The following is a 113,875-nucleotide window of genomic DNA, read 5'->3' on the forward strand; positions in this document are numbered from 1 at the left end:
GGCGCCGCCGGGGCGCCCCCCCCCCCGCCGCCGGCGGGGGGCCCATGGCCGGGGAGGAGAAGGGAGAGCCCCTCCCCCCCCCCCGGGTTTGGGCCGCAAGCTTCAAGGCCGAAACCCCAAAAAAAAAAACCCGCCGGCGAGGCCGGGGGTTTTTTGTTTGTACCCCGGATCCCGTAGGGGCGGCTTCAGCCGCGATAAACCCCGCCGGTCGGTGCCGGCCTCGCGGCTGAAGCCGCTCCTACAAGGGCGCTCTACATGTTGCGGCTGTAGAAGATTTCCAGCATCTCGGTGCGCAGGCGTTCCTTGATGTTGGCCAGGGCGGCCTCGTCGAACTCGTCGCTGCCGGCGCCGAACAGGTAGTTCTCGATGTCGAATTCCTTGAGCAACATCTTGGTGTGGAAGATGTTCTCCTGGTACACGTTCACATCGATCATCTGATAGGCGTTCTGGGTGCTCTCGGTCAGGAAGTTCTGGATCGAGTTGATGTCGTGGTCGATGTAGTGCTTGGTGCCATCCACGTCCCGGGTCATGCCGCGCACCCGGTAATCGATGGTGACGATGTCCGAGTCGAAGCTGTGGATCAGGTAGTTGAGCGCCCGCAGCGGTGAGATCACGCCGCAGGTGGACACGTCCACGTCCACCCGGAAGGTGGAGATGCCGTTATCCGGGTGCGACTCCGGATAGGTGTGCACGGTCACGTGACTCTTGTTGAGATGCGCCACCACCGAATCCGGCAGCGGGCCCGGCGCTTCCTCGTCCCAATCCTCGTCGGTGGGCGGCGATTCGTGCTCGGCGATCAGCATGGTCACGCTGGCGCCCTGGGGATCGTAGTCCTGGCGGGCGATATTCAGAATGTTGGCGCCGATAATGCGCGTCACATTGGTGAGAATCTCGGTAAGCCGCTCCGCGTTATACAGCTCATCGATGTACTCGATGTACTCCTTGCGGTGCTGCTCGGTCTTCGCATAGGCAATGTCGAAGATGTTGAAACTCAGAGATTTGGTCAGGTTGTTGAAACCATGGACCGTAATCTTGGGATTGGGATCTTTCACCACGGCATTTCCCCGTTGACCGTTGCGACCGCGTTAGCGGGACTCGATGGTGTAGCTGTGGGTGACGTCGACGCCGCCACGGCTGAGCATGATCGCCGCGGAGCAGTATTTTTCCGCGGACAGGGCAACCGCCCGTTTAACCTGCGCTTCCTTGAGATTATTTCCGGAAACCACGAAGTGCAGGTGAATTTTGGTAAAAACGGCCGGGATCTCGTCCTCGGCGCGCTCCGCGTTGAGCTCGCAGCGGCAGCTGGTCACGTCCTGGCGGGACTTACCGAGAATATGCACCACGTCGAAGCTGGAACAGCCTCCCAGGCCCATCAGCACGGTTTCCATGGGGCGCGAGCCACGGTTCTGGCCGCCATGGTCCGGCGGACCGTCCATGACGATTTTATGTCCGCTGTCCGCCTCCGCCTGGAAGCAGACATCGCCCTGCCATTCGACCACCGCCTTCATCCGCTCTCTCCTGCTCAAAGCGTCCCGGAATGGCCGCGCAGACTACCATAGAGCGGCCTTCCGCCATAGTCCGATGAATAGCCCGATCAACAGGCGCGACGCGGCCATGGGGCACGGATGGGGGATACGGCAAGATAGAGAGTGTGCACCATATCCCTTGGCAGCCACGTGAAAAAAAGGCAAACTCCTTTAGCTTGAATTGCTACGACTTTTTTCCGGCTTCCAAGCCGAAAGCCCTGAAGCAGTGCCAAAGCAGAGTACCCATGAGCGACGGAAATAAGATAATTCCCAACCTGGATCGGTTTCTCGCCAATTGTCATCGCCGTAAATACCCGGCCAAAAGCACGATAATCTACGCCGGCGATGAATCGGATGCCCTGTATTACATTCTCAAGGGCTCCGTCACCGTCATGATCGAGGACGATGATGGCCGCGAGATGATCATGGCCTACCTGAACGCAGGCGACTTTTTCGGCGAGATGGGCCTGTTCGAGGCCGAGCCTTCCCGCTCCGCCTGGGTCAAGGCGAAAACCGAGTGCGAGGTGGCCGAGGTCAGCTACGCCAAGTTCCGCCAGCTGACCCGCGAGGACGCGGACATCCTGTTCGCGGTGTCCGCCCAGATCGCCGGGCGCCTGCGCGCCACCACCCGTAAAGTGGGCGACCTGGCATTTCTGGATGTCACCGGCCGAGTGGCCGGCACCCTGCTGGATCTCTGCAAGCAACCGGACGCCATGACCCACCCGGATGGCATGCAGATCAAGGTCACCCGCCAGGAAATCGGCCGCATCGTCGGCTGCTCCCGGGAAATGGTCGGCCGGGTACTGAAGAACCTGGAAGAGCAGGGACTGGTGTCGGTGAAGGGCAAGACCATGGTGGTCTACGGCACCCGCTAAGCCCCCGCTTTTCGTAGGAGCGGCTTCGGCCGCGATCACCAAGCCGCATCGCGGCTGAAGCCGCTCCTACGAGAGCACGCCTTAGAAGAAAAGCGCCTTGAGCGCGGCGCCCGGGTCATCCGCCTTCATGAACGCCTCGCCCACCAGGAACCCATTGATGCCGTTGTCGCGCATCAGCGTCACGTCCTGGCGGGTATGAATGCCGCTTTCGGTGATCACCAGATGGTCGCCGGGAACCTCGTCGGCCAGGGCCAGGGTGGTGTCCAGGCGGGTTTCGAAGGTGCGCAGGTCCCGGTTGTTGATGCCCACCAGTTCGATATTGAGCTTCATCGCCCGCTCCAGTTCCTCACCGGAATGCACCTCCACCAGCACATCACAACCGACCCGCTGGGCGGCGTGATAGAGCTCGTCGAGCTGGGCGTCGGACAGCGCCGCCACGATCAGCAGCACGGCGTCGGCGCCCATGGCGCGGCTCTGGAAGATCTGCCAGGGATCGATCATGAAATCCTTGCGCAGCACCGGCAGCGTCACCGCGTTGCGGGCGGCGCGCAGATAGTCCTCGTGGCCCTGGAAGAATTCCTCGTCGGTCAGCACCGACAGGGCGCTGGCGCCGGCCGCCTGGTAGCGGCGGGCGATGTCCACCGGGTCGAAATCCTCACGGATCACGCCCTTGCTCGGCGACGCCTTCTTGATCTCGGCGATCACCGCCGGGCGCCGCTCGGCGACGCTGCGGTAGAGCGCGGCGGCGAAGCCCCGCGCCTTGCCCTGGTTCTGGGCCATGGCCTCGAAATCGCCCACCGTGTAATAACGTTTTCCGGCTTGGATTTCCGCCTTTTTGCGTTCGATAATCCGGTCCAGGATGGTTTCGCTCATGGGTCGCGTTACACCTCCTCTTTGAGGGCGAATGTGAATTGCGCCAGTTCGCGCATGCGCTCGGCGGCTTCACCATTGTGGACCAGATCCTCCGCCATCCGAACCCCCTCCTCCAGGGTGCGGGTGACGCCGGCCACGTAGATGGCGGCGCCGGCATTGAGGGTGATCATATCGGCGGCCTTGGCGGCGTACTCGCCCTTGCGCTTGCCGAAGGCGTCACGGATCAGCGCCAGCGAGGCCTGCGGGTCGGTCACATCCAGGCCCACCAGGGAATCGGATTCGATGCCCAGGTCTTCCGGGGTCAGGGTGTATTCCCGCACCGCTCCGTCGCGGAATTCCGCCACATGGGTCCGCGACGCCAGGCTGATCTCGTCCAGGCCGTCCAGGCCGTGCACCACCATCACATGCTCGGCGCCGAGCCGCCCCAGCACCTCGGCCATGGGCCGGCACAGCTTGTCGGAGAACACCCCCACCACCAGGCGCTGAACGCCGGCCGGGTTGGTCATCGGGCCGAGAATATTGAACAGGGTACGCATGCCCAGTTCCTTGCGCGGGCCGATGGCGTACTTCATGGCGCCATGGTGGGCCGGCGCGAACATGAACCCGACGCCGACGCCGTCGATGCAGCGGGCAATCTCCTCCGGGCTCAGATCCAGGCGGATGCCGGCGGCTTCCAGCAGGTCGGCGGAGCCGCTGCGCGAACTCACCGACCGGCCACCGTGCTTGGCCACCCGGCAGCCGGCGGCGGCGGCCACGAAGGCACTGGCGCTGGACACATTGAACAGATTGGCGCCATCGCCGCCGGTGCCGACGATGTCCACCAGATGGCGGCGGTTCTCCACCACCACCGGGGTCACCAGTTCGCGCATCACCATGGCGGCGCCGGTGATCTCGTCCAGGGATTCACTCTTCATGCGCAGCGCCACCAGGAAGCCGCCGATCTGGGCGTCGGTGGCGCCTCCGGTCATGATTTCGCGCATCACGTCCTGCATCTGGTCGGTGGTCAGGTCGATGTGTTCCACCGCCGAGGCCAGCGCTTCCCGGATGTTCATGGGCGTTCCCCCTTGAGAAAGTTGTTCAGCAGGTCGTGGCCGTGCTCGGTCAGTATCGATTCCGGATGGTACTGCACGCCTTCCAGCGGCAGGGTCTTGTGGCGCATGCCCATGATTTCGTCCATGGCGCCGTCGTCATCCAGGGTCCAGGCGGTGATCTCGAAGCAGTCCGGCAGGCTGTCCTTGTCCACCACCAGGGAATGGTAGCGGGTGGCCACATAGGGACTGGGCAAACCCCGGAACACGCCCTCACCGGTATGATGCACCGGCGAGGTCTTGCCGTGCATCACGGTGCGCGCGCGCACCACCCGGGCACCGAACGCCTGCCCCAGGGCTTGGTGCCCCAGGCAGACGCCAAGAATCGGCAGCTTGCCGGCGAAATGGCGGATGGCGTCCACCGAGATGCCCGCCTCGGTGGGGGTGCAGGGGCCCGGGGAAATCATCAGCCGGTCGGCGTTGAGCGCCTCCATGCCGGCCAGATCGATCTGGTCGTTGCGGTGCACCAGCACCTCCGCGCCCAGCTCCTGGAGGTACTGCACCAGGTTGTAGGTAAAACTGTCGTAGTTGTCGATCATCAGCACGCGCATTATTTGCCCTCCCCGTTCAGATCGAGCCCGCCCAGGGCCATGTTCACGGCGCGGAACACGGCGCGTGCCTTGTTCATGGTCTCTTTCCACTCCAGGTCCGGCACCGAGTCGGCGACGATGCCGCCGCCGGCCTGCACATAGAGCCGGCCGTCCTTGACCACCGCGGTACGGATGGCGATGGCCATGTCCATGTCGTCGTTGAAGCCGATATAGCCCACCGCGCCGCCGTAAACGCCGCGCTTGGTGGGCTCCAGTTCATCGATGATTTCCATGGCGCGGATCTTGGGTGCGCCGCTCAGGGTGCCCGCCGGGAAGGTGGCGGCCAGCACTTCAAGAGGCCCCAGCCCCTTGCGCAGGGTGCCTTCCACATTGGAAACGATGTGCATCACGTGGGAGTAGCGCTCGATTTCCATATTGCCGGTGACCCGCACCTGGCCGGGCTCCGCCACCCGGCCCACGTCGTTGCGGCCCAGGTCGATCAGCATCAGGTGCTCGGCGATCTCCTTGGGATCGGCCAGCAGCTCCTGTTCCAGTTCCTTGTCGCGCTCCGGCGTGGCGCCGCGCTTGCGGGTGCCGGCGATGGGCCGCACCGTGACCTGGTCGTCCTCCACCCGGGTGAGGATCTCCGGCGAGGAGCCGGCGATATGGAAGTCCTCCAGGTCCAGATAGAACATGTACGGCGACGGATTCAGATAACGCAGCGCCCGGTACAGGTCGATGGCCGGCGCCGGAAACTCGCAGCTCATGCGCTGGGCCGGCACCACCTGCATCACATCACCGGCCAGGATGTACTCGCGGATGGTCTCCACCGCCGCCGCGTGGCGGTCGCGGGGAAACTCGGAGACGAAATCGTTCTCGTCCACCGGGGCGCCGTACACGCAGTCCTCCGGCTCCGGCAGCGGTGCGCGCAGCTTGAGCTGCAGCTCGTCCAGGCGTGCCTCGGCACGGGCCTCGGCGCCGTCCTCCGCCGGGTCCACGTGCACCACCAGGAACAGGCTGCCGCGCAGGTTATCGAACACCACCACTTCCTCGGAGCGCATCAGCAGGATGTCCGGCACGCCGAGCACGTCCTCCCCGGGCGCCGGGCCCAGGCGCGGTTCGAAATAGCGCACGCTGTCGTAGCCGAAATAGCCCACCAGGCCGCCGTTGAAACGGGGCAGATCGGGCAAATCCGGGGTGCGGTACTGCTGGCGGTAGTCCTCGATCCAGGCGATCGGGTCCTGGCAATCCAGCTCCCGGCGCCCGCTCTCACCGTCGACAATGATATGCTGTCCGGTGATGCGCACCACCTCCCGGGCCGGCAAGCCGATCATGGAGTAGCGCCCCCAGCGCTCACCGCCCTGCACCGACTCGAACAGGTAGCTGTAGGGCCCGGCGGCCAGCTTGCGGTAGGCGGACAGCGGCGTATCCAGATCCGCCAGAACTTCGCGTACCACCGGTACGCGGGTAAAGCCCTGACGGGCGGCATCGTCGAGATTGCGTGGTGACATGGTGGTCCCCGGTTCTTATTCAGGTGTCGGATTGTAGCGAAAACAAAGGGCCGCCGTTACCGGCGGACGCGCCTCAGCGGCACGCGGGGGCGAGCTTCACCATCGCCAGCGGGCGGGGCCGCGGGAGGCGGAAAACAGCAGCGGATTGTGCGGGCGCGACAGAATCACCACGAATCCTCGGGGACCATTAAAACAATGAATGGCCGGATTCTAGCCCGCCCGCCCTGCAAAAGCCAAGGATCAACCAAGGAGGGAGACACAACCCCATGAGCGTACCTCAACCCTGGACCGCCTGGTTCGACGCCACCCGGGCCGGCGCGCCGCATTGCTTCGCCCAGCTCGCCACCGTGGGCCCGGACGGGGCCCGCTGCCGGACCCTGGCGGTGCGCGAGCGGCACGGCCCGGAACTGTGGTTCACCACCGACCAGCGCAGCGAGAAGGTGATCGAACTGCAGCGCCAGACGCCGCAAGACGCCCACCCCCACGCGGAAGCCTGCTGGTACGACCTGACCAGCCGCACCCAGTGGCGCTTTCGCGGGCCGGTCCGGTTCCTGCTGCCGGAGCAGCACCCGGAGGACTGCCAACGGCTCTGGGAAAAACTGAACGACGCCGACCGCGCCCGTTTCCACGGCCCGCCCCCGGGCAGCCTCCACCAAACCGGCCTGCCCAAACCCGGCGACGGCATCGCCGAGGACTTCTCGATCCTGGTACTGCGCGCGGAACACGTAAAAGTCCTGGAACTGGCGGACCTGCCCCACCGGCATTGGTATTACCCCGGGGAGGGCCGCGTGGCGCCTACGCGGTTGATGCCTTAGGGGCGGTTACAAGTTGAAAGTTAAAAGTTGAAACGCGGATGGGGTGCGCTGGATGGGCGAGGCCCTGCCCGCGCTTCAGCCCCAGGGGCCGCGGGAAGGCCAATCCGTTGCCCCCCTTTCAACTTTTAACTTTCAACCAGCGGCCACAAGGCCGCTATTTAACCTGCCGCTTACCCAACTTCCGGGCCAGGGTGCGCCGATGCATCCCCAACCGGCGAGCGGTTTCCGAGATGTTGAAGCCGGTTTCCGCCAGGGTCTGGTGAATGCGTTCCCATTCCAGGGTTTTGATCGAGGTGGGGCGGCCTTCCACCGCCACCTCGGTGCTGCCGTCGGCCCGTTCGAAGGCGGCTTCGATGTCGTCGGTGTTGGAAGGTTTCGCCAGGTAATGGCAGGCGCCCAGCTTGATCGCTTCCACCGCCGTGGCGATGCTGGCGTAGCCGGTGAGCACCACGATCAGCGTGTCCGGGTCGTGCTCATGGAGGGCCTGCACGCAGGTGAGCCCGGAGGCGTCGCCCTTGAGTTTCAGGTCCACCACCGCGTAGCCGGGCCGGTAGTCGGCGAGGGCTTCGGTGAGCCCCTCCATGCCTTCCACGCAGCGCACCTGGTAGCCGCGCCGCTCGAAGGAGCGGCCCAGGGTGCGCGCCAGCGCGGCGTCGTCCTCGACGATCAGCAGCCGCCGGGGGCCGTCCGGCATCTCGGTTTCGGCGTTCATCAGGGGTCTCCTTGCTGAGCGTCTTCCAGCATCAATGAATCCAAAGGCAGCGACAGGGTCACCTCGGCGCCGCCCTGGGGCCGGTTGCGCGCCTCCAGTCCGCCGCCCAGGGTACGCGCCACATTGACCACCAGAAACAGACCCAGGCCGCTGCCGGCGCGGCCCTTGGTGGAGTGATAGGGACGCCCCAGGCGCGCCAACATGGCGTCGGAGAAGCCGGGGCCGTCATCGCTCACCGTCAGCACCAGTTCATCGCCGCGCCGGCGGGCGGTCAGCGACACCCGCTGGCGGGACGCCTCCAGGGCGTTATCCAGCACATTGTGCAGGCTCTGTTTGATGGCCGAGTCGGAGGCGATATCCACATCCTCGCCGAACTCGTTGTAATAGGCGAAGTCGCGCACCGGCCGGGTGCGCCGCCATTCCTGGATAATGTCGTCCAGAAAGGCGTGCACGGTGGTCTCCGCCGAGGATTCACCCCGGGCCTCGCCGGCGGACAGCAGAATGCCGCTGACGATGGACTTGCAGCGCTGCACCTGGGTCTGCATCTCGGCGATTTCCTGGTCCAGGTCCGCATCCCCCTTGAACACCGGCATGTGCCGCCAGTCACCCAGGATCACCGCCAGGGTGGACAGCGGCGTGCCCAGTTCATGGGCGGCGCCGGAGGCCAGCAGCCCCATGCGCACGATGTGCTCTTCCTCGGCGGCGCGCTGGCGCAGGGACGCCAGCCGCTCGTCCCGCTCCCGCCGGTTGCGGGTGATGCGGTTGATAAAGATCACCAGCAGCACCGCGTTGAGCACGAAGCAGATCAGCATGCCCTGGATGTAGAGACTGAACGGGCCGCGCTCGTAGTCCGGCGGCAGGGTCAGCGGCTGGCCGGCGAATTCCAGCCACACGAAACCGGCGGCGGTGACCAGCACGATCAGCCAGGTGGACCAGGCTTCCAGCAGCACCGCCGCCAGCACCACCTGCAGCAGGTAGAGAAAGATAAACGGATTGGTGGCGCCGCCACTGAGGCACAGCTGCAGGGTAAAGGTGACCACATCCACCAGCAGCGCCAGAAACAGCTCGCCGTTGCTGACCTGCCGGCGCACCCATTTCAGCCGCAGCATGCTGAGGCCGTTGAACACCACCAGGCCGGCCAGAATCGCCAGCATGTAGTGCACCGGCAACGCCACCTTGAACAGCAGGTTGGCCACCAGAATGGTACCGATCTGGCCCAGCACCGCGATCCAGCGAAGCTGGATCAGTTGCTGCATGTTCTTGCGGCCGGTGGCGTCTAGCTCAGTGGGTACCGGTGCGGTCATGGTCTTTGTCTCCCTGGGGCGCGGCCCGGAATTCCTGACGCGCCACGAACAGCGCGCCGGCGGCCACCATCAGGGCGAGCATATACCAGGTGACGGCGTAGACCAGGTGATTGTTGTGGAACTCGATCACCGTCAGCCCCGGCACCGGGCCGGCGGCGGGCGCCGCCTGCGGGTCACCGGTGACATCCACGAAGTACGGAGCCACCGTGCCCAGCCCGCGGGCGCGGGCGATGGCGTCCAGGTCCCGGGAGTACCAGCGGTCCGCGTCCGCATCGTTGTCGCGCAGAAAGCCGCCGCCGGGCTGGCTGAGCCGCAGCAGGCCGGTCACCGACACCGGCCCGTCCGGGCGGGCGTAGTCCACGTCCCGGCCGGCCACGTAGCCCCGGTTGATGATCACCAGGCTGCCGTCATCCCGGGCCAGCGGCGTCATCACCCAATAGCCACCGCCCAGGCGGGTGGTGGCCTGCACCAGGGTGTCGCGGTCGTGGAGATAATGGCCGCTCAGACGTACCGGGCGATATTCATCCCGGTCTTCGTTGAGGGAGGGCCAGTCCGCCGGGCGGGGGGCGGACAGCGGGTCCCCGTGGACCCGCTCATCGACCCGCTGGATCAGGTCCAGCTTCCAGGCGCGCCGTTCCACCTGCCAGTGGCCCAGGGCCAGGAAGCCGACCAACGCGCCCAGCGCCAGCAGCCCCCACAGAACCCGGGCCACCTGGCGGCGGGCGCTCACCGGCGCGCGGGCCGAGCGGTTCATGGCGTTACAGGTACTCCTTCATCAACCCCGGCATCATGTTCACGTTCATGTGGTACATGACCCACAGCGAACCGGCCAGAACGATGAATACGATCACCCCGGTGAAGATCAGGGCGAGCATGTTCCAGCCCCCCTGGGAGTGGAAGTTCATGTGCAGGAAATAAATCATGTGCACGACGATCTGTACCGCCGCGAAGCCCAGGATCACCAGGGCGGTCATGCCGGAATCCTTGATCACCCCGGCCATCACCAGCCAGAACGGAATGGCGGTGAGGATCACCGACAGCACGAAGCCGGTCATATAGCCCTTGAAGGTGCTGTGCGGCGCGTCGTCGTGATGATCGTGGCCGTGGGCGTCGTGAGCGTGGTCGGTCTGGCTCATGGCAACACTCCCATCAGATAAACGAAGGTGAAGACGCCGATCCAGACCACGTCCAGGAAGTGCCAGAACATGGACAGGCAGAACAGCCGGCGGCGGTTCTCGGCGATCAGGCCGTGTTTCTTCAGCTGGAACAGCAGGGTCACCAGCCACACGATGCCGAACAGCACGTGCAGACCGTGGGTGCCGACCAGGGCGAAGAACGAGCTGAGGAAAGCGCTGCGGCCGGGGCCCGCGTCCTCGGTGATCAGGTGGTGGAACTCATACAGTTCCAGGCCCAGGAAGCCGGCGCCGAGCAGGCCGGTGATCGCCAGCCATACCATCACGCCGCCCAGGCGACCCATCTGCATGCGCAGCATGGCGAAGCCGTAGGTGATCGACGACAGCAGCAGCAAGGTGGTGTTCATCGCCACCAGCGGCAGATCGAACAGTTCCTGGCCGGTGGGGCCGTGGGCGTAGGAACGGCCAAGCACCCCGTAGGTGGCGAACAGACTGGCGAAGATCAGGCAGTCGCTCATCAGGTAGATCCAGAAGCCCAGCAGCGTGCCGGTCTCCGGATGGTGCTCGGTGGTCTCGTGGAATTGCAGGCGCTGCCCGTCTTCCGCGCTACCGGTCAGGGTGTCGTGGGTGATCTCAGACATGGTTCGCAAGCATCCGTGTACGTTCCGCCTCGATCCCGGCCACTTCGTCGGCGGGGATGTGATAGTCGCGGTCATAGTTGAAGGTATGGCCAATGGTCACCGCCAGCAGGGCGAAGAAGCTGACGCCCGCCAGCAGCCACATGTGCCAGATCAACGCAAAGCCCAGCACCACGCTGATGCCCGCCAGAATAACGCCGGCGCCGGTGTTCTTGGGCATGTGGATCGGCAGGTAACCACCGGTCGGGCGCTGGTAACCGTGCTCCTTCATCTGCCACCAGGCGTCCAGGTCATGCACCCGCGGGGTGAACGCGAAGTTGTAGTACGGCGGCGGCGAGGAGGTGGACCACTCCAGGGTGCGGCCGTGCCACGGGTCGCCGCTGTCGTCGCGCAGTTCGTCGCGGCGGCGGTAGCTCACGTACAGCTGGATCAGGAAGCTGGCGATACCGATGGCGATCAGCACCGCGCCGAAGGCGGCGATCACGAACCAGATCTGCAGGGACGGATCGTCGAACTTGTTCATGCGGCGGGTCACGCCCATCAGGCCCAGCACGTACAGCGGCATGAAGGCGAAATAGAAGCCGATGGTCCAGAACCAGAACGACATCTTGCCCCAGAACGGATCGAGCTTGTAACCAAAGGCCTTCGGGTACCAGTAGGTGATGCCGGCGAACAGGCCGAACAGCACCCCGCCGATGATCACGTTATGGAAGTGGGCCACCAGGAACAGGCTGTTATGCAGCACGAAATCCGCCGGCGGCACCGCCAGCAGCACGCCGGTCATACCACCGATCACGAAGGTGATGATAAAGCCCATGGTCCACAGCATCGGCACCTCGAACTCGATGCGCCCGCGATACATGGTGAACAGCCAGTTGAACACCTTGGCCCCGGTGGGGATCGAGATGATCATGGTGGTGATGCCGAAGAACGAGTTCACCGTCGGCCCGGAGCCCATGGTGAAGAAGTGGTGCAGCCACACCAGGTACGACAGCACCGTGATCACCACCGTGGCGTAAACCATGGAGGCATAGCCGAACAGGCGCTTGCGCGAGAAGGTGGACACCACTTCGGAGAAGATACCGAACGCCGGCAGGATCAGGATGTACACTTCCGGGTGACCCCAGATCCAGATCAGGTTGATGTACATCATCACGTTGCCACCCAGATCGGTGGTAAAAAACGCGAAGTCGGCGTAACGGTCCAGGGCCAGCATCGCCAGCACCGCGGTCAGTACCGGGAAGGCGGCGACGATCAGCACGTTGGTGCACAGGGCGGTCCAGGTGAACACCGGCATGCGCATCAGGGACATGCCCGGGGCACGCATCTTGACGATGGTGACCAGCAGGTTGACCCCCGATAGCAGTGTGCCCACCCCGGCTATCTGTAGCGCCCATATGTAATAGTCCACCCCCACCCCGGGACTCTTTATGATTCCCGATAGTGGTGGGTAGGCCAGCCAGCCGGTCTTGGCGAACTCGCCGACGAACAGGGACGCCATCACCAGCACGGCGCCGCCGGTGGTCATCCAGAAGCTGAAGTTGTTGAGGAACGGGAACGCCACGTCGCGGGCGCCGATCTGCAACGGCACCACATAGTTCATGACGCCGGTGATCAGCGGCATGGCAACGAAGAAGATCATGATCACGCCGTGGGCGGTGAAGATCTGGTCGTAGTGGTGCGGCGGCAGATAGCCCTCCGAGCCACCGAACGCCCAGGCCTGCTGGATACGCATCATGATGGCGTCGGCGAAGCCGCGCAGCAGCATCACCAGACCCAGCACCATATACATGATGCCGATCTTTTTGTGGTCGATGCTGGTGAACCACTCATGCCACAGGTAACCCCAGGCCTTTTTGTAGGTAATGAAACCCAGCACCGCGGTGCCACCGATGGCCACCATGATAAAGGTGCCGATCAGGATGGGATCGTGGAACGGGATCGACTCCCAGGAGAGGCGACCGAAGATCAGCTTTGTCAGGTCCAATTCAGACATCTCTTATCCGACGCTGGCAGCGTTTACTGATTGAGGGACCGACGGTCGCTGTCGTCGGCCATGGTCAGGTCCAGAAGTTCGCGAAGCTCGTTGTCCTCGCGGCGCGCCTTGCGATCCTGGGGATCGCCGGCGATACACATGGGCAGGCCCAGCTCCGTGAAGGCCATCATTTCGTCCATGCACACATCACCCTCGTTCAGACACCGGTTAAGGATGTCGTGATAGAGCGTGTCGTCCGCGCTGGCGTAGTAGGTGACCCGGTGGGACTGGCTGGGCAACGCAAGCTCACGGTAGATGTCGTGGGTCAGCGTTTTCGGGCTGGCCTTGACCTTGGCCACCCAGGCATCGAAGTCCGCGTCACTGAGGCCGTGGAACTTGAAGCGCATCTCCGAGAAACCGGCGCCACTGTAGTTGGCGGAGAAGCCGTCGTAGACGCCCGGCTTGTTGATCACCGCGTGCAGCTTGGTTTCCATGCCGGCCATGGAGTAGATCTGGCCGGCCAGGGCGGGAATGAAGAAGGAGTTCATGACCCGCTCGGAGGTGATCTTGAACCGGATCGGACGGTCCACCGGCGCGGCCAGCTCATTGACCGTGGCGATGCCCTGTTCCGGGTAGAAGAACAGCCATTTCCAGTCCAGGGAAACCACCTCGATGACCAGCGGCTCCACCCCTTCCGGCACCGGACGGCCGGCGTCGATGCGCTCAAGCGGCCGGTACGGGTCCAGCTTGTGGGTGCTCACCCAGGTCATGGCGCCAAGGGCGATGATGATCAGCAGGGGCGCGCCCCAGATCACCAGCTCCAGCACCGTGGAGTGGTCCCAGTCCGGCTTGTAGGTGGCGTCGTTGCCAGCCCGATAGCGGATCGCGAACACCACCGCCATGATGATCACCGGCACGATCACCAGTAACATCAGGAAGGTGGACCAGAGAATCAGGTCGCGCTGTTGGGCGGCGACATCACCGGACGGCGACATCAACACCATATCGCAGCCGCTCAGCAGAACGGCGGCGGCGACGAGAGGAACGTAACGAAAAAAATTGAATAGTCGCATTACCGGATCAAACAGAGGTGGCCCAGGGTGCGGCGCACTGTACCCGCCGATGGCGGGGACGGGAATTGGACATTTTGTCCCATGGCGAAGGCTCGCACTTCAGGGCATCCTTCGCCCACGCGATATAGTACGGCGCACCGGTTAAAGGAGTGGATTTCCTTCGCCACCGGGCCCAGCATACTCTTATTGGATTGAAACAGACCAGTACGCAGCGAGATCCGAGCATGTCCACAACTTACCAACCCAAGCCCGCCGACGTCGCGCCGTCGTCCGCCGAGCAACGCGCCAAGGTCGCCCCCGGTGAAATCGCCGTCGGCGTGGTGGTCGGGCGCACCTCCGAATACTTCGACTTCTTCGTTTACGGCATCGCCTCGGTGCTGGTGTTCCCGTCGGTGTTCTTTCCGTTCGCCAGCCAACTGGAAGGCCTGCTGTACGCCTTCACCATCTTTTCCTTCGCCTTTATCGCCCGGCCGTTCGGCACCGCCCTGTTCATGATGATCCAGCGCCGCTGGGACCGCAGCGTCAAGCTGACCGCGTCGCTGTTCATGCTCGGCACCGCCACCGCGGGCATCGCCTTCCTGCCCGGCTACGAGACCCTGGGCGGCTTCTCGATCCTGCTGCTGGCCCTGTTCCGCATAGTGCAAGGGGTTGCACTGGGCGGCTCCTGGGACGGCCTGCCCTCCCTGTTGGCGCTCAACGCCCCCCGGGAACGGCGCAGCTGGTACGCCATGCTCGGCCAGCTGGGCGCGCCGATCGGTTTCCTGGTGGCCAGCGCCCTGTTCCTGTTCCTGTTCACCAACCTGTCCAGCGCCGACTTCCAGGGCTGGGGCTGGCGCTATCCGTTCTTCGTCGCCTTCGCCATCAACGTGGTGGCGCTGTTCGCCCGCCTGCGGCTGGTGGTGACCCACGAATACACCGCCGCCCTGGAAGAGCGTGAGCTGGAGCCCCTGGGCACCCGGGAAATGCTGCGCAAGCAGGGCTACAACATCTTTATCGGCTCGTTCGCCGCCCTGGCCAGCTACGCCCTGTTCCACATGGTGACCATCTTCCCGCTGTCCTGGATCTACCTGGGCGACACCCAGGCGATCAGCAACGTGCTGGCGATCCAGATCATCGGCGCCATTATCGGCATGGGCGGCACGGTGTTCTCCGGCTGGATCGCCGACCGCATCGGCAAGCGCACCACGGTGGCCAGCCTGGCGGTGCTGATCGGCATCTTCAGCCTGTTCACGCCGATGCTGATGAACGGCTCACCGCTGCAACAGGACCTGTTCATCCTGATCGGTTTCGCCCTGCTGGGCGTCTCCTACGGCCAGGCCTCCGGCACCGTGACCGCCAACTTCGAGCGCCGCTTCCGCTACACCGGCGCCGCCCTCACCTCGGATTTCGCCTGGCTGTTCGGCGCCGCCTTCGCCCCCCTGGTGGCCCTGGGCCTGTCCGCCAAATTCGGCCTTGCCTACGTCAGCGTGTACCTGCTGTCCGGCGTGATCTGCACCCTGCTGGCCCTGCGCATCAACAAGCGCATCGAGCAGGACTAAAGGCCATCGCATCGCGGCGGTTGGGGTTGCCGTAGGAGCGGCTGGGCGGCACTCCGCTTAAGCCGCGATCGACCCCGGCGCCATGGTCATCGCGACTGAAGCGGAGTGCCGCCCAGTCGCTCCTACACGAAAAAAAGCCCGCCCTTCCGAAGAAGGGCGGGCTTTTTTTCGTGGGCACAGCGGCGATCAGGCGCTGGCGCGGGCCGGTTCGCTGCCTTCGGCGGCGGCCACCCGGCCGGCGGCGGACAGGATCGCCTGGAGGGCGGCGGCGGTGGTGTCCGCGGCCAGGGCCACGGCGCTTTGCACCTGCTCGCCCACCTGCACCCTCACACAGGCCATGGCGTTGGCCTCGGTGTTGTCGCCCAGGGAGTACTCATCGAACGCCTCGACCCGGATCTGCCAGCCATGGCGGCGGTTGAGGGCGTCCACCAGGGCGCCCATGGCGCCCTCGCCACGGCCTTCGATCTCCACCGTGGCGCCGGCCTCGTCGCCGATGCTGATGCGGGCACGCACACCGTCGTCGGCCCGGTGCAGGTCGTAGGAGCGCAGCGTCCAGGCCGCCGGCACGTTCAGGTAGTCACTGTTGAAGCGGCGATGGATGCGCTCCCCGGTGATTTCCCCGCCGTCCTGCTCGGCGTCCTGCTGCACCACCATGGCCAGCTCCTGCTGCAACCAGCGCGGCAAGCTGATGCCAAAGTCGCGCTCCAGCACGTGGGCCACGCCACCCTTGCCGGACTGGGAGTTGATGCGTACCACCTCCTCGTAGCGACGGCCCAGGTCGTGAGGGTCGATGGGCAGGTAGGCCACCCGCCACACGTCGCCGGGCTGGTAACGCGCCAGACATTTGCGGATGGCGTCCTGGTGGCTGCCGGAGAAGGCGGTGAACACCAGATCCCCCGCATAGGGGTGGCGCGGATGGGTGTCGATCTCGGTGATCTCTTCCACCAGGGCGCGGATTTCCTTCATGCGCGAGAAGTCGATCTCCGGGTCGATGCCCTGGGCATACAGGTTCATGCCGGCGGTCACCAGGTCCATATTGCCGGTGCGCTCGCCGTTGCCGAGCAGGGTGCCTTCCACCCGGTCGGCGCCGGCCATCACCGCCAGCTCCGCGGCGGCCACGCCACAGCCCCGGTCGTCATGGGTATGCACGCTGATCAGCACATGCTCGCGGTAGCGGATGCCCTCGTGCACCAGCTCCACCTGGTCGGCGAACACGTTCGGGGTGCTCACCTCCACGGTGGCCGGCAGGTTGATGATCACCCGCTGGCCCTGATCCGGGCGCCACACTTCGTTGACCGCGTCGATCACCTCGATGGCGAAATCGGTCTCGGTGGCACTGAAGGTCTCCGGGGAATACTGGAATGACCATTCGGTGTCCGGCTGTTTGGCGGCGGCGTCACGCACCCACTCGGCGGATTTGACGGCGATCGCCTTGCAGCCTTCCTTATCCACGTTGAACACCTGCTCGCGGAAGGTGGGCGAGGTGGCGTTGTAGATGTGGACCACGGCCTTGTTGGCGCCCTTGAGGGACTCGAAGGTGCGCTCGATCAACTCCTGGCGGGCCTGGCTGAGCACCTGGATATGCACGTCGTCGGGCACCAGGTTCTCTTCGATCAGGGCACGGCAGAAGTCATAGTCGATCTGGCTGGCGGACGGGAAACCGACCTCGATTTCCTTGTAGCCGAGTTCCACCAGCAACTTGAAGAAACGCTTCTTCTGGGCCACCGACATGGGCTTGATCAGCGCCTGGTTGCCGTCGCGCAGGTCCACCGCCGCCCATAGGGGGGCTTTCTCGATGCGCTTGGACGGCCATTGGCGGTCCGGTTTATCGATGGTGGCGAAGGGCGCGTACTTGCGATGATCGTAACTCATGGGGTGCTCCAGTTTATGTTGTTTGCCGGGTTGGCCTGGCGTTGAGCCGCCTCCGGGATCACCGGGGTGGCGCGGCATGGCGCCGGAAATCGGCCTCGGTTCCCGCCCGGTAAGGCGGGAACCCGACCGACCGCGATACGACTTGTGATCGTCTCGCGGCACAGGAACCAGTCTAGGGGGGGCAGCGGACAATGTGCTTGCTTTTTTCCCCTTATTTCGACACCGTGAGCAATATTCAGCCCCGATGCATCTAATCAGTAAGGTTTTGTTGCGCAATGGAGAAAAAACTCGCCAAACTCGACCGGACCGATGTGCGCATCCTTGATGCCCTGCAGCGTGACGGCGGCCTGACCAACCAGCAACTGGCCGAGCAGGTCGGCCTGTCCCCCTCGCCCTGTTCCCGCCGGGTGCAGAAGCTGGAGGAAGCCGGCGTCATCCTGCGCCGGGAAACGGTACTGGACCCGCGCAAGCTGGGCCTGGACCTGACCGCCATGATTCAAATCAGCATGGACCGCCACACCCCGGAGCGCTTCGCCAACTTCGAAGCCACGGTGGCCGAGTACCCGCAGGTGCAGCAATGCTACCTGGTCACCGGCCAGGAGGCGGACTACCTGCTCAAGGTGGTGGTGCCGGACATCGACCAGTACCAGCAGTTTCTGCTCAACAAGATCACCCGCATCGAAGGCGTCAGCGGGGTGCGGTCCAGTTTCGTGATGCGGCGGGTGATCGATACCTCGGCATTGCCGTTGACGTACATAGATTGATGTACACCGATTGATGAACACCGATTAATGTAGGAGCGGCTTTAGCCGCGATAGGGCGGCGCCAGACCCTCGCCCCGTATCGCGGCTAAAGCCGCTCCTACAAAGTCAGTCCCGACCCCTGCTACCCTGAGCCCATGAAACGCTTACTGATCGTCGCCCATGCCCCCTCCCCCAACACCCGCCGGCTTGCCGAGGCGGCACTGGAGGGGGCCCGTGATGCGGATATCGAGGCGGTGGAGGCGATCTGGAAGCCGCCGCTGGAGGCGGGGCCGGAGGATGTGATGGCCTGCGACGGCATCCTGCTGGGCACCACCGAGAACCTGGGCTACATGAGCGGCGCGCTGAAGGATTTCTTCGACCGCACCTACTACGCGGTGATCGACCATAAGCAGGGGCTGCCCTGCGCCCTCTATATCCGCGCCGGCCATGACGGCACCGGCACCCGCCGGGGGATTGAATCCATCGTCACCGGGTTGCGCTGGAACTGGGTCCAGGACCCGCTGGTGTGCCGTGGCGAGTGGCGCGATGACTTTCTCGACCCGGTGCGCGAGCTGGGCCTGTACCTGGCCGCCGGCCTGGACGCCGGGATTTTCTGAGGCCGGTTTTGCCGCCGGATTGGGTGTACCCTTGAAATTCGGGTGGCGGGCACACACCCCACTCCATGACGAGCTTCATTTCCCGAGCAGGAGGACAGCATGCACATCACCGTGAAAGGCATTTCCGAAGGCCAGCCGATTCCCGGACAGTTCGCGTTCGCGGTACCCCACGCCGAGGACCATATGGCGTTGAGCGACAACCGCAATCCCCAGGTGACCTGGGAAGACGCCCCGGAAGGCACCCGCAGTTTCGCCGTGGTGGTGGTGGACCCGGACGTGCCCTCCGACGCCAGCAATGTGAACCAGGAAGGCAAAACCCTGGACGAGGAAATGCCCCGGGTGGACTTCTACCACTGGCTGCTGGTGGACATTCCCGCCGAGGTCGGCGAGATCGCCGAGGGCGAGGACTCCGACGGCGTGACGCCGCGCGGCAAGAGCACCGGCCAGGTGAAAAAAGGCGTGCGCGGCGCCAATGACTACACCGACTTCATGGCCGGCGACCCGGACATGAAAGGCGTCTACGGCGGCTACGACGGCCCCTGCCCGCCCTGGAACGACGAACGCCTGCACCACTACACCTTCACCGTCTACGCCCTGGACGTACCCACCCTGGGCCTGGACGGCGACTTCCGCGGCCCGGATGTGATGAAGGCCATGGAAGGGCACATCCTCGACCGGGCCAGTGTCACCGGTACCTATACGCTCAAGGCCAACGTCTAAGCTCCAATACCCGTCCCTGTAGGAGCGGCTTTAGCCGCGATCAAGCCCAATCGCGGCTAAAGCCGCTCCTACAGCGTCCGCCGGGGCACGGTGGCGCCGTTCAAACCACCGTAAAAGCCCCCGGCAAATGCTGCCGCAGCGTAAGCAGATTCTCCTCCCGCACATCCATATCACCGAAACAGTTTGCCACGGTGCCGGTGTAGCGCAGGCCGTCGGCCTGGATCGCTTCGGCGGTGAGCAGGGCGTGGTTGATGCAGCCCAGTTTCATGCCGACTACCTGGATCACCGGCAGGTTCAGTTCCAGGGCCAGGCCGGACAGCATTTCCCGGTCATTGAGGGGCACCCGCCAGCCCCCGGCGCCTTCCACCAGCACCAGGTCCGCCGGGTGGCTGTTAAGGGCGCCACGTACATAGCCGGCCAGTTGCGCCAGGGTGATGCGGCGGTTTTCCTGCTGGGCGGCGATGTGCGGGGCGATGGCCGCTTCCAGGGTCACCGGGTTGACCACTTCGTAGGGCAGCGCCACCGAGGAGGCGGCCATCAGATTGACGGCGTCCTCGTTGCGCAGGCCCTGGTCGGTGCGTTCACAGCCGGCGGCCACCGGCTTCAGGCCATAGCAGCGCAGGCCCGCATCCCGGGCCCGTTCCAGCAGCCGGCAACTGACCCAGGTTTTGCCCACTTCGGTATCGGTGCCGGTGATAAAGAACACGCCCTTGAGCACGGGCAGTGGGGGACGGTCACTCATGGGGGTCTCCTTGAACCCGGGTCAGCGCAGGGCGTGCACGAACAGCACCTGCCAGGTGAGCGGCAGGCCGGCCGGTTGCCGGCGCGCTTCGTAGGCGTCACTCATGGCGCTCCAGGCGCCTTTGCCTGTCAGGCCGGTGCCGCCGCCCTGGATATGGTCCACGCCGGTGGCCTTGAAGGCGCGCACCAGGCTTTTCACATCCGGGTAGTGTTCGGTGAAGGCCAGGCGCTGGCCATGCTGAAGCGTCAGGCCGGCGCCGCCCAGGGCGCGCCGCCAGTCGTCCTCCGCCGGCAGGCGATTGACGTGGGGCCGCCGGTCCGCCGCCGCCCAGCTTTCGGTCATTTCGTGCAGGGAGCCGGCCAGCGGTACCGCCAGCAGCAGGGAGCCGCCGGGCATCAGCACCCGCGCCAGTTCCGCGCCCACCCGTTCCGGCACACACCATTGCAAGGCGAAGCTGGAAAACACCAACGCCTGGCTGGCATCGGCCAGCGGCAGGCGCTCCGCGTCCGCGCACAGCAGCCGAAAGCGTGGCCCGGCGCGGCCCCGGGCCGCCGCCTCGGCGAGCATGGCCGGCGACAGGTCCACCCCCAGCCAGCGGCTGGATGGCCAGCGCGCCTGCTGGGCCCGGGCCAGGGGCGCGGTGGCGCAGCCCAGCTCCAGGGCCCGCTCGCCCGTCAGCTCCGCCGGGGCCATATCCAGCAGGCTGCGGGCGCACGCCAGCTGCAGGCCGGCGTGGGCGTCGTAGCTGGCGGCGGCGCGGCCGAAGCGCTCGCCCACCGCCTGCTTATTCACCCAGGAAGCGGTGCTGGCGATGGAAGTCATGGACGGCCTGGCTGAAGGTTTCGGGGGCGGACAGAAACGGCACATGGGCCACCTGTTCGATCAGCGCCGTGTCGCCGCGCTCGTTGAGCAGGGGCTCCACCGCCGCCATGGCCGCCGCCGGCACGATATGGTCGCGCTCGCCGAAGATCATCCGCAGCGGCGGCACCAGGGTGGCCAGCTCGGCGCGCAGATCGGTGTCGCGCAGAATCGCCAGCCCTTCGCGCAGGGCACGGTGGGCCGGCAGCCCGCAGAAATAGAGAATCTCCTTGAGCCGGGCCACGTCCTGGCGCATGGACTCGGCGCCCTTGCAGTTAAGCGCCAGAAAACGCACCAGAGTGCCCTCGTAGTCTTCCTGGCACATCTGCTCGAAGGCATCGAGGATGTCCGGCTTCATGGCCGCCGGCCAGTCGTCCGTGGCGGTGAAGCGCGGCGTGGTGGCCACGGTGACCACCGAGTGCACCCGCCGCGGGTGATCCAGGGCCAGCCGCAGGGCCACCAGGCCACCCAGGGACCAGCCCAGCAGATGGGCCCGTTCCGGCATCACCGCCGACACCTGTTCGGCGAGAAATTCCAAGGTGTAGTCGTCGTTGGGCAGCGGACTCTGCCCCATGCCCGGCAGGTCGATGACGGTGACCCGGAAATGCTCCAGCAGCGCCGGCACGATGTCGTCGAAGACGATGGCGTGCAGGCCCCAGCCGTGCAGCAACACGATGTCGCCGGCGTCCTCGTCGGCCACCCCGGTGGCCCTGTAAGTATTGTGAAAAGGCATCAACTTGGGCACTTGGCGGCCTCCAGGGCATCCAGCAGCAGATCCACGTCCGCTTCTTCATGGGCGGCGGACAGGGTCACGCGCAACCGCGCCTGGCCCTCCGGCACCGTGGGCGGGCGGATGGCGGTGACGCGCAGGCCGCGCTCCGCCAGCACCCGGCTCAGCGCCAGGGCGTCGCCGTCGCCGCCGATCAAAATCGGCTGGATCGGTGTGTCCGACGCCATCAGCTCATAGCCCAGCGCGGCGACGCCGCGCCGGAAGCGGGTGATCAGCGCCGCCAGCTTGTCCCGGCGCCAGCTTTCCCGGCGCGCCTTCTCCAGACTTACCAGGGTGGCGGCAGCCACGGCGGCGGGCATGGCGGTGGTGTAAATGTAGGTGCGGGCGAACTGTATCAGGGTTTCGATCAGGTCCTCGGAGCCGGCCACGAAGGCACCGGCGGTGCCCAGCCCCTTGCCCAGGGTGCCCATGTACACCGGCACCCGGTCATTGACGCCCTGGGCGAACAGGGTGCCCCGGCCCTGGCCGTCCAGCACCCCCAGGCCATGGGCGTCATCCACCATCAGCCAGGCGTCCTCCGCCTCGCAGGCGTCCAGATAGTCGGCCAGGGGCGCCTGGTCACCGTCCATGCTGAATACACCGTCGGTGACCACTAACTTACGCGGCGCCGGGCTGCGCGCCAGTTGTCCGGCCAGGGCCTCCGCGTCGTTATGGGCGAAGCGCCGGGAGCGGGCACCGCTGAGCAGGCCCGCGTCGAGCAGGGAGGCGTGGTTGAGGCGATCCTGGAACACTGCGTCACCGGGCCCCACCAGGGCGGTCAGGGCGCCCAGGTTGGCCATGTAACCGGTGGAAAACAGCAGCGCCCGCGGACGGCCGGTGTGCGCGGCCAGGGCCTCTTCCAGTTCCTGGTGGGGCCGCTGGTGGCCGCACACCAGATGGGAGGCGCCACTGCCCACGCCCCAATGGTTGGCAGCGTCCTGGAAGGCGGCGATCACCTGGGCATCGTTGGCCAGGCCGAGATAGTCGTTGGAACAGAAATTCAGCAGCGCGCGACCGTCCACCCGGGTGGTACGGCCGCTGGGGGCGTCCATCACCTGGGGCTGGCGATAACGGTGCCGGGCGCGCCGTTCGTCCAGGCGCGCCTTGAGATCAAAGCCCAACGGAGCGCTCCGGGTCAGGCGTCCAGCGGCCGCTGGGCCGGCCGACCGGTATCCTTGTCGAGCACGTGCTTGGCGGCCCGCTTGCCGTCGGCCTGGTAGGCCATGGCGTCCCGGTAGAGGCCGCTGTCCGCCGCTTCCTGCTCGGCCACCTGCTGGCGCAGCGCCTCTTCGTGGGCCTCGTCGGAGGCTTCGTGGCGCGGGTCCAGAGGATGGATGCCGAGACGATCAAACAGCTGCTTGTCGTGGTTGGCTTCCGGGTTGTCGGTGGTCAGCAGCCGCTCGCCGTAGAAGATCGAATTGGCGCCGGCCAGGAAACACAGCGCCTGGGCCTCATCGTTCATCTCCTGGCGGCCGGCGGACAGGCGCACATAGGATTCCGGCATCAGGATGCGGGCCACCGCCACGGTGCGCACGAACTCGAACGGGTCCAGGTCGTCCACTTCCGCCAGCGGCGTGCCCTCGATCTTGACCAGCATGTTGATGGGCACCGATTCCGGATGGTGCGGCAGGTTGGCGAGCTGCTGCAGCAGGCCCACCCGGTCGTCCCGGTTCTCGCCCATGCCGACGATGCCACCGCAGCACACCTTCATGCCGGCGTCGCGCACATTGGCCAGGGTGGTGAGGCGGTCGCCGTAGGTGCGGGTGGTGATCACCTGGCCGTAGTACTCCGGCGAGGTGTCCAGGTTGTGGTTGTAGTAGTCCAGGCCCGCCTCGGCCAGATCCTTGGCCTGGCCTTCATCGAGCATGCCCAGGGTCATGCAGGTTTCCATGCCCAGGGCCTTTACCTGGCGCACCATGTCCAGCACATAGGGCATGTCCTTGGCGCGGGGGCTGCGCCAGGCGGCGCCCATGCAGAAGCGCGAGGCGCCCTTTTCACGGGCGGCCCGGGCTTCTTCCACCACCCGCGCCACTTCCAGCAGCTTCTCTTTTTCCAGTTCGGTGTTGTAGTGCCCGGACTGGGAGCAGTACTTGCAGTCCTCCGGGCAGGCGCCGGTCTTGATCGACAGCAGCGTGCTCACCTGCACCGCGTTGGGATCGAAGTGCTCCCGGTGCACCTGGGCGGCGCGGAACAACAGATCGTTGAACGGCAGGGTGAACAGGGCTTCGATCTCACCCCGATGCCAGTCATGGCGTACGGCATTGATGGCGGATGTCTTACGGGGCGTGGCGGCGGCTACTGGCATGATGGTCTCTCCGAACGGTTGCCCAAAGCCTAGCAGGCCGCCGGGGGCTGTCAACTTAAGGATCATTGCATAGGTTTACATCTGGATGTTTTTTAATCTTTTCGAGGAACGGATTCCCGCCAACCGCTGCGTGCTCTGCGCCCGGCCGGAGGCCGACGCCCTGTGCGCCCACTGCCGCCGGGAACTGGAGCGCTGCTGCGCCCTGTCCGGCCCGCTTTGCCGGTGCGCCCTGCCCGCCCCGGGGCTGCAGCCCGGCGAGCTGTGCGGCCGCTGCCTGCGCCAGCCGCCCGGCTTCCGCGCCGGTTACTGCGATTGGGCCTACCGGTTTCCCCTGGACCGGCTGATCAATGCCTATAAGCATCAGGGGCAGCTGCCGGTGGAACGGGCGCTGGAAACCCTGGCCACCGGGGCGCCTTTACCGTGGCCGGAGGCGGACCTGCTGTGCCCGCTGCCGGCCCACTGGCGGCGCCGCTGGGTGCGCGGCTTCGATCAGGCGGAGCGGCTGGCGGCGGCCCTGGCGCGGCATTGGCGGCGGCCGCTGGTGCCGTTGCTGCGGCGCCGGCGGGCCACCCCGCCCCAGCAGGGCCACGGCCGCGCCTGGCGGGTGCGCAGCCTGCGCCATGCCTTCCAGGCGCTACCGGCCAGCCGTGGCCGGCGGGTACTGCTGGTGGACGATGTGATCACCACCGGCGCCAGCCTGCGCGCCGCCAGCCATGCGTTATACGAAGCCGGCGCAGAGGAGGTGCGGGTGTGGGCGCTGGCGCGCACCCTGGAGGGGAGCCATCGCTGAGCCTGACCGCGGACCTTAGCCGTGGATCACGTCAATGCGCGGCACCGGCTCATAGCTGACGCCCATCACCAGCCCCTGGTCACCGGCGTCGGAGGCGGCCATCTCGATGTCCTGGGGGCGCAGGCGCGGGTGGCGGCCATCCAGGAATTTACGGGCCGCCAGGGCGTTGAGGGTACGGTCCCGGGCCTCTTCCAGGGTGATGCCATCGCCGCCCAGCAGGGTCTTGATGTACTCGGCGCAGGCCACGTCCTCGTCGCCGGTGGGGTGGGAGGCCACCAGCACCACGGTGGCAGGGGCCTTCTCCAGGATATAGCGGGCGGTGGCGCGGGCGTTGATCAGCGCCGCCACCAGCACCTGGCGGCTGTCCCGGGCCCGCAGGGTGGCGGCCACGCCATTGGTGGTGCGCATGATCAGGTAGCGACCGCGCACATCGGTATGGCGGATTTCCCAGGGCGAGTTGCCGTGGTCGAACCCTTCGATGGGCAGCGCCTCGATTTCCCCCACCAGCAGGCCTTGCGGGTAATCCTGGCGCAGGGCGAAGGCATCGTCGGCGGTGGACACCGGATAGATATGGCTGGCGCCGCCGACAAAGGCCTCGTGGCTGGTGGTGAAAGCGCGGATCACATCGATCACCACGGTGATGCCATTGATGTTGTGGGGCGGATTGTGTCCCTGGGCGATCTTGATTTCCATGCGCGCGGCCCGCTTGAGAAATGAAGCGGGCATTATGAAGGATGGGGCGCGCCGCTGAAACGGGGCGGCCACTGACCGATCCCATCAGCCCCCCGGTCAACCTCGATCAATGACGGGCACCGGGCGGCCTGCTAGCGTCCTGGCATCGTCAATCGAACCGGTGACCGTCATGATCGAGTGGAACGAACAACAACAGATGATCCAGAAGATGGTGCGCGACTTCGTCGCCAAGGAAGTGGTGCCGAATCTGGACGACATCGAATACAACGGCGTGCCGCCCTACGACATCCTGCGCAAGATGATCAAAACCTTCGGCATGGACGTCATGGCCACGCAGAGCTTCGAAAAGCGCATCGCCCGGGAAAAGGCCGGCGAAACCGCCGCCGACCGGAGCGACCGTGAGGAGGGCGGCGGCTCCGGGGAACAGGCCGCCATGACCATGATCCCGATCATCGAGCTGAGCCGCCATGCCCAGGGCTTGGTCACCGCCATGGGCGTGTCCATGGGCCTGGCCGGCGGCGCCATCATGAGCAAGGGCACCCTGGAACAGAAAGAACGCTGGGCCCTGCCCCTGCTGACCCTGGAGAAGGTGGGCGCCTGGGCGATCTCCGAACCGAACTCCGGCTCCGACGCCTTCGGCCAGATGAAAACCCTGGCCCGCCGGGATAGCAACGGCGGCTATGTGATCAATGGCAGCAAGACCTGGATCACCAATGGCCCGTTCGCCGACACCATCATTCTGATCTGCAAGCTCGACGAGGAAGGCGTGGCGCCCCGGGACCGCAAGATCGTGTCCTTTATTCTCGACAGCGGCATGGAAGGGCTCGAGCAGTCCAAGCCGTTCAAGAAGATGGGCATCGGCAGTTCACCCACCGGCGAGCTGTTCTTCAGCGACCTGAAGGTGGGCGCGGACCGGCTGCTGGGCGGCAGCGAGACCGCCTATGGCCGCTCCGGCGCCAAGGCCACCTTCCTGCAGGAGCGCGCCGGCGTGGCGGCCATGGCTCTGGGCATGGTGGAACGGGCCCTGGAACTGTGCACCGGCTACGCCCGCGACCGGGTGCAGTTCGGCCGGCCGATCGGCGACAACCAGCTGATCCAGCTCAAGCTGGCGAAAATGGAAGTGGCCCGGGCCAACCTGCAGAACATGGTGTTCCGCTATATCGAGATGACCGCCGCCGGCAAGCAAATGACCCTGGCCGAGGCCTCGGCCATGAAACTGTACGCCGCCCAGGCCGCCATGGAGGTCTCCACCGAAGCGGTACAGATCCACGGCGGCTACGGCTACATGCGTGAGTCCCGGGTGGAACAATTGATGCGCGACGCCAAGATCCTGCAGATCTACGCCGGCACCGATGAGATGCAGATCATCGCCATCGCCCGGGATCTGATCGGCCGGGATTAGGGGCAGGGTTAGAAGTTGAATGTTCAAAGTTGGAAGTTGAAAGTTCAAACGCGGGGCAGGCCTTTAAGGCATCAAGGCCGTGCCCGCGTTCAGGTGGAGGGAGCCATGCCCAACCCCTCCCGGCCAAAGGCCGCGAGAAAGGCTCGCAGCCAGCCCCTTTCAACTTTTAACTTTCAACTTTTAACCTCCCGTGCCGCCCCCAGCTTGGAGCTTGTCGCCCGAAGCTTGTAGCCTGAACCTTCTCGCCAACAAGGAGCATGTGCCATGACCCTGAAACAACAAAGCTGCGAGGCGTGCCGGAAGGGCGCGCCGCGCATCAGCGAGCAGGAAGCCCGTGAGCTGCGTCCACAGGTTCCCGACTGGAAGCAGATCGAGGAAGACGGTGAGGAGCGGCTGCAGCGGCAGTTTTCGTTCAAGAATTTCGCCGAGGCCCTGGCCTTCACCAACCAGGTGGGCGATCTGGCCGAGGATGAAGGCCACCACCCGGCCCTGCTCACCGAATACGGCAAGGTCACGGTGACCTGGTGGACGCACAAGATCGGCGGTCTGCACCGCAACGATTTTATCTGCGCCGCGAAAACCGACGACCTGTACGGGCCGCGCTGAATGGAGGCGCCGGCCCCCTGGCAATTGCGCGGCCGCGCTTTCGTGGCGGCGCTCTCCCTGCCGGCCTCGCTGCGCCACCAGCAGGGGGGCGCCGCCCGCGCCCTGGGCGAGCCGGTGCGCGGCCCGGCCCTGGTGATGCTGGTGGATTACCAGCGCTCCGAGGTGGGGCCCTATCAGGAATTGCTGTTCATGCCGGGGCCGTTTCGCTTTCCCGATGGCCGCACCCGCTGGAGCATCGGCCGCATTTATGTGTCCAGCCAGGAGAGTGCCGACAACGGCAACCGCAACTGGGGCCTGGACAAGCGGGTGGCCGGTTTCGATTGGCGGCGGCGCGGCCGCCGGGAACGCGTGGCGGTGCATTACCAGGACCGGGAGATCGCCGCCCTGACCCTGGACCGGCTGGGCCCCGCCCTGCCCTTCCCCGGCGCGCTGCTGCCGGCGGACTGGCGCACCCTGGGGCAGATCCGTGACGGCCGGCGCTTTCTCTACACCCCCTCGGTGCGCGGCCGGCTGGGGCTGGCGCGGCTGCGGGAGGCCCGCGGCGACGGCGAGCATTTTCCGCGGCTGCAGGCGGGCCGGTCCCGGGGCGCGGTGCACATGCCTGACTTTGTGATGCACTTCCCGGTGGCCCGCACCGACCCTCTGGCCAGCGCCTGACCAGAAGCACCAGGGCTTTGGTGTTTACCGCCAGCGGTGTGCGCCGCCGGCTTTGCTAGCATGGATTGTCTGGCATTTTCCCATGGCGGCAGGAGACCCCGATGGCTTTGAGCGAAACCGAAAAAGAACGGATCAAGGCGGCGTCCGACAAGACCTTTCCCTTCGTCGAGCGCTGTGGCGTGCGCACCCTGGATGTGGAGCGCGGCTATTGCCGCATGATGATGCCGCTGGAGCCCAATCTGAACCATGTGGGCATCATGTACGCTGGCGCCCTCTACACCCTGGCGGAGCTGCCCGGCGGCGTGATCTACCTGTCCTCGTTCGACGTGCGCAGCTTCTACCCCATCGTCAAGGACATGCGCATCCGCTTCCGGCGCCCGGCCACCACCGACATCACCGTGGAAGTGCGCCTCGACGATAGCGAGATCGAGCGTATCCAGACCACGGCGGCGGAACAGGGCAAGTGCGATTTCGAATGGGAAACGGAACTCAAGGACGCCCACGGCGAGGTGGTGGCGATCAGTCACAACCTTTATCAACTGCGCCGCATCGGCCATTAAAAAAGGCGAATGCATAGGTGATTGCTTTTTTCGCAAATGAGACCAATCCCGATTCACCTTTCTTCACCAATTGCTCACAACGCTTCTTGCCGTGGATGCAAAGCCCTGCTTGACAGCTCGCCGCCAGCGGCGCTAGCCTTGTAACAAGCCTGGAGGCTAGATGCCAAAAGGTGTGATTTCGAGCGATATGAGAGTCTCTGGAAATCTTTGCGCGGCCCTCGGGCCGCGCTTTTCATTTAAGGGCCCGGGCCATCACCGGACCCACCCGAACCGGACAGTGAACCGGATCACTCCCTCCCACCGCCGTTCCCCGTACCGCGCCAGGATAAGTTAGCATGCCCGCCTGTTTCCCAAGGAGCCGGCAATGGGCCTTCTGGTTATCAAACTGATCCTGATCACCGTGGTGATCCTCACCTCGCTCTATTCCGCCATCGTTTATTCAGCCCGCAAGCGGGAAAGCGCCCGCCAACTGAACGCGTTGCGCGGCCAGGCCCAGCCCCTGCGGCGCCTTTCGCCGGAAGAGCGGCAGGCCCTGGAGCCGTTTCTGGTGCGCCCGGATCGGCCCGGCAAGCCGGTGCGTCTGCACAGCGAGGAGGTGTTCCCGCTGAGCGGCGAATACCGCCGCCACGGCGTGGAGAACCAGGGCAATCAGACCTGGCACCACATCATCGGCGGCGTGGAGGTGATTCTGCCGTTCGACGCCGAGCACTTCCTGAGCCACGACAATCAGGCCGAGGTGGTGTTCGCCGACAAACTGGCGGTGGTGGTGCGCCTCAATGACTTCGAACTGTTGGAAGGCGCCGCCCGGGACCGCCGCCGCGAGAGCGCCCGCAACCAGTGGGAACAGGGGGACCGGGGCGCCCTCCAGGACATCGTCGATAACGACGAAGAGGAAACCGAGGACGACCAGGCCGCCCGGCGCCGGGTGGACATCCTGCTGCAGCGGGACGAAACCGAGGCGGAAATCCTGGCCCGCGAGGGCCGTGGCCTGGGCCTGCTGGCGGGTCTGTGCTGGACCCTGGCGTTCATCGCCCTGGCCCTGGCCGCCAGCCGTGATTCGCTCACCTGGCTGTTGATCTGGTCCGCCCTGGCGCTGCTGTGCGCGGCGCCGGCCCTGTGGCTGATCTGGCGGCCCTGGCGCCCGGGCCCGCCGGGCAAGGTGAACCGGGTGTCCGGCTATCTGAATCTGATCCCCGTGGGGCTGGATGAACAGACCCAAACGGTGTCCGTGGCCCCCGCCCTGGGCGACAAATTCGCCTTTCAACTGCCCGACCAGTGGCGCCCGTACATCGAGTATGAGCAGGACCAGCGGCTGGAGCTGGAACTGCGGGTGGACGACTATTCCGTGGTCGACTACAACCGGCGCTTCTCCGTGGACCAGGAATACCGCCGCCACCCGCCGGTGTACTGGGGCCGCCATCTGTCCCTGGCGCTGGTGGGCCTGCTGGCCCTGGTGGTGGCGCTGCTGGGCCCGGTGCGGCCGGAGCTGGACGCGGCGCAGGCCGGGCAATGGCTGTCCGGCGCCGGCCCGCTTACCGTCAACGACCCGGCGCGGCTGGTGGAGGCGGCGCCCTCCCCGGGCCGCCATCTGGTGCTGGACGGCCAGGGCCGCTGCCAGGTGGCCACGGACCCGGCCCGCCTGCGCTGCGACCGGATTCGCTGGGGCGGTGACACGCCGAGCCTGCCGGACCTGGAGCCGGACCCGCTGATCCGCTCGGCGCTGGCCGGCGAGCTGGTGGAGACCCGCCGGGACCGGTCCCTGGAATTGATGGCCATGCTGCGCGGCGGCGGCGCCGGTGACCGGCGCCCGCTGGTGGTCAGCAATGGCCGTGAGGTGCTGGCCGCCATCCAGGAGCTGTGCCCGGACGACAACACACCGGCCTGCGACGACCTGCGCCGGCGCGCTCTGAACACGCTGCGTTTTCCCGCCGCCCCGCAAGAACAGGACTGGGACACTCTGCGCGGCCGCCTGGCCGAGGAAGATAACCCCGAGCACCGGGAGGCGGTGGCCCTGAGCCGGCAACTGGATAACCTGGGTGACGCCATGGCACGGGTGGCGCAGCAGCGTCTGCAACCGCTCACCGAACAACTGGCCGGGGCCCTGGCCGAACAGCAGCGCGGCGGCGTGGTGCTCAGCACCACCCGGGGCGAGGATCTGCTGGCGCTGCCAAGCGGCGACCGGGCGGGCCGCAAATGGGAGACCCTGCGGGCCCAGGATGGCGAGCAGGGCCTGCGGGCCTTTCATCTGGAAGGGGTGCTGGTTGAGCGCGCCAGCACCGAGGATGGCGCGCCGCACTGGGTGCTCGACCCGCAACGGGTGGACCGGGACGGCCAGGCGCTGCTACGGGTGCTGTGGGTGGTCGCCGCCCTGGGGCTGCTGCTGGTGCACGGCGTGCTGGCGCTGCGCGGCCGGCTGGCCGCCCAACGCCGCCGCCGGGCCCTGCAACGGGAATACGGCGGCTGATCGGAGGGCGGGCGCCCTAGCGGGCGCCAGGGAGCCTCTGAACCACGTCTTGCGTACTCAGGCTTACAGGCAGGGCGTGGACACGCTGGGTGCGCAAGGCGTGGTTCAGAGGCTCCCCAATTCGACCACCGCTTCGATAAAGGCGCGGGCGTGTTCCGGGTCCACCTGGGGCGTGATGCCGTGGCCCAGGTTGAAGATGTGGCCCGGGTGGTCACCGAAGTCGTCGAGGATGCGTTTCACCTCGGCGCGGATCGCCGCCGGCGGCGCGTACAGCACCGCCGGGTCCAGGTTGCCCTGCAACGCCACCCGGTCGCCCACCCGGCGACGGGCCTCGCCGATATTGATGGTCCAGTCCAGGCCCAGGGCGTCACAGCCGCTGTCCGCCATGGTTTCCAGCCACAACCCGCCGTTCTTGGTGAACAGGATCACCGGCACCTTGCGGCCTTCGTGGTCGCGGATCAGACCATCGACGATGCGCTTCATGTAGCCCAGGGAAAACTCCGGGTAGGCCTCCGCCGACAGGGCGCCGCCCCAGGTGTCGAAGATCTGCACCGCCTGGGCGCCGTGGCGGATCTGGGCGTTCAGGTAGTCGGTGACCGAGCGGGCCAGCTTGTCGAGCAGGGCATGGGCCAGCTCCGGGCGGCCATAGACCATGCCCTTGAGGTGGCGGAAGTCCTTGCTGGGGCCGCCTTCCACCATATAGGTGGCGAGCGTCCAGGGGCTGCCGGAGAAACCGATCAGCGGCACCCGGCCGTTCAGCTCCCGGCGGATGGTGCTCACCGCGCGCATCACATAGTCCAGATCGCGCTCCGCATCCGGCACCGGCAGCGCCGCGATGTCCTGTTCGGTGCGCACGGTCTTGCGGAATTTCGGCCCCTCGCCGGGCTCGAAATACAACCCCAGGCCCATGGCGTCGGGGATGGTGAGGATGTCCGAGAACAGAATCGCCGCGTCCAGCGGGTAACGCTCCAGGGGCTGCAGGGTGACCTCGCAGGCCAGTTCCGCGTTGCGGCACAGGTCCATGAAGGAACCGGCTTTCTCGCGGGTGGCGCGGTATTCGGGCAGGTAGCGGCCGGCCTGACGCATCATCCATACCGGGGTGCGATCCACCGGCTCACGGGCCAGGGCTTTCAGGAAGCGGTCGTTCTTCAGTGCAGCATAGGTCATCGGTGAACCCTCTTCTAAACGTAGGAGCGGCTTTAGCCACGATTGGCCGGCATTGCGTCCGACGGCCAATCGCGGCTAAAGCCGCTCCTACACAGCCTTGCTCTACCAGGCGGGTTAGACGTCCAGGTAGTCGAGAATACCCTTGGCGGCCTCGCGGCCTTCCCAAATGGCGGTCACCACCAGGTCGGAACCACGCACCATATCACCACCGGCGAAGATCTTCTCGTTGCTGGTCTGGAACGGGAACGCCTGCTTCTCCAGCGCGGTGACGCGGCCGGAGTCGTCGGTGGTCACGTTCTTGGCATCAAACCAGTCCGCCGGGCTGGGGCGGAAACCGAAGGCCACGATCACCACGTCGGCGGGCAGCACTTCCTCGCTGCCGGGGATCGGTTCCGGGCGGCTGCGGCCGTTGTTGTCCGGCTCGCCGAGTTTGGTCTCGACCACTTTGACGCCGACCACCTTGCCGTTTTCGCCAACCACTTCGATGGGCTGCCGGTTGAACAGGAACTGCACGCCCTCTTCCTTGGCATTGGCCACCTCGCGGCGGGAACCGGGCATGTTCTCTTCGTCACGGCGGTAGGCGCACACCACGCTTTCCGCCTGCTGGCGGATGGAGGTGCGGTTGCAGTCCATGGCGGTGTCACCACCACCGAGCACCACCACGCGCTTGCCGCTGACGTCGATGAAGTCCGCTTCGTCTTTCTCGAAGCCCAGGTTGCGGTTGGCGTTGGCCACCAGGAACGGCAGCGCTTCGTGCACGCCGTCCAGGTCCTCGCCGGGGAAGCCGCCTTTCATGTAGGTGTAGGTACCCATGCCCATGAACACCGCGTCGAATTCCTCGAGCAGTTCATCGATGGTCACGTCCTTGCCCACTTCGGTGTTGAGGCGGAACTCGATGCCCATGCCCTCGAACACTTCCCGGCGCTTGGTCATCACCGGCTTTTCCAGCTTGAACTCGGGGATACCGAAGGTCAGCAGGCCGCCGATTTCCGGGTAGCGGTCGAACACCACCGGCTTGACGCCATTGCGCACCAGCACGTCGGCGCAGCCGATGCCCGCCGGGCCGGCGCCGATCACCGCCACTTTCTTGTCGGTCCACACCACCTTGGACATGTCCGGACGCCAGCCCATGGCCAGGGCGGTGTCGGCGATGTACTTCTCGGTGGCGCCGATGGTTACCGCGCCGAAGCCGTCATTGAGGGTACAGGCGCCTTCGCACAGGCGGTCCTGCGGGCATACGCGGCCACACACTTCCGGCAGGGAGTTGGTCTGGTGCGCCAGCTCCACTGCCTCCATCAGGTTCCCTTCGCTGATCAGTTTCAGCCAGTTGGGAATGTAGTTGTGCACCGGGCACTTCCATTCGCAGTACGGATTGCCGCAGTGCAGACAACGGTGGGCCTGATGTTCCACTTCCCGGGTTTCGAACGGGTAGTAGATTTCCTCGTAGCGTTCCTTGCGATCCTCGATGTCCTTTTTCTTGGGATCGACCCGCGGAACATCCAGGAACTGAAAGTGATTGTTCAAACGTTCAGCCATGTTCTTCCCCGTTATGCCGGATTGGCGCGCGTGCTCTTGAGCAGGTCTTCCAGACTGGCGGCCTTCGGTTTCACCAGCCAGAACTTACGGCTCATGGCATCGAAATTATCCAGAATATGCTGGCCCCACTCACTGCCGGTCTCTTCCACGAATTCCTGAATCACATGGCGCAGATGGCTGCGATGGGATTCGGTGGACTCGGAGCTGATGCGGTGCAGCTCGATCAGTTCCGGGTTGACCCGGTCGAAGAAGTCGTTGTCTTCGTCCAGCACATAGGCGAAGCCACCGGTCATGCCGGCACCGAAGTTGTGGCCGGTGCGGCCCAGCACGGTGACGCAACCGCCGGTCATGTATTCGCAGCAGTGATCGCCGGCCCCTTCCACCACCGCGTGGGAGCCGGAGTTGCGCACGCCGAAGCGCTCGCCGGCGGTGCCGGAGGCGAACAGGCGGCCGCCGGTGGCGCCGTACAGGCAGGTGTTGCCGATGATGGCGGTGTCCTGGGTCTTGAAAGGGCTGCCCTTGGGCGGCCGGATCACGATCTTGCCACCGGCCATGCCCTTGCCGACGTAGTCGTTGGCGTCGCCTTCCAGGTACAGATGCAGACCGCCGGCGTTGAACACGCCGAAGCTCTGCCCGGCGGTACCGGTGAAGCGTACCCGGATGGGGGCGCTTTCCATGCCCAGGTTGCCGTGGTGCTTGGCGATTTCGCCGGACACGGTGGCACCCACGGAACGGTCGCAGTTGGTGATGGTGTAGTGGAAGGACCCGCCGGATTTGTTCTCCACGGCGGTGCGCATCTCGTCCACCATCTCGCGGTTCAGCACACCCTTGTCGAACGGCTCGTTACTTTTCACCTGGCAATGGGTGGGCTTGTCCGCCGACACATGGTCATTGCGCAGCATCGGCGTCAGGTCGAGACGCTTGTGCTTGTCGGTGGTGCCTTCGATCCGCTCCAGCAGATCGGTACGGCCGATCAGGTCCGGCAGGCTCTTCACACCCAGGGCGGCGAGCAGCTCGCGCACTTCCCGCGCCACGAAGGTGAAGTAGTTGATCAGCATGTCCGGGGCGCCGATAAAGTGATCCTGGCGCAGATCGTCCCGCTGGGTGGCCACGCCGGTGGCGCAGTTGTTCAGGTGACAGATACGCAGGTACTTACAGCCCAGCACGATCATCGGCACGGTGCCGAAGCCGAACGATTCGGCGCCGAGAATGGCGGCCTTGACCACGTCCAGGCCGGTCTTCAGGCCGCCGTCGGTCTGCAGGCGGATCTTGTCGCGCAGATCGTTGGCACGCAGCGCCTGGTGGGCCTCGGACAGGCCCAGTTCCCAGGGCGAGCCGGCGTAGCGGATCGAGGTCAGCGGGCTGGCCGCGGTGCCGCCGTCGTAGCCGGAGATGGTGATCAGGTCGGCGTAGGCCTTGGCCACGCCGGAGGCCACCGTGCCGACGCCGGGCTCGGACACCAGCTTCACGGACACCAGCGCCGCCGGGTTGACCTGCTTGAGGTCAAAGATCAGCTGCGCCAGATCCTCGATGGAATAGATATCGTGGTGCGGCGGCGGCGAGATCAGGGTGACGCCGGGCACCGAGTGGCGCAGCCGGGCGATCAGCGCGTTGACCTTGCCACCGGGCAGCTGGCCGCCTTCGCCGGGCTTGGCGCCCTGGGCGATCTTGATCTGCAGCACTTCCGCGTTGACCAGGTAATGCGGGGTCACGCCGAAGCGGCCGGAGGCGATCTGTTTGATCTTGGAGACCCGCTCGGTGCCGAAACGGGCCGGGTCCTCGCCGCCTTCGCCGGAGTTGGAGCGACCGCCCAGCCGGTTCATGGCGGTGGCGATGGCTTCATGGGCCTCCGGGCTGAGCGCGCCCAGGGACATGCCGGCGGAGTCGAAGCGCGGCAGGATGGTTTCGATCGGCTCGACCTGTTCCAGGTCGATGGCGGTCACGTCCTGACGCAGCCGCAGCAGGTCACGCAGGGTGGCCACCGGGCGCTCATTGACCAGCGCCGCGAATTCCTTGTACGCCTCGTAATCATCGTTCTGGGTGGCACGGTGAATGGCGTGCACCACATCCGGATTGAAGGCGTGGTATTCCTTGCCGTGGATGTACTTGAGCACGCCGCCGGCGTCCACCGGCTTGCGCTGCTTCCAGGCGTCCTTGGCGATGATCTTCTGATCGTTCTCGAAGTCTTCGTAGGAGGCGCCTTCGATGCGGCTCTGCACGCCACGGAAGCACAGGTCCACCACGTCGCTGGCGACACCGATGGCTTCGAACAGCTGGGCACCCCGGTAGGAGGTGATGGTGGAGATCCCCATTTTGGAGAGGATCTTCATCAGGCCCTTGTTGATGCCCTTGCGGAAATTCTTCTGCAGTTCCACCGGGTCACCGAGCAGTTCGCCGCTCTTCACCATATCGGCGATCACGTCGTAGGCCAGGTACGGGTACACGGCGGTGGCGCCGAACCCGAACAGCACCGCGAAGTGATGGGAATCCCGCGCGGTGGCGGTTTCCACGATGATGTTGGCGTCGCTGCGCAGGCCGGTGGCGGTGAGGTGGTGGTGCACCGCGCCGGTGGCCATCAGGGCGTGGATGGTGAGCTGGTCCTGGGCGATACCGTGGTCGGACAGCACCAGGATCACCTTGCCGTTGGCCACCGCCTTTTCCGCCGCCGCGCACAGATCGCGCACCGCCTGTTCCAGGCCGGTTTCCGGCGCGTAGTGCAGGCTCAAATGCTCATGGCCGTAGCCCGGGCGTTCGATCTTGAGCAGATTGGTGAACTTGGAGTGGGACAGCACCGGGGTCGCCAGGATCGCGCGGTCGGCGTGGTCGGAGGTTTCCTCGAACACATTGCGCTCGGCGCCCACGCAGGTTTCCAGGCTCATCACGATGGCTTCGCGGAGCGGATCGATGGGCGGGTTGGTAACCTGGGCGAACTGCTGCCGGAAGTAATCGTACAGCGGCCGCTGGCGCTGGCTGAGCACCGCCATGGGGGTGTCGTCGCCCATCGAGCCGGTGGCTTCCTGGCCGGATTCCGCCAGCGGGCGGATCACCTGGTCACGCTCCTCGAAACTGATCTGGAAGAACTTCTGATAGCTCAGCAGATCCTGAGGATCGATGTCGTCGGTGCGATCCACTTCGTGGTCGTAGTTGGCCTCGATGCGCAGGGCGTTGTCTTTCAGCCACTGCCGGTAGGGGTGACGCACCTTGAGCCGGTCATCGATGTCGCGGGTGTGCAGCAGCTCACCCTTCTCGATGTCCACCGCCAGAATCTGGCCGGGTCCGACCCGGCCCTTGGCGACCACGTCCTCGGGCTGGTAGCTGTACACGCCGATTTCGGACGACAGGGTGATAAAGCCGTTCTTGGTGATTACCCAGCGGGCCGGGCGCAGACCGTTACGGTCGAGCATGCACACCGCGTAGCGGCCGTCGGTCATTACCAGACCGGCGGGGCCGTCCCACGGCTCCATGTGCATGGAGTTATATTCGTAGAAGGCGCGCAGATCCGCGTCCATGGTGTCCACGTTCTGCCAGGCCGGCGGCACCATCATGCGCACCGCGCGGAACAGGTCCATGCCCCCGGCGAGCAGCACTTCCAGCATGTTGTCCATGCTGGAGGAATCGGAACCGCTGCGGTTCACCAGCGGGCTGAGATCCGCCAGGTCCGGCAGCAGCTCGTTGTCGAATTTGTTCTGGCGGGCCAGCGCCCAGTTGCGGTTGCCCTGGATGGTGTTGATCTCACCATTGTGCGCCAGGTACCGGAACGGCTGGGCCAGCGGCCACTGCGGCGAGGTGTTGGTGGAGAACCGCTGGTGGAACACCACGATGGCGGTTTCCATGGACTCGTCACCGAGGTCCGGGAAAAACGCCGGCAGATCCACCGGCATCATCAGGCCCTTGTAGGACACCACCGACGCGGACAGCGAACAGACGTAGAAATAACCGTCGTTCTCGATGCGCTTCTCGGCATGGCGGCGGGCATAGAACAGGCGGCGGTTAAGCTCCTGTTCGGAAGCGTCGTCGGCGGCCACCAGCACCTGGGTGAAGCCCGGCAGCGACTGCAGCGCCAACTCGCCCAGGCAGGACGGGTCGGTGGGCACGTCGCGCCAGCCCAGCACTTTCAGGCCCTGGGCCTGCAGCTGTTCCTCGACGATGGCTTTCTGGGCCCGGGCGGGTTCCGCTTCCGGGTGGGTAAAAATCATGCCGACCCCATAGGTGTCGGGCAATTCCACACCCAACTCATCCGCCACTTTGCGGAAGAAGGAATCGGGTTTTTTCAGCAACAGCCCGCAGCCATCACCGGTTTTTCCGTCGGCATTGATGCCGCCCCGGTGGGTCATGCAGGTGAGCGCTTCGATGGCGGTTTGCAGAAGCTCGTGGCTGGCCTGACCTTCCATGTGGGAGATCAGACCAAAGCCGCAGTTGTCCCGGAAATCTCCGGGCTCATAGAGCCCCTGCACCAGCTTGGAATTCTGCTGCATCAAAACCAATCCTCTTGAAATTCAGAGACTTACAGAAGGCGGTACTGACGTCGAAAAGACGGCGACGGCAAAAAAGGGATAGGCATTCTACACGCTGAGCGCATAGGCGACAAACATCAGCGAGGCCCGACCCGGACAGGTCGGGCCTCGAAGGCGGTTCATTCGACGACGTTCAGCGCAATTCCTTACGGATGGCTCCCATCTCCCGGGGGAAGGGACCGCCCCGGCGAAGCGCTTCAGGCAGCCCTTCACGGGCCTTGAGCGCAGCGTCGCGGCTGGTATACGGACCCGCCAGCACCAGATAGACCTGTTCTCCGCCTCTTTCCGTGCGGTAGTAGGCGCCTTCCCGGCCGATCTGGTCAAGCACCGCGCGGGCACCATCTTCACGGCCGGTGGCCACCAGCTGCAGGAACCACTGATCATCGCCCCGGGTGGCCAGCCAATCTTCCTGGCGGTAACCCAGGCGCGCGTCCAGCCCGGACAGCTCCGGCTGCCCGCCGGGCACCGCCTGCTCGCTGGCGGCGGGCTGCCGCGCCGGTTTTTGTGCGGGCTTGGGTGCCGGTTCGGGTGCGGGCTTGGATGCCGGTTCGGGGGCCGGCTTTTGCGCCGGCCTGGCGGCGGTGGACGAGGAAGAAGTGTCGGCGGACGACGCCGGCCGGCTGGTGTCCGGCTCCGCCGGGGGCACCGGGCCAGCGCCTTCGGAAGCCGGTTGCCCGGTGTCGCGCGGGCGGGTCTCCGCCTGCTCGAAGTCCGAGGCGTTATCGTGAAATTCAGCCAGCGCATCGCGGCTGCGTTCCGGGTCCGACACCAGACCATAGTCGTGGCCGTCCTCGCCGGTGCGCGGCGCCAGCTCCCCGGCGGCGGATTCCGCCGGCTCCGCCTCCAGGGTATCGGCCGGGGCCCGGGGCAGTTCCAGGTTCACCACCTTGTCGGCCCGGTCGCTGTCCTCATCGTCGCCACTGGCCAGCCACAGCACCAGCACCACCAGAACCAGGGCGCCCACCGCCAGAGCGTGGCGCCAGGGCACCGGCTTGCGGGCCGCCGGCCCGGCGGTGCTGGAGGCACGCTCTTCCAGGTCCGCCAGCACCGGGCCCAGCCGGCCCTGGGCGGAGTCGACGATGTCATCGGCCTGCTCCTGGTCCAGGGACAGGGCGAAGAATTCGTCGGCCATCGCCATCACATCGTCGCCGTCCAGCGGCGGCAGGCTCAGGGTATCGACCACCGCCAGCCCGCCTTCGCGGACCATCTCGGTGCTGCCCGGGGCGCCGCCAAACACATAGGCGAGACGCTGGCCCAGCTTTTCCTTGAGCGAAGCCATGGTGGCCAAGGCCGGTTGCGGCATGCTCTCGGCGTTGTCCACCACGATCACCAGGCGGCTGTTGGCCAGGGTCTGTTTGAGGGTATCCGCCAGCTCCGCCCGCTCGATGCCAAAGTGCACCAACATGGCGTCGACCACGGCGTTGGCGCCGGGCTCCTCGGCGCCATCCAGCCGGATCAGTTCGTAATCGCCCACCAGGGACATGGACAGCATGCCCAGCAGGGTGGAGACCCCACTGCCGGTCTCCCCTTCCAGCACCACGGTGGCGCTTTCATGGGCATGGCCGTTCAGAGCGTCGAGCAGGTCGCCGCGCTCGGCGCCCTCGTAGAAAAAGTCCTCATCTCTCACAAAAGGCCTCGAGCGTTCGCGTCAATGCATTCGGATCGTATTCGCCTGTGACCAGAGCCTCGCCGATTTGGTTCAGCAGTACCAGCCTCAGACGACCGTTCTGGACTTTCTTGTCCAAAGCCATCAGATCAGTGAAATCCGCCCGGCTCATGCCCGGCGGAGCGGTCACCGGCAGCGCCCAGGCGGCCAGGCTATCGACCACCCGCCGGCGGTCGCCGGCGCCCAGCCAGCCCAGTTCCTCGGACATGCGCGCCGCCATCACCATGCCGGCGGCCACCGCCTCGCCATGCAGCCAGTCCCGATAGCCGGTGAAGGTTTCCATGGCATGGCCGAAGGTGTGGCCCAGGTTGAGCAGCGCCCGGTTGCCCTGTTCGGTTTCGTCGGCGGCCACCACCTCGGCCTTGTTGCGGCAACTGCGCAGAATCGCTTCCGCCAGCGGTGCCTGGTCACGGGCGGCCAGCGCCGGCTGGTGTTCGATCAGCCATTCGAAGAAGGCCGGGTCGCGGATCAGACCGTACTTGATCACCTCCGCCATGCCGGCGGCGAATTCCCGGTCCGGCAGGCTGTCCAGCACGTCGGTGTCGATCACCACCGCACGGGGCTGGTGGAAGGCGCCGATCATGTTCTTGCCCCGGGGATGGTTGACGGCGGTCTTGCCGCCCACCGAGGAATCCACCTGGGCCAGCAGGGTGGTGGGCACCTGGATGAAGTCCACGCCGCGCTGATAGCAGGCGGCGGCGAAGCCCACCATGTCGCCGACCACGCCGCCGCCCAGGGCCACCAGGGTGGTGGTGCGCGAATGGCGGTGGGCCATCAGGGCATCGAAGATGGTTTCCAGGGTGGCCAGGGTTTTGTGGCTTTCGCCGTCCGGCAGCACCAGGGTGTCGCATTGCAGGCCGTCCAGCCCGGCCAGCACCCGCTGCAGATACAGAGGCGCGATGGTGTCGTTGCTGACCACCATCACCTGGTTGCCGCGCACGGCTTCGCGGATCAGGCCGCCGTCGAGCAGACCTTGGCCGATATGAATGGGGTAACTGCGCTCGCCCAGCGCCACGTCAAGCTTGTGCATAGTGTCTCGAATCGCCGGTGGGAATGGACGGCATTATCGGTTGGCGTGTTCGGCCAGACAACCGAGCACCTGATCGGTGACCTTCTTCAGGTTACCGGAAGCGGTGGACACCACGGCGTGCGCCACGTCCCGATATAGCGGATCACGCATTTCCAGCAACGCTTGCAGCTTGCGCTCCGGGTCACCGCTCTGCAACAGCGGCCGGTTGCGGTCGTTGCGGGTGCGGGCCAGTTGCAATTCCACCGGCGTCCACAGATAGATCACGCAGCCCCGCTGGTGCAGGTGGCGCCGGTTGTCCTCATTAAGGACCGCGCCACCACCGGTGGCCAGCACGATGCCGGACAGCGCGGTAAGTTCGTCGATCACATCCCGCTCGCGGCGGCGGAAACCGTCTTCCCCTTCCACATCGAAAATCCAGGGGATGTCGGCGCCGGTTTTCTCCTCGATAACCCGGTCGGAGTCGTAGAAAGGACGCTCGAGGACCTGCGCGAGATGCCGGCCCAGGGTGCTTTTGCCAGCACCCATGGGCCCTACCAGAAAGAGAGAAGTATCTGCCTTTTCATTCACCGATTGACCATTGCATCTTTCACCAGGCGAGGCGTGATAAAGATCAGCAGCTCCTGCTTGTTATCACGATTCACCTTCTTGCGGAACAGGGCACCCAGCCAGGGAATGTCACCCAGGAAAGGCGTTTTGATCACGGAGTTTACCGTTTCCTGTTGGAAAATACCGCCCAGAACCACGGTTTCGCCGTCGTTCACCAACACCGTGGTTTCCACCCGGTTGGTGTTGATGGCCGGGTTGTCCAGGTTGGTGCCCAGGGAATCGTTGTTGACCTTGAGCTGCATGATCACGTCGCCTTCCGGGGTCACCTGGGGGGTGACCTCAAGACGCAGTTCCGCTTCGATGAACTCCACCGCGGTGGCGCCGGAGGCGGTGGCCACGTTGAACGGCACCTGCTGACCGGAGGCGATCACCGCCGGCTGCTGGTCGGCGGTGAGCACCTTGGGCGTGGCCACCAGTTCGCCATGCCCTTCGGATTCCAGCGCCGACAGTTCCAGCTCGATAAGGCCGGAATCCAGGGAGGTGAAGCCGATGGAGAAGCGGGTGGCGTCGGTGGATTCCACGCCCATGTCGACGATCAGGTCGTTGTTCTGCTCCTCGTCGAACTCCTCCATCTCGGTTTCAATGGGGTTCTTGCTGCGGTCCGCTTCCAGGTTGGCGTAATGCAGGTTGCGCAGCGAGGTGTGGCGGCCGGAAACGCCCCAGCTCTTGCCCTCGTCCCACAGGCTGCTTTGCCAGCCCAGGCCACCCCAGCGCACGCCGAACTCGTCGGCCACGTTGGTGCTGGCGATCACCACCCGGGCTTCGATCAGCACCTGCTGGACCGGCACGTCCAGGCGCCGGATCAGGTCACGAATGTCCTCCAGGCGGGCGGAGGTGTCCTGCACGATCAGCGTGTTGGTGCGCTGATCGACGGTCACCGAGCCCCGCTCGCTGATCAGCGAGGAGCCCTCGGAGCCGCCCTGGGCGGTGATCAGCGTCTGCAGCTGCTCGGCGCGGGCATAGTTGATGCTGATGTACTCCGTGCGCAGCGGCGCCAGGGAGGCGAGCTGCTTTTGCGCTTCCAGTTCCTGCTTCTCGCGGGCGGCGATTTCATCCGCCGGCGCCACCAGCAGCACATTGCCCACCTGGCGCTTGTCCAGGCCCTTGGTCTTGAGGATCAGTTCCAGGGCCTGGTCCCAGGGCACGCTCTGCAGGCGCAGGGTGATGCGGCCGGTGACGGTGTCCGAGGCCACCAGGTTCAGGTCGGTGAAGTCGGCGATCAGCTGCAGCACCGAACGCACCTCGATGTCCTGGAAATTCAGCGACAGTTTTTCGCCGTCGTACTTGAACGCTTCGCGGCGCTGACGCTCCTTCTCCGCCGGGGTGAGCGGCTTGATATTGATGCTGAACAGGTTGTCCGCCTGGTAGGCCAGGTATTCCCAGGTGCCTTCCGGCTCGATGGTGACCACGGTGCCGCCATCGGTGCGGCGGGTATCGACGTATTTCACCGGAGTGGCGAAATCGGTCACGTCGAGACGGCGCACCAGGTCATCGGCGATTTCCGCGCCCACGAAGCGGGCAATGATCTTGCCGCCCTCCTCGCTCACGTCCACCGGCATGGAGGCCTTGGACAGGTTGATCATCACCCGGCCCTCGCCATCGCCGCCCCGGCGGAAGTCGATGTCACTGATGGCCGCCTCGCTGGCCACCATCGGCGACGGGCTGGCCGGGTCCATGCGCGGCGTGCTCTGGCCACCGCCCAGGGTGATCACCAGTTGCTGGCCCTCCACCCGGGTGTCGTAGCCGGTGAGCTGCTCCAGGTTGAAGATCAGCCGGGTGCGGTCCTTGGCTTCCACCACGGTGACACTGCGCGCGTTGCCGGTGCCCAGGTTGTGGCGTCTCACGTCCACCGCGCTGTTGGTGTCCAGCAGGTCCAGGGCGATGCGCGCCGGCCGCTCGATGCTGTAGCCCTTGACCTGGGGCGCATTGCCCTTGAAGTCCAGACGCACCTCCACACCGTCGCCGGGCAGGGTATTGGCCTGCAGGTCGGTGAGCGTGGCGGCCCGCGCCGGGGACAACAGAGCCGCCCCGGCCAGAATCAGCAACGCCGCCAACCAATGCCGGGGCGCCGCGCTTGTTGTTTTCAATGTGAAGAAACTCATAACTGGCATCCCCAGCAGCAGTTAGTCAGCAAGCGTTATATTGCGGGAGCGTTCCACCCAGCCCCCTTGTCCATCCGGCACGATCTCCACCAGCCCGAGCTGGCCGGCGCCCACGTCCACCACGCGCCCATAGTTCTTGCCCATGTGGCTGCCCACCCGCACCCGGGTGACGGCGCCGGTGGGGTCGGCGATCAAGGCCTCCAGCGGATTGCCGGGGCGCGTGATGGTGCCGACCATGTTCAGCGAGTCGATGCTGAACCCTTCCAGGTATTCCTTGGGCCGGCTGAGATCCGGCTCCACCGAGCGGCCCTCGGGCACTTCCAGCAGTTTCTGGTCCTGCGGCGGGCTGAACGGCGGGCGCAGCTTGTGCGCCGCGTAACTGTAGGTGGCGATCGGCTTGAACTCCGGCGGCGGCTCGATGCGGCCGCGCGGTCGCGCCTTGATCTCTTCCAGGCGGGCGTCCAGCTGGCCAAGATCGGCGCCGCCGCCGCAACCGCCGAGCAGGGCCGTTACGGTCACCACCATGATCCCCCGCGCGATGGCGTTTCGTGCTGTCATCTGTGTTCCCCTCAGGAGCGACCCTTCTTCCCGGCCTGCTTTTTATTGCCGTCGCCGCTGTCCCCGCCTTCCGCGTAGCGGTAGGTCTTGGCCGTGATGGCCATGTCCAGCAGCCCCCCGGGCTCCTTGTTATCGCTCTTCAGCGGCTCGATCTTGAAATTATGGAGCGTGACGATCCGTGGCAGCGCGGCCACCCCGGACACGAAGGAACCAAAGCCGTGGTAATCACCGATCACCCGGATATCGATGGGCAGCTCCGCGTAGAACTCCTTCTTGACCTCGTCCTTGAGCTCGATGGTCTCGAACTCCAGGCCGCTGCCAAGGCCGGTGTGGGTGATGTCCTCGAGCAGGCCCGGCACCTCGGTGTCGCGGGGCAGCTGGCTCTTGAGGGTTTCGAAGCTGGCCTCGATTTCCACCAGCTGCTGGCGATACTGCTCCAGGTTATGGGCCTGAAACGCCTTCTTCTCGTAGCTGTCCAGCAGGGTCTTTTCTTCCCGCACCAGCTGCCCGTGGCGCGCGTTCAGGTCCTTGATGGCGAGGAAATAGCCAAGAAACAGGATGGCGCCGAACACCAGCACCGCCGCGCCGATCTTCACCGGCAGCGGCCAACCGCCCACGTTCTCGAAATCCAGGCTGTTGAGCTCGTCGATCAGCTCCCGCACATCCAGGTTTTTCAGTTCGGACGCTTTCATTGGGCGGCCTCCTGTTCTTCCTCGCTGCGCGGCGAACCCTGCTTGACGGTGAGCAGGAAGGCGTTGGCCTGGGCCTCGCCGTCACTGCCCCGGCTGGATTCCAGCGCCCGCACATTGAGCAGATTGGGCTCCACGAACCAGTCGGAGGCGTCCAGGTTGCGCATCAACCGGGAGATGCGGTTGTTGGATTCCGCCACGCCCTCGATGGTGTAGTTGTCGCCATTGCGCTCCACCAGGGTGTAATAGACGCCGTCCGGCAGGGTGCGCACCAGCTGGTCGAACACATACACAATGGTCGGCCGGTTGCCCTGCAATTCCTGAATCACCGTCATCCGCGCCACCAGTTCGTCACGGCGGCGCTGCAATTCCTTGATTTCCTTGATCTGGGTGTCGAGCTTGGCGATGGCGCTCTGAATATGGCTGTTGCGGGTCTGCTGGTCGGCGATCTGCCCTTCCACCATACCCTTCCACAGCCAGAAGATCAGTCCGGCGACAATCGCCGCGAAGATCAGCCCGGCCAGGAATTCCTGTTTCTTCTGTTTGCGCCGTTCCTCGCGCCACGGGAGCAGGTTGATGGTGGTGGTCATTGCTCGAAGCTCCTCAACGCCAGGCCGCAGGCGATCATCAGCGCGGCGGCGTCATTCCCCAGCGCGCGGGCATTGACCTTGTTGGCCAGCGCCATGTCGGCGAACGGATCGGCCAGGGAGCACCCGGTACCCACCTTGTCCTGAATCAGCTCGGGCAACCCCGGAATCGACGCGGAGCCCCCGGCCAGCAGGATGTAGTCCACCTGGTTGAACTGGGTGGAGCCATAGAAGAACTGCAGCGAGCGGTTGATCTGCTGGACAATGGATTCCTTGAACGGAAACAGCACCTCGCTTTGATAGTCCTCCGGCAACTCGCCGGTCTTCTTGGCGAGCCCGGCCTCCTCCATGGAGATGCCGTAGCGGCGCTGGATTTCCTCGGTGAGCTGCTTGCCGCCGAACAGCTGTTCGCGGGTATAGACGCTGCGGCTCTGGTGGAACACGTTGAGGGTGGTCATGGTGGCGCCGATGTCGAACACCGCCACGGTGTCCAGCTCCTCGGCGTTGGGCAGGGTCGGCAGGATCATCTGGAAGGTGCGCTCCATGGCGTAGGCTTCCACGTCCACCACCTTCGGCTGCAGGCCGCCGATTTCCAGGGCATCGGCGCGCATTTCCACGTTCTCGGTGCGCGACGCCACCACCAGTACCTCGACCCGCTCCGGGTTGTCTTCCACCGGCCCCAGCACCTGGAAGTCCATGCGCACTTCGTCCAGCGGGAAAGGGATGTACTGATCCGCCTCCACCCGCAACTGGTTCTCCATATCGTCCTCGCCCAGCGAGGCGTCCATTTCGATCAGTTTGGTGATGGTGGCGGAGCCGGGCACCGCCACCGCGGCGGTTTTCACCCCCGGGCGGGCACGTCCGACCAGGCGCGCGATAACGTCACCGACCCCTTCCACATCGCTGACGTTCTTTTCCACCACCGCGTTGGCCGGCAGGGGTTCGACCCCATAGCTCTCCACCTTGTAGCGGCCCCCCGCCTTGGAAAGCTCCAGCAATTTGACGGCGGTGGAACTGATATCGATCCCCAGCAGTGTCTGGGCCTTTTTTCTGAGAAAAGGCAGCACAGTCGTCGTCCCATGTGTTTTTTATGGAGGCTTTTTTGCTTCAAAAATATGTAGTTACGTGGCTTTTATGCTCAACCACTTTAGAAATTAGTAATAACAGAACGGATATTAGATCACAACAACCTTTCCACCGTATAATGACCTGCTTCACGGGTCTGCTAGCCCTTTCTTCTGATCGTCAGAGCTATTGCAATAATATGCACTTGACCGCCTCCTGGATCCGGGCCCTCGCGCTCCTTGTTCTCGCCGCCGCTACCGGTGCCCTCCTGGTCCTCGCCGCCTGCTATCTTTACCTGGCGCCGCAACTTCCCGCGGCCGTCGCCATTCGTGAAGTGGAGTACCAGATACCACTGCGCATCTATACCGCCGACGGCAAGCTGATCGCCGAGTACGGGGAAAAGCGCCGCGAGCCCATAACCTACGATGAAATCCCTCCGCTTTTCGTGAAGGCGATACTGGCGGCCGAGGATGAACGCTTCTTCGAGCACCCCGGCGTGGACCCCAAGGGTCTGCTGCGGGCAGCGGTGGAGCTGGTGCGCTACCAGGAGATCCGCTCCGGCGGCTCCACCATCACCATGCAGGTGGCGCGCAACTTCTTCCTCGACCGGGAACAGCGCTTCCTGCGCAAGTTCAACGAGATCGTGCTGGCGATCCAGATCGAGCGCATCCTTAGTAAGGAAGAGATCCTCGAGCTGTATCTCAACAAGATCTATCTGGGCCACCGGGCCTATGGCGCGGAAGCGGCCTCCCAGGTCTACTACGGCAAGCCCATCGGCGACCTGACCCTGGCGCAACTGGCGATGATCGCCGGCCTGCCCAAGGCGCCCTCGGCCTACAACCCGATCACCAATCCGGAGCGGGCGCGGCTGCGCCGCAACTGGATTCTGTACCGCATGGAGGAGACCGGCGCCATCACCAAGGAGCAGATGGAAACGGCCCGCCAGGCACCGGTCACCGCCCGTTACCATGCCGCCAGCCCGGAGGTGGAAGGGGCCTATATGGGCGAGATCGCGCGCATCGCCGCCCAGGACCTGGTGGACAAGGACGTGTACACCGAGGGCGTGCGCATCTTCACCACCCTGAACAGCGACCGGCAGAACGCCGCCGTCACCGCCCTGCGCCAGGGGCTGCACGACTACGACGAACGGCACGGCTACCGGGGCCCCCTGGCCCAGGTGAAGACCGACGACCTGCCGGACCCGGGCTGGCCGCGCCCCCAGGACACCGAGGCCGCGCCCGCCGAGGACGAGCCGGAGCCGGAACTGGCCAAGGCCGTCGCGCCGGACGACCACCAGGAAATCGACCAGGACCGCGCCGCCTGGGTGGCGCGCTTCCGCGACCAGCCCGCCTACGGCCCCCTGCACACCGCCGTGGTCACCGCCCTGCGCGAGCGCCAGGCGGCGGTGCTGCTGGCGGACGGCAACCAGGCGGTGATCGAGTGGGACGACATCAAGTGGGCCCGCCCGGCTCTCCGCAAAGGCTACATGGGCGAGGCGCCGAACAACGCCGGCGACGTGCTCAAGGTGGGCGACGTGATCTACGTGCGCCCGGTGGGCCAGGACGACAACGCCCGCTGGCGCCTGGCCCAGCTGCCCCGCGCCCAGTCGGCCATCGTTTCCCTGGACCCGGACACCGGCGCCGTGGAGGCCCTGCAGGGCGGCTACAGCTTCTATGCGTCCAAGTTCAACCGGGCCACCCAGGCACGCCGGCAGGTGGGCTCCGCCTTCAAACCGTTCGTGTACACCGCCGCCCTGGAAAACGGCTTCACCCCGGCCACCATCATTAATGATGCCCCGGTGGTGTTCGACAGCAGCGAACTGGAAGAAGCCTGGCGCCCCACCGGCTCCAGCGAACGCTTCTACGGACCCACCCGCCTGCGCGAGGCGCTTTACCGCTCGCTCAACCTGGTGTCGATCCGCATTCTCCGCCAGGTCGGCATCGGCCAGACCATGAACACCCTCAACCACTTCGGCCTGCCCACCGAGCGCTTCCAGCGCGACCTTTCCCTGGCCCTGGGCAGCGCCTCGCTGACGCCACTGGAGCTGGCCGGCGCCTATGCCATTTTCGCCAACGGCGGCTACCGGGTGACGCCTTACTTCCTGGAGCGCATCGAGGACAAGAACGGCAAGGTGCTCTGGAAAGCGCCCCGGGTGGAAAAATGCGAGGCGCCCTGCGCGCTGGTGCGGGACGACGACCAGGTGGCGGAAAGCACCCCGGACACCGACGACGACGGCAAACCGGTGCAACCGCCGCCAGTGAAGGCGCCACGGGTGGAAGACGAGGACATCATCTGGCTGATGAACAGCATCCTGCACGATGTGGTGGAACGGGGCACCGGCCGCGACGCCCGCCGGCTGGGCCGGGGCGACCTGCACGGCAAGACCGGCACCACCAACGACCAGGTGGACGCCTGGTTCTCCGGCTTCTCGCCGTCCCTGGTGGCCACCGTGTGGGTGGGCTTCGACAGCCCCGCCACCCTGGGCTGGGGTGAATACGGCGGCCGCGCCGCCCTGCCGATCTGGATCGACTACATGGGCAAGGCCCTGAACGGCGTGCCGGAACAGCACCCGCCCCAGCCGTCGGGCATCGTGTCGGTGCGCATCGACCCGGACAGCGGCCTGCAGGCCCGCCCGGACAACCCGGACGCGATCTTCGAGTACTTCCGCCAGAACAATGTGCCGGAACTGGAGTCGCCGCACAGCAGCGACGGCCGCACCCCGGAGCAGATTTTTTAAACCAGTTGAAAGCGACAAGTTAAAAGTTGAAAGGGAAAAACAAGAAGGGGGCGCTGCCGATTGGCAGGGCCCCCTTCTCGTTTCAACTTTTAACTTTCAACTTGTAACTGCCGCGCCAGCAGCCTTACAACTCCGGGAAGATCTCATCCAGCGAGTTGAGCGGATAGTGGGACGGGTAACCCTTGCGGGCCACGCCGGAGTCCACCGCCGCTTTGGCCACCGCCGCCGATACCCGGCCCAGCAGACGCGGGTCGTTGGGCTTGGGAATGATGTACTCGGCGCCGAATTTCAGCTCGCCGCCGCCGTAGGCGTCCAGCACTTCCTTGGGCGGAGCTTCCCGCACCAGACCGGCGATGGCGTGCACGGCGGCGATCTTCATTTCCTCGTTGATGGAGGTGGAGCGCACATCCAGGGCACCGCGGAACATGTACGGGAAACACAGCACATTGTTCACCTGGTTCGGGTAGTCCGAACGGCCGGTGGCGATGATGGCGTCGGCGCGGGCGGCCTTAGCCACCTCCGGACGAATTTCCGGGTCCGGGTTGGCCAGCGCGAAGATGATCGGCTTGGGCGCCATCTTCTTGACCATCTCCGAGGTCAGCATGTCCGGGCCGGATACGCCGATAAACACATCCGCGCCGTCCACGGCGTCGTCCAGGGTGCGCTTGTCGGTGTCGTTGGCCAGCGCCGCCTTGTACTGGTTGAGGTCGTCACGGCGGCTGTGGATCACGCCCTTGCGGTCCAGCACCAGGATGTTTTCCTTGCGCGCGCCCATTTCGATAAGCAGACGCACGGAGGCCACACCGGCGGCACCGGCGCCCACGCACACCACTTTAATGTCCTGGATGCGCTTGCCCTGAATCTCCAGGGCGTTGATCAGGCCGGCGCCAACCACGATGGCGGTGCCGTGCTGGTCATCGTGGAACACCGGCACGTCGCACTGCTCCTTGAGCACGCGCTCGATCTCGAAGCATTCCGGCGCGCGGATGTCTTCCAGATTGATGCCGCCAAAGGTGCGGTGAATGCGCATCACCGTGTCGATAAAGGCCTGCGGGTCCTCGGCTTCCACCTCGATGTCGAACACATCGATGCCGGCGAACAGCTTGAACAGGATGCCCTTGCCTTCCATCACCGGCTTGGAAGCCAGCGCCCCCAGATTGCCGAGACCGAGAATAGCGGTGCCATCGCTGATTACCGCCACCAGATTGCCCTTGGACGTGAACCGGTAGGCCAGCTCCGGCTCGCGCGCGATCTCGCGCACCGGCTCGGCCACCCCGGGGCTGTACGCCAGGCTGAGGTCCCGGCTGGTCGCCGCCGGTTTGGTCACCTCAACGCTGATCTTCCCCGGACGCGGTTTGGCGTGGTATTCCAGGGCCGCCTTCTTCAGATCCTCGGACATGGGGGGTCTCCACAAACACTCAATGACAAAAAACACACGTTTAAAAGCAAAAAGCACCCTGGCGGGTGCTTTTCACAGGCAAGACTTCGAACTTGTAATATTTACTTGTTCTTGCCTGAGCGCATCATGCCGAAGCGCTGTTTGAACTTATCGATCTGACCACCGGTGTCCGCCTGCTTCTGCTTGCCGGTATAGAAAGGATGGCAGGCCGAGCACACGTCCACTTCCAGGCTACCGCCACGGGTGGAACGGGTTTCGATTACGTTGCCGCAACTGCAGGTCACGGTGACTTCCTGGTAATCGGGATGAATCTCTGGTTTCATAGCAAAGCTCCTTCTGGTGTCGCCACCCGAGCCTCTCGTCGGGCACCACACTGGCTTGCGCCGGGCAAAAGTGAAGGCGAATCATAACAGCTTGACACCGATGCGCAAGAGATAACCGGACGCTCCCCGTGCCTTCTCCTTCCGTTGTACAGGTCGCCCTGCCGGTGCCCCTGCCCGGCTGCTTCGACTACCGCCTGCCGGCGGACACCCCGCCGCCGCAACGCGGCTGCCGGGTGGAAGTGCCGTTTGGCCGCCGCACCCTGGTGGGCATCGTCCACGGCCTGGAACCCAGCGACCGTAAACAGCTCAAGCCGATTAAACAGGTGCTCGACGAAGAGCCGGTCATCGACCCCCTTCTATATCGGCTGTGCGAACGGGCCGCCCGCTATTACCACCACCCCCTCGGCGAAGTGCTCAACTTCGTGCTGCCCACCCTGCTGCGCCAGGGCCAGCCGGCCCGCGCCGGCGGCGAGGTGCGCTGGCGTCTCACCGACCGGGGCCACCATGTGGCGCCGGAGCGGCTGGCGCGGGCGCCCCGCCAGTTGCAGGCCATGCAGGTGCTGGCCGAACACCCGCGCGGGCTGACCCCGGCCATGCTGGAGGCCCTGTCGGTATCGCGGCCGGCGCTGCAGGCGCTGCGTGACAAGCAGTGGGTGGAACGGGTGGAGGTGACGGCGGCGGCACCGGCGGAGGAGGATGCGGTGCGCGCGGAACCGGCCCTGCGCCCCAGCGGCGAACAGCGCGCCGCCATCGACGCCATCATCGCCGCCGAGGGCTTCCAGCCGTTTCTGCTCGACGGGGTCACCGGCAGCGGCAAAACCGAAGTCTATCTGCAGGCCATGGCGCCGGTGCTGGCCGCCGGCAAGCAGGTGCTGGTGCTGGTGCCGGAAATCGGCCTGACGCCGCAGACCCTGCGCCGCTTCCGCCAGCGCTTCGCGGTGCCGGTGACGGTGCTGCATTCCGGCCTCACCGACCGGGAGCGGCTGGACGCCTGGGTGGCCGCCCGGGATGGCCGGGCGCGCATCCTGATCGGCACCCGCTCGGCGGTGTTCACGCCGCTGGCCCGGCCCGGCCTGATCATCGTCGACGAAACCCACGACGCCTCCCTGAAGCAGCAGGACGGCTTCCGCTACCACGCCCGCGACCTGGCCACCTGGCGCGCCCAGCAGTTGGAAGTGCCGGTGGTGCACGGCAGCGCCACCCCGGCCCTGGAGACCCTGCAGCTGGCCCGCGCCGGCCGCTACCACTGGCTGCGCCTGCGCGAGCGCGCCGGCGGCGCGGTGGCCCCGGCCATCGAACTGCTGGACGCCCGCGACGCCACCCCGGACCAGCCACTGCTGCCCACCGCCCTGACCGCCATCGAACGGACCCTGGCCAAGGGCGAACAGGCGCTGGTGTTTCTCAACCGGCGCGGCTTCGCGCCGGTGATCCTGTGCCGGGACTGCGGCTGGCAGGACGAATGCCCGCGCTGCGACAGCCTGATGACCTGGCACCGCAGCGAGCACCAGCTGCGCTGCCACCACTGCGGCCACCAGCACCGGGTGCCGCAACGCTGTGGCCAGTGCGGCTCCAGCAATCTCACCGACGCCGGCGCCGGCACCGAAAAGCTGGAAGCCCTGCTCACCGAGCACTGCGATGCCCCGGTGGTGCGCATCGACCGCGACACCACCCGCCGCAAGGGCAGCCTGGACGCCAAGCTGGCGCAGATTCAGAAGGGTGAACCGGCGGTGCTGGTGGGCACCCAGATGCTGGCCAAGGGCCACCATTTTCCGCGCCTGAGCCTGGCGGTGATCATGAACATGGACGCCGGCTTTCTCAGCGCCGACTTCCGGGGCCCGGAGCAGGCGGCGCAATTGCTGTTGCAGGTGGCCGGCCGCAGCGGTCGTCAGGACCGGCCCGGCCGGGTACTGATGCAGAGCCGGCACGGCGACCACCACCTGGTGCGGCTGGCCGCCGCCGGCGACTACCACGCCCTGGCGGATGCGCTGCTGGACGAGCGGCGCGGCGCCGGCCTGCCGCCGTTCGGCCACCTGGCGCTGCTGCGCTGCGAGGCCATGGCCATGGACCAGGCCCTGCAGTTCCTCGGCGAGTGCGCCGAACGGCTGCCCGGCCATCCCCAGGTCCAGGTGCTGGGGCCGGTGCCGGCGCCCATGGAAAAACGGGCCGGCCGCTACCGGGCCCAGCTGCTGCTGCAAAGCCCCGAGCGCCCGCCGCTGCACGGGGTGCTCGACGCCCTGATGGCCCTGGCCCGGGAGCTGCCCTCCGGCCGGCGCTGCCGCTGGCACCTGGACGTGGACCCCATCGACCTGCTCTAGGCGGCCCCGGAAGCAGGGGCGGAAAGCACCGATAGAAAGCATCGATAGAAAATTCCGATGGAAATAAGTCATATAAGTTGACTAAAATACCGGCCTTTCCAATTCCAGCCGGGAGATTTCCATGAGCCAGGTCGACGCCCTGTTCGACCGCTATGGCACGCGCTACCGCCTCTGGGTAACCCTCACCGTGATGCTCGGCCTGGTGGCCCTGGGCATGTCCATCACCATCGTCAATGTGGCCATTCCTTATATAAAGGGCGCCTTTGGCATGAGCGACAGCCAGGTGCAGTGGTTGTCCACCGGCTTTCTGGCGTCCACCACGGTGTCGCTGCTGATCGCCCCCTGGCTGGTCACCTCGGTGGGCCAGCGCGCCACCTTCATGGGGCTGCTGCTGGTGTTTATCGCCGCCTCCTTCCTGGGCGGCCTGGGCCAGAGCATGGGCATGCTGATCGCCGCCCGGGTGATCCAGGGCGGCATGACCGGGCTGATCCGGCCGGTGGCCATGGAAGCCCTGTTCGCCGCCTATCCGCCGCAGAACCGGGGCATGGCCACCGCCATGTACGGCATGTGCCTGGGCTTGCCGCTGACCCTGGCCACGGTGATCGGCGGCTGGCTGGTGGAGCACTTCACCTGGCGCTATGTGTTCTTTATCACCCTGCCGATCTGCGTGGCGGCGGCGGTGATGGGCTTTTTCTTCCTGCCGCCCCGGGAGCACAAGGGCCCGCGGCCACCGTTCGACTGGGCCGGCGTGGTGCTGCTGTTCACCGCCGTGTTCACGGTGCTGGCGGCGCTGTCCAACGGCCAGCGCTGGGGCTGGGACGACCCGCGCGTGCCGCTCCTGCTGCTCACCGGCCTGCTGTGCGGCGCCGCCTTCGTGGCCTGGCAGCAACGCACCGCCCACCCGCTGCTGGACCTGGCGATCTTCCGTAACCGACTGTTCGTCACCGGCACCCTGGCCATGTTCCTGTTCGGCGGCACCTTCTACGGCATCATGTATCTGCTGCCCCAGTTCGTGCAGTCGATCCTGCATTACAGCCCGATCAGCGCCGGCCAGATCTTTCTGCCCTCCACCGCCGTGCTGGCGGTGCTGGTGCCCATGGTGGGCCGGCTCAGCGACCGTTTTCCGCCGCACTGGATCACCCTGCCCGGGCTGGCCTGCACCCTGGTGGCGGTGTGGCTGATGACGCACATGGACTGGAACACCAGCTTCGCCTACCTGGCGGTGGCCATGGCCGTGCTGTCCATCGGCATGGCCGCGTTTCCGCCGCCCACCCTGTCCAACGCCATCGCCGCGCTGCCGCCACGGCTCACCGGCCACGGCTCCGGGGCCATCAACTTCGCCATGCAACTGGGCGGCGCCATGGGCACCGCCGCCCTGGTGATTCTGCTCGACCGGCGCACCGCCGTGCACGGCCAGCACCTCAACGCCGGGGTGCACGCCGGCAACAGCCAGGCGCAACAGCAACTGGGGCAGCTCGCCGAACTGGCCGGGCGGCTGGGAGTGGCGGAAACCCAGCAAGGGGCCATCGCCGGCCATCTGATGGGCCGGCTGGAAGCCATCTGGGCCTCGATTCTGGCCTACCAGGACGGCTTCTGGATTCTGGTGGCCAGCCTGGTTGTGGTGGCGATCCCGTCTCTATTGCTGAGCCGGCTGAACCGCTCCGCGCCGGCCCATTGAGTTCATCCACGTGACAGCATCAAGGAAAGCACCATGACTTCCTCCTCTCCGGTCACCGCACGCCGCCCGTCGCGGCGGCTCAAGCTCGCCGCCCTGGTGGTGCTGGCGCTGCTTTGCCTGGTGTGGATGGCGTTCGCCGTCGTCCACCGGCTCACCCATGTGAGCGTCCAGGACGCCCGCATCATGGCCAGCCAGGTCACCGTCAGCAGCCGCCTGGACGGCTGGGTCACCGATTTCACCATCACCGAGGGGGACCAACTCAAAAAGGGCGACACCGTGGCCCGGCTGTACAGCGAGCCGGAGCAACGGCGGCTGGACTCCCTGCAAGCCGAGGTGGCCACCCAACAGGCCAAGCTGGACTATGAGCGCACCCGGCTGGAGCTGGGCCAGCGGCAATTCCAGGGCGGCCTGACCATCACCGGCCAGGAGCTGGACTCCGCCAAGGCCGCCGAACAGGCGGCCCGCTCGCGCCTGACCAGCGCCCGGGAGGACTACAAACGCACCGAGGCGCTGTACAAGAAAGGCTCCATCTCCAAGCAGCGCCGCGACCAGGACTACTACGCCTACCAGACCGCCCGCGCCGAATATCAGCGCGCCAAACAGGAAGTGGCGGTGAGCCAGTCCCAGGCCGACAACGCCCATGTGGGCTTTCTCAACGGCGTCCAGGTGCCGCTGCCGCCGCCGGAAGTAATGCGCTCGCGCATCAAGGTGGCGGAGAACGAACTGGCCCGGGCGCGGGCGGACCTGGAGGAGGAACAGGTGCGCATGCGCGACCTGCGGGTGCCCAGCCCCATTGGCGGCGTGGTCAACAAAACCCTGGTGGACCAGGGCGAATACGTCAGCGCCGGCCAGCCGCTGCTGATGATGCACGACCCGGACGACCTGTGGGTGGAGGCCAACATCAAGGAAACCGACATCGGCGACCTGCACCCGGGCCAACCGGTGGCGATCACCGTGGACGCCTACCCGGACGCCCACTTCGCCGGCCAGGTCCGCATCGTCGGCCGCGCCGCCACCAGCCAGTTCGCCCTGCTCCCCGACCCCAACCCCTCCGGCAACTTCACCAAGATCACCCAACGCATCCCGGTGCGCATCGCCCTCACCGAAGGCCCCATGGACCGCATCGGCCCGGGGATGATGGTGGAGGTGGATATCGATATCAGGGGGAAGTGAGCCACCCCAGGGGGCGGCATTCCCCCCCACTTTGCCGTACAATCGGCGGCCCATCCACGGCCCCCGGAAGAGCATGAAAGACCGTCTTGTCGCCCTGATCGAGCAAGCGCTGGAGACGCTGACCGCCAACGGCACCCTGCCCGCCGACGCCCGGCGTCCGGTGCAGATCGACCGTACCAAGGACAAAAGCCACGGCGACTTCGCCACCAACATCGCCCTGATGCTGGCCAAGCCGGCGGGCCTCAAGCCCCGCGACCTGGCCGAGGCGCTGGTGGCGGCGCTGCCGGAGGATAAGGCGGTAGCCCGGGCGGAGATCGCCGGGCCCGGCTTCATCAACTTCTTCCAGGCGGAAAGCTGGCTCACCGATCAACTGGACGCGGCCCTGGCGGACGCCCATCTGGCGGTGCCCCGGCCGGCGGCCACGCAAACCGTGGTGATCGACTACTCCTCGCCGAATCTGGCGAAGGAAATGCACGTGGGCCATCTGCGCTCCACCATTATCGGCGACGCGGTGGTGCGCACCCTGGATTTCCTGGGCCACAAGGTGGTGCCGCAGAACCACGTGGGCGACTGGGGCACCCAGTTCGGCATGCTGCTGGCCTACCTGGAAGAGCGTAAGGACGAGGACGGCGACCAGGCCCTGAGCCGGGAACTGTCCGACCTGGAGAACTTCTACCGGGCCGCCAAGAAGCGCTTCGACGAGTCGGCGGAATTCGCCGACCGGGCCCGCGCCCTGGTGGTCAAACTGCAGTCCGGCGACGACTACTGCCTGAAGCTGTGGCGGGAGTTCAACCAGGTTTCCCTGAGCCACTGCTTCGCCGTCTACCAGCGCCTGGGCGTGCGCCTGGGCCCGGACGACGTGCGCGGCGAAAGCGCCTACAACGATGATCTGCCCCGGGTGGTCGAGGACCTGGACGCCGCCGGCCTGCTCAGCGAGGACCAGGGCGCCCTGTGCGTGTTCCTGGAAGAATTCAGGAACAAGGAAGGCGACCCGCTGCCGGTGATCGTGCGCAAGGCCGGCGGTGGCTATCTGTACGCCACCACCGACCTGGCGGCGGTGCGCTACCGGGCCGGCAAGCTGGGCGGCGACCGGCTGCTGTATTTCGTGGACCAGCGCCAGGCCCTGCATTTCCAGCAGATCTTCACGGTGGCCCGCAAGGCCGGCTTCGTGGACGCCCACGTGGAAATGGAGCACATGGGCTTCGGCACCATGAACGGCGCCGACGGCCGCCCGTTCAAGACCCGCGACGGCGGCACCGTGAAGCTGATCGATCTGCTCGACGAAGCGGAGCAGCGCGCCTACGACCTGGTCAAATCCAAGAACGGCGATCTGGCCGAGGACGAGCTGCGCACCATCGCCCGGGCGGTGGGCATCGGCGCGGTCAAGTACGCCGACCTGAGCAAGAACCGCACCAGCGACTATATTTTCGACTTCAACCAGATGCTCAGCTTCGAGGGCAACACCGCGCCCTACCTGCTGTACGCCTACACCCGGGTGGTCAGCGTGTTCCGCAAGGCCGGGCTGAGCCTGGACCGGGTCGGCGAGTTGAACGGCCCCTTCCAGCTGAACCAGGACGCGGAGCAGGCCCTGGCCGCCCGTCTGGTGCAGTTCAGTGAGGTGGTGGAGCAGGTGGCCGGCAAGGGCCAGCCACACTTCCTGTGCGCCTACCTGTTCGAGCTGGCCGGGCTGTTTTCGGCCTTCTATGAACACTGCCCGATTCTCGCCGCCGAGGACGAGGCGGTGAAAACCAGCCGCCTGAAACTGGCCGCGCTGACCGCCCGCACCCTGGGCCGCGGTCTGACCCTGCTGGGCCTGGATCCCCTGGAGCGCATGTAATGGCGAAGAATACCCCACGCCGCGGTGCCAGCCGCGGATCGAGCAAAAAAAACCGCCAGGTCCCGGGCTGGGTCTGGCTGTTCACCGGTCTCGCCGCCGGCCTGTTCGTGGCCTTCCTGGTGCACCTGACCCAGGTGCAGATGGAACAGGGCCAGCCGCGCACCGCCGACAAGGGGCGGCCCAACGACAGTGACAAGCCGGCCAAGGACACCGCCAAGGACAAAGCCGGCAAGGACGAGGACCAGCCCAAGTTCGACTTCTACGCGGTGCTGCCCAAGATGGAAGTGATCGTGCCCAAGGGCGAGGACGAGGACGGCCCGTCCCGGCCGGTGAAGGAAGCCAAGCCGGCGCGGCCCGCCGACAAACCCGGCGACGATGCCCCGGTGGCCGGTCGCAACGACAAGCGTTTCGTGCTGCAGGCGGGCAGCTTCCGCCGCCAGGGCGACGCCGACCGCCGCCGGGCGGAACTGATCCTCAAGGGCTACGAAGTGCGTATCCAGCCGGTCAAGCTGGACAACGGCGACACCTGGCACCGGGTGATGATCGGCCCCTACAACAACATCAATGCCCTGCACCGCGCCCAGGACAAACTGGCCGCCAACGGGGTGGAGACCCTGCCCATCCAGTTGAAGGAATAACCGGCACGCTTGAATTCCGGAGGCGCGGCCCGCACATCCTGTCCAAATCAGGACCTGTTCAAATCGGGATAAGGAGACCTCCGTGGAGCAATATCACGGCACCACCATCGTCTCCGTGCGGCGCGGCAATAATGTCGTGATCGGCGGCGACGGCCAGGTGACCCTGGGTAACACAGTCATGAAAGGCAACGCCCGCAAGGTGCGGCGCCTCTATCACGGCAAGGTAATCGCCGGTTTCGCCGGCGGCACCGCCGACGCTTTCACCCTGTTCGAACGGTTCGAAGCCCAGCTGGAAAAACACCAGGGCCACCTGGTGCGCGCCGCCGTGGAGCTGGCCAAGGACTGGCGCACCGACCGCGCCCTGCGCCGCCTGGAAGCTCTGCTGGCGGTGGCCGACAAGGAAAACTCCCTGATCATCACCGGCAACGGCGACGTGGTGGAACCGGAGGAAGGCGGCCTGATCGCCATCGGTTCCGGCGGCCCCTTTGCCCAGGCGGCGGCCTCCGCCCTGCTGCGCAACACCGAGATGCCGGCCCGCGAGATCGTCGCCCAGAGCCTGAAGATCGCCGGCGACATCTGTATCTATACCAACCAATCTCACACCTTCGAGGAGCTTGAATAGTGGCTTCCCTGACTCCCCGCGAGATCGTCAGCGAACTGAACCGGCACATCGTCGGCCAGGAAGACGCCAAGAAGGCGGTGGCCCTGGCCCTGCGCAATCGCTGGCGTCGCATGCAGCTACCGGCGGAAATGCGCGCCGAAGTGGCACCCAAGAACATTCTGATGATCGGCCCCACCGGGGTCGGCAAGACCGAAATCGCCCGCCGGCTGGCCAAGCTGGCCGACGCCCCCTTCCTCAAGATCGAGGCCACCAAGTTCACCGAGGTGGGCTACGTGGGCCGCGACGTGGAATCGATCATCCGCGATCTGGTGGAAGTGGGCATGAAACTGCTCCGCGAGAAGGAAATCGCCCGCAACCGGGACAAGGCCGAGGACGCCGCCGAGGAGCGGGTGCTGGACGCCCTGCTGCCCGCCGCCCGGGGCGGCCAGGCGGACTCCGACTGGGCCGAATCCAGGGAGACCAGCACCCGCCAGGTATTCCGCAAGAAATTGCGCGAGGGCGAGCTGGACGAAAAGGAAATCGAGGTGGAGGTGACCGCCCAGCCCCAGGGCGTGGAGATCATGGCGCCGCCGGGCATGGAAGAAATGACCAGCCAGCTGCAGCAAATGTTCTCGCGCATGGGCGGCAATGGCCGCAAGCAGTCCCAGAAGCTCAAGGTCCGCGATGCCATGCGCATTCTGCGCGACGAGGAAGCCGCCCGCTTCGTCAACGAGGACGAACTCAAGGTGGCGGCGGTGGACCTGGTGGAAAACCACGGCATCGTCTTTATCGATGAAATCGACAAGGTGGCCAAGCGCTCGGAAACCGGCGGCACCGACGTGTCCCGGGAAGGGGTGCAGCGCGACCTGCTGCCGCTGATCGAAGGCTCCACCGTGAGCACCAAGTACGGCATGGTGCACACCGACCACATCCTGTTCATCGCCTCCGGGGCCTTCCACCTGGCCAAGCCCAGCGACCTGATCCCGGAACTGCAGGGCCGCCTGCCGATCCGCGTGGAGCTCAACGCGCTCACCCCGGACGACTTCGAGCGTATTCTCACCGAGCCAAAATGCTCGCTCACCGAACAGTACCGCGCCCTGCTGGAAACCGAGGGCCTGAAGCTGGAACTGACCGGCGAATGCATCCGCCGCATCGCCGAGGTGGCCTGGCAGGTCAACGAACGCACCGAAAACATCGGCGCCCGTCGGCTGCACACGGTGCTGGAGAAACTGCTCGAGGAAATCAGCTACGACGCCGATGACCTGGCCACCCAATACCACGACCAGCCCCTGGTTCTGGACGCGGAAGCGGTGGACCGGTATCTGGGCGAACTGGCCAACGACGAGGACCTGAGTCGGTACATTCTTTAAGAAGTTGAAAGTTAAAAGTTGAAACGCGGCCACCGCCAGTGAGGCCGACGACAAAGAGGCCGCGCCGCACGCTTGGGCGCGGCCTCGTTGTTATTGGTCGCCACCAGCGGTGCCCGCGTTGTAACTTGCAACTTGTAACTTTCAACTGCCTTTTATTGCTATCATCCCCCGCCGGAGGGACCCATGAACGCCGGCGAACATCTGCACCATTGCCTGGAACGTTTTTTCCTGTTGCGCCAGCACCAGGACGATGCCGTTTTCTCGGCCCGTCTGGGGTGCTTGCGTGGCTTTCAGCGTGACCGTTTCCTCGCCACCCACCAGGACCTGTTCGCCGATCCGCGTCTGCAGCCGGGGGTGCAGTTTCTGCTGGACGACGTTTACGGCGGCCGCGACCTGCCGCCGGTGGCCCGGGAAATTCGCCGCGCCCTGCCCAAGGCCATGCGCCTGCTGCCGGACCGGGTGATGGTGACCTCCGCCAGCGCCCTGGAAGCGGCCATCCTTACCCAGGAGCTGGACGAGGCCCTGGTGCGGGACCTGGACCACCGCCTGGACCAGCCGCTAAGCGCGGAGCACTACCTGGCCGCCTATCGGCGCGGCGACCAAACCGCGCGGCGCCGGCAGCTCGCTCTGGTGGCCGGCCTGGGCCATCATATCGACCGTTATGTGCGCTCCCGGCCGCTGCAAACCACCTTCCGCCTGGTGCGCCGCCCCGCCCATGCGGCGGGCTTCACGAACCTGTATGATTTCATGGACCGCAGTTTCCGGGTGATGAAACCGGTGCCCAGCGTGGGCCGGCTGCTGGACCAGGTGGCCCGGCGCGAGAGCCTGATTCTGGACCGGGTCCTGGCCGATCATCCCGCTCCCTTCAAGGACGTTCCATGACCGATCCGAGCAAGACCGACGCGAACAACGACAAGGTGACCCACTTCGGCTACCAGCAGGTGCCGTGGCGGGAGAAGCAGCAGAAAGTGGCCGGCGTGTTCCGTTCGGTGGCGGGCCGTTACGACGTCATGAACGACCTGATCTCCATGGGCAGCCACCGCCTGCTCAAGCGCATGACCATCGAACTGGCCGGGGTGCGCCCGGGCCAGCGGGTACTGGACCTGGCCGGCGGCACCGGCGATCTGGCGATCAAGTTTTCACGGCTGGTGGGCGACACCGGCGAGGTGGTACTGGCGGACATCAACGACGCCATGCTGGCGGTGGGCCGGGACCGTCTGATCGACGCCGGCTGCGGCCATAACACCCGGGTGGCCCAGGTCAACGGCGAGTGCCTGCCGTTCGCCGACAACAGCTTCGACTGCGTGACCATCGCCTTCGGCCTGCGCAACATCACCGACAAGGACGCCGCCCTGGCCTCCATGCTGCGGGTGCTCAAGCCCGGCGGCCGGCTGCTGGTGCTGGAGTTTTCCAAACCGGTGAATCCGCTGTTGGGCAAGGCCTACGACACCTATTCCTTCGCGGTCTGGCCCCGGCTCGGCAAGCTGGTGGTGAACGACGCGGAAAGCTATCAGTACCTGGCCGAGTCGATCCGCATGCACCCAGACCAGGACACCCTCAAGGCGATGATGGACAAGGCCGGTTACGGCCGCACCGAGTACTTCAACATGATCGGCGGCATCGTCGCCCTGCACCGGGGTTTCAAGCTCTGATGCGTCAGCCCGGCCTGCTCTCCACCACCGCCACCGCCACCGCCGAACGGGCCATCAACGCCGCCCTGCGCGGCGACCCGGCCAGTGCCGCGCGCCTCAACCGGCACGCCGGCCGGCTGCTGGCGGTACGCCTGACCCTGCCCGCCACCGCCTTCTACGCCCTGATCGTGGAAGACGGCGTGGAACTGTACCTGCGCAGCGAGGCGCAACCGGACGTGACCGTCACCGGCAACCCGGTGGACCTGGCGGCGCTGGTGATGGACTGGCGGCGCCAGCCCGGGGTGATCGGCGGCGCCGTGCGCGTCGAAGGCAACCGGGAACTTCTGCAGGACCTGCGCGAACTGGCCGCCGACCTGCGGCTGGACTGGGGCGCCCTGCTGGAACCGCTGATCGGCGGCGAACTGGCCCAGCAGGTGGACCTGGGCGCGCGCCGGCTGTTCGGCTGGGCGCGGGCCACCCTGGACCGGCTCGGCGAGCAGGTCGGCGACTACCTGGGCAGCGAGGCCGGCCTGCTGGCCCTGCGCCGGGACCTTTATGAGTTCTACCAGGACGTGGATGAACTGCGCGGCGACGTGGATCGTCTGGAAGCCCGCGTGCAACACCTGACCCAGCGGAGCCCGCGTCCCTGATGCCTCCCGTTATCCGCCTGCTGACGGTGGTCCATGTGGCCTGCCGTTACCGCCTGTTTTCCCTGCTGCCCGCGCATCCGGCCCGGCCCCTGCTGGTGGGCCTGCAGTATCTGGTGCCCTCCAGCTGGCCCGGCACCGGCGACCTGAGCGACGGCGACCGGCTGCGCCTGGCCCTGGAGCGGCTGGGCCCGATCTTTATCAAATTCGGCCAGCTGATGGCCACCCGCCGGGACATGCTGCCGCCGGAGTGGACCGAGGCCCTGGCGCGCCTGCAGGACAAGGTCACCCCGTTCGACGGCGCCGAGGCCCGGGCTCTGGTGGAGGCGGCCCTGCCCGAGCCCATCGACCAGGTATTCAGTGAATTCGACGACCAACCGCTGGCCGCCGCCTCGGTGGCCCAGGTGCACCCGGCCACCCTGGCCGGCGGCGGCGAAGTGGTGGTCAAGGTGCTGCGCCCGGGCATCGAGCAACGGGTGGAGCGGGACCTGAAGGTGATGGATTTCGGCGCCCGGATGCTGGAGCGCCTGTGGGCCGATGCCCGCTATTTTCACCCGGTGCGGGTGGTGCGGGACTACCAGCATGTGATCCGCGCGGAGCTGGACCTGGAGCGGGAAGCCCGCAACAGCGAAACCATGCGCCGGCACTTTCTGTTCAGCCCGCTGCTGCATATCCCCGCCGTGCACCTGGGCCTGTCGTCCCGGCGGGTGATGGTCTCCGAGCGCATTTACGGCATCCCGGTGAACGATCGGGCGCGCATCGAGGCAACGGGCATCGACCCCCGTCAGCTGGCCGAGCGCGGCGTGGAGATCTTTTTCACCCAGGTATTCCGGCACAATTTCTTCCACGCCGACATGCACCCGGGCAACATCTTCGTTAATCCGGAGCACCCGGAATCGCCCCAGTACATGGCGGTGGACTGCGCCATCGCCGGGCGCCTCTCCAAGCAGGACCTGAATGTGCTGGGCCGCATGGTGCTGGCGGTGATGCGCGAGGACTACCCGGGCCTGGTGGATCTGGTGATCCGCGCCGGCTGGGCGCGCGGCCCCATCGACCGGCCTCACTTCGAGCAGGCGGTCACCGAACTGATCGAGCCGGTGCGCGGCGCCAACCTGGAGTCGCTGGAGTTCGCGCCGCTGATTCTCAAACTGTTCGACCTGGCCCGGGACTACCATATCGAAGCGCCGGTGCAGTACATCCTGCTGATGAAGACCCTGGTGCACATCGAGGGCCTGGGCCGCAGCATCTACCCGCAACTGGACATCTGGACCACCGGCCGGCCGCTGCTGGAACGCTGGATGCTGGAGGAGTACGGCCCCACCGCCACCGCCCGCAAGCTGCGTAACCGGCTGCCGGAGTGGACCGCCCAGTTGCCGGAAATGCCGGACCTGCTGCGCGATGCCCTGGAGAACCTGCGCCACCAGCCCCAGCAGCAGCGCGAGACCGCCCAGCGCTTCGAGGACGGCCTGCGCCGCCACCGCCGCACCCTGCTGGCCGGCCTGGGCGGCCTCACCCTGGCCGGCCTGGCCGCCGCCGACGCCCTGTTCGCCGGGGGCCGCGCCGCGCCCTGGCTGGCCGCCGGCGGCGCCGTCCTGCTGATCGGCGCCTGGCGCCGATAGCTAGCGGCGACGCTGGGGTATCGCTGGCGCCGGTGCTAGACTGGCACGATAATTGGAACCCGAATCATCGAGAATCCGACCACCATGTCCGACATTCTCAATCAGCTCCATCAGGTGCTCGAAGCCCGCAAGGGCGCCGACCCGGATTCATCCTATGTGGCCAGCCTGTATGGCAAGGGCCTCAACAAGATTCTCGAAAAGGTCGGTGAGGAAGCGGTGGAAACCCTGCTCGCCGCCCGTGACACCGAAGCCGGTGGCGACCCGGAAGCCCTGATCGGCGAAACCGCCGACCTGTGGTTCCATTCCATGGTCATGCTGGCGCACCTGGGCCTCGGCCCGGAACAGGTTCTGGCCAGGCTGGAGCAACGCTTCGGTCTTTCCGGACACGATGAAAAAGCCGCGCGGAAAGCGCGAGGAGAATAGCTATGCTTGGCGGTATCAGTATCTGGCAATTGCTTATCGTTCTGGCCATCGTGGTGCTGCTGTTCGGCACCAAGAAACTGCGCAATATCGGCAGCGACCTGGGCGGCGCGGTGAAAGGCTTCAAGGACTCGGTCAAGGACGGCGAGAAGGAACAGGATCAGAAGCGCATCGCCGGCGACGACGATGGCGAAGGACAGACCCGGGAACAGGAAAAGCACAAGGACCAGGCGTAACGCGCCCCGGCCGGACACGGCCCGGTTTTATTATGAGAGCCCCGCCGTATGTTTGATATCGGCTTTTCCGAGCTGACGCTGATTTTCGTGATCGGCCTGGTGGTGCTGGGCCCCGAGCGCCTGCCCAAGGCGGCGCGCACGGTGGGCTATTGGATGGGCCGCGCCCGTTCCACCTTCAACCATCTGCGCAGCGAACTAGAGCGCGAAGCGCTCAATCAGGACATGCGCGAGCGCATGGAAAGCCAGATGCGCGAGATGGGCCTGGACGAAGACAGTATCCGCGAGGCCCGCGACAACCTGCTGTCCGAACAGGACGTGGCCCGCGCCCGCCGCCGGCCCCAGACCCTGGAACACGACCAGCCCCAGGAACACGAGCCCCTGGAACACGACAGCGGCGATAAGCCAGCGCCCACCGCGGAACACCCCGAGTCCGAGAAGAAATCGAATGACTGAGGAACACGGGGAGGACACCCCGCAAACATTGATCTCCCATCTGCTGGAACTGCGCAACCGCCTGCTCAAGGCGGTGATCGCCGTGCTGGTGGTGTTTCTCTGCCTGTTCTACTTCTCCCGGGAGCTCTACACCCTGGTGGCGCGGCCGCTGATGGACGTGATGCCGGCGGGCACCCAGATGATCGCCACCGGCGTGGCCTCGCCGTTCCTGGCGCCGTTCAAGCTGACCCTGTATCTGAGCATCTTCGGCGCCATGCCGTTCATCCTGCATCAGGCCTGGGCGTTCGTGGCGCCGGGGCTGTACAAGCACGAAAAACGGCTGGCGGTGCCGCTGCTGGTAAGCAGCGTGTTGCTGTTCTACGCCGGCGCCGCCTTTGCCTACTTCGTGGTGTTCCCGCTGATGTTCCAGTTCTTCACCACGGTGGCCCCGGAAGGGGTGGCGGTGACCACCGACATCAGCAGCTACCTGGACTTCGTGCTGGCCCTGTTCCTGGCCTTTGGCTTCGCCTTCGAACTGCCCATCGCCATCGTGCTGCTGGTGACCACCGGCCTGGTCACGGTGGAGAAACTGTCCGCCTCGCGGGCCTATGTGGTGGTCGGCTGCTTCGTGGTTGGCATGCTGCTGACGCCGCCGGACATTGTCAGCCAGACCCTGCTGGCGGTGCCCATGTGGCTGCTGTTCGAGATCGGCCTGCTGTTCGGCCGCGCCGTGGAGCGGCGCAAGGACGAGGACCCGGCGCCGGAAGCCGACTCCGACTGAGCCGGCCTTAACGTAGCCGGGCCTGACAGGGTCAGAAGCGGTAGGCGCCCACCGGCGTGATACCGATCTCGCCGGCCGGCTCATCGGCCTCCACCGCCTCTCGGGACACCGGCGCCGGCGGCACCTGGGTAACCGGGGCCGACGCCGAGGGCGCCCTGGCCATGCAGCCATTTTGCTCCAGAAACGCCAGTAACCGGTCGCGCACCGCCGGATCACGGGTGCCCTGGCCGTGGCCGCCCTTGAGGGCCTGGAAGGTCTTCGGCTCGGCGGCGGCCTGGAACAGCGCCTCCCCCTGACGGAACGGAATCACCGGATCTTCCCGGCTGTGCAGAATCAGCAACGGCCGGGGCGCCAGCTCGGCAATGTGCCGCTCCGGATCAAGATCGCGGGCGGGCAGGGTCGGCAGCACCATCCAGCGCAATGGCCACAGCAACCAGCTGCGCCGCATCACATCGTCGGCGATGCCCCGGTAGCTGGCGAAGCTGGCCTCCAGCATCACGCAATCCACGCGGCCGCGATTGTCGTCCCGGGCCAGCACGCCGGTGCCCAGGGCACCGCCCAGGCTCTGACCGAACATCACCAGCGGCTTGCCGTCCAGGCGGCCGGAGGCGCTCAGCCAGTCCAACCCGAGCTGCACGTCGGCCAGGGCGCCGGGCAGGTCCGGGCTGCCCTCGGACAGGCCATAGCCCCGGTAATCCAGCAGAAAGACGTTGTAGCCCCGCTCCGGCAGCCAGTGCACGTTCATCAGATGGGTGCTGATGTTCTCCGCGTTGCCGTGCAGAAAGTAGACGGTGCCGCGCTGGTAGCCCCGGGCCGGCAACCACCAACCGTGCAGGCGCAGGCCGTCCGGATGGATCAGCACCACATCCTCATAGGCCAGCCCCTGGCGGGCCGGGTTCTGCACCCAGGGTTTGGCCGGATAGAAGAACAGGCTGCTGCAGCCGCTCAGAACCGCCAGCAACACACCGCTGAGAATCAATCCAAGAGCTTTCAATGATGTCCCCGTTTACCCGCGGTGCCGGTGTTCAGTCGAAATACCAGCGCCATTGCAGTTTGAATTCGGTCTCGCCGTCGCCGCGCCAGCCTTCCCGCTCCACTTCGGCGCGCAGGCCCTGCTGGCCGGTCAGGGCGTACTGCACCGCCAGGGTGGAGCGGTAGCGGTAGACGTCGTTGACGAAGTAATGGCCGGCCCCGCCGGCCTGCCATTGCCAACGCCCGGCATGATACAGCAAGCCCGCCTCGGCGCCGCCCCCGGTGGTGATCCAGGGCGCGAAGTCGCTGTTGTTCTCGGCGCGGGCGCTGGCCAGCAGATACGGCTGCAGGTTACCCAGGCGCCAGCTGGCGCCGGCGCCGCCCTGCACATAGCGGACCAGCCGCCGGCGCTCCGCCCAGGCCCGCTCCAGGCCGCCTTCCACGTACCAGCTCAGCGGCTTGGAGAAGCGATCCCGGGGCGCCAGGGAGCGGATGCTGACCACATCCAGGGCTTCCAGGTCCACCGCCTGGGACTCGGTGCTGCGCAGGGTGATGCCCAGGCCCTGGATCTGAGCCCCGGACAGAAAGCCCCGGTTGTTGTCGAGCAGGTCATGGTAGGTCAGCCGGTAGCTGAACTCACCGAAGTCATCGCTACCGCGCTGGCCGCCGGCCACCGCCAGCATCTGCGAGCCGTGGCCCTGTTCCGGCGGCACCCGTTCCACCGGCGCCGGATCCTGCACCGCCGGCAGCCGGTTGATCAGGCTGAGCAGGGCGAAGGAGCGGCCGGCCACGTCCTCGGAGCGCTGCGCCTTGCGGTTGACGAAACGCACGTAGCGGTAGGCGGTATGGGCCATCAGCGCCTGGCGCCGGGGCGGATAGGCCTGGAAGGCGGGCTCCTCCGAGCGCGCCGGGTCATCGGCCAGGCCCCGCGCCAGTGCCCGCTCCTCACTGCTCAGCTGGTCGCTGAAGGCGGTCAGCTCCTGCTCCTTGGACGGCCGGTAATGCCGCTCGGTGATCAGCCCCTCCTGGTCCAGGGCGCGCACCGTGTTCACCGGCAGCTCGGCGAACCGCAGCTCATCAAGCAGCCCGCCCTCCGGCCGCGCCACCTGGACCAGCTCCAACAGCCGGAACGAGCAGTTCTCGTCGAAGAAGTAGTAGTCGAAATTGATGTCCTTCAGTTCCCACAGGTGATCGATCATCCAATCGATCTCCCCCTGGTTCAGGTCCAGGCTGTACTCCCAGATATCGCGGCTTTCCATGTTGGAGTACTGCTGGATCTTCTGCACATAGGGCACCAGGTTGAAACGGCCCGGGTAACCGCCGGCCAGGCCACGGTAGATGTAGAACAGGGAGTTGTCCTGCTCGGTGGTGACGGCGCCGAAGTTGATCGCCCAGGACAGCCACACCGCGCTGTCATCGCCCTGGTCCAGACGCATCAGGGTGTGCCCGAACATGGACGAGGGGCTGTTCAGATAGGAGGCCGGGAATACCAGCACCGCGCGCTTGGCGTGCACCGCGGCGCGCCATTCCAGATAGTCGGCGCAATGGGCGAACGGGGTGTCATCCCGCCAGTTCAGTTGCTCGGCGAGAAAGCGATAACGGGCGGGGAAGCGGCAGCGCGCCGGCGCGTGGTCCGGCCGTAGGGCGAGCACCGTGGCCCGCAGTTCCGCCAGCGGGTCGTCGGCGCCCCGCTCGGCGAGAAAGAAATTGTCGTCGTCCACGTAGCTGCGCTGACGATCACGCAGGGTGGCGCCGGGATTGATATGCAACAGGGCCCGCCAGCGCGGTTGTTCGGCCAGGGCGTCCAGGTCGCCGGCCCAGGCCGGCACGCAAAAAAGCGCAACCACGCACAGCAGTGCGAAACGCATGAGGATGTCCGGGAAAAGCGGATACTAAAAAGCCCGCCCTCCATGGAGGGCGGGCCCGGGCGAGCAGGCTTATACGTACTTGGCCAGCTTCTGGTCTTGCTGCATCACGGCGGTGATGTTCTGCATGACTTCGGCGGCGCTCACGTCCTGGTGCGGGAAGATGGCGGCGAAGTTGTCGTGCATCAGACCGTTGAAGTGGGAACGGTCCTGGGTGGAGATGCCCATGGAAACGGACAGCGCGGTCAGAGCTTCGCCCTGGCCGGTGGCCATGTCCTGAGCCACTTCCTCGAGCACGCCGTTCATGGACAGCAGGCTCTCACCGGAGTAGGTCAGCGCGCCGCTGGTGTCACAGCCGTTGGTGCCACTGGTCATGCCGAAAGTAGCGTTACCGGAGGTGCCGTTGACGATGGTCGCCAGCAGGTGCACCGGCATGCCGGATTTGCCTTCGAAAATCAGGTTACCCCAACCACAGCCGGGACCACCCGGTGCAACGGCGTGGGCGGAAAAAGAAGCACCAAGCAGTGCCGCAGCCAGAAAAGCTCTTTTCATGGGTCTGTCTCCTGTTATCAAAATGTTATCCATAAGCTCCCCCATGCGGTTCCCCGGGAGCCGAAGCTTCATCATAAACAAGGGTCATGAGGTTGCAATATAGCGGTGCCATGGAAATTGTCGGGCAACAAAAAGCAAGCGGACCTTGATCACAACTCCAACAGAAAGGTGACCGGGCCGTCGTTGATCAGGGAAACCTGCATATCCGCGCCGAACCGGCCCCGGGCCACCGGCACGCCGTGGCCGGCGACGGCGTCGATCAACGCCAGATAAAGGGGCTCGGCCAACTCCGGCGGGGCGGCGCTGGAGAAGGACGGGCGCCGCCCCTTGCGGGTGTCCGCCGCCAGGGTGAACTGGGAAACCAGCAGCACCGCGCCGCCGGCCTCGCGCACGTCGCGGTTCATGCGGCCCTGTTCATCGCTGAACACCCGGTAGCTCACCAGCCGCTCGGCCATGCGCGTGACCGCCGGGTGGTCATCGTGTTTTTCCATGCCGACCAACACCAGCAGACCGGCGCCGATCTCGCCGACGGTATCACCCTCAACGCGGACGGCGGCCTCGCGCACCCGCTGTAAAAGCAGTTTCATGATTTCCCCTGTATCAAGGCGGGCGATTGTGCTGTATTAAACGCCCTATGAAAATGCTTCCCCTGCTGCTGACACTGATGCTCGCCGGCTGCGCCCTGTGGGCCGGCCCCGACGCCGTGCCCCGGCCGCTGGCACCGGCGTTCGGCGAGTACCGCGACTTCCAGCGCGACCTGACCATCCGCCTGGCGGATGGCCGCACGGTGCGGTACCGGGTGGCACTGGCGCTGACGCCGGAGAGTTCGCGGATCAGTCTGTTGGACGCCGACGGCAAGGCGGTGCTGACCTACCAGCAGAGCCCCGGGCGCAGCGAGATCAGCCGCACGCCGGCGTTGCCGCCGGGGCTGTCCGCCGACGCCCTGATCGGCGATATCCAGCTGGCGTTCTGGCCGCGCGCCCGTCTGGAGCGCATGCTGCGCCCGCCCTGGCGGCTGGAGCGCCTGGACGACACCCTGCGCCTCTACGAGGGGCGCAGGGTGGAGGCGCGGGTGTCGTTCCAGGGGCCCAACCCCAAGCTCACGACGATCCCTGTGTATAACGCCCGCTACGATTACCTTCTGCTGCTCGTGCCGCCCGGGCTGTCAGCGCCTTCACCGCCCGCACCAGAGCCTGACTGATGCCCGGCTCGGCGGATGAGTGCCCGGCCGCCGCCACCCAGTGCAGCCGGCTGTCCGGCAGGGCCCGGTGCAGCAGCCAGGCCTGTTCCGGCGGGCACACCATGTCATAGCGCCCGTGCACGATTTCCACCGGGCATTGAATCCGGTGGGCGCGGGGCAGGATCGGTTCATCGAGAAAGCCGTCGTTGACGAAGTAATGGGTCTCCAGCTTGGCCATGGCCCCGGCGTTGTGGTCCACGTTCAGTTCCGGCGGCGGCGTCAGGCTCGACAGCCGCGCCTCCCACAGGGTCCATTCCCGGGCCAGCTGCTCGCCGTCCGGACCGTCCAGGGCGCGGTGATAGCGCGTCAGCAGATCACCCTCCCCGTCCGGCAACGCGGACAGCAAACGGTGCCAGTGGTCCGGGTAGAAGCGGCCGGCGCCGCCTTCGGTGTAGAGCCAGTCGATGTCCTGGCGGCGGCACAGGAACACGCCCCGTAACACCAGCCCGGCCACCGCCGCCGGGTACGCCAGCGCATAGGCCAGCGCCAGGGTGACGCCCCAGGAACCGCCCAGCACCACCTCCCAGCGGGGCACCTTCAGGTGCTCACGGATGCGCTCGATGTCGTCCACCAGATCCGGCAGGGTGTTGTGGTCGGTACCCGCGTAGGGCTCGCTGCGCCCGGCGCCGCGCTGGTCGTAAACGACAATGCGGAACCGATGCGGATCGAACAACCGCCGCAACAACGGCGAACTGCCACCCCCCGGCCCCCCATGCAAAGCCACCACCGGCACCCCATCCGGATTGCCGCTCTCCTCCACATAGAGACGATGACCATTCCCCACGTCCAGGAATTCACGATGATAGGGTTCAAGCGGCGGGAACAGGGACATAAGCGGCATCCACGGGGAAAGATGCGAACAGCTTAGCGGGGTCGGGCGCGGGCGGCCAGGAGCGCAGGGAAGGCGCGGTTGAAAGTTAAAAGTTAAAAGTTGAAACGCGGGACAGGGTGGTGGGCCGGCTCGCCCGTGCCCGCGCCTGCCGGCGGGCCGCAAGCCTCAAGCTGCAAGCCTCAAGCTACAAACCAGGCACGGCCGACGAAGTTACCGAGGCGCCCCTTTCAACTTTTAACTTTAAACTTTCAACCGCCCGCCAACCTGCACGGCACCACCCAATCCACCACCCTGCCTGAAGCTTGCAGCTTGCAGCCGCCTCAATCATCCCCGCTGAATTCCGCCTCCATATCCAGCTCCTTGATCTTGCGGGTCAGCGTGTTGCGGCCCCAGCCCAGCAAAGCGGCGGCGTCCCGTTTGCGGCCGCCGGTGTGTTGCAGGGCCACTTCGATCATGGTGCGTTCGAAGGCCGGTACCGCCTGGTCGAGGATGCCGCGGTCGCCCCGGGCCAGGGCCCGGTCGGCCCAGTGGCGCAGGGATTTGAGCCAGTCGCCACCGGTTTCCATGGGCTTGCTGGCGCTTTGCCGCAGTTCCGGGGGCAAGTCGTCCACCAGCACTTCCCGGCCGGAGGCCATCACCGTCAGCCAGCGGCAGGTGTTCTCCAATTGCCGCACGTTGCCCGGCCAGGGCATGGCGGCCAGGTATTTCTCGGTGTCCTTGTGCAGCACCTTGGGTTCCACCCCCAGCTCGCTGGCGGCGTGCTGCAGAAAGTAGCCGGCCAGGCGGGGAATGTCCTCGCGGCGTTCGGCCAGTTTCGGGATATGGATACGGATCACGTTGAGGCGGTGGAACAGGTCTTCCCGGAAGTCGCCGTCCCGGACCAGCTTTTCCAGGTCCTGGTGGGTGGCGGCGATGATGCGCACGTCCACATGGATCGGCGTGGTGCCGCCCACCCGGTAGAATTCGTTTTCCTGCAGCACCCGCAGCAGCCGGGTCTGGGCCTCCAGCGGCATGTCGCCGATTTCATCCAGGAACAGGGTGCCGCCGTTGGACTGCTCGAAGCGCCCTACCCGCTGGCTGTTGGCGCCGGTGAAGGCGCCCTTTTCGTGGCCGAACAGCTCGGACTCGATCAGATCCTTGGGAATGGCCGCCATGTTCAGCGCCACGAACGCCTTTTCCCGGCGCATGGAGTGGTTGTGCAGGGCGCGGGCCACCAGTTCCTTACCGGTACCGGACTGGCCGTTGATCAGCACCGTCACATTGGAATGGCTGAGCCGGCCGATGGCGCGGAACACCTCCTGCATGGCCGGCGCCTCACCGATGATCTCGGTGGGGGTTTCCTCCGCCGTGGGCGCCACCTCCTGCTCCGCCTCCTGGCGGTGCTTGATGGCCCGTTTCACCAGGGCCACCGCCTCGTCCACGTCGAACGGCTTGGGCAGGTATTCGAACGCCCCGCCCTGGTAGGAGGCCACCGCCGAATCCAGATCGGAATGGGCGGTCATGATGATCACCGGCAGGTTGGGGTTGTTGCGCTGCAGAATCTTGAGCATGCGCAGGCCGTCGGTGCCCGGCATGCGCACATCGGAAATCAGCACATCCGGCTCGGCGGCGCCCTCGTCCAGCCGGTTCAGCGCCTCGTCGGCGTCCTCGAAACAGGACAGTTGGAACCCTTCCTGGCTCAGAGCTTTTTCGAGTACCCAACGAATGGAACGATCATCGTCGATCACCCAGATGGTTGCCGTCATGATCCATTACTCTCCGTCGTATCCAGCGGTTCCATGGGTAGCAGCAGGCTGAACAGGGTGCGTCCCGGCACACTTTCGCATTCGATCAGGCCCTGGTGCTGGCTGATGATCGATTGGGCGATGGACAGTCCCAGTCCCGAGCCGTTGGCGCGACCACTGACCATGGGATAGAAAATCGTTTCCTGCAGGTCCTCGGGAATACCGGGACCGTTGTCTTCGATGTCCACGCGCAGCGCCAGCCGGTGGCGCTGCGCGCCGATGGTGAACTGGCGCAGCACGCGGGTGCGCATGATCACCCGGGCGTTTTCGGTGCCCGCTTCCAGCAGCGCCTGCATGGCGTTGCGCATCAGGTTGAGCAGCACCTGGATCAGCTGGTCCCGGTCGGCGATCACCTCCGGCAGGCTGACGTCGTAATCGCGCACCAGGGTGACGCCCTCCGGGTACTCGGCCAGCAGCAGCTGGCGCACATGCTCCAGGCATTCGTGCACGTTCACCGGGGCGAACGCCGGTGGCTTGCGCGGGCCCAGCATGCGGTCGGCCACCGAGCGCAGGCGGTCCGCCTCGTCGATGATCACCCGGGTGTATTCCGCCAGCTCCGGGTCCGGCAGGGCCCGTTCCAGCAGCTGGGCCGCGCCACGAATGCCGCCCAGCGGGTTCTTGATTTCGTGGGCCACGCCACGGACCAGGGCCCGGGTGGCCTGGTGGGCGTGGATCAGCCCTTCTTCCCGGGTAATGCGCAGCAGCCGGTCCAGGGACTGCATCTCGATCAGCAGTGCCACCGGCTGGCCGGGTTCGTGGATCGGGCTGACGCTGTAATCGACCATCGCCTGTTGCCCGGGCGCCACGTTCAGCCGCGCCTCCCGACGGGTAAAGGGGTGGCCTTCCTCGATGCACTGTTTCAGGGCACCCCGGGCCTCCTCGTCATCGAAGAAATAGTCGGGCAGGGGTTGGCCCAGCACCCGGGTGGCACTGGTGGACAGCAGCATTTCCGCCGCGGCGTTGAGATAGCGCACACGCAGGTCGCCGTCGAGCATCATCACCGCGGTGCGGAGGTGGTCGAGCAATCGTTTCTGCAGCACCGTTTCGGTATTCATCATTCGGCCCATAACAGGGCATAAGCAATTATCAGGCCACCCGGAATGGGGCCGGCGGCCCCGGCAGCGGGCGGCCCGGCGAGTCGTACCGGTGCAGTGTAGAAAGCCGGGGCAAAAAATGCACCGTATTAGTGCAATCAGGGCTTGGCGGGACGGGTGACGCGCTGGGCGCCGCTGCCCAGGCCGGCGCCGGAGCCCCGCTGGGCGGCACCGCCGGAGGAGGCGGCGCCGGCACGGCCGGCGGCGCCGCCCCGTTGTGCCGCGCCACCACGGGTGGGGAAGGCACTGCCAGCGCCGGCGTTGCCGGAGGTGTCGGCATTGGTGCGGTGCACGTACAGCGTCACCGGCGCCGAGGTGATCAGGCGGCGGCCGTTCTCGTCCTCGATGGCCGCCTGCAAGCGGTGGGTGCCCGGATTCGGGAAATCCAGGGTGCCGCCGGCCACCGGCTGGCCATTGTCGAGGATCACCATGCGGTGGCCGGCGCGCAGGGCCGGTTCCACGCTGGCCTGCACCGCCACCGGGTTGTCCTGGGGAATACGCACGGTGGCGCCGTCTTCCGGGACGGTGATACGCAGGGCCTGGTAGCCGCTGCCCGCCGGTGCCGGCGGCGGGTTTTCCTGGCGCGGCTCGGGCCGGTCCGGCGCCATCACCGGCACCGTCTCCCGGCGCCCTTCCATGGTGTTCACCGGCCCCACCCGGACCGGCTCCGCGCGGTCCTTGTCCGGCGGGTTGTCGGTGAACAGCACATTGCCGTTCTCGTCCACGGTGCGATAGATGGTGCCGCCGCCGTCATCGGCCCGGTCCACATCGTCCACGGTCTGGGCCGGCGCCACCAGCGGCAGCAGGATCAACAGCAACGGCCAGGTTTTCATGGCATTCCCCCGAATAAGACGATGTCCTGATTCTGCGGCCTGCCCACCCCCGAAAAAAGGGCCCCCGCCACAAAAAAACGCAGGGAGCGTTTTTTGACGTCGCGATAGCGACGGTCCGCAGGATGTCCTGCCAGGGATGGTGGACACAAAAAATCGTCGGGAACGATTTTTGACGTCGCGAAGCGACGGTCCGAAGGATGCCCGCCAGGGATGGTGGACACAAAAAAACGCAGGGAGCGTTTTTTTGACGTCGCGAAGCCATCTCTGTAGGAGCGACTTCAGTCGCGATTGGCGATGGCGCCACCGCCAATCGCGACTGAAGTCGCTCCTACAAGTCCCCATAGAAAAGACCTCATAAAAAAGCGCCCATAAAAAAACCCCGCCGGAGCGGGGTTTTTTTGACTGCCTGGCCGAAGCTTAGCAGCTGTAGTACATGTCGAACTCGACCGGGTGCGGAGTCATGTTCAGGCGCTCGATTTCCTCGCGCTTGAGCTGGATGTAACCGTCGAGCATGTCCTCGGTGAACACGTCGCCAGCCATCAGGAACTCCTTGTCCTGCTCCAGGGCGTCCAGCGCCATGGTCAGGGTATGGGACACGGTCGGGATGTCCTTGGCTTCTTCCGCCGGCAGGTCGTACAGATCCTTGTCCATGGCATCGCCCGGGTGGATCTTGTTCTTGATGCCGTCCAGGCCGGCCATCATCAGCGCGGCGAAGCACAGGTACGGGTTGGCGGACGGATCCGGGAAGCGGGTCTCGATACGACGCGCTTTCGGGTTGCTCACCCACGGAATCCGGATGGAAGCGGAACGGTTACGGGCGGAGTACGCCAGCATTACCGGAGCTTCGAAGCCGGGCACCAGACGCTTGTAAGAGTTGGTGGAGCCGTTGGTGAAGGCGTTCAGGGCGCGTGCGTGCTTGATCACACCGCCGATGTAGAACAGCGCTTCTTCGGACAGGCCCGCGTACTCGTCACCGGCGAACAGGTTCTTGCCGTCTTTGGCCAGGGACATGTGCACGTGCATACCGGAACCGTTATCACCGATCAGCGGCTTGGGCATGAAGGTGGCGGTCTTGCCGTAGGCGTGAGCGACGTTGTGCACGCAGTACTTCAGGATCTGTACTTCGTCGGCTTTCTTGGTGAGGGTGTTGGCGCCAACACCGATCTCACACTGGCCGGCGGTGCCCACTTCGTGGTGATGCACCTCGATTTCCAGGCCCATCTGCTCCATGGCGGCACACATGGCGCCACGCAGGTCGTGCAGGCTGTCCACCGGGGGTACCGGGAAGTAGCCGCCTTTCACGCCGGGGCGGTGACCGATGTTGTTCTTTTCGAACTCATCGGCGGAAACCCAGGCCGCTTCCTCGGAGTAGATGTTGTACATGGAGCCGGACATGTCGGACTTCCACTGCACGGAATCGAATACGAAGAATTCCGGCTCCGGACCGAACAGGGCGCTGTCGGCGATACCGGTGGACTTCAGGTATTCCTCGGCGCGCAGCGCCACGGAGCGGGGATCACGCTCGTAGCCCTGCATGGTGGCGGGCTCGACGATGTTGCAGCGCAGGTTCAGGGTGGCCACGTCGGTGAACGGGTCGAGAACGGCGGTCTCGTCTTCCGGCATGAGGATCATGTCGGACTCGTTGATGCCTTTCCAACCGGCGATGGAGGACCCGTCGAACATCTTGCCGTCCTGGAAGAAATCGTCGTCGATTTCACCCACCGGCAAGGTTACGTGCTGCTCCTTACCGCGGCTGTCGGTAAAACGCAGGTCCACCCATTTCACGTCGTTGTCTTTGATCAGTTTCAGCGTCTTTTCAGACATTGTTGAGCGTCCTCCTGGAACGGGTATGTTTCTGGCTGCTCGCCGCCGCGCGCGGACACGCGAACAGCCGTTATTCTTGGGCGCCGCCGGGTTGTTTCTTACGTACCCGAAGGCACCCTAGGCCACCGGCCTGCACGCTAATAGAGGAGCAATTATTGTGCCAGCCCTTTTTTGGCGCATTTCGGGCCTTTCGGCGGGTAAAGCGCACCGCATCGGGCCACAATGCACTTTGGTGGTGCAAACACCAGATTCAATGCACCACTAAAGTGCAACCGACGGTTCTCCTACCCTGAGGGTAATCACCACCTCATGGTCATCGCGCCGGGTTTCCAGCACTTGATGGCCGTTGATGCGGCACCAGGCGGGAATATCGTTGAGCGCGCCGGGGTCCGTGCAGGTTACCCGCAGCACCTCCCCCCGCGCCAGTTGATTCACCCGGTTCTGGGTCTTGATCACCGGAATGGGGCACAGCTGCCGGCGCACATCCAGATCGTGAACGGTCTCGGTCATGGTTCAGCCCACATTCCATTCCAGGGGAATCTGATCCGGCCGCGCCGGGGTCACCGCCACCTCACGAGCCACGCCGCCGGGTTCCTTCACCTCCAGCACCACCTGGTCATCGGAGCGGCCCTTGGAATAGCGCGCCACGATGGCGGCGGCCTGGCGCAGCTCATCGTCGGATTCCAGGCGGCCGTCCACCAGGGCCAGCGGCCCCGGGCAGCTCACCGTGGTGAGGCTGGTGAATTGATAGCGGTAGCCTTCCAGGAAGCGGTTCTCGCCTTCCTCGCGGCTGATGATCAGCTTGTAGTGGTCCGCCGGGCGGATATGGCGGCCCACCTTGAGCAGCATGATGTCGTCCAGCTCATAGCGGCGCTCGTTGCGGGCGCGCCACAGGTCGGCCAGCTTGTTGGAGTAGGACTCATCGGTGAGGAAGCAGCAGCCGCCGGCGGGCTGGGCGTATTCCTCCAGCCCGAAGCGCTTGGCCAGGGCCATCTGCGGCTTGCGGTTGCGGCCGGAGAAGTCGAACAGCTGCTCCCGGTCCACCCAGCCTTCACGCTCGGGGAGGGTTTCCGGCAGGTTGCGCGCGCTCAGCGGGCGCAGCAGCCGGTCGTCGGCGCCGGACTCGCTGCTGATGATCGGCATGGTTTCCTTGCGCTGGCTCTTCGGCCGCTGGCCCACCACCTCACCGGTGACGATAAAGTCGAAGCCCTTCTCGCCGGCCAGCTCGCGGGCCTTGTTGAGCATCAGGGTGGCCTGGTTGACCATGAAGATCTTGCAGTCCAGGCAGGGGTTCAGATTGGCGCCGTAGCCGTGCTTGGGGTTGAGCACCACATCCTTGTACTCCTCGGAGATATCCACGATGTGCAGCTTGATACCCAGCTTCTCGGCCACCCACAGGGCGTTGTTGCGCTTGTTCTTGTCCTGGTCCTTCTTGCGGATCGCATGGGTGTGGCCCTCCACGCAGAAACCGGTGAAGAAGTTCACCCCTTCCACGTGGATGCCCTGCTCCTGCATCACTTTCACCGCCAACATGGAATCCAGCCCGCCGGACACCAGGGCCACGGCACGGCGCTGGATCGGCTCGGGGGTCGGGACGGAAGTTGCGGTTGCGGCCTCGGACATAACTCTGCTCAGCGCGTTGCTCAAAAATCGGGCGGCAGAGTATAGCAAACCCGGGGGCCTCAAATCACGGACCGCTGAAGGCCGGGGCCGCCAGCGACCGCCGGCGCGTCTTCAGCGGCGATAAAACCGGGACATGTCGCCCAGCACCCGGGTCAGGGCATCGCGCACTTTCAGCATCACCGCGTCCGCGTCACTCACCGGCTGGTCACCGGCCCGGGACACCGTCATTTCCCCCAGGCCGCCGGCGTTCATCGGCATCGCCACCTTGTAGTCCGGCCCCAGGTAGGCCACCGCGTCCCAGCTGGCGGCCAGCCGGTAGCGCCCCGGCCGGGCCTGGTCCAGGGGCACGCCCACGGCGTAATCCGCCGGGTCGTTGGTCACCCCCAGCAGGCCCAGCAGGGTGGGCGCCACGTCCAGATGACTGGTGGGCAGATCCACCACCGCCGGGGTGATGCCCGGGCCGGCCAGCACCAGCGGCACTCGCACCTGCTGGTCGTGAAACGCGGAGTTGTGCCCCCAGCGGCCATGCTCCATGAACTCCTCGCCATGGTCGCCGGTGATCACCACCAGGGTATCGTCCAGGCGCCCGTCCCGCTCCAGCCGGTCCAGCACCCGGCCCAGCTGCTGGTCCAGGTGGTGCACGGAATTGATATAGCGGTCGTGGATGCCCGGCATGTCCCGCTGCACATCCATGGTGGCGTAGTTCAGCTCGCGCATGTAATCCGGCCGGATCACGCTCTCCGGCGGAAAGTAGTAGCGGGCATGGGGGGATTCGAAAAACATGAAGCCGAAGAACGGACGCGACCGGTGGTCGCCGCTCCGGTCATCGCCGATAAAGTCGAGCAGCCGGTCCACATTGCGCCGGTCCCGGCGCCAGCCCGGGCCTTCGTCATCGCTGACCATGGCCGACGAGGGCACCGAGGCGAACACGGTGCGGTCGAACTCCGGGTAGCTGAAGCGGGCACTGGTGAACAGGCCCATGCGGTAGTCGCGGCGCTGCAGTTCAGTGATCAGCACCGGCGGCCGGCGGCTTTCCAGGAACGGGAACCAGTAATTGCCCGGCAAGCCGTAGAACAGGGAGAAAATGCCCATGCGGGTGCCGTTGCCGCCGCTCATATGATCGGTATAGCGGCGGCCGTGCCGTTGGGCGAAGCGCCACAGGTTGGGCATGATCTCCGGGGTCAGCATGTCCGCGCGCAGGGATTCCGACACCAGCACCAGCACGTTGGGCGACGGCGCGTCATCGGCCACCGTCAGCGGGTGCAGCGGATAGCGCAGCGGGCCGTCGGCGGACACCGACAGGGTGGTGCGCGGCGGCGGCGTGTAGCCCAGCTTGCGGGCCAGGCTCTCGAAGGTGGCGGGCTGATAGAACGGCACCGCCCGGGCGGCGTTGAGCACCGGCCGGTAGCCATTCAGGTCACTGAGCCCGTAGGCCACCCGCTCGCCGACCATGCACAGCAGCAGCCCGGCCAGCAGCCAGCGCCAGCGCCAGCGCGGCGCCGGCCGCCCTTGCAGAAACCGCATCAGCAGCGCTTCCAGGCCCACCACCAACAACGCGATCAGCACCACGGTCAGGGTCATGCCATCGCCGCCGCCCATGGAGTCGATGCCGCCGGGGGTAATCAGCAGATTCCAGACAAAGCCGTTGATATGGAAGCCGTAGAGCTGGTGCACCTGGCTGTCCACCAACAGCAGCAGCAGGGAAACCGACACCAGCCCCACCGCCAGCCAGCGCGCCGGGCGCGGGCCCGGCCAGCGATGGCAGAGCAGGCTGATCAGCAGGGCGGGCAGCAGGTACAGGGCGGCGTAACCGGCCAGGGCGGCGAACAGGAACACCACCGTGAGCAGGTCCCGGGGCGGCAGCCACTGGTCCTGGGCGATGTACAGCCCCACCGCCATCATCAGCACATGGTTGATCAGGAAGAACGGGAAGGGAAAGGGGGAGCGGCGCTGGGCAGGAGGCATGGTCGGTGAAGGTGGCGGCCAAGAAAGCGCCACCCTAAACCACCAAGCTTAAAGAAACCTTAACGCCCGGTGCCGCTCAGCCGGCGCTGGGCGGCGCCGGCAGTTCGGCCACGGCGAACCATCCCTTGGAGCGTGCCACCCGGCTGGAGGTCTCCTCGGTGCCGGCCTTGCGGCCCCGTTGTTCGATGTGCTTCTCGACCATCTGACAGCGGCGCAGCAGGCCGTCGTCGTTGGCGATCTGGATGTTGAGGCCGGGGCGGGCGTTAAGCTCCAGCATCAGCGGCCCCTTGTGCTTGTCCATCACCAGGTCCACGCCCAGGTAGCCCAGGCCGGTGAGGTCGTAGCAGCGCGCAGCCAGGGCCAGGCACTGGTCCCAGTCCGGCATCTGCACGCCGGCCACCGGGTGGGCGGTGTCCGGGTGACGGTCGATCTTCAGGTTGTGCCAGGTGCCGCTCAGGGTCACGCCGGTGGCGATATCCACGCCCACGCCGATGGCGCCCTGGTGCAGGTTGGCCTTGCCGTCGGACTGGCGGGTGGGCAGCCGCAGCATGGCGGCCACCGGGTAGCCCTGCAGCACGATGATGCGCACGTCCGGCACGCCGCCGATGCTGATGCGGTCGAACAGGTCGGTGGAACGCACCCGGTACTCGATCAGGGCGCGGTCGCGGTGGCCGCCCAGGGAATAAAGGCCGGAGATGATGCCGGAGATATGGAACTCCAGCTCCTCCGGGCTGACCATGCGCCCGGAGGCGGTGCGGTAATAGCCTTCGAAGCGGTCGGAGATCACCAGGATGCCGTCGCCGCCGGCGCCCTGGGACGGCTTGATCACGAAGTCGCCGTGGGTCTCGACGATACGCTCCAGCTTGCTGATGCCCTGCTCGGTGTCGACGATGCCGTACATGTCCGGCACCTGGATGCCGGCGTCCAGGGCCATCTTCTTGGTACGGATCTTATCGTCCACCAGCGGGTACAACCGGCGGTCGTTGTACATCAGCACATAGTCGCCGTTGCGCTGGTTGATGCCCATCACGCCCCGCTGGCGCAGGGCTTTCCAGGTGTGGAAGCCGAACATCAGCGTTCACCCTTCTCGGTCATCGCCCGGAAGCGCACCAGCTCCATCAGCCGGTAGCCCCGGTAATGCCCCATGAATACCATCACCGCCGCCAGGATCAGCAGCACGCCGGGGAAGGTGAACACGAAGTAGACCAGCGGTTTCCAGACCATCAGCAGATGGCACAGCACCGCCGCCACCAGGGTGCCCAGGGCCACCTTCAGCGACTGGGCGCCGCCCCGTTCTTCCCAGACGATGGAGACCCGTTCGATCACCATGGTCAGAATCACCATCGGGAACAGCGCCACCGACAGGCCGGTGGACAGCCCCAGCTTGTAGGTCATCAGGCTGATCAGGCCGATCATGATCACCACGAAGGTGAGCACCACCGACAGCCGCGCCAGCAACTGCAGCTTCAGGTGCTCCAGATAGCCGCGCACCGACAGACCGATGGCGGTGATAAAGGTGAACAGCAGCACGCCCCAGATCACCTGGGTTTCGCGGAACGCCAGAGCGATCAGCACCGGCGTGAAGGTGCCCAGGGTTTCCATGCCCACCAGCGAGCGGATCAGCAACACCAGCAGCACGCCCACCGGAATCATCATCAGCACCCGGAACAGCTGCTGGGAGGGCACCGGCAATTCGTACAGGGAGTAGTCGATAAAGCTGGAGGCGTCCTGGGAGCGCAGGGTCTGCGCCAGGCGCAGGGCGCTCATCTCGTTGCGGTGCACGCTGAACGACACCCGCGAGTTGCGGGCGCCTTCCAGGGTCAGCAGCGGCTTGTCGCCGCTCCACCACACCAGACGGTCCTGGGGCAGCCCCTGGCGGCCATCCACCGGGTTGAAATAGAGCCAGTCCTTGCCGTTGAAGCTGCGCAGCCACAGTTCCGGCTGCTGGCTGTTGGAATCTTCCAGCTTGAGGGTATGCACCGGCTCGGCGGGGATGTGCGCCACCGCCAGCAGCAGATCCACCACCTTGGCCTTGTTGCCATCGCTGTGGTCGCCACCGAGCAACAGGCGCACATTGTCGCTGTCCTCGTTGTTGACCCGCTTGATGGTCTCGCTGATAAAGGTTTCCACATCAGCGGAATGCTGGCGGATCGGCGCCAGCAGGGCGTCCGCCGCCACCCGCTCGGCGCCTTCCAGGGCCGGGCTGGGACGGAACTGGGGCCCGTTCTCCGGCAGTGCCGCCGGTTCCGCGTAACGGGCGGTGATCATCAGCCGGTAATAGAGGTTCTGCTGACCATCCCCCCGGCGCGCCGACCAGGTCACCAGCCGGTTGCCGTTCTCCCGGTTCACGTTCACGCCGTAATTATTGGAGATAAAACTCTCGTTGAGCGCGGTGAAGCCGCTGGCCAGGGGCGGCACGTACATACGCGCCTTGATGGGAGTGTTGGGGCGGGCCTGGAACGAGACCTGGGTATCCACCACCCAGACCGGATCGCTCTCGCTCTCGGTCACCGGCACTTTCTGAATGAAAACCTGGTAGGCAATACTGCCCACGCCCAGTAGCAGAAGAAACATCGCCAGCAGGCGGGCGTGCAATTTAACAGAACGCATTTGTCAGCCTTATTCCAATCCTTCGGCCAAGGAGCCGCGACCGGCGCACATGGTCCACCAACCGGGCCTTAATGTCACCGCCCCGGCGCCCGGAAACGGACCCCAAGACGCAAATACTTGTGAAACCTGCCCGGCCCGGTCTCACCCAACCCGGCTTTCGGGGTAAAAAATTGCATAAACCAGTGAACCAAAATGGCGCACTATTCTGCCACGAAAGCGGCTGGTTTAGCGGTGTCACGGGGTATTGGTGGCTTCGGTGGGGTAAGGGACTGTACAATGCGCCGCCTATTTACTCGCCTCCCCCCTTGCCGTTGCCCGTCGCACGGCCGACCGCCACTGAGCGGCCGGAGGCATTTTGATCCCTACGGAGCCACAATCTGTGATTGAACGCCTGCGCAATATCGCCATCATCGCCCACGTTGACCACGGCAAGACCACCCTGGTGGACAAGCTGTTGCAACAGTCCGGCACACTGGGAGACCGCGCCGGCGACGTCGAACGGGTGATGGACTCCAACGATCTGGAAAAGGAACGGGGCATTACCATCCTTTCCAAAAACACCGCCCTCAAGTACGGCGACTACCGCATCAACATCGTCGACACCCCCGGCCACGCCGACTTCGGCGGCGAGGTGGAGCGCGTGATGTCCATGGTCGATTCCGTGCTGCTGCTGGTGGACGCGGTGGACGGCCCCATGCCGCAAACCCGCTTCGTCACCCAGAAGGCGTTCGCCGCCGGCCTCAAGCCGATCGTGGTCATCAACAAGGTAGACCGCCCCGGCGCGCGCCCGGACTGGGTCATGGACCAGGTGTTCGACCTGTTCGACAACCTGGGCGCCAGCGATGAGCAGCTCGACTTCCCGGTGGTCTACGCCTCCGCGCTGAACGGCATCGCCGGCCTCGACCAGGACAACCTGGCCGACGATATGACGCCCCTGTTCCAGGCCATCATCGACCGGGTGCCGGCGCCGCAAGTGGACGCCGACGGCCCGTTCCAGATGCAGATTTCCTCCCTGGACTACAACAGCTACCTGGGCGTGATCGGCATCGGCCGTATCAAACGCGGCCAGGTAAAGACCAACACCACGGTGAAAATCATCGACCGCGAAGGCAAGGTCCGCAACGGTCGGGTGCTGCAGATCATGGGCCACCACGGCCTGGATCGGGTGGATGTGAGCGAAGCCGGCGCCGGCGACATCGTCTGCGTCACCGGCATGGACCCGCTGGACATCTCCGACACCCTGTGTGACCCGAACAATGTGGAAGCGCTGCCGGCGCTGACCGTGGACGAGCCCACCGTGAGCATGGTGTTCCACGTCAACACCTCGCCGTTCGCCGGCCAGGACGGCAAGTTCGTCACCAGCCGCCAGATCCGCGAGCGCCTGGAAGCGGAACTCAAGCACAACGTGGCCCTGCGCGTGGAAGAGACCGGCAGCGCCGACCAGTTCCGCGTCTCCGGCCGGGGCGAGCTGCACCTGTCGGTGCTGATCGAGAACATGCGCCGGGAAGGCTTCGAGCTGGCCGTGGGCCGGCCCCAGGTGATCGTGCGCGAAGTGGACGGCCAGAAGCAGGAACCCTACGAAAACGTCATGGCCGACGTGGAAGAGCAGCACCAGGGCGCCATCATGGAGCATCTGGGCCTGCGCCGCGCCGAGATGACCAACATGGAGCCGGACGGCAAGGGTCGGGTACGCCTCACCTTCGTGGTGCCCAGCCGGGGCCTGATCGGCTTCCGCAGCCTGTTCCTGACGCTGACCTCCGGTACCGGCATCCTTAACAGCACCTTCAGCCACTATGGCGACTACAAGCCCGGCGACATGGCCCAGCGCAACAACGGCGTGCTGGTGTCCATGGTGAAAGGCAAGGTGCTGGCGTTCGCCCTGTTCAACCTGCAGGAGCGTGGCCGCATGCTGATCGAGCCCAACGTGGAAGTGTACGAAGGTCAGTTGATCGGTATCCACAGCCGCGGCAACGACCTGGTGGTGAACCCCACCAAGGGCAAGCAGCTCACCAACATGCGCGCCTCCGGCACCGATGAGAACGTGATTCTCACCCCGCCGGTACGGTTCAGCCTGGAGCAGGCCCTGGACTTCATCGAGGACGATGAGCTGGTGGAGGTAACCCCTCACTACCTGCGTCTGCGCAAGAAGCTGCTCACCGAGACCGAACGCAAACGCGCCAGCCGTTAACCCCTATCGCGACTAAAGCCGCTCCTACATTATTTTCTGTAGGAGCGCTTCAGCCGCGATACGGCCCCACCTCCGATGTAGGAGCGACTTCAGTCGCGATCCGGCGCTGCTCGCCCCCCCCCCTAAGCAAGCAACCAGGCCATCAGCGCCGCCCCCAGCAACACCCCCACCAGCAAACCCTGACGAAAAGCCCGTCCACTGTCCGGCTCGCCACGGCCCGGCTCGCGGATCCGTTCCCGCAGGGTTGGTGCGGACGCCACCGGCTGGCTGGCCTCGAAGTCCACGATCACCTGCCGGGCCCGGTCCTCGTCGCTGTCCGCCACCCACACACTGGCGAGCCCGGCGGCGGGCAGATCGCCCACCCCGCCCTGCAGCATGTCGCCGTTCACCTGGGCCATGATGCCGGCCTGTTCGATCAGCCCCGCCACCATGTGCGCCTCCAAGCCATCGCGCGCTTCATAGACCCGTTTCATGGCTCCTCCGGCCGCCTGGTCATCGGGGCATTATCGGCGTCACCGCCAGCGGTTACCATGGGCGCCCAACCACCGCGTCGATCCCGTTATGTTGCACATCGCCCTGTTCGAACCGGAAATTCCGCCCAACACCGGCAATATCATCCGGCTGGCCGCCAACACCGGCGCCGCCCTGCATCTGATCGAGCCGCTGGCCTTCGAGATGGATGAGAAACGGCTGCGCCGGGCCGGCCTGGACTACGGCGAGTTCGCGCGGGTACGGGTGCATCGGGATTATCCGGCGTTTTGCCAGGCGATGGCCGGGGCCCGCCAGTTCGCGCTCACCACCAAGGGTGGGCCGGCGCCCGGTGAGGCGGTGTTCGAGGATGGGGATGTGCTGCTGTTCGGGCCGGAGACCCGGGGGTTGCCGGCGTCGATCCTGGAGACGCTGCCGGCGGAGCGGCGGCTGCGCCTGCCGATGGTGGCGGGCAGCCGCAGCCTCAATCTCAGTAACGCGGTGGCCGCCACCCTCTACGAGGCGTGGCGGCAGCTTGGTTACCCTGGTGCTAATCGCGACTGAAGCGGATAGCCGCCCGGCCGTTCCTGCTTGCTCTGACTGGCGCCGTGGTATCGCGATCGCGACTAAAGTCGCTCCTACAAATGCTGTGTAGGAGCGACTTCAGTCGCGATTAACGGGCGTCGGTTACTGCACCGTGGCGCCTTCGGCGCCGGCTTGCTGCTGTTCTCGTTGCTGCAGGTACAGCGCCTCGAAGTTGATCGGCTGCAGGATCATCTGCGGGAAGGAGCCTTTGGCCACCAGGTCGGAGACCACTTCGCGGGCGTAGGGGAACAGCAGGTTCGGGCAGTAGGCGCCCAGCAGCTGTTCCCGTTCCTCGCCTTCGATACCGGCGATGGTGAAGATACCGGCCTGCTTGACCTCCACCAGGTAGAAGGTCTTCTTCTCGTCCTCGGATTTGGCGGTCACGGTGACGGTGATTTCCACTTCGTACTCGTTGCCCTCGCCAAGACGGCGGGCGGCGCTGTTCAGTTGCACGTTCATCTTCGGCTTCCATTCCTGGAGGAAGATGTCCGGCGCCCCCGGGCACTCGAAAGAGGTGTCCTTCAGATAGACACGCTGCAACTGGAAGGTTTTTTGCTGTTCTTCGGCCATGGTCCTTCTCCGTTAGCTTGCGGTGAGCAGGGAGTCCAGTTCCCCCGCTCGCTCCAATGCGAAAAGTTCATCACAACCGCCCACATGGCGGTCCCCAATCCAGATTTGCGGCACCGTGCGGCGGCCGCTGCGCGCCATCATCTCCTGGCGCGCGCCGGGCTCCCGGTCCACGTCGATCTCATGGACAGTGGCCCCCTTGGCGGCCAACAGCCGCTTGGCGCGGACGCAGAACGGGCACCAGGCGGTGCTGTAGAACGTGACCGTCACGCTCAGCCCTTGGCCACCGGCAGGCCGTCGTTGCGCCAGGCGGTGACACCGCCCTGCATACGGTACAGTTCGGCGAACCCCTTGCCCCGCAGCTGGCGGCCCAGGTGCGAAGCCTGGTTGCCCATCTTGCAGGTGAGGATCAGGGGTTTATCCTTGTGCCGCTCAAACTCGGCCATGCGGTCGGTGGCCTGGCTCGACGGGATGTTAAGGCTACCCGGTATGTGGCCGGCACGAAACTCATCGGCGGGGCGCAGGTCAACGATCACCGCGTCCTTCTGGTTCACCAGGTTGGTGGCCTGCTGCGGTGAGATCGGATTGCCGCCGCGCCGCGACTCGATCACGAAGAACACCGCCCACAGCAGAAAGAAGGCGGAAACCAGGAGATAATGGTTGCTGGCGAATTCGATCAGACGGTCCATATGGGGTCCTGTTAGCGCTGGCGCCGCTTGCCGGCGGAAAATCGGCGCCAAGTATACACATCACCGGTCGGTTAAGGTAAAACCCGCAGCCATGAAGCCGCTTTTTCTGTTATTTCTGATCCTGCCCGTGCTGGCCCGGGCGGAGCCACCCAGCGAAGCCGACCTGGACAAGCTCAAGGACCGTATCGAGACCCTGTCCGCCGAGCAACAGCGCGAGGCGGAGCAGCGCGACGACCTGCAAACCCGCCTGCGGGAAACCGAGACCCGGGTGGGCGAGCTGGCCCGGGAGGGCCGCCGGCTGGAGCGGGAAGCCGCCGAGGCCCGCCAGCGCCTGGAACGGGTGGAAGCCGACCAGGCGCGGCTGGCGGCGGAGAAAAAGACCCAGCTGGACTGGCTGGCGCGCACCGTGCGCGCCAGCTACCAGAGCGGCCGGGAAGCACGCATCAAGCTGCTGCTCAACCAGGAAGAACCGGAGCGCATCGCCCGGCTGCTGCGCTATCAGGAGTATTTCCAGCGCGCCCGCACCGACCGGCTGGCCTCCCTGGAGGGGGAACTGGTGGAACTGCGCCGGGTGGCCGAGCAGGTGGCCACCGCCCGCGCCGACCTGCTGGACCGGCGCACCCGGCTGGCGGACAGCAAAAAGGAGCTGGAAGCGGCCTCCAAACAGCGTGAGCAGGCCCTGGCCAAGCTGGACCGCTCGATCAAACAGCGCGGCGGCGACATCGACCGTCTCAAGGCCGACCAGCAGCGCCTGGAAAAACTGCTCGCCGACATGCAGCGCAGCATGCCCTCGATCCCGCCGGCGGACCGCGGCGAGCCGTTCGGCAGCCTGGCCGGCAAACTGCCCTGGCCGGTGCCCGGGCAGGTGGTATCCAGCTTCCATTCCGCCCGCGAGGGCAAGCTGCGCTGGGAAGGGGTGGTACTGGCCGCCCGCGAGGGCGCGCCGGTGCGCGCCATCCACCCGGGCCGGGTGGTGTTCGCCGACTGGATGCGCGGCTATGGCCTGCTCACCATCGTCGACCACGGCGGCGGCTATCTGACGCTGTACGGCTATGCCCAGAGCCTGCTCCGCGATGTGGGCGAATGGGTGGCGGCCGGTGATACCCTGGCGCTGGCGGGACGTTCCGGCGGCAACGCCAGCAGCGGCCTGTACTTCGAAATCCGCCGCAAGGGCGAGGTGGTGAACCCGGCGCGCTGGTGCGACCGCCGTGTTACACTGCCGCCCATTGCCCGCAATGACTGACACGCCCCCGGACGGGCGCCCGAATTGGGGAAACACATGCTGAAAACCTCCCGCCTTCTGCTGCGCTTCGCGCTGGTGACCCTGGTGTTCATCGCCCCGACCAGCCAGGCCAAGGACCCGCAAACCGACCAGCAGGCCGAACAGGATGGCGTGCCGGTCACCGAGCTGCGGGCCTTCGCCGAAGTGCTGGAACGGGTGCGCGGCGCCTATGTGCAGGACGTGGACGAGAAGGCGCTGATCCAGGCGGCGATTCGCGGCATGCTGATGGAGCTGGACCCGCACTCCGCCTACCTGACCCCGGACCAGTTCGAGGACCTGCAGTCCAGCACCACCGGCGAGTTCGGCGGCCTGGGGCTGGAGGTGACCATGGAAGACGGCTTCGTCAAGGTGGTGGCGCCGATTGACGGCTCCCCGGCCAGCGCCGCCGGGCTGCAGGCCGGCGACCTGATCCTCAAGATCGATGACACCTTCACCAAGGGCCTGGGCCTGGCCGACGCGGTGGAGCTGATGCGCGGCGCGGCCGGCACCGAGGTGACCCTGTCGGTGCTCAGCCAAGGCGACGAGAAACCCCGGGCGGTGACCCTGAAACGCGACCGCATCCAGGTGGAAAGCGTGAAAAGCGAGATGCTGGAACCGGGCTACGGTTACCTGCGCATCTCCCAGTTCCAGAGCCGCACCGGCCAGGACGCCCGCCGGGCCCTGGAGAATCTGGCCACCGACGGCCAGCTGCGCGGCCTGATCCTGGATCTGCGCAACAACCCGGGCGGCGTGCTCGGCGGCGCCGTGGAAGTGGCCGACCTGTTCCTTAACCGGGGGCTGATCGTCTACACCCAGGGCCGCGACCCGGAAAGCCGCACCGACTACAGCGCCACCCCCGGCGATCTGCTCGGCGGCCTGCCGCTGGTGGTGCTGGTCAACGGCGGCTCCGCCTCGGCCTCGGAAATCGTCGCCGGCGCCCTGCAGGACCAGGGCCGCGCGGTGGTGGTGGGCACCCGCACCTTCGGCAAGGGCTCGGTGCAGACGGTGCTGCCGATCAGCGGTGACGCGGCACTGAAGCTGACCACCGCGCGCTATTACACCCCCAACGGCCGCTCCATCCAGGCCGACGGCATCCACCCGGACATTCCGGTGCAGGTGGCCAGCGTGGAACTGCTGCAGGAGAACCGCCCCCGGGAATCGGACCTGCCCCACCACCTGATCAACCAGCGTGACGAGGACGACCAGGCCGCCAGCCAGGAGGCACCGCTGGCCAGCCGCGACTATCCCCTGTCCCAGGCACTGTCGATTCTCAAGGGCATCAATCTGGCGGAACGCCGGGCCCAGAGCGGCAGCGACGCCTCAGCCGAACAACGGTGAGGCGCGCCGCCACCCGGGTGGCGGCGCTGTGTCTGATGCTGTTGGCCGTTCCGGCCACGGCGGCGCCGCGCATTGCCATCATCATTGACGATCTGGGCTACAACCGGGCCGCCGGCGAAGCGGTGCTGGCGCTGCCGGCGCCGGTGACCTGCGCGGTGATCCCAAGCACGCCCCATGGTCAGCGACTCGGCCGGCAGGCCGCCGCCGCCGGCAAGGAAGTGATGATCCATCTGCCCATGGCCGCCCTGGACGCCCGCCGGCTGGACCCCGGCGCGCTCCAGGAAGGCATGAGCGAAGCGCGCATCGGCACCGTGCTGGACCAGGCCCAGCGGGCGCTGCCCGCCGCCCGAGGCGTCAATAATCATATGGGCAGCGCGCTCACCGCCGAGGCGGAACCCATGCGGCGCCTGATGGACCAGCTCCGCCAACGGCATCTCTACTTCGTCGACAGCCGCACCAACGCCGCCACCGTGGCCGAGTACAGCGCCCGCCAGGCCGGGGTGGCCACCGGCCGCCGGGATGTGTTTCTGGACAACCGGCGCGACCTGACGCACATCAACGCCCAGTTCAACCAGCTGCTGCGGCTGGCCCGGCGCCGGGGCCATGCCATCGCCATCGGCCATCCCTATCCGGAAACCCTGGACTACCTGCAGCAGGTACTGCCGTTGATGGAGCAGACCGGCATCCGCGTGGTGCCGGTGTCGGAACTGCTGGCCGCCCCGGTGGCCACCGCCGACGCCACGCCCTACGGCGTGGCCCGGTAGGCCCGCTCAGGAACGGCCCAGGCCGGTGAGCCGGCCATAGCCGATCATCAGGAACCCGAACAGGAACATCAGCACCCCGTACACCGCCGCCGGCACCGACATGGCGTCGGAATGCAGCAGGGTCAGGGTCACCATCAGCCCCAGGGTGCCGTTCTTGATGCCCAGCTCAATGGCCACGGTGAACGCCTGGGGCCGGCTCAGGCCGATCAACCGGCCGCCCACCATGCCCAGCACCAGCAACCCGAACACACTGACCAGCTTCTCGCCTTTCTCCGCCCAGTGGCGTTTGAAATGACGAATGGTCATGCCGATGGCCACCGGAATCAGAATGATCACCAGCAGGGTGAGGATGGTGCGCAGCACCGGCAGCTCAAGCACCTGGCTGCTGTCCTGGAAGTGGCCCAGGGCCCAGCTGGTGAACATGGGCAGGGTGACGATGGTGATCAGGCTGGCGGCCACGGTGAGCACGATGGACAGGGCCACGTCGCCACGGCCGAGAAAGGCGAACAGATTGGAAGTGGTGCCGCCGGGGCAGGCGGCGATGATCACCAGCCCCACCGCCAGGGCCGGCGAAAGATCCAGGCTCACCGCCAGGCCCACGCCCACCAGCGGCAGCAGCAGAATCTGCGCCACCAGGCCGAACAGGGTGGCGCGGGGGGCCACCAGCACTTCGCGGAAATCCCGGGGGGTGAGCGTGAGGCCCATGCCCACCATGATCAGAAACAGGGCGGCGGGCAATCCCACGGAAATCAGAGCGGCCTGGTCCATACGTCCTTCCTCATTGTTATTTTCGGAACGATCGTACCTTAGCCGCCCTGCTCCGGCTATTGCCGGCCTACTGGCTCTGGCGCTTGCCGTTGCGATAGTGGGTGACGCGGCGCTCCCCGTCTTCGGTGGTGAACATTTGCTCGCCGTCCAGCTGGTAATCGGGCAACAGATAGCGGTCCCGCTGTTTCAGCTCGCCGTTCTCGTCGAAACGCTCCCGCAGCAACCATTCGCCGTCCCGGTCGGAGGTGACCCGCCTCACCAGGTTCTCGTTCTTGAAATGCTCGGTGATCTGAACCCGGTCGTTGGCCAACGACCGGGCCAGGAGGTTGCCCTGGGGATCGTAGGTCAGACGCACATCCTCCAGGCCACCCTGTTCGGCGGGGTGGGTGTAAATCAGTGCCACCAAGGACCCGTCCTCCCGGTAGCGCTTTTCCCGCAAGGTCTGGTCACCTTTATCCGGGAGCACCTCCATGGACAGGCTGCCGTCCTGATGGAAGGCCTTGATCACCTCGTAGCCCCCTGGCTGGTAGTGACGAATTTCCCGAAGGTTGCCGTTCTTCCAGTAGAAGCGGGCTTCGCCGGTGACCGCGCCCCGGTCGTTGTAACGGCCCTCCAGCTCCACCTCGCCATTATCGTGGTAGTAGGTGAAAGGGCCCCGCCGGTTGGGATTGTCCAGCAACAGCAGCGCCCCCGGGTCAGCCACATAGCTTTCAAAAAACACCTGGCCGTCGGGCCTGTCGATCACCACCCGCCAACCCTGCTCCGTTTCCTTGAGGGGCCAGTGCAACAGAAAGACCGGCTCCCCGTCGGTGAAGAACCAATCCCGGTTCAGGGCCCGCTGGTCGGCGGCGGCGGTGGTGCTGATCAGCACGGCCATCAGGCCGGCGAGCATTGGCAAACGAAACATGGCGAGCCTCCCTGGCTATTGCGGTGAGTGGGACTGCATCAGGTATTCCCAGGTGTTGTTGCGCCGCATCGGAAAGCCGATCCAGCCGGCCCGGGGCTTACGGGCATGGCGCGGCTCGCCGGCCTCGGCGGTGTCACCGGGCCCGGCCAGGCCCACCAGCTCGGTGAACCAGGTGGCGCCGTTATCCAGCAGTTGCCCGGCGGGACGGCCCAGCAGGTTCGGGTCGCCGGATTCCAGGTGTGCCTTGAGCACCACCCGGCCGGCCTCCGGTGCGTACCACAGCAGTTCCCGGGTGAAGCCGTCCACCTGGCCGTCGCCGCCGTTCTTGATGCGCTCCAGCCCGCCGCCTTCGCCGCTGGCCTGATCCTTGCGCCAGGCGATGTCGCGGCTGATGCGCAGGGTCTTGAAGGTGCCGGCGCCGACCCGGATGGTTTCCACCGCGCTCACCGTGCTGGTGGTCTCGGTGCGATAGCGGTACTGCCAGTGGGCGCCGTCCGAGGCCGGTATCTTGACGGTTTCCTCGGTGCGGTAGCGCCACACGTCGCCGGGATGCAGGGGAAAGCGCAGCATGGGCCCGTTCTTTTCATCCACCGGCTGGTAGCGCTGGGTGTCCTCTTCCAGGGAGGCTTCGCCGTCGCCCACCTGGTAGCGGGCCCGGCCGCCGTCCTTTTCGGTGAGGGTGAGCGCCACCGGCTCGGCGTCGTTGAACTGGTACAGCCAGGTGGTGCCCGCCTCCGGCAGGGTGCGCGCCACTTCCTGGAACGCCTCCGGCACCGTGGGTTTGCCGTCGTCATCGTGGGCCACCAGATCGGCGCCGATTTGATAGGCGCCCTGGTACTCGCCCTTGTCGTCATAGCGGGTCACCGTCACCTGGCCGCTGTCCGGGTCCACCTCGAACCAGTGGCCCACCGGCTGGTCGTTCCGGTAGAAGCCCCGGGCCAGCCAGGTGTCGCCGCGTCGGCGGGAGAACTCTCCCTCCCGCTTGCCGTCGCGATAGTGATCCACCTGGCGCACGCCATCGTCGTCGGTGAAAATCTGCTCGCCGTCCTGTTGGTATTCCGGCAACAAACGGCGCTCCCGGGACACCAGCTCGCCGTCCTCGTTGAAGCGCTCGCGGACCGACCAGGTGTCCGCCAGATCCGTGGTCAACCGTTCCACCACCCGGCCGTCTTTCAGCTGCTCACTGATATGGGTGTCGTCGTCCGTCACCCGGCGCCGGGTCAGCTCGCCATCCGCGTCATAGCTCAGTTGCACCTGGCGGACACCGCCGCCGTCCGCCGGTTCGGAGTATTCGCTCAGCATCAGCGAGCCGTCTTCCCGGTACCGTTTCATGCGGGCGCTGCGCTCGCCCTTGTCCGGCAGATTTTCCAGGGCCACGCTGCCGTCCTCATGGAAGCCCTTGAGCACCCGATAGCCGCTGGGTTTGAAGTCACGGACTTCGCGCACCTGCCCGTTCTCCCAATAAAGGGTGGCGCGGCCGTCGATCCGGCCCTGGTCGCTGTAGCTCCCCTCCATGCGCGGCTGCCCGTTGTCGTAGTAGTAGACGAAGGGACCGCGCCGGTTGCTGTCATCGAGCAGCTCGTCCGCCTTGGGGTCGGCCACCTGCCCCTCGAAGTAGAGGGTGCCGTCGGCCTTGTCGATCACCACCCGCCAGCCGTCCTCCGCCTGTTCCAGCGGCCAATGCAGCTGGTAATAGGGCTGGTCATCGGTGAACAGCATGTTGCCGTCCAGGGCGCGGGTATCGGCGCCGGCCAGGCCGCAGAGCAGCAGCGCCAGCAGGCCGACCAGAATCGGGGAAGGCTGGGTCATGGGCAATCCTTGCAGAACGTGTTTCATCGGTGGGTCCGGCGGCATCATCCAAAACGCTTGAAGGTGCAGGGTACCGTCTTCCTGAGTCAGCGCCGTGCGCCCATCGACAAGATCAGCATTCGCCCGGGCGGGCCTATGGCTGCACCTTGCCGCGCAGGGCCTTGGTCTGGCCGTGCCGGGTTTTCTTGTCCATGCGTTTGTTGCGGGCGGCCTTGGAGGGCTTGGTGGGTTTGCGCTTCTTGCGCTCCACGGTGGCGCTCTGGATCAGATCGCGCAGGCGCTCCAGGGCGTCGTCCAGGTTCTTTTCCTGGGTGCGGAAGCGTTGCGCCTTGATCACCACCACGCCGTCGCCGGTGATGCGGCGGTCGGACAGGGCCAGCAGGCGCTCCTTGTAGAACTCGGGCAGGGAGGAGGCGCCGATGTCGAAGCGCAGATGCACGGCGGACGCCACCTTGTTGACGTTCTGGCCGCCGGCGCCCTGGGCACGGATCGCCTGCCACTCGATCTCCGCTTCCGGGATGGTCACGTTGTTGGAGATTTTCAGCATGGTTGTTCCTTGCAGTGCCAGTGTCTCGAGGATCGCGGCTGAAGCGGAGCGCCGCCCGGCCGCTCCTACGGAGCCGTCGTCGTAGGAGCGGCTTTAGCCGCGATTGGCCCGGGCCAGAAACCGATCAAGCGCGTTGGCGAAGGTCTGCACGTCGCTCTTGCTCAGCGACGAAGGTCCGCCGGTCTGCATCCCGGTGGAGCGCAGCTCCTCCATGAAATCCCGGCGCCCCAGGTGTTCGCGGATGCTCTCCGCATCATAAAGGGTGCCACGGGGATTAAGGGCGGTGCCACCGTTCTCCACCACCCGGGCGGCCAGCGGAATGTCGCCGGTGATCACCAGATCCCCGGCGTTGACCTGGTCGGCGATATGATCGTCGGCCTTGTCGAACCCGGACGCCACCTGGGTGAAGCGGATGTGCGGCGAGCGGGGAATGCGGATGTGGTGGTTGGCCACCAGGGTGGTGGTGACGCCCAGGCGGTTGGCGGCGCGGAACAGCACATCCCGGATCACCGCCGGACAGGCGTCCGCGTCCACCCAGATATTGAACGCCATGGCGCCTCCTTGCTCGTTCTGCTCGCTGTTACCCGTCAAATCCGCATTTCGATGCCGGCCCGGGCCATGTAGTCCTTGGCCTCGGCGATGGAGTACTCGCCGAAGTGGAAAATCGAGGCCGCCAGCACCGCATCGGCGCCGCCTTGGATCACCCCGTCCACCAGGTGCTGCAGATTGCCGACGCCGCCGGAGGCGATCACCGGCACCGGCACCGCGTCGGAGATGCCCCGGGTGAGGGCGATATCGAAGCCATTCTTGGTGCCGTCCCGATCCATGCTGGTCAGCAGGATTTCACCGGCGCCGTAATCGGTCATCCGCGTGGCCCACTCGATGGCGTCAATGCCGGTGGGCTTGCGGCCGCCGTGGGTGAAGATTTCCCAGCGGTTGTTCTCGCTTTCGCCGCTGACCTTCTTGGCGTCGATGGCCACCACGATGCACTGGGAGCCAAACCGTTGCGCCGCCTCGCGCACGAATTCCGGGTCCTTCACCGCCGCCGAATTGATGCTGACCTTGTCGGCGCCGGCATTGAGCAGATTGCGGATGTCCTGCAGGGTGCGCACGCCGCCGCCCACGGTGAGCGGGATGAACACCTGGCTGGCCATGCGCTCCACGGTTTCCAGGGTGGTGTCCCGGTCCTGGTGGCTGGCGGTGATGTCCAGAAAGGTGATCTCGTCGGCGCCGGCTTCGTTATAGCGGCGCGCCACTTCCACCGGATCGCCGGCGTCACGGATCTCGACGAACTGCACGCCCTTGACCACCCGGCCGGCGTCCACGTCGAGACAGGGGATGATGCGTTTTGCCAACGTCATGTCGCGGCCTCCACATTAATATCGCGGCTGAAAGCCGCTCCTACGGCACCCTGTGGGAGCGGCTTCAGCCGCGATGGGTCGAAAGTTCGTCGGCCAGCGCCTGGCCCTTCTCGAAATCCAGGCTGCCTTCGTAGATGGCACGGCCGGTGATGGCGCCGGTGATGCCGGTGGCGCTGCTCTCGCAGAGATTGCGCACGTCTTCCAGGTCGGTGATGCCGCCGGAGGCGATCACCGGAATCGAGATCGCCTCGGCCAGCCGCTCGGTGGCTTCCACATTGACGCCCTGCAGCATGCCGTCGCGGCTGATGTCGGTGTAGACGATGGCGACCACGCCGTCGTCCTCGAACTGGCGGGCCAGATCCACCACATCAATATCGGTGACTTCCGCCCAGCCGTCGGTGGCCACCTTCCCGTCCTTGGCGTCCAGGCCGACGATGATATGGCCCGGGAACTGGCGGCACATATCCTTGACGAATTGCGGTTCCTTCACCGCCTTGGTGCCGATGATCACCCATTGCACGCCGGCGTCCAGGTAGGCCTGGATGGTCTCGGCGCTACGGATACCGCCGCCGATCTGGATCGGCAGGCCGGGGTGGGCGCGGGCGATGGCGTTGACGATCTCGCCGTTCACCGGCTCGCCGGCGAAGGCGCCGTTCAGGTCCACCAGATGCAGGCGGCGGGCGCCCTTTTGCACCCAGAGGTCGGCCACCGCCACCGGGTCCTCGGAAAACACCGTGTCATCGTCCATGCGGCCCTGTTTGAGGCGCACGCATTTGCCGTCCTTGAGGTCGATGGCGGGAATCAACTGCATGGAGTTCTCTCTTTAAAATTCAGGGGCGTCAAAACAGGGGCGTCCGGCGGCTCACGGCCGCCAGCGCAGGAAGTTGGCCAGCAGCCGCAGGCCGGCGTCGGCGCTTTTTTCCGGGTGGAACTGCACCGCGAACACATTTTGCTTGGCCACGGCGGCGGCGAACGTAAGGCCGTATTCGCAGCGGCCCGCCAGTTCCTCGTCGGGCACCTCGGTGGCGCAGTAGCTGTGCACGAAATAAAACCGGCTGTTGTCGTCGATGCCTTCCCAGAGCGGGTGATCGAAGGCCTGCCGGACCTGGTTCCAGCCCATGTGCGGCACCTTCAGGCGGCCGCCGGTCTCGCCGTACTGCTCGCCGAAGAAACGCACCTGGCCGGAAAACACGCCCAGGCAATCCACGCCGCCGTTCTCCTCGCTGTGGTCCATCATCGCCTGCATGCCCACGCAGATGCCGAGCACCGGCTTGTAGGCGTCGATGGCGTCGAGAATGGCGCGGTCCAGGCCGGTATCGGTGATCACCTTGATGCAGTCACGAATGGCGCCCACACCGGGAAACACCACCCGGTCGGCCGCGCGCACCACATCCGGGTCACCGGTGATGACGAAGCGCTGGCCCTCGGCGGCCATCTTCTCCAGCGCCTTGCCGGCGGAGTGAAGATTGCCCATGCCGTAATCGACCACGGCCACGGTTTCTGTCATGGAAAGCCCTCTATTCCGGCTGTTCGGTCAGGGTGCCCTTGGTACTGGGCGTGACACCGTCCATGCGCGGGTCCGGCTCCACCGCCATGCGCAGGGCCCGGCCGAACGCCTTGAACACGGTCTCGGCCTGGTGGTGGGCGTTCTTGCCGCGCAGGTTGTCGATATGCACGGTGATCATGGAGTGGTTTACCAGGCCCTGGAAAAACTCGTAGAACAGGTCCACGTCGAAACCACCGATCATGCCCCGGGTGAAGTCCACGAACATTTCCAGGCCGGGACGGCCGGACAGGTCGATGACCACCCGCGACAGGGCCTCGTCCAGGGGCACATAGCTGTGGCCATAGCGGCGCACGCCCTTCTTGTCGCCCCAGGCCCGGGCCAGAGCCTGGCCCAGGGTGATGCCCACGTCTTCCACGGTATGGTGGGCATCGATGTGCAGGTCACCGTCGGCGTGGATTTCCAGGTCGATCAGGCCGTGGCGGGCCACCTGGTCGAGCATGTGCTCCAGGAACGGCAGGCCGGTGTCCAGCTTGCTGTGCCCGGTGCCGTCCAAATTCACGCTGACGCGGATCTTGGTCTCCAGGGTGTTACGCTCCACGGTGGCGCGGCGTTCGCTCATCGGTACCTCCACAAAACAGAACCCGGTATTATACGTGCCCCCCGCCGCCCTCACCAGCAGGGCGCCGCCATCCCGGTCATCCTGTTTGGGAGAAACCATGCCGATCACCGTCGAATTCCACCCGTCCCGCCCGGAACTGGCGCAAACCTTCGCCCAGGTACTGCGCGACGACCCGGACCTGGCCGCCGAACTGGAGCTGACCTTGCAGGAAGGAGCCGCCAACGGCGCCGAAATCGTCGCCGCCCACTTCAACGGCCGGCCGGTGGGCGTGGCCGTGCTGCACGGCGACAACCTGGCGTGGATGGTGATTCACCCGGCCACCCGTGGCCGGGGCGTGGGGCGGGATTTTCTGCGCGGCATGGAAGCGAAGCTGGGCCACGGCGTGAAACTGCCGGAGAAGTGTCGGCGCGGCTGAGCTGGATCGCGGCTGAAGCCGCTCCTACGGTGCCCCTTTCCCGCCGTGGGAGCGGCTTCAGCCGCGATCCCAAGCCGGCACCCTGAATCGTCTTTTCAGGCCAACGGCAACCGGATCACCAGGGCGAAGCCGGTGCCCGGGCCCTGGCTCTCCGCCCAGATGCGGCCGCCGGCCTGCTCCACCATCACCCGGGCCATGGCCAGGGACAGACCATAGCCTTCCTCATGATGCCGTGAGCCGACCACGAAGAACGGCTCGAACAGGCTCTCCAGCTGCTCCGGGCCGGCACCGCGCCCGTGGTCGCGGATACGGATCAGCGCTTCGCCGGCCAGGGCCTGGCCGTACACCTCGATGACCCCGCCGGGCTCGCTGAAGCGAATGGCATTATCCAGCCCGATGCTCAGCACCTCGCCCAGCTCCTCCTCGTTGGCGTTCACCCACAGGTCGCCGTCGATGTGGCCCTCCACCACCAGGCGCTGCCACGCCAGGGCGCCCTCGCGGCTGGCCAGCAGCGCCTCCAGCAACCGCCGTGGCCGGCAGCGCCGGGCCTTCGGCGGCCGCTCCCGGTCGGCCAGGTCGAAATAGCGCAACGAGGTGCTGACCATGCCGATCAGGCGCCTTTGCCCTTTGCGCACCAGTTGCCAGACCCCTTCCTGGTCTTCTCCGCCGCCCAGGGAATCGGCGGCGCCGATCCAGTTGATCGGGGTGTTCAACTCATGACTGACGTACTGCAGAAAGGTGGACTTGTCCCGGTTCATCTGCTCGATCTCGACCAGATGCCGCTCCAGGTTCTCCCGGGACTGGCGGGCCAGCAGGTTGCGCTCCTGCTCAAGGAACCGAATCCGGTCGCCCAGCGCCAGGGACAACATCACCACCACCCACAGGGCGCCCAGGTGCGGCAGCATGCTGATCAGGGAGTTATAGGCGATCCAATCCAGGTTACCGAGCACGAACACCAGGATCAGCCCCAGGAACACGAACCAGGCGGCCACATACAGCCGCGCCGCCCGGTACCCCGCCGACCACACCGCCCAGCCCAGCCAGCTGAACAGCAGCACGGTGATCACCACCAGCAGGGTGGACAGGTAATAGGACCAGGGCGCGGCGATCAGCAGCTGCACCGGCAACAGCGCCGCCACGCCCAGCAGGTAGCCACGGATCAGCCGGTCGTAACGGGGAAAGCGCTCTTTGAGGTTCAAAAAATGGCGCGAGTACATGGCCAGCGCCGGCGTGCAGATATAAATGCCCAGCCAGTAATACTCGTTGAGCTTGGGCACCGCCGGCCACAGGAACTGCAGGCCGAAACCGTTCACGTTCAGGTTGAACACCGTGATGCCCACCAGAAACGCCACGAAATACAGATACACCGGCTCTTTCAGGGACAACGCCAGCAGCGCGTTGTAGACCACCATGATCAGCAGGCAGCCGTAGAAAATGCCGTACACCAGCAGGTCCCGGTAGGTGTATTCCACCAGGCCGGTGGCGCTGTACAGCATCGGCGACATATTCAGCGCACCCTTGCCGCTGACCCGCAGGTAATAGTCCCGGTCCGCCCCCACCGTGGTATCCAGCGGGAAGATAAAGGCGCGATGGTCCATCAGGCGATGGCCGAAAGGCAGGGTGTCACCCATGTCCACCCGGCGGTAGCCGCCCTCGGGCAGGGGTGCGAACAGGGTGATGTGATCGAGGATCGGGTAGCGCTCGACCAGGTACCAGTCCTCGCCGCCGGTACCGGAGGCGTCCACCGAGAAACGCAGCCATACCACGCTGCCGGTGAAGCCAAAATTCAGTTCTTCGCTGTGATTGGCCCGGAATCGTCCGCCGAAGCGCTCACGGACCGCCTGGAAATCCCATTCGCCTTCCGGGTCCAGCAGCACCGACATATAGCGCGCCACCGCCACCCCGTCCCGCTCGCCGGTGAGCGGGGCGGGCCCGCCGTCGGCCGCCCGGGCCACGCCAGCGAGCGCGACCAGGATCAGAAACCCCGGGAAAACCAGGATATTACGGAACTTTAACAAAAGAAGCTTCCCAAAACGTGATACTGGAGCATGCGCCCGCGAGCTTCGCGCCGGCCGGTCCGAGCGCGCTATACTCGACGGTTTCTTATATCATGTCCCGCAATATAATCCCGGCCCCCGGCCCGGGGCGCAAGGAGAGGCTTGTTTATGGCACGCGCGATAAAAATCGTTGTTATTGTCCTGGTGGCCATTGTGGCGTTGCTGGCCGCCACGGTGTTCGTGATCACCCAGGTGATCGACCCCAACGACTTCAAACCGCAGATCCGCGAGCAGGCGCTCTCCCAGGCCAATCTGGAACTGGAGATTCCCGGCGAGCTGGGCTGGCAGTTCTGGCCGTCCCTGGGGGTCAGCCTGGGCCGCACCGAGGCACGCCTGCCCGGTGAGGAAGAGCTGTTCGCCGGCATCGACAGCGCCAGCGTCAGCGTCGCCGTATGGCCGCTGCTGTTCGGCAACGTGCAGATGGACGGCGTCACCCTGGACGGCCTGGAAGTGAATCTGGTGGAAACCGCCGACGGCGCCAACTGGGACAAAATCGGCCCGCGGGACGGCGCCGACAAGCCCGCCACCGAGGACCAGCCCGCCGACAACGGCGATGGCGGCACCATGGATATCCCGCTGACCATCCCCAGCGTGGCCATCACCAACGGTCGCATCCGCTACCGCAACACCACCGACGGCACCGATATCCGCGTGGAGCACTTCAACTTCAACGCCCAGGACGTGAGCCTGGATGAGCCGTTCCCGATGCAGTTGTCGCTGCGCTACCAGGATCAGAGCGACGTGCGCGTGGACCTGAATCTGGATACCACCCTGGCCGCCGACCTGAACACCAACCACTTCGTGCTCGACCCGATGACCCTGGACGCCCAGATCGGCGGCCTCACCGTCAACCCGGTGGACGTGCATCTGGAGCAGAAGCTGGACGTGAACCTGGACGAGGACCGGGCCACCATCAACGACCTGGTGCTGGAAGCCGCCGGCACCCGCACCACCGGCCAGGCCACCGTCACCGGCCTCACCGGCGAGATGAAAGTGGCCGGCCAGATCAACACCGCCCCGTTCGACGCCAACAAGGCCCTGAAAGCGATCGGTGAGCAGCCCATCGAAACCCGCGACGACGCGGCGCTCAGCAAGGTGGCCCTGGACGCCACCCTGGCCGGCCCCGCCGGCAGCATCATGGTCGACCCGCTCAAGGTGACCCTGGACAGCAGCACCCTCAGCGGCAAGGCCGGCCTGGAAAGCCTGGAAACCGGCAAGATCATGTTCGACCTGGTACTCGACAAGATCACCCTGGACGGCTACCTGCCGCCGGAAAGCAGCGGCGACGACAAGGCTCCGGCCAGCGCCGGCGGTGCCGGTGGCAACGCCGGCAAGCAGGCCGGCACCGAGCAACTGTCCACCGCCGAGCTGATTCCGGTGGAAAGCCTGCGCCCGCTGCTCATGGACGGCCAGCTCAAGGTCAACCAGCTCAATTTCGAGACCATCCAGGCCAAGGACATGACCTTCAAGGTGGATGCGAAAAATGGCGTGCTGCGCCTGGTCCGGGCCTCCGGCCAGACCCTTAACGGCAGCTTCGCCGGCAACGGCAGCCTGGACGTATCCGGCAAAACGCCGCGCATCAAGTACCACCAGGAAGTCACCAGCATGCAGCTGCAACCCCTGGTGGCCCTGGCCCTGGGCGAGGACCTGGCCAAGGGCCTGTTCTCCCTGAACCTGGACTTCAACGCCACCGGCAACAGCGAGAAGGCCCTGGTGGAATCCGCCAACGGCAATGCCACCGTCAATCTGGCGGACGGCACCGTGCGCGGCCTCAACCTCTACGGCACCCTGGTGGGCGGCGTGAACGACATGCTCGGCCGCTTCCAGGCACTCAGCGCCCTGATTCCCAACCAGGAATCCGGCAAGCTGCCGGCGGCGCTCTCCGAGGACACCAAGATCATCGACCTGACCACCAAGGCCAGCCTCAACAAGCAGGTGGCCAACCTGGACAGCCTGGAAGCCAAACTGGACAAAGGCACCCTCTCCGGCAACGGCTGGCTGAACACCCTGACCCAGGAGTTCGACCTGAAAATCGGCATGCAGTCTCCGGAGCTGGGCGGCAGCAAATACCTGGAAGGCGCCACCTGGCCGCTGCGCTGCAAGGGCAGCCTGGCCGGCAACCCGGCCAAATGGTGCGGCCCGGACCGCGACGGCTTTTCCAAGATCGCCCAGCAGGCCGCCACCAACGCCGCCAAAAGCAAGCTCAAGGAAAAACTGGGCATCGACGCGGAAGGCGACACCACCGAGGAAGTGCTGAAGAACGCCGCCAAGAAGAAAGCCGAGGAAAAAATCCAGGAAGAACTGGGCGACAAGCTCAAGGGGCTGTTCAATCGGTAAAGCAACGGTGAGCGAACCGGCCTTCAGCGAGGCCGTGCTGGACTGGTACGACCGGCACGGCCGCAATGATCTGCCCTGGCAGCACCCGCGCACCCCCTACCGGGTGTGGGTCTCGGAGATCATGCTCCAGCAGACCCAGGTGGCCACGGTGATCGGCTATTTCGAGCGCTTCATGGCCACCTTCCCGGACGTGCACGCCCTGGCCGCCGCCGACGTGGACCAGGTGCTGCACCTGTGGACCGGCCTGGGCTACTACGCCCGCGCCCGCAACCTGCACAAGGCCGCCCGCCAACTGGTGGAGGAACACGGCGGCGACTTCCCGGACACCGTGGAGGAAGTCGCCAGCCTGCCCGGCATCGGCCGCTCCACCGCCGGCGCCATCCTGGCCCAGAGCCGTGGCGTGCGCGCCCCGATCCTGGACGGCAACGTCAAACGGGTGCTCACCCGCCTGCACGCCGTGCCCGGCTGGCCCGGCAAAAAGCCGGTGGAAAACCGCCTCTGGGAACTGGCCGAACAGCACACCCCCGATCAACGCCTGGCGGACTACACCCAAGCCGTCATGGACCTGGGCGCCACCCTCTGCACCCGCCGCCCGGACTGCCCGCGCTGCCCGGTGGTCCACCTCTGCCAGGCCCACGCCGACGGCAACCCCCAGGACTACCCCGGCCGCAAACCGGCCAAGGACAAGCCGGTACGCGCCACCCGCATGCTGATCCTGCAGAACGACGACGGCCACGTCTGGCTGGAACCGCGCCCGCCCAGCGGCATCTGGGGCGGCCTCTGGTGCTTCCCGCAGCTGGACCCGGAAGACGCCCGGAGCGACGCCCTGGAACGCCGTGGCCTGGCCGCCCGCCACCAGGAAAACCTGCCCGGCTTCCGCCACACCTTCAGCCACTTCCACCTGGACATCGAACCGCAACTGATCCGGGTGGACAGCCACGGCCACGCCGTGCAGGATGCCGAAGGCCGCTGGGTCAGCCCCGCCGACCCCGGCGAACTGGGCCTCGCCGCCCCGGTCAAAAAACTGCTCGATCAGCTCCATGGCCCCCGCCAACGGGGCCTGCTGTAAACCGAACCACGAGGACGCCATGACCCGCACCGTGTTCTGCCGCAAGCACCAGCAGGAACTGGAAGGCCTGGACAAACCGCCCTTCCCCGGCCCCAAGGGCCAGGACATCCATGAAAACGTGTCCCGCCAGGCCTGGCAGGAATGGCTGCACCACCAGACCCTGCTGATCAACGAGAAGCACCTGAACGTCATGGACCCCAAGGCCAAGGCCTTCCTGGACGAACAGCGCGAACGTTTTTTGAACAACGAAAGCGTAGAAAAAGCAGAGGGTTACGTTCCCCCCACCAAAGACGCCAATCAATAGCCGCACACCCTTGACGGGGCCAAAGCCAGCCGCTTTAATACGCCCCCACGCCCGGATAGCTCAGTCGGTAGAGCAGGGGATTGAAAATCCCCGTGTCGGCAGTTCGATTCTGTCTCCGGGCACCAGACATACAAAAAGGCCCCTGCTCCGTCGAGAGCAGGGGCCTTTTTCGTCTCGGCCTCACCCCAACCGCCCCCCCCCCTTGTAGGAGCGACTTCAGTCGCGACCCCCCTGACCATCACCACCCAATCGCGCCTAAAGCGGAGTGCCGCCCAGCCGCTCCTACAGTTCATGCCTCATCCCCATCCAAACCCGCCGGACAAAGCCTTCTCCTCACCCAACCCCAGTTTTCCCGGCGGTCCATTCCCCGCATCTCGCCCAAATGATCAAGCTGCCGCTCGATGCTTTCCGCCACCCGCTCCCGGACCTGCCACAGGGTGGATTCATCGCCGGCGCGATCCATCAGCCCGGCGGTGGAGATACGCTCACCGAAACTGAAGTAGAAGCGCTCCGGCCGGGGAATGGCGGTGCTGGCCACGCCCTTGCCAATGGGCGGCAGGACATCGCCGCCGCGAAGCAGGTCCAGCATGCCGGTTTTTTTCAGATAGCCCTTGAGACGGGGCCGTTCCAGGATGTCAGCGCCATCGGCGATCACCGTATAACAGTGGTCGGCACCATAGGACGCGAACGGAACGATATCGTAGCCGTGCCTCAGTGCCAGGCGCACGAACCCCAGTCGCTTCTTCCATATCAGGGTGTGCTCCTCGCCCCTGCGGCGGAACACCTCCCGGGCGCCGCCCGGGAACACCAGAATCGATTCACCGGCTTCCATCAGGGCATCGCAGTTGGCGGCGTTACCCGGCACCACGCCATTGCGCTCCAGAAAACTCCGCCAGCCCGGCACCGCGAAGTGGGCCCGGTCACCCAGGGAGCGAAGCACCAGGCCGTGGTGCTGATACAGCCCGTCAAGCATCAGCGGCACATCGAGAAGGCCGTAGCGGGTGTGGTTGCCCACGAACAGCGCCGGCTTTGCCGGGTCCAGGTCACCCAGCCCCACGAACTCCGGGCGGAAGTACAAACGCCCGGGCACCGTCATCCGGCGGGCGGCTTCCTGGTAGGACCTGACTTTCCTCGACGCCGGTTCACGGCGTGAGCGGGCTGAAAAACGCATACCGCCTGTCTCCTGTTCCGCGCGGCGACGGCCGCCGCTGCCCATGGCGGATTGCCTGGCAATCGCATTTATATTATTTGACTCAATATTGAGACTAGTGTCAATAAAGACACCGACGACCACCTGGCGCATCCCCTATCCTGACCGCAACCTGGATACTTATGGTGCGCGCCGCCTCGACACTGTGCGCCGCCAAATTCCATTTTTTCAGCGACCTCCCGGGAATCACCCTTGCAAATCAGAATCTTATGAAACCTTCCTCGAATGGATCTTTTGGCATAGATGCTGCTTAGACATGTATAACCACGGGCAGACCCGGACGGCGTGTCCCGCCATACGGTTCAGCCCGTCCCCGACACCACGACGACGGGAGGCTTCATGCAGCTCAGCCACTTCAAAACCCTGTGGGGACATCCCGGTGACGCCGCCTCGGCGGCCCGACTGGCGGTGGACGCCGGCTTCCAGGGCCTGGAGGCGCCGCTACCGGCGCAGGCCACGCAGCGTGAGGCCCTGGGCCACGCCCTGGCCGCCCATGACCTGCGCTGGATTCAGGAAATCTGCACCGCCGGCAGCTATGTGCCCCGCCGCCACGCCACCGTGGAGGAGCACCTGGCGGACTTCCAGCAACAACTGGCCGCCGGCCGCGAGCTGGGCGCCGAGTTCGCCAATGTGATGGGCGGCTGCGACGCCTGGTCCATCGACGACAGCGTGCGCTTCTTCGCCGAGGCCCAGAACATCGCCGTGGGCCTGGGCGTCACCGCCAGCTTCGAGACCCATCGCGGGCGCAGCTTTTTCTGCCCCTGGAACACGGTGGCGATTCTGGAGCGTCTGCCGGAACTGGCGGTGACCTGCGACTTCAGCCACTGGGCGGTGGTCTGCGAGCGCCTGCCGGATACCGAGTGGGACAGCATCGAGCGGGTCGCCGAGCAGGCCCTGCATGTGCACAGCCGGGTCGGCTACGACCAGGGCCCCCAGGTACCGCACCCCGGCGCGCCGGAGTTCGCCGACGCCCTGGCCGCCCATCAGCGCTGCTGGGAGGCGGTGTGGTCATCCCAGCAACGGCGCGGCCTGAGCACCACCACCATGACCCCGGAGTTCGGCCCGGACGGCTACCTGCACACCCTGCCGTTCACCGGTGCCCCCATCGCCGACTTGTGGGATCTGAACCGCTGGATCGCCGACTGTGAGCGTCGGCATTTCCAGCAATGGTCGGCGGCCCATGACCTGAAACGCCAAGCGGTTTGAGGAGGTTTCCCATGGCAACGATCCAGTCCACCCTGCGCCATCCGGACGGCCTGGCGCCGAACGCGGCGGCACTGGCCTATATCCTGATCACCTATGTGGGCGGCTGGCTGCTGATGGCCCGGCCCGGCTGGCTGCTGCCCACGCTAGGCGTGCTGGCCTGTGCCCACGGCATGGTGGTGGCCGCCTATCTGATTCACGACTGCGCCCACAACGCCCTGTTCAAGAAAACCGAGTACAACACCCGGCTGGGCAAGGCGCTCAACTGGATCGCCGGCGGCTGCTACGGCACCTACGAGGATCTGCGCTACAAGCACATGCGCCACCACGTGGACAACGCCGACACCATCGCCTTCGACTACCGGGCCTGGCTGAAAGCCCATCCGCGTATCGAGAAGGTGGTGTTCGCCCTGGAATGGGCCTATGTGCCGGCGGTGGATTACCTGATGCACGCGGTGCTGATGGTGGCGCCCTTTATCGGCTACGGCGATCCGGCCCAGCGCAAGCGCACCGCCGCCGTGCTGCTGGTGCGCCTGACCCTGCTCGCCGCCCTGGCGGTGTGGAGCCTGAAGGCGGTGCTGCTGTATTTCGTGGCCTATGCGTTGCTGCTTACGGTGCTGCGCTTTTTCGATGCCTTCCAGCACAACTACGACATCATCGCCATCCTTAACGACAAGGACGCGCCGCTGCCGCACAAGGGCGACCGGGACTACGAAGAGAGCAACACCTACACCAACCCGATTTCCCGGCGCTGGCCGGTGCTCAATCTGCTGGTGCTGAATTTCTGCTACCACAACGCGCACCACACCAAGCCCACCCTGCCCTGGTACAAGCTACCGGCGGCGCACCGGGAACTGTACGGCGACGACTTCGCCCAGACCCTGCCGTTCAAGGACCAGCTGCGCAGCTACCACCGCCACCGGCTGGATGGCATCCACGCGGAAACCTACGGCCAGGTGGAAGCCACCCGGGCGATCCGCGAAGGCAGCGCCGTGCCGGTGTACGGCCTGAGTTTTCTGACCGCTTTCTGAGGAGGCCGGCCATGACCGTGTCCTTGCGGGATTCGATCACCAACGGCGAAGCGCCGGCGCGCCCCCAGGCGCCGGCCCTGAAACGTCGCTGGCTGGATTTCGGCCAGCAGCTGGACTGGCGCCGGCGGCTGCTGCTGGGACTGACCGGCTGGCTGCTGTTCGTGTTCGGCTGGTACCTGGCCGCCCACGCCGGGCTGGCCTCCGAGCGCCTGTTCCCCGGGCCGGTGGCGGTGATGAATGCGCTGGTCGACCTGTTCATGGAGCAGGGATTTCTCGGCGACGTGGTCTCCAGCATCCGCCGCATCCTGATCAGCTTTTCCCTGGCGGTGGCCATTGCCCTGCCCCTGGGTTTGCTGATGGGCGCCTTCGCGCGCATCGACGGCCTGCTCAATCCGCTGCTGGGCGCGTTCCGTTATCTGCCGGCGCCGGCCTTTATTCCGCTGCTGTTGATGTGGCTGGGCACCGGCGACAGCCAGAAGATCGCCCTGCTGCTGATCGGCGTGGTGTTCTTCCTGGCGATCATGCTCGCCGATGTGACCCGCCAGGTGCCGGCGTCTTTTATTGAAACCGCCAAGACCCTGGGCGGCGGCCGCCGGGTGGTGCTGTGGACGGTGGTGTTCCGCCATTCCCTGCCGGGCTACATGGACACCTGCCGGCAAATGCTGGCGGTGAGCTGGACCTATCTGGTGATCGCCGAGATCGTCGCCGCCACCGACGGTATCGGCGCCATGATGATGCGCGCCAAACGCTTCGTGCACGTGGACGACATCATGGCCGGCATCGTCACCATCGGTTTGCTGGGCCTGGCCTTTGATGCCCTGTTCCGTCTCGTTTATCGCTGGCGCTTCCCGTACCTGCGCGGGGCGCACCAGCGTTGATCCGTTTTTCCCTGCCAAGAGGCTTTCATCATGCGACTGATCAAGCTGCTGTTACTGACCGCTTCGCTGTGCCTGGTATCCCTGGGCACCCGCGCCGCCGAGCCGGTGCGCCTGTCCCTGTTTTCCTGGCCCGGTTACGGGTTCTGGTTCATTGCCCAGGACAAGAAACTGGTGCCGGACCTGGATCTGGAAATCAGCGTTATCGAAGACCCCTACGAGAGCTTTTCACTGATGACCTCCGGCGGCCTGGACGTGACCTCCAGCACCGCCGAGTACGGCCCCATCGCCGCCGACAAGGAGGTGCCGGTGAAGATGGTCACCTACACCAACCCCTCCTACGGCACCGATAAGATCGTGCTGGCCCCGGGCATCGACTCCGCCGAGGACCTGAAAGGGGAATCCGTGGCGGTGCTGGTGGGTGGCCTGACACAGATTTTCATGGGCATCTGGTTGGAGCAGAACGGCGTCGACTTCAATGACGTGGAATACACCAACCTGATCATGGACGACGCGGTGGGCGCCCTGGTGGGCGGCAACGTGGCCGCCGCGGAATTCTGGGAACCGTTCGGCTCCCACGCCCTGGACGCCCTGCCCAAGGCCACCGTGGCCGCCACCTCCTCGGAAGGGGACTGGATTGAAACCGCCCTGCTCGGCGACGCCATGTACATGAGCGACGCCTTCCTCAAGGAGCGCCCGGAAGCGGCCGCCAAGACCATGGACGCCTATTTCAAAGCGGTGGCCTGGTGGAAGGAACACCCGGCGGAAGGCAACAAGATCATCGCCAAGCACCTGGGCTTCCCCCTGGCCGACGTGGAAAAAGTGCTCGGCAAGGACGGCAAGATCCATAAGGGCGGCATCTGGGTGTTCGACGCCGACCAGGCCGGCCGCTTCATGGGCGTGGTGCCCGGCGAGCTGCCGCTGGGGCTGAGCAACGGCCAGATTAGCCAGCACTGGGAAACCACCACCGACTGGTGGCTCAAGTTCGGCCTGGTGGACAAGCGCCATCCCATGGAAGCCGGCGTGGACCTGTCCCCGCTGAAAGCCATCAGCGCCCACTGACACGCACTCTGACGGAGAGCCGCCATGCACACTGCTTCCGGGTTGATCATCGAGGGCGCCGGCAAGACCTTCCGGGCCGGTGGCCGTGACCCAAGGGTGGCGCTGGAAGGGGTCTCCCTGCAGCTGCCACCGGGCCAGGTGGGGGTGCTGCTGGGGCCATCCGGCTGCGGCAAGTCCACCTTGCTGCGCATGGTGGCCGGGCTGGAGGAGCCTACCGCCGGCGCCCTGTCACTCAATGGCCGGCCGGTGACCGGCCCGGGCCGGGACCGGGGCATGGTGTTTCAGAGCTACACCTCTTTCCCCTGGCTGACGGTGCGCCAGAACGTGGCCTATGGCCTGAAGATCACCGGCGACCATTCCAGCCTTCGCGAAGGGGCGGTGGAGCATTTTATCCAGGCGGTGCGGCTGCAGGACGTGGCGGACGCCTACCCCCATGAACTGTCCGGCGGTATGCGCCAGCGGGTGGCCATCGCCCGCACCCTGGCCAATCATCCGGAGCTGCTGCTTATGGACGAGCCGTTCGGTGCCCTGGACCCGGAAACCCGCTGGCAAATGCAGGAACTGTTGCTGGGCATCGTGCGCAAGGAACGCACCACCGTGCTGCTGGTGTCCCACGATATCGAGGAGGCGCTGTATCTGGGCGATGTGGTGTTCTTTCTGTCCAGCCACCCGGGCCGGCTGCGCGAAGTGATCCGCCCGGATTTCAAAAAGGACGTGCCCGCCGGCGACCGGGAGGCGTTGCTGGACCATCCGGAGTACCGGCGGCTGGACATGCACATTCGAAGGTTGATGAGTGAGGAAGGGAGTACGCAGGGGCAGCCTGCTTGAATCGCGGCTGAAGCCGCTCCTACAGGGTTCTTCCCCCGTAGGAGCGGCTTCAGCCGCGATCCCCCTAAAGCTTCAAAAGCTCAATCAACCGCTCGGTATAGAACGGAATCTCTTCCTCAAGATTGAACAGGCGCGGCGAGAACAGCCATGTCTGGGTCACCCCCATCAAATGGGTGTAGCACAGCAGCCCCAGTTCCTCGGCGCCGTGCCGGCGCGGAATATCGCCGGCCTGCTGGGCGCGGGCTACCTGTTCCGCCAGCACCGACACCAGGTCCCGGGTCAGCTTGCGCTCCCGGCGCAGGGTGTGGTCCAGGTTATTGGTAAGCTCGGTTTTGTTAAGAAAAATCTCGAAGGACTGGCGGTAGCGGGTGTCCTCCACCAGCAGGCGCAACCAGCGGTCGGCGAAGGCGCGCAGCACCTCCAGCGGCGGCCCATCCGCCTGGCGGGTCTCCTTGGTCAGGGCCAGCAAGGGGCCCTGGGACAGGGACAAAACCGCCTCGAACAGTTCGTCCTTGTTTTTGAAATTCCAATAGATCGGGCCGCGACTGAACCCGGCCTGGGTGGCGATATTGGCCAGGGTGGTGTTGGTGTAGCCATTGCGGCTGAACAGCACCAGGGCGGCGTCGATAATCTTGATCCGGGTTTGTTCGGCTTCTTCCTTGGTGCGTCTCATTGAACCATCGGCATACAGAGTAAAAAGTAAGGTTAAAGCGCCCGGCGATGATCGCCAAGCGCCTTGACCGCGCAACCGCCACTCAGAACATTTTCAGATAACGGCGCACTTCCCACTCGGACACCTGGTTATGGTATTCCTCCCACTCGCCGCGCTTGAAATCCACGAAGGTATCGAACATCAGTTCGCCGAACACCTCCCGGGCCAGCGGGTCCGCCTCGAAGGCATCCACCGCTTCGCCCAGGGTGCGCGGCAGCATCTCGATGCCCATATCGCGAATCTGCGCGCGGCTGTAGTCGTTCATGTTTTCCCGGTGCGGCGCACCCGGTTCCAGCTTCTCGCGGATGCCTTCCAGGCCTGCCGCCAACATCAGCGCCGCGCCCAAATAGGGGTTGCCGCCGATGTCCGGGGCCCGGCATTCCACCCGGCCACCCTGGGACGGAATGCGCAGCATGTTGGTGCGGTTGTTGTTGCCGTAGCAGCAATACACCGGCGCCCAGGTGGAGCCGGACATGGCGCCGCGCTGCACCAGCCGTTTGTAGCTGTTCACCGTGGGGGCGATCACCGCGCAGATGGCGCGGGCGTGTTTCAGCACCCCGGCGATAAAGTGATAAGCCAGCGGCGAGACACCGCAGCCGTGGGGATCGTCGCCGTCCGCCTCGAACAGATTGCGGCCGGTTTCCAGGTCCGCCAGCGACATATTGAAGTGGGCGCCGCTGCCGGTGCGGTCGACGAACGGTTTCGGCATAAAGCTGGCGAAGGCGCCGTGCTTGCGGGCGATTTCGTTGGCCATCATGCGGAAGTACACCAGCCGGTCGGCCATGTTCAGCGCATCGGTGTACATAAAGTCGGTTTCAAACTGGCCGTTGGCGTCCTCGTGGTCAAAGGAATACACGTCCCAGCCCTGGGCGTTCATGGCTTCCACGATATCGGCGACGATCGGCAGGTTGTCCATCAGCGGCCGGGGGTCGTAGCAGGGCTTTTCCAGATCGTCCCGGTCGCTGACCGGCGCGAAGCCACCGTCCTCGGTATCCTTGAACAGGAAGAACTCGGTTTCGATGCCCAGGTTAAAGCCGAACCCCATCTCCGCCGCCGCTTCCAGCTGGCGCTTGAGAATACTGCGCGAACAGGCCTGGAAAGGCCGGCCGTTGAGATGCAGATCGCTGGCGAACCACACCAGGTCCGGGTTCCAGGCGCAGGGGGTGGCGGAAGCCGGGTCCGGCATGGCCGCCACTTCATCGTCGTTGATGTCCTGGGGCACGCCGTCCAGAGCGGCGCCGGTGTAAAGCTCGGAGCCCTTCAGCATGCGGTCCAGGTGGGCGATGGGCACGAACTTGCCCTTCACCACCCCATGGATATCCACATAGCTGGCCATGGCGTACCTGGCACCCTTGTCGAGCAGTTCCCGGGCCAGCTCATCGGCGCTCGGGATGGTGGCCGCGGACGGCCCGGTGGCTTTGGCGTTCATTGGTCTCTCCAGACGTTAGCGCACG

General features: G+C 65.8%; 107 protein-coding genes and 1 tRNA gene. 44 read left to right on the top strand and 64 right to left on the bottom strand.

Annotated features, from left to right (window positions below; translation table 11 throughout):
* Positions 1-251 precede the first annotated feature (251 nt).
* The gene (speD, locus tag FGS76_RS12300) at positions 252-1,055 is read right to left on the bottom strand and encodes an adenosylmethionine decarboxylase (RefSeq protein ID WP_138772952.1); all 804 of its coding nucleotides are present in this window, start codon (positions 1,053-1,055) and stop codon (positions 252-254) included.
* Positions 1,056-1,085: 30 nt separating this feature from the next.
* Positions 1,086-1,508 carry an OsmC family protein gene (locus FGS76_RS12305; RefSeq protein WP_138772953.1) on the bottom strand — a complete coding sequence of 141 codons (423 nt, stop codon included), beginning with the start codon at positions 1,506-1,508 and terminating at the stop codon, positions 1,086-1,088.
* A gap of 263 nt (positions 1,509-1,771) precedes the next feature.
* Between FGS76_RS12305 and crp the strand changes: the two genes are divergently transcribed.
* On the top strand, positions 1,772-2,401 hold the full coding sequence (crp, locus tag FGS76_RS12310; protein WP_138772954.1) for a cAMP-activated global transcriptional regulator CRP: 630 nt from the start codon (positions 1,772-1,774) through the stop codon (positions 2,399-2,401).
* Positions 2,402-2,482: 81 nt separating this feature from the next.
* On the opposite strand, the gene trpC is transcribed toward crp, so the two are convergent.
* From trpC to trpE, 4 genes are read right to left on the bottom strand one after another with little or no spacing between them, the layout of a single operon-like run.
* On the bottom strand, positions 2,483-3,274 hold the full coding sequence (trpC, locus tag FGS76_RS12315; protein ID WP_138772955.1) for an indole-3-glycerol phosphate synthase TrpC: 792 nt from the start codon (positions 3,272-3,274) through the stop codon (positions 2,483-2,485).
* 8 nt (positions 3,275-3,282) lie between these two features.
* On the bottom strand, positions 3,283-4,326 hold the full coding sequence (gene trpD, locus FGS76_RS12320) for an anthranilate phosphoribosyltransferase (protein ID WP_138772956.1): 1,044 nt from the start codon (positions 4,324-4,326) through the stop codon (positions 3,283-3,285).
* Positions 4,323-4,913 (bottom strand): anthranilate synthase component II, encoded by a 591-nt coding sequence (locus FGS76_RS12325; protein ID WP_138772957.1) that lies wholly within the window; start codon positions 4,911-4,913, stop codon positions 4,323-4,325. Before FGS76_RS12325 ends, trpD begins: the two co-directional genes overlap by 4 nt.
* Positions 4,913-6,403 carry an anthranilate synthase component I gene (trpE, locus tag FGS76_RS12330; RefSeq protein WP_138772958.1) on the bottom strand — a complete coding sequence of 497 codons (1,491 nt, stop codon included), beginning with the start codon at positions 6,401-6,403 and terminating at the stop codon, positions 4,913-4,915. The genes FGS76_RS12325 and trpE overlap by 1 nt, the downstream gene beginning before the upstream one ends.
* 266 nt (positions 6,404-6,669) lie before the next feature.
* Between trpE and FGS76_RS12335 the strand changes: the two genes are divergently transcribed.
* Positions 6,670-7,218, top strand: coding sequence for a hypothetical protein (locus tag FGS76_RS12335; RefSeq protein WP_138772959.1), 549 nt, complete (start codon positions 6,670-6,672; stop codon positions 7,216-7,218).
* A gap of 154 nt (positions 7,219-7,372) precedes the next feature.
* Here the strand turns inward: FGS76_RS12335 and FGS76_RS12340 are convergent, their stop codons facing one another.
* Genes FGS76_RS12340 through cyoA form a run of 7 tightly spaced genes read right to left on the bottom strand, consistent with a single transcriptional unit; the run spans position 7,373 to position 14,053 of the window.
* Positions 7,373-7,930, bottom strand: coding sequence for a response regulator transcription factor (locus FGS76_RS12340; RefSeq protein ID WP_138772960.1), 558 nt, complete (start codon positions 7,928-7,930; stop codon positions 7,373-7,375).
* On the bottom strand, positions 7,930-9,234 hold the full coding sequence (locus FGS76_RS12345; RefSeq protein WP_138772961.1) for an ATP-binding protein: 1,305 nt from the start codon (positions 9,232-9,234) through the stop codon (positions 7,930-7,932). The genes FGS76_RS12340 and FGS76_RS12345 overlap by 1 nt, the downstream gene beginning before the upstream one ends.
* Complete coding sequence (locus FGS76_RS12350; RefSeq protein WP_138772962.1) at positions 9,212-9,988, bottom strand: SURF1 family protein; 777 nt, start codon at positions 9,986-9,988, stop codon at positions 9,212-9,214. The genes FGS76_RS12345 and FGS76_RS12350 overlap by 23 nt, the downstream gene beginning before the upstream one ends.
* Before the next feature lie 4 nt (positions 9,989-9,992).
* On the bottom strand, positions 9,993-10,370 hold the full coding sequence (cyoD, locus tag FGS76_RS12355) for a cytochrome o ubiquinol oxidase subunit IV (RefSeq protein ID WP_138772963.1): 378 nt from the start codon (positions 10,368-10,370) through the stop codon (positions 9,993-9,995).
* Positions 10,367-11,008: a cytochrome o ubiquinol oxidase subunit III gene (gene cyoC, locus FGS76_RS12360; protein WP_138772964.1), complete on the bottom strand. Its 642-nt coding sequence runs from the start codon at positions 11,006-11,008 to the stop codon at positions 10,367-10,369. Before cyoC ends, cyoD begins: the two co-directional genes overlap by 4 nt.
* Positions 11,001-13,001, bottom strand: coding sequence for a cytochrome o ubiquinol oxidase subunit I (gene cyoB / locus FGS76_RS12365; RefSeq protein ID WP_138772965.1), 2,001 nt, complete (start codon positions 12,999-13,001; stop codon positions 11,001-11,003). The genes cyoC and cyoB overlap by 8 nt, the downstream gene beginning before the upstream one ends.
* Positions 13,002-13,024: 23 nt before the next feature.
* Complete coding sequence (gene cyoA, locus FGS76_RS12370) at positions 13,025-14,053, bottom strand: ubiquinol oxidase subunit II (RefSeq protein WP_138772966.1); 1,029 nt, start codon at positions 14,051-14,053, stop codon at positions 13,025-13,027.
* Positions 14,054-14,277: 224 nt separating this feature from the next.
* On the opposite strand from cyoA, the gene FGS76_RS12375 reads away from it, so the two are divergent.
* Positions 14,278-15,591, top strand: a complete 1,314-nt coding sequence (locus tag FGS76_RS12375; protein WP_138772967.1) for an MFS transporter — start codon at positions 14,278-14,280, stop codon at positions 15,589-15,591.
* A gap of 186 nt (positions 15,592-15,777) precedes the next feature.
* Here the strand turns inward: FGS76_RS12375 and FGS76_RS12380 are convergent, their stop codons facing one another.
* Complete coding sequence (locus tag FGS76_RS12380; protein ID WP_138772968.1) at positions 15,778-17,463, bottom strand: 2-isopropylmalate synthase; 1,686 nt, start codon at positions 17,461-17,463, stop codon at positions 15,778-15,780.
* A 275-nt stretch (positions 17,464-17,738) separates the two neighbouring features.
* Between FGS76_RS12380 and FGS76_RS12385 the strand changes: the two genes are divergently transcribed.
* The 3 genes from FGS76_RS12385 (at position 17,739) to FGS76_RS12395 (ending at position 19,543) form a co-directional block, all read left to right on the top strand.
* Positions 17,739-18,227, top strand: a complete 489-nt coding sequence (locus tag FGS76_RS12385) for an Lrp/AsnC family transcriptional regulator (RefSeq protein WP_138772969.1) — start codon at positions 17,739-17,741, stop codon at positions 18,225-18,227.
* A 134-nt stretch (positions 18,228-18,361) separates the two neighbouring features.
* The gene (locus tag FGS76_RS12390) at positions 18,362-18,823 is read left to right on the top strand and encodes a flavodoxin family protein (protein WP_138772970.1); all 462 of its coding nucleotides are present in this window, start codon (positions 18,362-18,364) and stop codon (positions 18,821-18,823) included.
* Between the two features lie 99 nt (positions 18,824-18,922).
* Positions 18,923-19,543 (top strand): YbhB/YbcL family Raf kinase inhibitor-like protein, encoded by a 621-nt coding sequence (locus FGS76_RS12395; RefSeq protein ID WP_138772971.1) that lies wholly within the window; start codon positions 18,923-18,925, stop codon positions 19,541-19,543.
* A gap of 100 nt (positions 19,544-19,643) precedes the next feature.
* On the opposite strand, the gene bioD is transcribed toward FGS76_RS12395, so the two are convergent.
* The 5 genes from bioD to bioB are packed head-to-tail and all read right to left on the bottom strand — an operon-like array spanning position 19,644 to position 24,217.
* Positions 19,644-20,285, bottom strand: coding sequence for a dethiobiotin synthase (bioD, locus tag FGS76_RS12400; RefSeq protein ID WP_138772972.1), 642 nt, complete (start codon positions 20,283-20,285; stop codon positions 19,644-19,646).
* Positions 20,286-20,306: 21 nt separating this feature from the next.
* Positions 20,307-21,107: a methyltransferase domain-containing protein gene (locus FGS76_RS12405; RefSeq protein ID WP_138772973.1), complete on the bottom strand. Its 801-nt coding sequence runs from the start codon at positions 21,105-21,107 to the stop codon at positions 20,307-20,309.
* A complete protein-coding gene (gene bioH, locus FGS76_RS12410) occupies positions 21,070-21,888 on the bottom strand; it encodes a pimeloyl-ACP methyl ester esterase BioH (RefSeq protein WP_138772974.1) in 819 nt (272 codons plus the stop codon). The genes FGS76_RS12405 and bioH overlap by 38 nt, the downstream gene beginning before the upstream one ends.
* Complete coding sequence (bioF, locus tag FGS76_RS12415; RefSeq protein WP_138772975.1) at positions 21,876-23,033, bottom strand: 8-amino-7-oxononanoate synthase; 1,158 nt, start codon at positions 23,031-23,033, stop codon at positions 21,876-21,878. The genes bioH and bioF overlap by 13 nt, the downstream gene beginning before the upstream one ends.
* 14 nt (positions 23,034-23,047) lie before the next feature.
* Positions 23,048-24,217 (bottom strand): biotin synthase BioB, encoded by a 1,170-nt coding sequence (gene bioB, locus FGS76_RS12420; protein ID WP_138772976.1) that lies wholly within the window; start codon positions 24,215-24,217, stop codon positions 23,048-23,050.
* Positions 24,218-24,302: 85 nt separating this feature from the next.
* Between bioB and FGS76_RS12425 the strand changes: the two genes are divergently transcribed.
* On the top strand, positions 24,303-25,007 hold the full coding sequence (locus FGS76_RS12425) for a ComF family protein (RefSeq protein ID WP_138772977.1): 705 nt from the start codon (positions 24,303-24,305) through the stop codon (positions 25,005-25,007).
* Positions 25,008-25,022: 15 nt separating this feature from the next.
* Here FGS76_RS12425 and FGS76_RS12430 read toward each other — a convergent pair whose 3' ends face one another.
* Positions 25,023-25,700, bottom strand: coding sequence for a 2-phosphosulfolactate phosphatase (locus FGS76_RS12430; protein ID WP_138772978.1), 678 nt, complete (start codon positions 25,698-25,700; stop codon positions 25,023-25,025).
* 169 nt (positions 25,701-25,869) lie between these two features.
* Between FGS76_RS12430 and FGS76_RS12435 the strand changes: the two genes are divergently transcribed.
* From FGS76_RS12435 to FGS76_RS12455, 5 genes are all read left to right on the top strand, one after another.
* Positions 25,870-27,102 carry an acyl-CoA dehydrogenase family protein gene (locus FGS76_RS12435; protein WP_138772979.1) on the top strand — a complete coding sequence of 411 codons (1,233 nt, stop codon included), beginning with the start codon at positions 25,870-25,872 and terminating at the stop codon, positions 27,100-27,102.
* A gap of 264 nt (positions 27,103-27,366) precedes the next feature.
* On the top strand, positions 27,367-27,708 hold the full coding sequence (locus tag FGS76_RS12440; protein WP_138772980.1) for a 4a-hydroxytetrahydrobiopterin dehydratase: 342 nt from the start codon (positions 27,367-27,369) through the stop codon (positions 27,706-27,708).
* Positions 27,709-28,365, top strand: a complete 657-nt coding sequence (locus tag FGS76_RS12445; RefSeq protein ID WP_138772981.1) for a hypothetical protein — start codon at positions 27,709-27,711, stop codon at positions 28,363-28,365.
* Positions 28,366-28,466: 101 nt separating this feature from the next.
* Positions 28,467-28,925, top strand: a complete 459-nt coding sequence (locus tag FGS76_RS12450) for a PaaI family thioesterase (RefSeq protein ID WP_138772982.1) — start codon at positions 28,467-28,469, stop codon at positions 28,923-28,925.
* A 364-nt stretch (positions 28,926-29,289) separates the two neighbouring features.
* Complete coding sequence (locus FGS76_RS12455) at positions 29,290-31,389, top strand: IgaA/UmoB family intracellular growth attenuator (RefSeq protein WP_138772983.1); 2,100 nt, start codon at positions 29,290-29,292, stop codon at positions 31,387-31,389.
* A gap of 105 nt (positions 31,390-31,494) precedes the next feature.
* On the opposite strand, the gene hemE is transcribed toward FGS76_RS12455, so the two are convergent.
* From hemE to FGS76_RS12510, 11 genes are all read right to left on the bottom strand, one after another.
* A complete protein-coding gene (gene hemE / locus FGS76_RS12460; RefSeq protein WP_138772984.1) occupies positions 31,495-32,556 on the bottom strand; it encodes a uroporphyrinogen decarboxylase in 1,062 nt (353 codons plus the stop codon).
* A gap of 114 nt (positions 32,557-32,670) precedes the next feature.
* The gene (locus FGS76_RS12465; protein ID WP_138772985.1) at positions 32,671-34,092 is read right to left on the bottom strand and encodes an FAD-dependent oxidoreductase; all 1,422 of its coding nucleotides are present in this window, start codon (positions 34,090-34,092) and stop codon (positions 32,671-32,673) included.
* An 11-nt stretch (positions 34,093-34,103) separates the two neighbouring features.
* A complete protein-coding gene (gltB, locus tag FGS76_RS12470; protein ID WP_138772986.1) occupies positions 34,104-38,567 on the bottom strand; it encodes a glutamate synthase large subunit in 4,464 nt (1,487 codons plus the stop codon).
* A 172-nt stretch (positions 38,568-38,739) separates the two neighbouring features.
* Positions 38,740-40,233, bottom strand: coding sequence for an SPOR domain-containing protein (locus FGS76_RS12475; protein WP_138772987.1), 1,494 nt, complete (start codon positions 40,231-40,233; stop codon positions 38,740-38,742).
* A complete protein-coding gene (gene aroB, locus FGS76_RS12480) occupies positions 40,223-41,302 on the bottom strand; it encodes a 3-dehydroquinate synthase (protein WP_138772988.1) in 1,080 nt (359 codons plus the stop codon). Before aroB ends, FGS76_RS12475 begins: the two co-directional genes overlap by 11 nt.
* A gap of 33 nt (positions 41,303-41,335) precedes the next feature.
* Positions 41,336-41,869, bottom strand: a complete 534-nt coding sequence (aroK, locus tag FGS76_RS12485; RefSeq protein WP_276607932.1) for a shikimate kinase AroK — start codon at positions 41,867-41,869, stop codon at positions 41,336-41,338.
* Complete coding sequence (locus tag FGS76_RS12490) at positions 41,866-43,995, bottom strand: type IV pilus secretin PilQ (protein ID WP_240692530.1); 2,130 nt, start codon at positions 43,993-43,995, stop codon at positions 41,866-41,868. Before FGS76_RS12490 ends, aroK begins: the two co-directional genes overlap by 4 nt.
* A 36-nt stretch (positions 43,996-44,031) precedes the next feature.
* On the bottom strand, positions 44,032-44,568 hold the full coding sequence (locus FGS76_RS12495; protein WP_240692531.1) for a pilus assembly protein PilP: 537 nt from the start codon (positions 44,566-44,568) through the stop codon (positions 44,032-44,034).
* Positions 44,569-44,579: 11 nt separating this feature from the next.
* Positions 44,580-45,260, bottom strand: a complete 681-nt coding sequence (locus FGS76_RS12500) for a type IV pilus inner membrane component PilO (RefSeq protein WP_138772991.1) — start codon at positions 45,258-45,260, stop codon at positions 44,580-44,582.
* Positions 45,257-45,847: a PilN domain-containing protein gene (locus tag FGS76_RS12505; protein WP_138772992.1), complete on the bottom strand. Its 591-nt coding sequence runs from the start codon at positions 45,845-45,847 to the stop codon at positions 45,257-45,259. The genes FGS76_RS12500 and FGS76_RS12505 overlap by 4 nt, the downstream gene beginning before the upstream one ends.
* Entirely contained in the window at positions 45,844-46,911 is a 1,068-nt protein-coding gene (locus tag FGS76_RS12510; RefSeq protein ID WP_138772993.1) for a pilus assembly protein PilM, read from the bottom strand. The genes FGS76_RS12505 and FGS76_RS12510 overlap by 4 nt, the downstream gene beginning before the upstream one ends.
* A gap of 332 nt (positions 46,912-47,243) precedes the next feature.
* Between FGS76_RS12510 and FGS76_RS12515 the strand changes: the two genes are divergently transcribed.
* A complete protein-coding gene (locus FGS76_RS12515; protein ID WP_240692532.1) occupies positions 47,244-49,646 on the top strand; it encodes a penicillin-binding protein 1A in 2,403 nt (800 codons plus the stop codon).
* Positions 49,647-49,770: 124 nt separating this feature from the next.
* On the opposite strand, the gene FGS76_RS12520 is transcribed toward FGS76_RS12515, so the two are convergent.
* Both FGS76_RS12520 and rpmE read right to left on the bottom strand, forming a co-directional pair.
* The gene (locus FGS76_RS12520) at positions 49,771-51,045 is read right to left on the bottom strand and encodes a malic enzyme-like NAD(P)-binding protein (RefSeq protein WP_138772995.1); all 1,275 of its coding nucleotides are present in this window, start codon (positions 51,043-51,045) and stop codon (positions 49,771-49,773) included.
* A gap of 101 nt (positions 51,046-51,146) precedes the next feature.
* Entirely contained in the window at positions 51,147-51,368 is a 222-nt protein-coding gene (rpmE, locus tag FGS76_RS12525) for a 50S ribosomal protein L31 (protein WP_138772996.1), read from the bottom strand.
* A 128-nt stretch (positions 51,369-51,496) separates the two neighbouring features.
* Here rpmE and FGS76_RS12530 point away from each other — a divergent pair, with 128 nt between their 5' ends.
* From FGS76_RS12530 to tatC, 15 genes are all read left to right on the top strand, one after another.
* A complete protein-coding gene (locus FGS76_RS12530; protein ID WP_138772997.1) occupies positions 51,497-53,683 on the top strand; it encodes a primosomal protein N' in 2,187 nt (728 codons plus the stop codon).
* A gap of 121 nt (positions 53,684-53,804) precedes the next feature.
* Positions 53,805-55,361, top strand: a complete 1,557-nt coding sequence (locus tag FGS76_RS12535; protein ID WP_138772998.1) for a DHA2 family efflux MFS transporter permease subunit — start codon at positions 53,805-53,807, stop codon at positions 55,359-55,361.
* A gap of 33 nt (positions 55,362-55,394) precedes the next feature.
* Positions 55,395-56,534 carry an HlyD family secretion protein gene (locus tag FGS76_RS12540; RefSeq protein WP_138772999.1) on the top strand — a complete coding sequence of 380 codons (1,140 nt, stop codon included), beginning with the start codon at positions 55,395-55,397 and terminating at the stop codon, positions 56,532-56,534.
* Between the two features lie 73 nt (positions 56,535-56,607).
* Positions 56,608-58,371, top strand: coding sequence for an arginine--tRNA ligase (gene argS, locus FGS76_RS12545; RefSeq protein ID WP_138773000.1), 1,764 nt, complete (start codon positions 56,608-56,610; stop codon positions 58,369-58,371).
* Positions 58,371-59,009 carry an SPOR domain-containing protein gene (locus FGS76_RS12550; RefSeq protein WP_138773001.1) on the top strand — a complete coding sequence of 213 codons (639 nt, stop codon included), beginning with the start codon at positions 58,371-58,373 and terminating at the stop codon, positions 59,007-59,009. Before argS ends, FGS76_RS12550 begins: the two co-directional genes overlap by 1 nt.
* Before the next feature lie 82 nt (positions 59,010-59,091).
* A complete protein-coding gene (gene hslV / locus FGS76_RS12555; RefSeq protein WP_138773002.1) occupies positions 59,092-59,631 on the top strand; it encodes an ATP-dependent protease subunit HslV in 540 nt (179 codons plus the stop codon).
* Positions 59,631-60,980 (top strand): ATP-dependent protease ATPase subunit HslU, encoded by a 1,350-nt coding sequence (gene hslU / locus FGS76_RS12560; RefSeq protein ID WP_138773003.1) that lies wholly within the window; start codon positions 59,631-59,633, stop codon positions 60,978-60,980. The genes hslV and hslU overlap by 1 nt, the downstream gene beginning before the upstream one ends.
* A gap of 183 nt (positions 60,981-61,163) precedes the next feature.
* Positions 61,164-61,862, top strand: coding sequence for a DUF8198 family protein (locus FGS76_RS12565; RefSeq protein WP_138773004.1), 699 nt, complete (start codon positions 61,164-61,166; stop codon positions 61,860-61,862).
* A complete protein-coding gene (ubiE, locus tag FGS76_RS12570; RefSeq protein WP_138773005.1) occupies positions 61,859-62,632 on the top strand; it encodes a bifunctional demethylmenaquinone methyltransferase/2-methoxy-6-polyprenyl-1,4-benzoquinol methylase UbiE in 774 nt (257 codons plus the stop codon). Before FGS76_RS12565 ends, ubiE begins: the two co-directional genes overlap by 4 nt.
* A complete protein-coding gene (locus FGS76_RS12575; RefSeq protein ID WP_138773006.1) occupies positions 62,632-63,261 on the top strand; it encodes a ubiquinone biosynthesis accessory factor UbiJ in 630 nt (209 codons plus the stop codon). The genes ubiE and FGS76_RS12575 overlap by 1 nt, the downstream gene beginning before the upstream one ends.
* Positions 63,261-64,877: an AarF/UbiB family protein gene (locus tag FGS76_RS12580; protein WP_138773007.1), complete on the top strand. Its 1,617-nt coding sequence runs from the start codon at positions 63,261-63,263 to the stop codon at positions 64,875-64,877. The genes FGS76_RS12575 and FGS76_RS12580 overlap by 1 nt, the downstream gene beginning before the upstream one ends.
* Before the next feature lie 84 nt (positions 64,878-64,961).
* Positions 64,962-65,300 (top strand): phosphoribosyl-ATP diphosphatase, encoded by a 339-nt coding sequence (locus tag FGS76_RS12585; protein ID WP_138773008.1) that lies wholly within the window; start codon positions 64,962-64,964, stop codon positions 65,298-65,300.
* Positions 65,301-65,302: 2 nt separating this feature from the next.
* Entirely contained in the window at positions 65,303-65,533 is a 231-nt protein-coding gene (gene tatA, locus FGS76_RS12590) for a Sec-independent protein translocase subunit TatA (protein ID WP_138773009.1), read from the top strand.
* A 48-nt stretch (positions 65,534-65,581) separates the two neighbouring features.
* Positions 65,582-65,986 (top strand): Sec-independent protein translocase protein TatB, encoded by a 405-nt coding sequence (gene tatB, locus FGS76_RS12595; RefSeq protein ID WP_138773010.1) that lies wholly within the window; start codon positions 65,582-65,584, stop codon positions 65,984-65,986.
* Positions 65,979-66,746, top strand: a complete 768-nt coding sequence (gene tatC, locus FGS76_RS12600; protein ID WP_138773011.1) for a twin-arginine translocase subunit TatC — start codon at positions 65,979-65,981, stop codon at positions 66,744-66,746. Before tatB ends, tatC begins: the two co-directional genes overlap by 8 nt.
* Positions 66,747-66,777: 31 nt before the next feature.
* Here the strand turns inward: tatC and FGS76_RS12605 are convergent, their stop codons facing one another.
* From FGS76_RS12605 to dtd, 4 genes are all read right to left on the bottom strand, one after another.
* Entirely contained in the window at positions 66,778-67,740 is a 963-nt protein-coding gene (locus FGS76_RS12605; protein WP_240692533.1) for an alpha/beta hydrolase, read from the bottom strand.
* A 31-nt stretch (positions 67,741-67,771) separates the two neighbouring features.
* A complete protein-coding gene (locus FGS76_RS12610) occupies positions 67,772-69,586 on the bottom strand; it encodes an Lnb N-terminal periplasmic domain-containing protein (protein ID WP_138773012.1) in 1,815 nt (604 codons plus the stop codon).
* Between the two features lie 69 nt (positions 69,587-69,655).
* Complete coding sequence (locus FGS76_RS12615; RefSeq protein WP_138773013.1) at positions 69,656-70,135, bottom strand: DUF3015 domain-containing protein; 480 nt, start codon at positions 70,133-70,135, stop codon at positions 69,656-69,658.
* A 149-nt stretch (positions 70,136-70,284) separates the two neighbouring features.
* On the bottom strand, positions 70,285-70,722 hold the full coding sequence (dtd, locus tag FGS76_RS12620) for a D-aminoacyl-tRNA deacylase (RefSeq protein ID WP_138773014.1): 438 nt from the start codon (positions 70,720-70,722) through the stop codon (positions 70,285-70,287).
* 47 nt (positions 70,723-70,769) lie between these two features.
* Here dtd and FGS76_RS12625 point away from each other — a divergent pair, with 47 nt between their 5' ends.
* The gene (locus tag FGS76_RS12625) at positions 70,770-71,336 is read left to right on the top strand and encodes a DUF3261 domain-containing protein (RefSeq protein ID WP_138773015.1); all 567 of its coding nucleotides are present in this window, start codon (positions 70,770-70,772) and stop codon (positions 71,334-71,336) included.
* Here FGS76_RS12625 and pip read toward each other — a convergent pair.
* The 10 genes from pip to FGS76_RS12675 all read right to left on the bottom strand — a co-directional run bounded on the left by pip (position 71,236) and on the right by FGS76_RS12675 (position 83,940).
* Positions 71,236-72,207 carry a prolyl aminopeptidase gene (gene pip, locus FGS76_RS12630; RefSeq protein WP_138773016.1) on the bottom strand — a complete coding sequence of 324 codons (972 nt, stop codon included), beginning with the start codon at positions 72,205-72,207 and terminating at the stop codon, positions 71,236-71,238. The genes FGS76_RS12625 and pip overlap by 101 nt on opposite strands.
* A 320-nt stretch (positions 72,208-72,527) precedes the next feature.
* Entirely contained in the window at positions 72,528-73,952 is a 1,425-nt protein-coding gene (ntrC, locus tag FGS76_RS12635; RefSeq protein ID WP_138773017.1) for a nitrogen regulation protein NR(I), read from the bottom strand.
* Positions 73,949-75,058, bottom strand: a complete 1,110-nt coding sequence (gene glnL / locus FGS76_RS12640) for a nitrogen regulation protein NR(II) (protein WP_276607933.1) — start codon at positions 75,056-75,058, stop codon at positions 73,949-73,951. The genes ntrC and glnL overlap by 4 nt, the downstream gene beginning before the upstream one ends.
* Before the next feature lie 125 nt (positions 75,059-75,183).
* Positions 75,184-75,918: a DUF4124 domain-containing protein gene (locus FGS76_RS12645; RefSeq protein ID WP_170214464.1), complete on the bottom strand. Its 735-nt coding sequence runs from the start codon at positions 75,916-75,918 to the stop codon at positions 75,184-75,186.
* 417 nt (positions 75,919-76,335) lie between these two features.
* Entirely contained in the window at positions 76,336-77,742 is a 1,407-nt protein-coding gene (gene glnA / locus FGS76_RS12650) for a glutamate--ammonia ligase (RefSeq protein ID WP_138773019.1), read from the bottom strand.
* A gap of 261 nt (positions 77,743-78,003) precedes the next feature.
* A complete protein-coding gene (locus FGS76_RS12655; RefSeq protein WP_138773020.1) occupies positions 78,004-78,252 on the bottom strand; it encodes a sulfurtransferase TusA family protein in 249 nt (82 codons plus the stop codon).
* A gap of 3 nt (positions 78,253-78,255) precedes the next feature.
* Complete coding sequence (locus FGS76_RS12660; protein WP_138773021.1) at positions 78,256-79,365, bottom strand: tRNA (5-methylaminomethyl-2-thiouridylate)-methyltransferase; 1,110 nt, start codon at positions 79,363-79,365, stop codon at positions 78,256-78,258.
* A 111-nt stretch (positions 79,366-79,476) separates the two neighbouring features.
* Positions 79,477-81,330, bottom strand: coding sequence for a sulfatase-like hydrolase/transferase (locus FGS76_RS12665; RefSeq protein ID WP_138773022.1), 1,854 nt, complete (start codon positions 81,328-81,330; stop codon positions 79,477-79,479).
* Positions 81,331-81,406: 76 nt separating this feature from the next.
* Positions 81,407-82,402 carry an alpha-L-glutamate ligase-like protein gene (locus FGS76_RS12670; protein ID WP_138773023.1) on the bottom strand — a complete coding sequence of 332 codons (996 nt, stop codon included), beginning with the start codon at positions 82,400-82,402 and terminating at the stop codon, positions 81,407-81,409.
* Positions 82,402-83,940 (bottom strand): inactive transglutaminase family protein, encoded by a 1,539-nt coding sequence (locus tag FGS76_RS12675; protein WP_138773024.1) that lies wholly within the window; start codon positions 83,938-83,940, stop codon positions 82,402-82,404. The genes FGS76_RS12670 and FGS76_RS12675 overlap by 1 nt, the downstream gene beginning before the upstream one ends.
* Positions 83,941-84,319: 379 nt before the next feature.
* Between FGS76_RS12675 and typA the strand changes: the two genes are divergently transcribed.
* A complete protein-coding gene (gene typA, locus FGS76_RS12680) occupies positions 84,320-86,128 on the top strand; it encodes a translational GTPase TypA (RefSeq protein ID WP_138773025.1) in 1,809 nt (602 codons plus the stop codon).
* A gap of 122 nt (positions 86,129-86,250) precedes the next feature.
* Here the strand turns inward: typA and FGS76_RS12685 are convergent, their stop codons facing one another.
* Positions 86,251-86,601: a putative signal transducing protein gene (locus FGS76_RS12685; RefSeq protein WP_138773026.1), complete on the bottom strand. Its 351-nt coding sequence runs from the start codon at positions 86,599-86,601 to the stop codon at positions 86,251-86,253.
* Positions 86,602-86,689: 88 nt separating this feature from the next.
* Here FGS76_RS12685 and FGS76_RS12690 point away from each other — a divergent pair, with 88 nt between their 5' ends.
* Positions 86,690-87,160: a tRNA (cytidine(34)-2'-O)-methyltransferase gene (locus FGS76_RS12690; protein WP_138773027.1), complete on the top strand. Its 471-nt coding sequence runs from the start codon at positions 86,690-86,692 to the stop codon at positions 87,158-87,160.
* 123 nt (positions 87,161-87,283) lie between these two features.
* Here the strand turns inward: FGS76_RS12690 and secB are convergent, their stop codons facing one another.
* The 3 genes from secB to FGS76_RS12705 are packed head-to-tail and all read right to left on the bottom strand — an operon-like array spanning position 87,284 to position 88,437.
* Positions 87,284-87,751, bottom strand: a complete 468-nt coding sequence (gene secB / locus FGS76_RS12695; RefSeq protein WP_138773028.1) for a protein-export chaperone SecB — start codon at positions 87,749-87,751, stop codon at positions 87,284-87,286.
* A gap of 12 nt (positions 87,752-87,763) precedes the next feature.
* Positions 87,764-88,018, bottom strand: coding sequence for a glutaredoxin 3 (gene grxC, locus FGS76_RS12700; protein WP_205717253.1), 255 nt, complete (start codon positions 88,016-88,018; stop codon positions 87,764-87,766).
* A 2-nt stretch (positions 88,019-88,020) separates the two neighbouring features.
* Positions 88,021-88,437 carry a rhodanese-like domain-containing protein gene (locus FGS76_RS12705; RefSeq protein ID WP_138773030.1) on the bottom strand — a complete coding sequence of 139 codons (417 nt, stop codon included), beginning with the start codon at positions 88,435-88,437 and terminating at the stop codon, positions 88,021-88,023.
* A 91-nt stretch (positions 88,438-88,528) separates the two neighbouring features.
* Between FGS76_RS12705 and FGS76_RS19790 the strand changes: the two genes are divergently transcribed.
* The 3 genes from FGS76_RS19790 to FGS76_RS12720 are packed head-to-tail and all read left to right on the top strand — an operon-like array spanning position 88,529 to position 91,800.
* On the top strand, positions 88,529-89,680 hold the full coding sequence (locus FGS76_RS19790; RefSeq protein ID WP_138773031.1) for a murein hydrolase activator EnvC family protein: 1,152 nt from the start codon (positions 88,529-88,531) through the stop codon (positions 89,678-89,680).
* A gap of 36 nt (positions 89,681-89,716) precedes the next feature.
* Entirely contained in the window at positions 89,717-91,036 is a 1,320-nt protein-coding gene (locus tag FGS76_RS12715) for a S41 family peptidase (RefSeq protein ID WP_138773032.1), read from the top strand.
* Positions 91,037-91,071: 35 nt separating this feature from the next.
* Positions 91,072-91,800 (top strand): divergent polysaccharide deacetylase family protein, encoded by a 729-nt coding sequence (locus FGS76_RS12720; protein WP_138773153.1) that lies wholly within the window; start codon positions 91,072-91,074, stop codon positions 91,798-91,800.
* 6 nt (positions 91,801-91,806) lie between these two features.
* Here the strand turns inward: FGS76_RS12720 and FGS76_RS12725 are convergent, their stop codons facing one another.
* The 9 genes from FGS76_RS12725 to hisB all read right to left on the bottom strand — a co-directional run bounded on the left by FGS76_RS12725 (position 91,807) and on the right by hisB (position 99,318).
* A complete protein-coding gene (locus FGS76_RS12725; RefSeq protein WP_138773033.1) occupies positions 91,807-92,568 on the bottom strand; it encodes a bile acid:sodium symporter family protein in 762 nt (253 codons plus the stop codon).
* Positions 92,569-92,635: 67 nt separating this feature from the next.
* Entirely contained in the window at positions 92,636-93,475 is an 840-nt protein-coding gene (locus tag FGS76_RS12730) for a toxin-antitoxin system YwqK family antitoxin (protein ID WP_138773034.1), read from the bottom strand.
* Positions 93,476-93,490: 15 nt separating this feature from the next.
* The gene (locus FGS76_RS12735) at positions 93,491-95,284 is read right to left on the bottom strand and encodes a toxin-antitoxin system YwqK family antitoxin (RefSeq protein ID WP_170214465.1); all 1,794 of its coding nucleotides are present in this window, start codon (positions 95,282-95,284) and stop codon (positions 93,491-93,493) included.
* 133 nt (positions 95,285-95,417) lie between these two features.
* Entirely contained in the window at positions 95,418-95,831 is a 414-nt protein-coding gene (arfB, locus tag FGS76_RS12740) for an alternative ribosome rescue aminoacyl-tRNA hydrolase ArfB (protein WP_138773036.1), read from the bottom strand.
* Positions 95,832-95,924: 93 nt separating this feature from the next.
* Positions 95,925-96,383: a YaiI/YqxD family protein gene (locus tag FGS76_RS12745; protein ID WP_138773037.1), complete on the bottom strand. Its 459-nt coding sequence runs from the start codon at positions 96,381-96,383 to the stop codon at positions 95,925-95,927.
* Positions 96,384-96,418: 35 nt separating this feature from the next.
* Complete coding sequence (hisF, locus tag FGS76_RS12750; RefSeq protein ID WP_138773038.1) at positions 96,419-97,192, bottom strand: imidazole glycerol phosphate synthase subunit HisF; 774 nt, start codon at positions 97,190-97,192, stop codon at positions 96,419-96,421.
* Positions 97,193-97,256: 64 nt separating this feature from the next.
* Positions 97,257-98,003, bottom strand: a complete 747-nt coding sequence (hisA, locus tag FGS76_RS12755) for a 1-(5-phosphoribosyl)-5-[(5-phosphoribosylamino)methylideneamino]imidazole-4-carboxamide isomerase (protein ID WP_138773039.1) — start codon at positions 98,001-98,003, stop codon at positions 97,257-97,259.
* A gap of 51 nt (positions 98,004-98,054) precedes the next feature.
* Complete coding sequence (gene hisH, locus FGS76_RS12760; protein WP_138773040.1) at positions 98,055-98,699, bottom strand: imidazole glycerol phosphate synthase subunit HisH; 645 nt, start codon at positions 98,697-98,699, stop codon at positions 98,055-98,057.
* 10 nt (positions 98,700-98,709) lie between these two features.
* Positions 98,710-99,318, bottom strand: coding sequence for an imidazoleglycerol-phosphate dehydratase HisB (gene hisB, locus FGS76_RS12765; protein ID WP_138773041.1), 609 nt, complete (start codon positions 99,316-99,318; stop codon positions 98,710-98,712).
* A gap of 97 nt (positions 99,319-99,415) precedes the next feature.
* Here hisB and FGS76_RS12770 point away from each other — a divergent pair, with 97 nt between their 5' ends.
* A complete protein-coding gene (locus FGS76_RS12770) occupies positions 99,416-99,733 on the top strand; it encodes a GNAT family N-acetyltransferase (protein ID WP_138773042.1) in 318 nt (105 codons plus the stop codon).
* Positions 99,734-99,828: 95 nt separating this feature from the next.
* Here the strand turns inward: FGS76_RS12770 and FGS76_RS12775 are convergent, their stop codons facing one another.
* Positions 99,829-101,751 (bottom strand): sensor histidine kinase, encoded by a 1,923-nt coding sequence (locus FGS76_RS12775; protein ID WP_240692534.1) that lies wholly within the window; start codon positions 101,749-101,751, stop codon positions 99,829-99,831.
* 147 nt (positions 101,752-101,898) lie between these two features.
* On the opposite strand from FGS76_RS12775, the gene FGS76_RS12780 reads away from it, so the two are divergent.
* The 4 genes from FGS76_RS12780 to FGS76_RS12795 all read left to right on the top strand — a co-directional run bounded on the left by FGS76_RS12780 (position 101,899) and on the right by FGS76_RS12795 (position 105,625).
* Complete coding sequence (locus FGS76_RS12780; protein WP_138773043.1) at positions 101,899-104,127, top strand: AsmA family protein; 2,229 nt, start codon at positions 101,899-101,901, stop codon at positions 104,125-104,127.
* Positions 104,128-104,134: 7 nt separating this feature from the next.
* On the top strand, positions 104,135-105,196 hold the full coding sequence (mutY, locus tag FGS76_RS12785; protein ID WP_240692535.1) for an A/G-specific adenine glycosylase: 1,062 nt from the start codon (positions 104,135-104,137) through the stop codon (positions 105,194-105,196).
* Positions 105,197-105,215: 19 nt separating this feature from the next.
* Positions 105,216-105,500 carry an oxidative damage protection protein gene (locus FGS76_RS12790; protein WP_138773044.1) on the top strand — a complete coding sequence of 95 codons (285 nt, stop codon included), beginning with the start codon at positions 105,216-105,218 and terminating at the stop codon, positions 105,498-105,500.
* A gap of 49 nt (positions 105,501-105,549) precedes the next feature.
* Positions 105,550-105,625: transfer RNA gene (locus FGS76_RS12795), tRNA-Phe, on the top strand.
* 164 nt (positions 105,626-105,789) lie between these two features.
* Here FGS76_RS12795 and FGS76_RS12800 read toward each other — a convergent pair.
* Positions 105,790-106,671, bottom strand: a complete 882-nt coding sequence (locus FGS76_RS12800) for a lysophospholipid acyltransferase family protein (RefSeq protein WP_170214466.1) — start codon at positions 106,669-106,671, stop codon at positions 105,790-105,792.
* Positions 106,672-107,049: 378 nt separating this feature from the next.
* Between FGS76_RS12800 and FGS76_RS12805 the strand changes: the two genes are divergently transcribed.
* Genes FGS76_RS12805 through FGS76_RS12825 form a run of 5 tightly spaced genes read left to right on the top strand, consistent with a single transcriptional unit; the run spans position 107,050 to position 111,709 of the window.
* On the top strand, positions 107,050-107,916 hold the full coding sequence (locus tag FGS76_RS12805) for a sugar phosphate isomerase/epimerase family protein (RefSeq protein ID WP_138773046.1): 867 nt from the start codon (positions 107,050-107,052) through the stop codon (positions 107,914-107,916).
* A gap of 11 nt (positions 107,917-107,927) precedes the next feature.
* Positions 107,928-108,944 (top strand): fatty acid desaturase, encoded by a 1,017-nt coding sequence (locus tag FGS76_RS12810; protein WP_138773047.1) that lies wholly within the window; start codon positions 107,928-107,930, stop codon positions 108,942-108,944.
* 11 nt (positions 108,945-108,955) lie between these two features.
* Complete coding sequence (locus FGS76_RS12815; RefSeq protein ID WP_138773048.1) at positions 108,956-109,822, top strand: ABC transporter permease; 867 nt, start codon at positions 108,956-108,958, stop codon at positions 109,820-109,822.
* A gap of 30 nt (positions 109,823-109,852) precedes the next feature.
* The gene (locus FGS76_RS12820; protein ID WP_138773049.1) at positions 109,853-110,881 is read left to right on the top strand and encodes an ABC transporter substrate-binding protein; all 1,029 of its coding nucleotides are present in this window, start codon (positions 109,853-109,855) and stop codon (positions 110,879-110,881) included.
* A gap of 24 nt (positions 110,882-110,905) precedes the next feature.
* On the top strand, positions 110,906-111,709 hold the full coding sequence (locus FGS76_RS12825) for an ABC transporter ATP-binding protein (RefSeq protein ID WP_138773050.1): 804 nt from the start codon (positions 110,906-110,908) through the stop codon (positions 111,707-111,709).
* Positions 111,710-111,773: 64 nt separating this feature from the next.
* Here the strand turns inward: FGS76_RS12825 and FGS76_RS12830 are convergent, their stop codons facing one another.
* On the bottom strand, positions 111,774-112,382 hold the full coding sequence (locus FGS76_RS12830) for a TetR family transcriptional regulator (RefSeq protein WP_138773051.1): 609 nt from the start codon (positions 112,380-112,382) through the stop codon (positions 111,774-111,776).
* A gap of 82 nt (positions 112,383-112,464) precedes the next feature.
* On the bottom strand, positions 112,465-113,850 hold the full coding sequence (gene glnT, locus FGS76_RS12835) for a type III glutamate--ammonia ligase (protein ID WP_138773052.1): 1,386 nt from the start codon (positions 113,848-113,850) through the stop codon (positions 112,465-112,467).
* Between the last annotated feature and the right edge of the window lie 25 nt (positions 113,851-113,875).

It is taken from the genome of Alloalcanivorax gelatiniphagus (genome assembly GCF_005938655.1).
In the GTDB taxonomy this organism is placed as follows: Bacteria; Pseudomonadota; Gammaproteobacteria; order Pseudomonadales; family Alcanivoracaceae; genus Alloalcanivorax; species Alloalcanivorax gelatiniphagus.

Coding starts and splice junctions, on each gene's coding strand:
- FGS76_RS12565 (WP_138773004.1), top strand. CDS start 61,164: ATGAACGCCGGCGAACATCTGCACCATTGCCTGGAACGTTTTTTCCTG.
- FGS76_RS12380 (WP_138772968.1), bottom strand. CDS start 17,463: ATGAGTTACGATCATCGCAAGTACGCGCCCTTCGCCACCATCGATAAA.
- FGS76_RS12580 (WP_138773007.1), top strand. CDS start 63,261: ATGCCTCCCGTTATCCGCCTGCTGACGGTGGTCCATGTGGCCTGCCGT.
- FGS76_RS12495 (WP_240692531.1), bottom strand. CDS start 44,568: ATGACAGCACGAAACGCCATCGCGCGGGGGATCATGGTGGTGACCGTA.
- FGS76_RS19790 (WP_138773031.1), top strand. CDS start 88,529: ATGAAGCCGCTTTTTCTGTTATTTCTGATCCTGCCCGTGCTGGCCCGG.
- hemE (WP_138772984.1), bottom strand. CDS start 32,556: ATGACCTATGCTGCACTGAAGAACGACCGCTTCCTGAAAGCCCTGGCC.
- pip (WP_138773016.1), bottom strand. CDS start 72,207: ATGTCCCTGTTCCCGCCGCTTGAACCCTATCATCGTGAATTCCTGGAC.
- bioD (WP_138772972.1), bottom strand. CDS start 20,285: ATGAGTGACCGTCCCCCACTGCCCGTGCTCAAGGGCGTGTTCTTTATC.
- FGS76_RS12435 (WP_138772979.1), top strand. CDS start 25,870: ATGATCGAGTGGAACGAACAACAACAGATGATCCAGAAGATGGTGCGC.
- FGS76_RS12575 (WP_138773006.1), top strand. CDS start 62,632: ATGCGTCAGCCCGGCCTGCTCTCCACCACCGCCACCGCCACCGCCGAA.
- FGS76_RS12325 (WP_138772957.1), bottom strand. CDS start 4,913: ATGCGCGTGCTGATGATCGACAACTACGACAGTTTTACCTACAACCTG.
- FGS76_RS12430 (WP_138772978.1), bottom strand. CDS start 25,700: ATGGAAATCAAGATCGCCCAGGGACACAATCCGCCCCACAACATCAAT.
- FGS76_RS12585 (WP_138773008.1), top strand. CDS start 64,962: ATGTCCGACATTCTCAATCAGCTCCATCAGGTGCTCGAAGCCCGCAAG.
- FGS76_RS12340 (WP_138772960.1), bottom strand. CDS start 7,930: ATGAACGCCGAAACCGAGATGCCGGACGGCCCCCGGCGGCTGCTGATC.
- FGS76_RS12345 (WP_138772961.1), bottom strand. CDS start 9,234: ATGACCGCACCGGTACCCACTGAGCTAGACGCCACCGGCCGCAAGAAC.
- FGS76_RS12455 (WP_138772983.1), top strand. CDS start 29,290: ATGGGCCTTCTGGTTATCAAACTGATCCTGATCACCGTGGTGATCCTC.
- FGS76_RS12305 (WP_138772953.1), bottom strand. CDS start 1,508: ATGAAGGCGGTGGTCGAATGGCAGGGCGATGTCTGCTTCCAGGCGGAG.
- FGS76_RS12645 (WP_170214464.1), bottom strand. CDS start 75,918: ATGAAAACCTGGCCGTTGCTGTTGATCCTGCTGCCGCTGGTGGCGCCG.
- FGS76_RS12405 (WP_138772973.1), bottom strand. CDS start 21,107: ATGACTTCCATCGCCAGCACCGCTTCCTGGGTGAATAAGCAGGCGGTG.
- FGS76_RS12615 (WP_138773013.1), bottom strand. CDS start 70,135: ATGAAAAGAGCTTTTCTGGCTGCGGCACTGCTTGGTGCTTCTTTTTCC.
- FGS76_RS12685 (WP_138773026.1), bottom strand. CDS start 86,601: ATGAAACGGGTCTATGAAGCGCGCGATGGCTTGGAGGCGCACATGGTG.
- FGS76_RS12500 (WP_138772991.1), bottom strand. CDS start 45,260: ATGAAAGCGTCCGAACTGAAAAACCTGGATGTGCGGGAGCTGATCGAC.
- trpC (WP_138772955.1), bottom strand. CDS start 3,274: ATGAGCGAAACCATCCTGGACCGGATTATCGAACGCAAAAAGGCGGAA.
- FGS76_RS12770 (WP_138773042.1), top strand. CDS start 99,416: ATGCCGATCACCGTCGAATTCCACCCGTCCCGCCCGGAACTGGCGCAA.
- cyoC (WP_138772964.1), bottom strand. CDS start 11,008: ATGTCTGAGATCACCCACGACACCCTGACCGGTAGCGCGGAAGACGGG.
- FGS76_RS12665 (WP_138773022.1), bottom strand. CDS start 81,330: ATGCCTCCTGCCCAGCGCCGCTCCCCCTTTCCCTTCCCGTTCTTCCTG.
- FGS76_RS12675 (WP_138773024.1), bottom strand. CDS start 83,940: ATGCGTTCTGTTAAATTGCACGCCCGCCTGCTGGCGATGTTTCTTCTG.
- FGS76_RS12810 (WP_138773047.1), top strand. CDS start 107,928: ATGGCAACGATCCAGTCCACCCTGCGCCATCCGGACGGCCTGGCGCCG.
- FGS76_RS12550 (WP_138773001.1), top strand. CDS start 58,371: ATGGCGAAGAATACCCCACGCCGCGGTGCCAGCCGCGGATCGAGCAAA.
- arfB (WP_138773036.1), bottom strand. CDS start 95,831: ATGCTGAAAATCTCCAACAACGTGACCATCCCGGAAGCGGAGATCGAG.
- FGS76_RS12425 (WP_138772977.1), top strand. CDS start 24,303: ATGTTTTTTAATCTTTTCGAGGAACGGATTCCCGCCAACCGCTGCGTG.
- FGS76_RS12715 (WP_138773032.1), top strand. CDS start 89,717: ATGCTGAAAACCTCCCGCCTTCTGCTGCGCTTCGCGCTGGTGACCCTG.
- FGS76_RS12790 (WP_138773044.1), top strand. CDS start 105,216: ATGACCCGCACCGTGTTCTGCCGCAAGCACCAGCAGGAACTGGAAGGC.
- FGS76_RS12440 (WP_138772980.1), top strand. CDS start 27,367: ATGACCCTGAAACAACAAAGCTGCGAGGCGTGCCGGAAGGGCGCGCCG.
- cyoD (WP_138772963.1), bottom strand. CDS start 10,370: ATGAGCCAGACCGACCACGCTCACGACGCCCACGGCCACGATCATCAC.
- FGS76_RS12655 (WP_138773020.1), bottom strand. CDS start 78,252: ATGACCGAGACCGTTCACGATCTGGATGTGCGCCGGCAGCTGTGCCCC.
- hisA (WP_138773039.1), bottom strand. CDS start 98,003: ATGCAGTTGATTCCCGCCATCGACCTCAAGGACGGCAAATGCGTGCGC.
- hisH (WP_138773040.1), bottom strand. CDS start 98,699: ATGACAGAAACCGTGGCCGTGGTCGATTACGGCATGGGCAATCTTCAC.
- FGS76_RS12375 (WP_138772967.1), top strand. CDS start 14,278: ATGTCCACAACTTACCAACCCAAGCCCGCCGACGTCGCGCCGTCGTCC.
- hisF (WP_138773038.1), bottom strand. CDS start 97,192: ATGACGTTGGCAAAACGCATCATCCCCTGTCTCGACGTGGACGCCGGC.
- FGS76_RS12610 (WP_138773012.1), bottom strand. CDS start 69,586: ATGCGTTTCGCACTGCTGTGCGTGGTTGCGCTTTTTTGCGTGCCGGCC.
- hisB (WP_138773041.1), bottom strand. CDS start 99,318: ATGAGCGAACGCCGCGCCACCGTGGAGCGTAACACCCTGGAGACCAAG.
- FGS76_RS12660 (WP_138773021.1), bottom strand. CDS start 79,365: ATGTCCGAGGCCGCAACCGCAACTTCCGTCCCGACCCCCGAGCCGATC.
- bioB (WP_138772976.1), bottom strand. CDS start 24,217: ATGCCAGTAGCCGCCGCCACGCCCCGTAAGACATCCGCCATCAATGCC.
- FGS76_RS12800 (WP_170214466.1), bottom strand. CDS start 106,671: ATGCGTTTTTCAGCCCGCTCACGCCGTGAACCGGCGTCGAGGAAAGTC.
- ubiE (WP_138773005.1), top strand. CDS start 61,859: ATGACCGATCCGAGCAAGACCGACGCGAACAACGACAAGGTGACCCAC.
- cyoB (WP_138772965.1), bottom strand. CDS start 13,001: ATGTCTGAATTGGACCTGACAAAGCTGATCTTCGGTCGCCTCTCCTGG.
- FGS76_RS12705 (WP_138773030.1), bottom strand. CDS start 88,437: ATGGACCGTCTGATCGAATTCGCCAGCAACCATTATCTCCTGGTTTCC.
- FGS76_RS12735 (WP_170214465.1), bottom strand. CDS start 95,284: ATGACCCAGCCTTCCCCGATTCTGGTCGGCCTGCTGGCGCTGCTGCTC.
- secB (WP_138773028.1), bottom strand. CDS start 87,751: ATGGCCGAAGAACAGCAAAAAACCTTCCAGTTGCAGCGTGTCTATCTG.
- cyoA (WP_138772966.1), bottom strand. CDS start 14,053: ATGCGACTATTCAATTTTTTTCGTTACGTTCCTCTCGTCGCCGCCGCC.
- glnL (WP_276607933.1), bottom strand. CDS start 75,058: ATGGGCCGAATGATGAATACCGAAACGGTGCTGCAGAAACGATTGCTC.
- FGS76_RS12505 (WP_138772992.1), bottom strand. CDS start 45,847: ATGACCACCACCATCAACCTGCTCCCGTGGCGCGAGGAACGGCGCAAA.
- crp (WP_138772954.1), top strand. CDS start 1,772: ATGAGCGACGGAAATAAGATAATTCCCAACCTGGATCGGTTTCTCGCC.
- FGS76_RS12385 (WP_138772969.1), top strand. CDS start 17,739: ATGGAGAAAAAACTCGCCAAACTCGACCGGACCGATGTGCGCATCCTT.
- FGS76_RS12335 (WP_138772959.1), top strand. CDS start 6,670: ATGAGCGTACCTCAACCCTGGACCGCCTGGTTCGACGCCACCCGGGCC.
- argS (WP_138773000.1), top strand. CDS start 56,608: ATGAAAGACCGTCTTGTCGCCCTGATCGAGCAAGCGCTGGAGACGCTG.
- FGS76_RS12830 (WP_138773051.1), bottom strand. CDS start 112,382: ATGAGACGCACCAAGGAAGAAGCCGAACAAACCCGGATCAAGATTATC.
- FGS76_RS12535 (WP_138772998.1), top strand. CDS start 53,805: ATGAGCCAGGTCGACGCCCTGTTCGACCGCTATGGCACGCGCTACCGC.
- FGS76_RS12725 (WP_138773033.1), bottom strand. CDS start 92,568: ATGGACCAGGCCGCTCTGATTTCCGTGGGATTGCCCGCCGCCCTGTTT.
- FGS76_RS12390 (WP_138772970.1), top strand. CDS start 18,362: ATGAAACGCTTACTGATCGTCGCCCATGCCCCCTCCCCCAACACCCGC.
- FGS76_RS12445 (WP_138772981.1), top strand. CDS start 27,709: ATGGAGGCGCCGGCCCCCTGGCAATTGCGCGGCCGCGCTTTCGTGGCG.
- FGS76_RS12730 (WP_138773034.1), bottom strand. CDS start 93,475: ATGTTTCGTTTGCCAATGCTCGCCGGCCTGATGGCCGTGCTGATCAGC.
- FGS76_RS12780 (WP_138773043.1), top strand. CDS start 101,899: ATGGCACGCGCGATAAAAATCGTTGTTATTGTCCTGGTGGCCATTGTG.
- FGS76_RS12820 (WP_138773049.1), top strand. CDS start 109,853: ATGCGACTGATCAAGCTGCTGTTACTGACCGCTTCGCTGTGCCTGGTA.
- dtd (WP_138773014.1), bottom strand. CDS start 70,722: ATGAAACTGCTTTTACAGCGGGTGCGCGAGGCCGCCGTCCGCGTTGAG.
- FGS76_RS12670 (WP_138773023.1), bottom strand. CDS start 82,402: ATGTTCGGCTTCCACACCTGGAAAGCCCTGCGCCAGCGGGGCGTGATG.
- FGS76_RS12625 (WP_138773015.1), top strand. CDS start 70,770: ATGAAAATGCTTCCCCTGCTGCTGACACTGATGCTCGCCGGCTGCGCC.
- trpE (WP_138772958.1), bottom strand. CDS start 6,403: ATGTCACCACGCAATCTCGACGATGCCGCCCGTCAGGGCTTTACCCGC.
- ntrC (WP_138773017.1), bottom strand. CDS start 73,952: ATGACGGCAACCATCTGGGTGATCGACGATGATCGTTCCATTCGTTGG.
- tatA (WP_138773009.1), top strand. CDS start 65,303: ATGCTTGGCGGTATCAGTATCTGGCAATTGCTTATCGTTCTGGCCATC.
- FGS76_RS12815 (WP_138773048.1), top strand. CDS start 108,956: ATGACCGTGTCCTTGCGGGATTCGATCACCAACGGCGAAGCGCCGGCG.
- FGS76_RS12745 (WP_138773037.1), bottom strand. CDS start 96,383: ATGGCGTTCAATATCTGGGTGGACGCGGACGCCTGTCCGGCGGTGATC.
- FGS76_RS12720 (WP_138773153.1), top strand. CDS start 91,072: ATGCTGTTGGCCGTTCCGGCCACGGCGGCGCCGCGCATTGCCATCATC.
- tatB (WP_138773010.1), top strand. CDS start 65,582: ATGTTTGATATCGGCTTTTCCGAGCTGACGCTGATTTTCGTGATCGGC.
- tatC (WP_138773011.1), top strand. CDS start 65,979: ATGACTGAGGAACACGGGGAGGACACCCCGCAAACATTGATCTCCCAT.
- FGS76_RS12465 (WP_138772985.1), bottom strand. CDS start 34,092: ATGGCTGAACGTTTGAACAATCACTTTCAGTTCCTGGATGTTCCGCGG.
- FGS76_RS12805 (WP_138773046.1), top strand. CDS start 107,050: ATGCAGCTCAGCCACTTCAAAACCCTGTGGGGACATCCCGGTGACGCC.
- FGS76_RS12690 (WP_138773027.1), top strand. CDS start 86,690: ATGTTGCACATCGCCCTGTTCGAACCGGAAATTCCGCCCAACACCGGC.
- FGS76_RS12825 (WP_138773050.1), top strand. CDS start 110,906: ATGCACACTGCTTCCGGGTTGATCATCGAGGGCGCCGGCAAGACCTTC.
- FGS76_RS12350 (WP_138772962.1), bottom strand. CDS start 9,988: ATGAACCGCTCGGCCCGCGCGCCGGTGAGCGCCCGCCGCCAGGTGGCC.
- FGS76_RS12520 (WP_138772995.1), bottom strand. CDS start 51,045: ATGTCCGAGGATCTGAAGAAGGCGGCCCTGGAATACCACGCCAAACCG.
- FGS76_RS12450 (WP_138772982.1), top strand. CDS start 28,467: ATGGCTTTGAGCGAAACCGAAAAAGAACGGATCAAGGCGGCGTCCGAC.
- FGS76_RS12540 (WP_138772999.1), top strand. CDS start 55,395: ATGACTTCCTCCTCTCCGGTCACCGCACGCCGCCCGTCGCGGCGGCTC.
- aroB (WP_138772988.1), bottom strand. CDS start 41,302: ATGCACAAGCTTGACGTGGCGCTGGGCGAGCGCAGTTACCCCATTCAT.
- FGS76_RS12395 (WP_138772971.1), top strand. CDS start 18,923: ATGCACATCACCGTGAAAGGCATTTCCGAAGGCCAGCCGATTCCCGGA.
- glnA (WP_138773019.1), bottom strand. CDS start 77,742: ATGTCTGAAAAGACGCTGAAACTGATCAAAGACAACGACGTGAAATGG.
- glnT (WP_138773052.1), bottom strand. CDS start 113,850: ATGAACGCCAAAGCCACCGGGCCGTCCGCGGCCACCATCCCGAGCGCC.
- gltB (WP_138772986.1), bottom strand. CDS start 38,567: ATGCAGCAGAATTCCAAGCTGGTGCAGGGGCTCTATGAGCCCGGAGAT.
- trpD (WP_138772956.1), bottom strand. CDS start 4,326: ATGAACATCCGGGAAGCGCTGGCCTCGGCGGTGGAACACATCGACCTG.
- rpmE (WP_138772996.1), bottom strand. CDS start 51,368: ATGAAACCAGAGATTCATCCCGATTACCAGGAAGTCACCGTGACCTGC.